The organism is Paenibacillus sp. IHB B 3415 (assembly GCF_000802655.2).
Lineage (GTDB): Bacteria > Bacillota > Bacilli > Paenibacillales > Paenibacillaceae > Paenibacillus_AQ > Paenibacillus_AQ phytohabitans.
The window spans coordinates 57,672-173,014 of the sequence record NZ_JUEI01000026.1 but is presented as its reverse complement, the minus strand read 5'-3'; the positions used below and the strand labels follow the sequence as shown (position 1 = coordinate 173,014).

112 protein-coding genes and 1 pseudogene (2 of these 113 cut by a window edge) are annotated in these 115,343 nt (G+C 50.2%); 86 read left to right on the top strand and 27 right to left on the bottom strand.

Going from position 1 to position 115,343, the window contains the following annotated elements:
- From QW71_RS14515 to QW71_RS14470, 10 genes are all read left to right on the top strand, one after another.
- A protein-coding gene (locus tag QW71_RS14515) for a PBP1A family penicillin-binding protein (protein ID WP_039299255.1) crosses the window boundary here: on the top strand, window positions 1–173 show its 3' end. 2,488 nt of this gene lie to the left of the window's left edge; the window shows 173 of its 2,661 coding nt (coding positions 2,489–2,661); its start codon lies off the left edge, out of view; it ends in the stop codon at window positions 171–173.
- A 137-nt stretch (window positions 174–310) separates the two neighbouring features.
- Window positions 311–865: a DUF402 domain-containing protein gene (locus QW71_RS14510; protein ID WP_039299253.1), complete on the top strand. Its 555-nt coding sequence runs from the start codon at window positions 311–313 to the stop codon at window positions 863–865.
- 2 nt (window positions 866–867) lie between these two features.
- On the top strand, window positions 868–1,524 hold the full coding sequence (locus QW71_RS14505) for a YdcF family protein (RefSeq protein ID WP_039299249.1): 657 nt from the start codon (window positions 868–870) through the stop codon (window positions 1,522–1,524).
- Window positions 1,525–1,614: 90 nt separating this feature from the next.
- A complete protein-coding gene (locus QW71_RS14500; RefSeq protein ID WP_039299245.1) occupies window positions 1,615–2,586 on the top strand; it encodes an AAA family ATPase in 972 nt (323 codons plus the stop codon).
- 35 nt (window positions 2,587–2,621) lie between these two features.
- Complete coding sequence (gene hflX, locus QW71_RS14495; protein ID WP_039299242.1) at window positions 2,622–3,911, top strand: GTPase HflX; 1,290 nt, start codon at window positions 2,622–2,624, stop codon at window positions 3,909–3,911.
- A 188-nt stretch (window positions 3,912–4,099) separates the two neighbouring features.
- On the top strand, window positions 4,100–5,353 hold the full coding sequence (locus tag QW71_RS14490) for a methionine gamma-lyase family protein (RefSeq protein WP_039299239.1): 1,254 nt from the start codon (window positions 4,100–4,102) through the stop codon (window positions 5,351–5,353).
- A 349-nt stretch (window positions 5,354–5,702) separates the two neighbouring features.
- Window positions 5,703–6,239 (top strand): ATP-binding protein, encoded by a 537-nt coding sequence (locus QW71_RS14485; protein WP_039299236.1) that lies wholly within the window; start codon window positions 5,703–5,705, stop codon window positions 6,237–6,239.
- Window positions 6,240–6,516: 277 nt separating this feature from the next.
- Window positions 6,517–6,927, top strand: coding sequence for a MerR family transcriptional regulator (locus QW71_RS14480; RefSeq protein WP_019910684.1), 411 nt, complete (start codon window positions 6,517–6,519; stop codon window positions 6,925–6,927).
- A gap of 29 nt (window positions 6,928–6,956) precedes the next feature.
- Complete coding sequence (gene glnA, locus QW71_RS14475; protein WP_039299225.1) at window positions 6,957–8,285, top strand: type I glutamate--ammonia ligase; 1,329 nt, start codon at window positions 6,957–6,959, stop codon at window positions 8,283–8,285.
- Between the two features lie 385 nt (window positions 8,286–8,670).
- Window positions 8,671–9,174: a hypothetical protein gene (locus QW71_RS14470; protein ID WP_039299222.1), complete on the top strand. Its 504-nt coding sequence runs from the start codon at window positions 8,671–8,673 to the stop codon at window positions 9,172–9,174.
- A 322-nt stretch (window positions 9,175–9,496) separates the two neighbouring features.
- Here the strand turns inward: QW71_RS14470 and QW71_RS14465 are convergent, their stop codons facing one another.
- Window positions 9,497–9,841, bottom strand: coding sequence for a hypothetical protein (locus QW71_RS14465; protein WP_039299219.1), 345 nt, complete (start codon window positions 9,839–9,841; stop codon window positions 9,497–9,499).
- 535 nt (window positions 9,842–10,376) lie between these two features.
- Window positions 10,377–10,634 carry a DNA-directed RNA polymerase subunit alpha C-terminal domain-containing protein gene (locus tag QW71_RS42205; RefSeq protein WP_373604768.1) on the bottom strand — a complete coding sequence of 86 codons (258 nt, stop codon included), beginning with the start codon at window positions 10,632–10,634 and terminating at the stop codon, window positions 10,377–10,379.
- A gap of 600 nt (window positions 10,635–11,234) precedes the next feature.
- Here QW71_RS42205 and QW71_RS40475 point away from each other — a divergent pair.
- From QW71_RS40475 to QW71_RS14440, 6 genes are all read left to right on the top strand, one after another.
- Complete coding sequence (locus tag QW71_RS40475; RefSeq protein WP_160311807.1) at window positions 11,235–11,411, top strand: hypothetical protein; 177 nt, start codon at window positions 11,235–11,237, stop codon at window positions 11,409–11,411.
- A 15-nt stretch (window positions 11,412–11,426) separates the two neighbouring features.
- Entirely contained in the window at window positions 11,427–11,789 is a 363-nt protein-coding gene (locus QW71_RS14460) for a hypothetical protein (RefSeq protein WP_039299217.1), read from the top strand.
- Window positions 11,790–11,893: 104 nt separating this feature from the next.
- Window positions 11,894–12,118 (top strand): hypothetical protein, encoded by a 225-nt coding sequence (locus QW71_RS14455; RefSeq protein ID WP_305954185.1) that lies wholly within the window; start codon window positions 11,894–11,896, stop codon window positions 12,116–12,118.
- Window positions 12,119–12,171: 53 nt separating this feature from the next.
- Window positions 12,172–12,357, top strand: a complete 186-nt coding sequence (locus QW71_RS14450) for a hypothetical protein (RefSeq protein WP_039299211.1) — start codon at window positions 12,172–12,174, stop codon at window positions 12,355–12,357.
- Window positions 12,358–12,437: 80 nt separating this feature from the next.
- Window positions 12,438–12,659, top strand: coding sequence for a hypothetical protein (locus tag QW71_RS14445; protein ID WP_144026006.1), 222 nt, complete (start codon window positions 12,438–12,440; stop codon window positions 12,657–12,659).
- Window positions 12,660–12,846: 187 nt separating this feature from the next.
- Window positions 12,847–13,407: a hypothetical protein gene (locus tag QW71_RS14440; RefSeq protein WP_039299205.1), complete on the top strand. Its 561-nt coding sequence runs from the start codon at window positions 12,847–12,849 to the stop codon at window positions 13,405–13,407.
- An 87-nt stretch (window positions 13,408–13,494) separates the two neighbouring features.
- Here the strand turns inward: QW71_RS14440 and QW71_RS14435 are convergent, their stop codons facing one another.
- Both QW71_RS14435 and lexA read right to left on the bottom strand, forming a co-directional pair.
- Window positions 13,495–13,833 carry a L,D-transpeptidase gene (locus QW71_RS14435; protein WP_039299202.1) on the bottom strand — a complete coding sequence of 113 codons (339 nt, stop codon included), beginning with the start codon at window positions 13,831–13,833 and terminating at the stop codon, window positions 13,495–13,497.
- A gap of 350 nt (window positions 13,834–14,183) precedes the next feature.
- Window positions 14,184–14,810 (bottom strand): transcriptional repressor LexA, encoded by a 627-nt coding sequence (gene lexA / locus QW71_RS14430; protein WP_039299199.1) that lies wholly within the window; start codon window positions 14,808–14,810, stop codon window positions 14,184–14,186.
- 196 nt (window positions 14,811–15,006) lie between these two features.
- Between lexA and QW71_RS14425 the strand changes: the two genes are divergently transcribed.
- The 19 genes from QW71_RS14425 to QW71_RS14335 all read left to right on the top strand — a co-directional run bounded on the left by QW71_RS14425 (window position 15,007) and on the right by QW71_RS14335 (window position 33,557).
- Window positions 15,007–15,420 carry a LysM peptidoglycan-binding domain-containing protein gene (locus tag QW71_RS14425; protein ID WP_039299197.1) on the top strand — a complete coding sequence of 138 codons (414 nt, stop codon included), beginning with the start codon at window positions 15,007–15,009 and terminating at the stop codon, window positions 15,418–15,420.
- Window positions 15,421–15,530: 110 nt separating this feature from the next.
- Window positions 15,531–15,740: a DUF896 domain-containing protein gene (locus QW71_RS14420; protein WP_039299194.1), complete on the top strand. Its 210-nt coding sequence runs from the start codon at window positions 15,531–15,533 to the stop codon at window positions 15,738–15,740.
- 47 nt (window positions 15,741–15,787) lie between these two features.
- Window positions 15,788–16,315: a hypothetical protein gene (locus QW71_RS14415; RefSeq protein ID WP_039299192.1), complete on the top strand. Its 528-nt coding sequence runs from the start codon at window positions 15,788–15,790 to the stop codon at window positions 16,313–16,315.
- Between the two features lie 34 nt (window positions 16,316–16,349).
- Window positions 16,350–17,135, top strand: a complete 786-nt coding sequence (locus QW71_RS14410) for an HAD family hydrolase (RefSeq protein WP_039299191.1) — start codon at window positions 16,350–16,352, stop codon at window positions 17,133–17,135.
- Window positions 17,136–17,361: 226 nt separating this feature from the next.
- The gene (locus QW71_RS14405) at window positions 17,362–17,784 is read left to right on the top strand and encodes a FixH family protein (protein ID WP_039299188.1); all 423 of its coding nucleotides are present in this window, start codon (window positions 17,362–17,364) and stop codon (window positions 17,782–17,784) included.
- Window positions 17,785–17,962: 178 nt separating this feature from the next.
- Window positions 17,963–21,340 carry a methionine synthase gene (metH, locus tag QW71_RS14400; RefSeq protein ID WP_373604767.1) on the top strand — a complete coding sequence of 1,126 codons (3,378 nt, stop codon included), beginning with the start codon at window positions 17,963–17,965 and terminating at the stop codon, window positions 21,338–21,340.
- Window positions 21,341–21,565: 225 nt separating this feature from the next.
- A complete protein-coding gene (gene rnz, locus QW71_RS14395) occupies window positions 21,566–22,516 on the top strand; it encodes a ribonuclease Z (RefSeq protein WP_039299184.1) in 951 nt (316 codons plus the stop codon).
- Between the two features lie 294 nt (window positions 22,517–22,810).
- A complete protein-coding gene (locus tag QW71_RS14390; protein ID WP_039299182.1) occupies window positions 22,811–23,599 on the top strand; it encodes a TIGR01457 family HAD-type hydrolase in 789 nt (262 codons plus the stop codon).
- 45 nt (window positions 23,600–23,644) lie between these two features.
- Window positions 23,645–24,460 carry an Fpg/Nei family DNA glycosylase gene (locus QW71_RS14385; RefSeq protein WP_039299180.1) on the top strand — a complete coding sequence of 272 codons (816 nt, stop codon included), beginning with the start codon at window positions 23,645–23,647 and terminating at the stop codon, window positions 24,458–24,460.
- Window positions 24,450–25,307 carry a deoxyribonuclease IV gene (locus tag QW71_RS14380; protein WP_039299178.1) on the top strand — a complete coding sequence of 286 codons (858 nt, stop codon included), beginning with the start codon at window positions 24,450–24,452 and terminating at the stop codon, window positions 25,305–25,307. The genes QW71_RS14385 and QW71_RS14380 overlap by 11 nt, the downstream gene beginning before the upstream one ends.
- Window positions 25,307–25,648: a cyclic-phosphate processing receiver domain-containing protein gene (locus QW71_RS14375; protein ID WP_052770034.1), complete on the top strand. Its 342-nt coding sequence runs from the start codon at window positions 25,307–25,309 to the stop codon at window positions 25,646–25,648. The genes QW71_RS14380 and QW71_RS14375 overlap by 1 nt, the downstream gene beginning before the upstream one ends.
- Entirely contained in the window at window positions 25,645–25,968 is a 324-nt protein-coding gene (locus tag QW71_RS14370) for a thioredoxin family protein (RefSeq protein ID WP_039299173.1), read from the top strand. The genes QW71_RS14375 and QW71_RS14370 overlap by 4 nt, the downstream gene beginning before the upstream one ends.
- Window positions 25,968–26,750, top strand: a complete 783-nt coding sequence (locus tag QW71_RS14365; RefSeq protein WP_039299171.1) for an ABC transporter ATP-binding protein — start codon at window positions 25,968–25,970, stop codon at window positions 26,748–26,750. Before QW71_RS14370 ends, QW71_RS14365 begins: the two co-directional genes overlap by 1 nt.
- Window positions 26,751–26,782: 32 nt before the next feature.
- On the top strand, window positions 26,783–27,814 hold the full coding sequence (locus QW71_RS14360) for an SAM-dependent methyltransferase (protein WP_039299333.1): 1,032 nt from the start codon (window positions 26,783–26,785) through the stop codon (window positions 27,812–27,814).
- A gap of 116 nt (window positions 27,815–27,930) precedes the next feature.
- Complete coding sequence (locus QW71_RS14355; protein ID WP_039299169.1) at window positions 27,931–29,460, top strand: serine/threonine-protein kinase; 1,530 nt, start codon at window positions 27,931–27,933, stop codon at window positions 29,458–29,460.
- 145 nt (window positions 29,461–29,605) lie between these two features.
- Window positions 29,606–31,162, top strand: coding sequence for an ABC-F family ATP-binding cassette domain-containing protein (locus QW71_RS14350; RefSeq protein WP_039299166.1), 1,557 nt, complete (start codon window positions 29,606–29,608; stop codon window positions 31,160–31,162).
- Between the two features lie 114 nt (window positions 31,163–31,276).
- The gene (locus QW71_RS14345) at window positions 31,277–32,347 is read left to right on the top strand and encodes a ThiF family adenylyltransferase (protein WP_039299164.1); all 1,071 of its coding nucleotides are present in this window, start codon (window positions 31,277–31,279) and stop codon (window positions 32,345–32,347) included.
- A complete protein-coding gene (locus tag QW71_RS14340) occupies window positions 32,292–32,666 on the top strand; it encodes a Dabb family protein (RefSeq protein ID WP_306766040.1) in 375 nt (124 codons plus the stop codon). Before QW71_RS14345 ends, QW71_RS14340 begins: the two co-directional genes overlap by 56 nt.
- Before the next feature lie 132 nt (window positions 32,667–32,798).
- Entirely contained in the window at window positions 32,799–33,557 is a 759-nt protein-coding gene (locus QW71_RS14335; RefSeq protein ID WP_052770033.1) for a response regulator transcription factor, read from the top strand.
- A gap of 104 nt (window positions 33,558–33,661) precedes the next feature.
- Here QW71_RS14335 and QW71_RS42200 read toward each other — a convergent pair.
- Window positions 33,662–33,943 (bottom strand): annotated as a pseudogene (locus QW71_RS42200) (C40 family peptidase); the annotation flags it as partial.
- Window positions 33,944–34,482: 539 nt separating this feature from the next.
- Entirely contained in the window at window positions 34,483–35,124 is a 642-nt protein-coding gene (locus QW71_RS14325) for a thiamine diphosphokinase (protein ID WP_039299159.1), read from the bottom strand.
- 168 nt (window positions 35,125–35,292) lie between these two features.
- Here QW71_RS14325 and QW71_RS14320 point away from each other — a divergent pair, with 168 nt between their 5' ends.
- Complete coding sequence (locus QW71_RS14320; RefSeq protein ID WP_039299328.1) at window positions 35,293–35,766, top strand: low molecular weight protein-tyrosine-phosphatase; 474 nt, start codon at window positions 35,293–35,295, stop codon at window positions 35,764–35,766.
- A 135-nt stretch (window positions 35,767–35,901) separates the two neighbouring features.
- Here the strand turns inward: QW71_RS14320 and QW71_RS14315 are convergent, their stop codons facing one another.
- On the bottom strand, window positions 35,902–36,633 hold the full coding sequence (locus tag QW71_RS14315; RefSeq protein ID WP_039299156.1) for an esterase family protein: 732 nt from the start codon (window positions 36,631–36,633) through the stop codon (window positions 35,902–35,904).
- 266 nt (window positions 36,634–36,899) lie between these two features.
- Here QW71_RS14315 and pdhA point away from each other — a divergent pair, with 266 nt between their 5' ends.
- The 4 genes from pdhA to lpdA all read left to right on the top strand — a co-directional run bounded on the left by pdhA (window position 36,900) and on the right by lpdA (window position 42,137).
- Window positions 36,900–37,967 (top strand): pyruvate dehydrogenase (acetyl-transferring) E1 component subunit alpha, encoded by a 1,068-nt coding sequence (gene pdhA / locus QW71_RS14310; protein WP_039299153.1) that lies wholly within the window; start codon window positions 36,900–36,902, stop codon window positions 37,965–37,967.
- 15 nt (window positions 37,968–37,982) lie between these two features.
- Entirely contained in the window at window positions 37,983–38,960 is a 978-nt protein-coding gene (locus tag QW71_RS14305) for an alpha-ketoacid dehydrogenase subunit beta (RefSeq protein ID WP_039299148.1), read from the top strand.
- 108 nt (window positions 38,961–39,068) lie between these two features.
- Window positions 39,069–40,721, top strand: coding sequence for a 2-oxo acid dehydrogenase subunit E2 (locus tag QW71_RS14300; RefSeq protein ID WP_039299146.1), 1,653 nt, complete (start codon window positions 39,069–39,071; stop codon window positions 40,719–40,721).
- A gap of 3 nt (window positions 40,722–40,724) precedes the next feature.
- A complete protein-coding gene (gene lpdA / locus QW71_RS14295; RefSeq protein WP_039299144.1) occupies window positions 40,725–42,137 on the top strand; it encodes a dihydrolipoyl dehydrogenase in 1,413 nt (470 codons plus the stop codon).
- Between the two features lie 219 nt (window positions 42,138–42,356).
- On the opposite strand, the gene QW71_RS42195 is transcribed toward lpdA, so the two are convergent.
- The 3 genes from QW71_RS42195 to QW71_RS38005 all read right to left on the bottom strand — a co-directional run bounded on the left by QW71_RS42195 (window position 42,357) and on the right by QW71_RS38005 (window position 43,606).
- The gene (locus tag QW71_RS42195) at window positions 42,357–42,431 is read right to left on the bottom strand and encodes a hypothetical protein (protein WP_373604766.1); all 75 of its coding nucleotides are present in this window, start codon (window positions 42,429–42,431) and stop codon (window positions 42,357–42,359) included.
- Complete coding sequence (locus QW71_RS38015) at window positions 42,428–42,712, bottom strand: phospholipase D-like domain-containing protein (RefSeq protein WP_052770032.1); 285 nt, start codon at window positions 42,710–42,712, stop codon at window positions 42,428–42,430. Before QW71_RS38015 ends, QW71_RS42195 begins: the two co-directional genes overlap by 4 nt.
- A 363-nt stretch (window positions 42,713–43,075) precedes the next feature.
- Window positions 43,076–43,606: a hypothetical protein gene (locus tag QW71_RS38005; protein ID WP_052770030.1), complete on the bottom strand. Its 531-nt coding sequence runs from the start codon at window positions 43,604–43,606 to the stop codon at window positions 43,076–43,078.
- On the opposite strand from QW71_RS38005, the gene QW71_RS41980 reads away from it, so the two are divergent.
- The 5 genes from QW71_RS41980 to QW71_RS41965 all read left to right on the top strand — a co-directional run bounded on the left by QW71_RS41980 (window position 43,569) and on the right by QW71_RS41965 (window position 47,715).
- Complete coding sequence (locus QW71_RS41980; RefSeq protein WP_306766039.1) at window positions 43,569–44,285, top strand: BadF/BadG/BcrA/BcrD ATPase family protein; 717 nt, start codon at window positions 43,569–43,571, stop codon at window positions 44,283–44,285. The genes QW71_RS38005 and QW71_RS41980 overlap by 38 nt on opposite strands.
- Before the next feature lie 67 nt (window positions 44,286–44,352).
- Window positions 44,353–45,114 carry an acyl-CoA dehydratase activase-related protein gene (locus QW71_RS41975; protein WP_052770029.1) on the top strand — a complete coding sequence of 254 codons (762 nt, stop codon included), beginning with the start codon at window positions 44,353–44,355 and terminating at the stop codon, window positions 45,112–45,114.
- Window positions 45,115–45,615: 501 nt separating this feature from the next.
- Window positions 45,616–45,879: a hypothetical protein gene (locus QW71_RS39830; RefSeq protein WP_152679764.1), complete on the top strand. Its 264-nt coding sequence runs from the start codon at window positions 45,616–45,618 to the stop codon at window positions 45,877–45,879.
- 230 nt (window positions 45,880–46,109) lie between these two features.
- Window positions 46,110–47,072 carry an alkaline phosphatase family protein gene (locus tag QW71_RS41970; protein ID WP_306766038.1) on the top strand — a complete coding sequence of 321 codons (963 nt, stop codon included), beginning with the start codon at window positions 46,110–46,112 and terminating at the stop codon, window positions 47,070–47,072.
- Window positions 47,050–47,715 (top strand): hypothetical protein, encoded by a 666-nt coding sequence (locus tag QW71_RS41965; protein WP_306766037.1) that lies wholly within the window; start codon window positions 47,050–47,052, stop codon window positions 47,713–47,715. The genes QW71_RS41970 and QW71_RS41965 overlap by 23 nt, the downstream gene beginning before the upstream one ends.
- Here the strand turns inward: QW71_RS41965 and QW71_RS14270 are convergent.
- Complete coding sequence (locus QW71_RS14270; protein WP_039299140.1) at window positions 47,678–48,469, bottom strand: alpha/beta fold hydrolase; 792 nt, start codon at window positions 48,467–48,469, stop codon at window positions 47,678–47,680. The two genes, QW71_RS41965 and QW71_RS14270, sit on opposite strands and share 38 nt — an antisense overlap.
- 504 nt (window positions 48,470–48,973) lie before the next feature.
- On the opposite strand from QW71_RS14270, the gene thyA reads away from it, so the two are divergent.
- The 3 genes from thyA to QW71_RS14255 all read left to right on the top strand — a co-directional run bounded on the left by thyA (window position 48,974) and on the right by QW71_RS14255 (window position 52,033).
- Entirely contained in the window at window positions 48,974–49,768 is a 795-nt protein-coding gene (gene thyA, locus QW71_RS14265) for a thymidylate synthase (protein WP_039299138.1), read from the top strand.
- Window positions 49,769–49,817: 49 nt separating this feature from the next.
- On the top strand, window positions 49,818–50,309 hold the full coding sequence (locus tag QW71_RS14260; RefSeq protein ID WP_039299136.1) for a dihydrofolate reductase: 492 nt from the start codon (window positions 49,818–49,820) through the stop codon (window positions 50,307–50,309).
- A 236-nt stretch (window positions 50,310–50,545) separates the two neighbouring features.
- Window positions 50,546–52,033 (top strand): glutamate synthase subunit beta, encoded by a 1,488-nt coding sequence (locus tag QW71_RS14255; protein ID WP_039299135.1) that lies wholly within the window; start codon window positions 50,546–50,548, stop codon window positions 52,031–52,033.
- Window positions 52,034–52,148: 115 nt separating this feature from the next.
- On the opposite strand, the gene QW71_RS14250 is transcribed toward QW71_RS14255, so the two are convergent.
- The gene (locus tag QW71_RS14250; protein ID WP_039299132.1) at window positions 52,149–54,149 is read right to left on the bottom strand and encodes a methyl-accepting chemotaxis protein; all 2,001 of its coding nucleotides are present in this window, start codon (window positions 54,147–54,149) and stop codon (window positions 52,149–52,151) included.
- A 574-nt stretch (window positions 54,150–54,723) separates the two neighbouring features.
- Between QW71_RS14250 and QW71_RS14245 the strand changes: the two genes are divergently transcribed.
- Both QW71_RS14245 and QW71_RS14240 read left to right on the top strand, forming a co-directional pair.
- Window positions 54,724–56,427: a proline--tRNA ligase gene (locus QW71_RS14245; RefSeq protein ID WP_039299130.1), complete on the top strand. Its 1,704-nt coding sequence runs from the start codon at window positions 54,724–54,726 to the stop codon at window positions 56,425–56,427.
- 863 nt (window positions 56,428–57,290) lie between these two features.
- A complete protein-coding gene (locus QW71_RS14240; RefSeq protein ID WP_039299128.1) occupies window positions 57,291–59,558 on the top strand; it encodes a type IA DNA topoisomerase in 2,268 nt (755 codons plus the stop codon).
- 71 nt (window positions 59,559–59,629) lie between these two features.
- On the opposite strand, the gene QW71_RS14235 is transcribed toward QW71_RS14240, so the two are convergent.
- The 3 genes from QW71_RS14235 to QW71_RS14225 form a co-directional block, all read right to left on the bottom strand.
- The gene (locus QW71_RS14235) at window positions 59,630–60,373 is read right to left on the bottom strand and encodes a DsbA family protein (protein WP_039299126.1); all 744 of its coding nucleotides are present in this window, start codon (window positions 60,371–60,373) and stop codon (window positions 59,630–59,632) included.
- Window positions 60,374–60,458: 85 nt separating this feature from the next.
- Window positions 60,459–61,211 carry an HAD family hydrolase gene (locus tag QW71_RS14230; protein ID WP_039299123.1) on the bottom strand — a complete coding sequence of 251 codons (753 nt, stop codon included), beginning with the start codon at window positions 61,209–61,211 and terminating at the stop codon, window positions 60,459–60,461.
- Between the two features lie 123 nt (window positions 61,212–61,334).
- Window positions 61,335–62,252: a helix-turn-helix transcriptional regulator gene (locus tag QW71_RS14225; RefSeq protein WP_039299120.1), complete on the bottom strand. Its 918-nt coding sequence runs from the start codon at window positions 62,250–62,252 to the stop codon at window positions 61,335–61,337.
- A gap of 182 nt (window positions 62,253–62,434) precedes the next feature.
- Between QW71_RS14225 and QW71_RS14220 the strand changes: the two genes are divergently transcribed.
- From QW71_RS14220 to QW71_RS38980, 6 genes are all read left to right on the top strand, one after another.
- On the top strand, window positions 62,435–63,571 hold the full coding sequence (locus tag QW71_RS14220) for an MFS transporter (RefSeq protein WP_039299326.1): 1,137 nt from the start codon (window positions 62,435–62,437) through the stop codon (window positions 63,569–63,571).
- Between the two features lie 89 nt (window positions 63,572–63,660).
- Window positions 63,661–64,386 carry a phosphonate ABC transporter ATP-binding protein gene (locus QW71_RS14215; RefSeq protein WP_039299118.1) on the top strand — a complete coding sequence of 242 codons (726 nt, stop codon included), beginning with the start codon at window positions 63,661–63,663 and terminating at the stop codon, window positions 64,384–64,386.
- A 30-nt stretch (window positions 64,387–64,416) separates the two neighbouring features.
- Window positions 64,417–65,709 carry a hypothetical protein gene (locus tag QW71_RS14210; protein ID WP_039299115.1) on the top strand — a complete coding sequence of 431 codons (1,293 nt, stop codon included), beginning with the start codon at window positions 64,417–64,419 and terminating at the stop codon, window positions 65,707–65,709.
- Window positions 65,702–66,400, top strand: a complete 699-nt coding sequence (locus tag QW71_RS14205) for a response regulator transcription factor (RefSeq protein WP_039299112.1) — start codon at window positions 65,702–65,704, stop codon at window positions 66,398–66,400. Before QW71_RS14210 ends, QW71_RS14205 begins: the two co-directional genes overlap by 8 nt.
- Entirely contained in the window at window positions 66,397–67,803 is a 1,407-nt protein-coding gene (locus tag QW71_RS14200; RefSeq protein ID WP_039299109.1) for a cell wall metabolism sensor histidine kinase WalK, read from the top strand. Before QW71_RS14205 ends, QW71_RS14200 begins: the two co-directional genes overlap by 4 nt.
- On the top strand, window positions 67,800–68,885 hold the full coding sequence (locus tag QW71_RS38980) for a GNAT family N-acetyltransferase (protein WP_052770027.1): 1,086 nt from the start codon (window positions 67,800–67,802) through the stop codon (window positions 68,883–68,885). The genes QW71_RS14200 and QW71_RS38980 overlap by 4 nt, the downstream gene beginning before the upstream one ends.
- 92 nt (window positions 68,886–68,977) lie before the next feature.
- Here QW71_RS38980 and QW71_RS14185 read toward each other — a convergent pair whose 3' ends face one another.
- Complete coding sequence (locus tag QW71_RS14185; RefSeq protein ID WP_039299104.1) at window positions 68,978–70,201, bottom strand: glucose-1-phosphate adenylyltransferase; 1,224 nt, start codon at window positions 70,199–70,201, stop codon at window positions 68,978–68,980.
- A gap of 217 nt (window positions 70,202–70,418) precedes the next feature.
- On the opposite strand from QW71_RS14185, the gene glgB reads away from it, so the two are divergent.
- Both glgB and glgA read left to right on the top strand, forming a co-directional pair.
- Window positions 70,419–72,338 carry a 1,4-alpha-glucan branching protein GlgB gene (glgB, locus tag QW71_RS14180; protein WP_039299101.1) on the top strand — a complete coding sequence of 640 codons (1,920 nt, stop codon included), beginning with the start codon at window positions 70,419–70,421 and terminating at the stop codon, window positions 72,336–72,338.
- A 30-nt stretch (window positions 72,339–72,368) separates the two neighbouring features.
- Window positions 72,369–73,805 (top strand): glycogen synthase GlgA, encoded by a 1,437-nt coding sequence (glgA, locus tag QW71_RS14175; protein WP_039299098.1) that lies wholly within the window; start codon window positions 72,369–72,371, stop codon window positions 73,803–73,805.
- Window positions 73,806–73,867: 62 nt separating this feature from the next.
- On the opposite strand, the gene QW71_RS14170 is transcribed toward glgA, so the two are convergent.
- Window positions 73,868–74,239 carry a nuclear transport factor 2 family protein gene (locus QW71_RS14170; protein WP_039299096.1) on the bottom strand — a complete coding sequence of 124 codons (372 nt, stop codon included), beginning with the start codon at window positions 74,237–74,239 and terminating at the stop codon, window positions 73,868–73,870.
- Between the two features lie 160 nt (window positions 74,240–74,399).
- The gene (locus QW71_RS14165; protein WP_039299093.1) at window positions 74,400–76,145 is read right to left on the bottom strand and encodes an alpha-glycosidase; all 1,746 of its coding nucleotides are present in this window, start codon (window positions 76,143–76,145) and stop codon (window positions 74,400–74,402) included.
- A 444-nt stretch (window positions 76,146–76,589) separates the two neighbouring features.
- Between QW71_RS14165 and QW71_RS14160 the strand changes: the two genes are divergently transcribed.
- The 4 genes from QW71_RS14160 to QW71_RS14145 all read left to right on the top strand — a co-directional run bounded on the left by QW71_RS14160 (window position 76,590) and on the right by QW71_RS14145 (window position 80,548).
- Complete coding sequence (locus tag QW71_RS14160) at window positions 76,590–77,405, top strand: transporter substrate-binding domain-containing protein (protein WP_039299090.1); 816 nt, start codon at window positions 76,590–76,592, stop codon at window positions 77,403–77,405.
- A gap of 138 nt (window positions 77,406–77,543) precedes the next feature.
- Complete coding sequence (locus QW71_RS14155) at window positions 77,544–78,203, top strand: amino acid ABC transporter permease (protein WP_039299087.1); 660 nt, start codon at window positions 77,544–77,546, stop codon at window positions 78,201–78,203.
- Entirely contained in the window at window positions 78,190–78,912 is a 723-nt protein-coding gene (locus tag QW71_RS14150; RefSeq protein WP_039299084.1) for an amino acid ABC transporter ATP-binding protein, read from the top strand. Before QW71_RS14155 ends, QW71_RS14150 begins: the two co-directional genes overlap by 14 nt.
- A 109-nt stretch (window positions 78,913–79,021) precedes the next feature.
- Entirely contained in the window at window positions 79,022–80,548 is a 1,527-nt protein-coding gene (locus QW71_RS14145) for a Ppx/GppA phosphatase family protein (RefSeq protein WP_039299081.1), read from the top strand.
- Here the strand turns inward: QW71_RS14145 and ppk1 are convergent.
- Window positions 80,496–82,616, bottom strand: a complete 2,121-nt coding sequence (ppk1, locus tag QW71_RS14140; protein ID WP_039299075.1) for a polyphosphate kinase 1 — start codon at window positions 82,614–82,616, stop codon at window positions 80,496–80,498. The two genes, QW71_RS14145 and ppk1, sit on opposite strands and share 53 nt — an antisense overlap.
- Window positions 82,617–83,007: 391 nt before the next feature.
- On the opposite strand from ppk1, the gene QW71_RS14135 reads away from it, so the two are divergent.
- The gene (locus QW71_RS14135; RefSeq protein ID WP_039299072.1) at window positions 83,008–83,685 is read left to right on the top strand and encodes a 3D domain-containing protein; all 678 of its coding nucleotides are present in this window, start codon (window positions 83,008–83,010) and stop codon (window positions 83,683–83,685) included.
- A 153-nt stretch (window positions 83,686–83,838) separates the two neighbouring features.
- On the opposite strand, the gene QW71_RS14130 is transcribed toward QW71_RS14135, so the two are convergent.
- Complete coding sequence (locus QW71_RS14130; protein WP_039299069.1) at window positions 83,839–84,699, bottom strand: polysaccharide deacetylase family protein; 861 nt, start codon at window positions 84,697–84,699, stop codon at window positions 83,839–83,841.
- Between the two features lie 193 nt (window positions 84,700–84,892).
- Between QW71_RS14130 and QW71_RS14125 the strand changes: the two genes are divergently transcribed.
- The 10 genes from QW71_RS14125 to QW71_RS14080 all read left to right on the top strand — a co-directional run bounded on the left by QW71_RS14125 (window position 84,893) and on the right by QW71_RS14080 (window position 94,876).
- On the top strand, window positions 84,893–85,933 hold the full coding sequence (locus tag QW71_RS14125; protein WP_039299066.1) for an NADH:flavin oxidoreductase/NADH oxidase: 1,041 nt from the start codon (window positions 84,893–84,895) through the stop codon (window positions 85,931–85,933).
- Window positions 85,934–86,019: 86 nt separating this feature from the next.
- Entirely contained in the window at window positions 86,020–86,724 is a 705-nt protein-coding gene (locus tag QW71_RS14120) for a dihydroorotate dehydrogenase electron transfer subunit (RefSeq protein ID WP_039299063.1), read from the top strand.
- Entirely contained in the window at window positions 86,717–87,649 is a 933-nt protein-coding gene (locus QW71_RS14115; RefSeq protein ID WP_039299060.1) for a dihydroorotate dehydrogenase, read from the top strand. Before QW71_RS14120 ends, QW71_RS14115 begins: the two co-directional genes overlap by 8 nt.
- 97 nt (window positions 87,650–87,746) lie before the next feature.
- Window positions 87,747–88,085 (top strand): hypothetical protein, encoded by a 339-nt coding sequence (locus tag QW71_RS14110; protein WP_039299057.1) that lies wholly within the window; start codon window positions 87,747–87,749, stop codon window positions 88,083–88,085.
- Window positions 88,086–88,165: 80 nt separating this feature from the next.
- On the top strand, window positions 88,166–88,834 hold the full coding sequence (locus tag QW71_RS14105; protein WP_039299055.1) for a PspA/IM30 family protein: 669 nt from the start codon (window positions 88,166–88,168) through the stop codon (window positions 88,832–88,834).
- Window positions 88,835–88,960: 126 nt separating this feature from the next.
- A complete protein-coding gene (locus QW71_RS14100) occupies window positions 88,961–89,371 on the top strand; it encodes a DUF350 domain-containing protein (protein WP_039299050.1) in 411 nt (136 codons plus the stop codon).
- 103 nt (window positions 89,372–89,474) lie between these two features.
- Entirely contained in the window at window positions 89,475–89,981 is a 507-nt protein-coding gene (locus QW71_RS14095; RefSeq protein WP_039299317.1) for a DUF4178 domain-containing protein, read from the top strand.
- A gap of 212 nt (window positions 89,982–90,193) precedes the next feature.
- Window positions 90,194–91,486 carry a gephyrin-like molybdotransferase Glp gene (gene glp / locus QW71_RS14090; protein ID WP_039299039.1) on the top strand — a complete coding sequence of 431 codons (1,293 nt, stop codon included), beginning with the start codon at window positions 90,194–90,196 and terminating at the stop codon, window positions 91,484–91,486.
- Between the two features lie 518 nt (window positions 91,487–92,004).
- Entirely contained in the window at window positions 92,005–94,152 is a 2,148-nt protein-coding gene (locus QW71_RS41330) for a LuxR C-terminal-related transcriptional regulator (protein WP_052770026.1), read from the top strand.
- A gap of 64 nt (window positions 94,153–94,216) precedes the next feature.
- Complete coding sequence (locus QW71_RS14080) at window positions 94,217–94,876, top strand: DUF4386 domain-containing protein (RefSeq protein WP_039299025.1); 660 nt, start codon at window positions 94,217–94,219, stop codon at window positions 94,874–94,876.
- 226 nt (window positions 94,877–95,102) lie between these two features.
- Here the strand turns inward: QW71_RS14080 and QW71_RS14075 are convergent, their stop codons facing one another.
- Complete coding sequence (locus QW71_RS14075; protein ID WP_047013778.1) at window positions 95,103–95,981, bottom strand: pentapeptide repeat-containing protein; 879 nt, start codon at window positions 95,979–95,981, stop codon at window positions 95,103–95,105.
- A 60-nt stretch (window positions 95,982–96,041) separates the two neighbouring features.
- Window positions 96,042–97,136: a tyrosine recombinase XerS gene (gene xerS / locus QW71_RS14070; RefSeq protein WP_039299309.1), complete on the bottom strand. Its 1,095-nt coding sequence runs from the start codon at window positions 97,134–97,136 to the stop codon at window positions 96,042–96,044.
- Window positions 97,137–97,305: 169 nt separating this feature from the next.
- On the opposite strand from xerS, the gene QW71_RS14065 reads away from it, so the two are divergent.
- The 8 genes from QW71_RS14065 to QW71_RS14030 all read left to right on the top strand — a co-directional run bounded on the left by QW71_RS14065 (window position 97,306) and on the right by QW71_RS14030 (window position 103,703).
- Window positions 97,306–97,815, top strand: a complete 510-nt coding sequence (locus QW71_RS14065; protein WP_039299018.1) for a GNAT family N-acetyltransferase — start codon at window positions 97,306–97,308, stop codon at window positions 97,813–97,815.
- Window positions 97,816–97,924: 109 nt separating this feature from the next.
- Window positions 97,925–98,971 (top strand): hypothetical protein, encoded by a 1,047-nt coding sequence (locus tag QW71_RS14060; protein ID WP_039299015.1) that lies wholly within the window; start codon window positions 97,925–97,927, stop codon window positions 98,969–98,971.
- Between the two features lie 81 nt (window positions 98,972–99,052).
- Window positions 99,053–99,454, top strand: coding sequence for an Rrf2 family transcriptional regulator (locus tag QW71_RS14055; RefSeq protein ID WP_039299014.1), 402 nt, complete (start codon window positions 99,053–99,055; stop codon window positions 99,452–99,454).
- Window positions 99,455–99,559: 105 nt separating this feature from the next.
- The gene (locus QW71_RS14050; RefSeq protein WP_039299012.1) at window positions 99,560–100,213 is read left to right on the top strand and encodes an MBL fold metallo-hydrolase; all 654 of its coding nucleotides are present in this window, start codon (window positions 99,560–99,562) and stop codon (window positions 100,211–100,213) included.
- Window positions 100,214–100,237: 24 nt separating this feature from the next.
- On the top strand, window positions 100,238–101,344 hold the full coding sequence (locus QW71_RS14045; RefSeq protein WP_039299010.1) for an AbrB family transcriptional regulator: 1,107 nt from the start codon (window positions 100,238–100,240) through the stop codon (window positions 101,342–101,344).
- A gap of 288 nt (window positions 101,345–101,632) precedes the next feature.
- Window positions 101,633–102,262, top strand: coding sequence for a TetR/AcrR family transcriptional regulator (locus QW71_RS14040; protein WP_039299009.1), 630 nt, complete (start codon window positions 101,633–101,635; stop codon window positions 102,260–102,262).
- A 35-nt stretch (window positions 102,263–102,297) separates the two neighbouring features.
- Window positions 102,298–103,176, top strand: coding sequence for a hypothetical protein (locus QW71_RS14035; protein ID WP_052770025.1), 879 nt, complete (start codon window positions 102,298–102,300; stop codon window positions 103,174–103,176).
- Between the two features lie 41 nt (window positions 103,177–103,217).
- A complete protein-coding gene (locus QW71_RS14030) occupies window positions 103,218–103,703 on the top strand; it encodes a flavodoxin domain-containing protein (protein WP_052770024.1) in 486 nt (161 codons plus the stop codon).
- 379 nt (window positions 103,704–104,082) lie between these two features.
- Here QW71_RS14030 and QW71_RS14025 read toward each other — a convergent pair whose 3' ends face one another.
- Complete coding sequence (locus tag QW71_RS14025; RefSeq protein WP_039299008.1) at window positions 104,083–105,018, bottom strand: Gfo/Idh/MocA family protein; 936 nt, start codon at window positions 105,016–105,018, stop codon at window positions 104,083–104,085.
- Between the two features lie 118 nt (window positions 105,019–105,136).
- Here QW71_RS14025 and QW71_RS14020 point away from each other — a divergent pair, with 118 nt between their 5' ends.
- Complete coding sequence (locus QW71_RS14020) at window positions 105,137–106,093, top strand: YafY family protein (protein WP_039299006.1); 957 nt, start codon at window positions 105,137–105,139, stop codon at window positions 106,091–106,093.
- A 180-nt stretch (window positions 106,094–106,273) separates the two neighbouring features.
- Here the strand turns inward: QW71_RS14020 and QW71_RS14015 are convergent, their stop codons facing one another.
- Complete coding sequence (locus QW71_RS14015) at window positions 106,274–107,515, bottom strand: MFS transporter (RefSeq protein ID WP_039299004.1); 1,242 nt, start codon at window positions 107,513–107,515, stop codon at window positions 106,274–106,276.
- A 142-nt stretch (window positions 107,516–107,657) separates the two neighbouring features.
- Here QW71_RS14015 and QW71_RS14010 point away from each other — a divergent pair, with 142 nt between their 5' ends.
- On the top strand, window positions 107,658–109,433 hold the full coding sequence (locus tag QW71_RS14010; protein WP_039298999.1) for an ABC transporter substrate-binding protein: 1,776 nt from the start codon (window positions 107,658–107,660) through the stop codon (window positions 109,431–109,433).
- 142 nt (window positions 109,434–109,575) lie between these two features.
- Window positions 109,576–110,562 (top strand): cation diffusion facilitator family transporter, encoded by a 987-nt coding sequence (locus QW71_RS14005; RefSeq protein WP_039298996.1) that lies wholly within the window; start codon window positions 109,576–109,578, stop codon window positions 110,560–110,562.
- Between the two features lie 102 nt (window positions 110,563–110,664).
- Here QW71_RS14005 and QW71_RS40935 read toward each other — a convergent pair whose 3' ends face one another.
- Complete coding sequence (locus tag QW71_RS40935) at window positions 110,665–110,838, bottom strand: hypothetical protein (RefSeq protein ID WP_200905923.1); 174 nt, start codon at window positions 110,836–110,838, stop codon at window positions 110,665–110,667.
- Between the two features lie 353 nt (window positions 110,839–111,191).
- On the opposite strand from QW71_RS40935, the gene QW71_RS14000 reads away from it, so the two are divergent.
- Entirely contained in the window at window positions 111,192–112,394 is a 1,203-nt protein-coding gene (locus tag QW71_RS14000) for an aminotransferase class I/II-fold pyridoxal phosphate-dependent enzyme (protein ID WP_039298992.1), read from the top strand.
- A gap of 112 nt (window positions 112,395–112,506) precedes the next feature.
- On the opposite strand, the gene QW71_RS13995 is transcribed toward QW71_RS14000, so the two are convergent.
- A complete protein-coding gene (locus QW71_RS13995) occupies window positions 112,507–113,835 on the bottom strand; it encodes a PQQ-binding-like beta-propeller repeat protein (protein ID WP_039298989.1) in 1,329 nt (442 codons plus the stop codon).
- A gap of 235 nt (window positions 113,836–114,070) precedes the next feature.
- Between QW71_RS13995 and QW71_RS13990 the strand changes: the two genes are divergently transcribed.
- Window positions 114,071–114,427, top strand: coding sequence for a hypothetical protein (locus QW71_RS13990; protein WP_052770023.1), 357 nt, complete (start codon window positions 114,071–114,073; stop codon window positions 114,425–114,427).
- A gap of 168 nt (window positions 114,428–114,595) precedes the next feature.
- Here QW71_RS13990 and QW71_RS13985 read toward each other — a convergent pair whose 3' ends face one another.
- A protein-coding gene (locus QW71_RS13985; protein ID WP_039298987.1) for an alpha/beta hydrolase crosses the window boundary here: on the bottom strand, window positions 114,596–115,343 show its 3' portion. 203 nt of this gene lie beyond the right edge of the window; only the last 748 of its 951 coding nucleotides appear in the window; its start codon lies beyond the right edge, outside the window — the gene reads right to left on this strand; its stop codon occupies window positions 114,596–114,598.

Here is a 115,343-nt window from a genome sequence, read left to right as displayed (position 1 = left end):
GAACAGTAACACCTCAGCCTGAAATAACACCGCCGCCCGTGCAAAGCACACCGCTGCCTACGCCGGCTCCGGAAGCAACCGGTACTACTGGCGAACCTGTAACGGATCCTGCTACAGATCCGGGCAGCGATCCGAATGCCGGTTTTGTAGAAGGCGTTAATACTACGCAGTAGGTAGCAGCGGTTTAATAAAATCCATGGAACCATTTGACCCCCGGGGGTTTTCTGGTGACTGGGATCACAGTGATATTTTGAGTGTCTAAGCGAAATGTGTTAAGCTGAAGGCACCATTATCTGAGAGGGTTATTCATATGAAACGTAAATTCGGAGACCGGGCCAACTGGCGCCGGATTACGCGCCGCCATTTTGCCTGCCGCTATGTGGAAACCCGGGAATTCAGCGGTTACATTACACTGTATACCATTTACGGGCTGAAGGAGCCGTTGTGGAAGAGCTATGGCAGGCATACATACCGCATTGCGGACAAAGGGTATTCATGGCTACAGTATTTTCCCAAAGACAGCCACTATATTGTGACGGCCATGTTTGACGAACGGCAGAATATTGTACAATGGTATATCGACACCTGCAAGGTTCAGGGAGTAACAGACCAAGGGGTTCCCTGGTTTGATGATTTGTACCTGGATGTTGTGGTGCTGTGGAACGGTGAAGTGTTCTTGCTGGATGAGGATGAGCTGGAGGAAGCGCTGGAACGGGACGATATAACTGACAGTGACTATAATTTAGCCTGGTCTACAGCGAATACGATACTGCGCAGTATCGATGCTCATGCCTTCCCTTATTTCTCCCTTTCACTGAAGCACCGTGCCGAATTGTTTCATCACGGAGAGTTCAGGAGGAAATAATAATGGAATGGTATGTCTATCAAAGAGGTTCATCTCCCATTCGCAGAGTCACCCGGAAGCGCCACTACCGTATGAAGCGCATGTTGTGGGCTGCACTGATTCTGCTCATCGTTGCCGGACTGATCTGGTGCGCTGTGGCATTTAGCAGAATTAACAGTGCAGAAACAACCGCGCCTATGGTGAAAGCGGATGCAGGTGTAATTCTGGGAATGTCGATGTGGGGGGATGAACCCAGTCCGGGTCTGAAGGAGCGGCTGGATTATGCGCTTGAGCTCTATCGTTCAGGAGTATTCACCCATTTTGTGGTTTCCGGAGGTCTGGATCACCCCGATTACAAGTATACTGAAGCCGAAGGAATGAAGAGGTATCTGGCGGCACATGATGTGCCGGAGGATGTGATCTATCTGGAGAATCAGTCTACCAGCACCTATGAGAATCTTCTGTTCAGTAAGGCTGTCATGCAGCAGGAGGGCTTGTCTTCTGCAGTTATCATTACGCATGATTTCCATGGCCGCCGTGCGCTGGAGATTGCACGTGAGCTTAAGTTCAAGAACCCGGAGCTTGGGGTTACGGAGTCTAAGGTCATGTCGATGTTCAAGTACAAGACACGCGAAATTCTCGCCTATACCAAATGGAAAATGCAGCAGTTATCTTTATAAATCTGCTAATTTCGGAAACTGCTAATAACACCCCCTGTACCGGAATAGACTGTTTAGAGCAAGTCAGCCCTGTATAATGAGGTGAACAAGGTGAACGGACATGTAGCGGCGGCAAGTGGACGGGATGAAGGAAGACCGTCACGGCAGATCAATATTGTGCTGAGGAATCAGGATCCGGCGCCGGTGGCCAGCTCACCCACAGACAGTGCCAGCGGACCGGCCCCCTCCAAAAATCACAGCCACAGCGGACTGTTCCAGGAACTCAGCCGGGAACTGGACGCGTTAGTAGGTCTGGATAATATCAAAGAGCTAGTTTTTGAGATATATGCCCTGCTGCAGGTAGCGCAGATGCGCAGTGAAGCCGGACTCGCCAGCGGGGGCCAGGCCTATCATATGGTCTTCAAGGGAAATCCCGGCACAGGCAAAACGACCGTAGCACGGATTGTTGCGAAGCTGTTCCAGCGGATGGGTGTGCTCAGCAAAGGCCATCTCATTGAAGTGGAACGGGCCGATCTTGTGGGCGAATACATCGGGCACACTGCCCAGAAGACGCGGGATCTGGTGAAAAAGGCGCTGGGCGGCATTCTTTTTATCGATGAGGCCTATAGTCTGGCCCGCGGGGGAGATAAGGATTTCGGCAAGGAAGCCATCGACACACTGGTGAAATCCATGGAGGATCACCGGAGCCAATTTGTGCTGATTCTGGCCGGTTATTCCGGGGAAATCGACTATTTTCTGATGAGCAACCCCGGTCTGCCCTCACGGTTTCCGATTCAGGTGGAATTTCCTGACTATACGATTGACCAGCTGCTGCAGATTGCCGAGCTAATGGCCAAAGAACGCGATTATATTCTGATGCCGCAGGCCATACTCAAACTTAAGCAGGCTTTACTGCTTGAAAAAACAGAAAGTCTGCATGCCTTCAGCAACGCAAGGTATGTGCGCAACAGTATTGAGAAGGCGGTGCGCTCGCAGGCGGTACGGCTGCTGAATCAGTATGAAAGCACAAGTCCCGGCAAGCAGGAGCTGATGACACTGCGGACGGAGGATTTCAAATTGTAAGACATGAATGCATACAGATAAGGAGCACTTAATTAATGGCAATCACCACACATGATACCCAAACAGATGTTCAGGACCGGGCAATACTCGTCAGTCTGGTCACTGACAAAATCAAACGCACGGGCATTGATCCCGAGCTTTCACTCCAGGAGCTGGTCCAGCTGGCTGAAACGGCCGGGGTGGAGGTGCTCGATGTCATCCGGCAGAACAAGGAAACCCCGGATTCCAAATGGTTCATCGGTAAGGGAAAGGTAGAAGAGCTGCGGATGGCCGCTGACGGACTGGGTGCCAATACGGCGATCTTCGACCAGGAGCTGTCCGGAGCACAGGTGCGGAATCTGGAGGAGTCTCTGGATCTGAAGATTATTGACCGGACCCAGCTGATCCTTGATATTTTTGCCGGCCGGGCAAAAACCCGGGAAGGCATCATTCAGGTAGAGCTGGCGCAGCTCTCCTATCTGCTTCCGCGACTGTCCGGACACGGCAAGAATCTGTCGCGGCTCGGCGGCGGGATTGGTACGAGAGGACCAGGGGAGAGCAAGCTGGAGACCGACCGCCGCCATATCCGCGACCGGATTACCGAGCTGAAACGCCAGCTTGATGAGGTCGTCAAGACGCGTGAGCTGCACCGTGAACGCCGCCGTAAGAGCGGCGCTGTACAGGTGGCACTTGTTGGCTATACCAACGCCGGCAAATCCACGCTGCTGAAGCAGCTTACAGATGCGGATGTCTATATTGAGAACCAGCTGTTTGCGACCCTCGACCCGACTTCACGCGTGCTCCAGCTACCTGGGGGTAAAGAAGTTGTCCTTACAGATACTGTAGGGTTCATTCAGAACCTGCCGCATGATCTGGTAGCCTCTTTCCGGGCTACACTGGAGGAAGTGAATGAAGCGAATCTGGTGCTGCATGTCGTTGATTCCTCTTCGCCGATGCGTGAAGAGCAGATGGATGTTGTCCAGTCGATTCTGCAGGATCTGGGAGCCGCAGGAAAGCCGCAGATCGTCTTGTTCAACAAAACCGATCTGTGCCAGCCGGAGCAGCTGGAAATGCTTCCTACAGGTCCGGGATTCCTGAAGATCAGTGCTTTTAATCAGGATGACCTGACCCGGATTACGGAGATAATCAGCGATGAACTGGCCGGGGACACCCTGATCTTCCGGATTCCCGGGGACCGGGGAGACCTGTCATCACTGCTCTACCGGGTTGGAGAAGTACTTGAGCAGAATTATGACGGGAATGACGTACTCTATAATGTTCGTCTGAATAAAGAGGACTACGATAAATGGAGCTACAAGCTTGCTGAGTTTATCGAACCGCAATAAGTGCATGCCGGCTTGGTATAGGTACAGGCATTACAAGTCCCCGCACAGCCTCAGTTCTGCTTCGTATCATTCGGGGCAGGCGCTGCTGTGCGGGGTTTCTCGCTGAAACGGACACCGTTCCTCTTGGAATCGCGTAGATGTGTTCAGCTTTGACAAGTAAAAGTAGGGTAAGGAGAGATTGAGGGGAAATGGCAGTATTTGCAGAGGATCTATTACAGGCAGCGGAAGCTGCGGAGCTTGAAATTGAAGTTGCCGTTAAACGGCTGGATAAAATTGTAGATCATAATCAGTGGAAGGTCATTGAAGCCTTCCAGCGCCAGCATGTCAGTGATTTTCATTTTGCCGGGTCTACGGGATATGCCTACAATGACCGGGGGCGTGAGGTACTGGATCTGGTCTATGCCGAAGTATTCGGCGCGGAGGCGGCGCTCGTACGCCCGCATTTCGCTTCTGGCACTCATACGATATCTACGGCGCTCTTTGGTGTGCTTCGTCCCGGAGACGAGCTTCTATACATTACAGGACGCCCCTACGATACACTGCATAAGGTAGTTGGCAAGCCCGGTGACGGGACAGGCTCTCTGGCTGACTTTGGCATCGGCTACCGCGAGACTGCACTGACGGCTGACGGTAAAATTGACTGGGACGAGGTTGCTATTGCGGTAAACGATAAAACTAAGGTCATAGGAATCCAGCGTTCCCGAGGTTATGATTGGCGTTCTTCCTTCACTGTTGCTGAGATCGGTGAGATGGTAGCGAAGGTAAAAACACTAAAACCTGATGTAATTGTATTCGTAGACAACTGCTACGGAGAGTTCACCGAGACTCTGGAACCCCCTCAGGTTGGTGCTGACCTCGTTGCCGGTTCATTGATTAAGAATCCTGGCGGCGGAATTGCCGAGACAGGCGGGTATATCTGCGGCCGGGCAGATCTGGTGGAATTGGCCGCATACCGCTTGACTGCTCCCGGGATAGGCGGAGAGGTCGGTGCCATGCTGGGGACGACGCGTGGACTGTATCAGGGGCTCTTCATGGCTCCGCATACCGTAGGGCAGGCTGTGGAGGGCAGTATTTTCGCTTCCGCTGTATTCCAGCGCTGCGGGTTTACGACCAAGCCGGCCTGGGATGAGCCGCGGACGGATCTGATCCAGGCGGTAGCTTTCGACGGACCTGAGCATCTGATTGCTTTCGTTCAGGGAATTCAGCGTGCAGCGGCAGTAGACAGCCACGTTGTTCCCGAGCCATGGGATATGCCTGGTTATGAGCATCCGGTCATTATGGCGGCAGGGACGTTCATTCAGGGCGGCAGTCTGGAGTTATCAGCGGATGCGCCAATCCGGGCACCGTACATCGGGTATATGCAGGGCGGATTAACTTATTCTCATGTAAAGTACGGGGTACTAATGGCCCTGCAAAGTATGAGAGAGCGCAATTTACTTTAATTAATTGAGAACGTGCAATAACCGGACACTCAGCAGATGGCTGTCCGGTTATTTGCATTGGAAGACTGAATTAGAATTTCTCGAATTTATCTACTTTCATTGAAGCCACTTCACCGCATCTTTTGCAAATTGTTAATGTAAGCTTCGAACCAAAAGAGAAGTAGTTATTTACAGGCCTTACGTTAGCGTGGCCCTCCAGTTTTCCTTCAGCAAAAGTGTTATTTCCGCAAGCTTTACAAATGAGATTATTCTGGTTCATAGAAGTCACCCCGTAGTAGTTTTATACTGTATCTACGCAGTTTAAGGAGAAGCGTTCCCATATGCTCAAAGTGAAGAGGAGATGAAGTCTATGCTGAATGAAGCGGCAGCGATAGAATATTTTACACAACAAAAAAATGTGAGCGAAGCTCCCGTTGTAGTGATGATGTGCGGTGTGGCTGGCTCGGGGAAAACAACCTTTGCGCTGAAGCTGGAGAAAGCGGGGTTCGTCCGGCTCTCGATCGATGAGGATATTTGGAGTACACATGGCCGTTTTGGTATAGATTATCCGGAGCAGGCTTATGAATCCTTTAAGGAACAGTCGGAAAACAAGCTGCGGGGGGAGCTGGTGAAGCTAATTCAGTCGAACCGTCATGTTGTTATTGATTTCAGCTTTTGGCAGCGGCAGAAGCGGGCTGAATATAAGCAACTGATTGAGCATCTTGGAGGCGAGTGGGCGCTGATACATTTAAAAGTCCATCCGGACGATTTGCGTCAAAGGCTTCTCATCCGGAGCGGGCGTTTTGATGCTAATGCGGCTTTTCCAATCACGGAAGAGATTCTGACCCGGTTTTTGAGCGGATTTGAGACTCCGGCGGGAGAAGGGGAGCTGGTGATTAAAGCTTAGCCGGTCACTTTTTCTATTAAATAAGAGTTCCAGAAAAGTTGAAGTTGTGCATTATACGCGTTTGGGCGAAACTGTTTTGCAGTACGGTACTTTTGCTTGAGGATTGATCTATGTGATATACTGCGGGAAGCCAGGTCCCATGTAGCTGACACTTTGTTCACTTAATCTCTCATTGGCTTAAAGAAATCTTGTGAGAAAAACTCACATACCATTGACACGCCATATAAGGAAATGTACAATGAGATGAGAAAAAGATCATTGGAAGGTTGGATGAGTCATGGGTGATGAAATCCGCAGAAATATGGCATTATTCCCTATAGGAATCGTAATGAAGTTAACCGATCTATCTGCCAGACAAATTCGTTATTATGAACAGCACAGTCTGATCGTACCCGCGCGCACATCCGGCAACCAGCGTTTGTTCTCCTTTAATGATGTTGAACGTCTGCTAGAGATCAAGGCATTGATTGAGAAGGGTGTTAATATTGCCGGCATTAAGCAGGTGATGAATCCTGTCTCGAAGGAATCCGAAGAAGCTACAGTCATTACCCCTGATACAGAGGTTCGGCGTAGAGAGTTATCCGATTCACAGCTTCACCGTCTGCTTAAGCAGGAACTGGTTTCCGGTAAAAGACCGGGACAAGTGTCTCTAATCCAAGGCGAGCTATCCCGGTTTTTTAATAAATAACATAGAGATTTTGAAAGGGAGAGGGTAAAGTGAGCTTTTCTAAAGAGGATATTCTGCGTATTGCCAAGGACGAGAACGTCCGGTTTATTCGCCTGCAATTTACCGATCTGCTCGGAACAATCAAAAATGTGGAAATTCCCGTAAGTCAGCTGGAAAAGGCACTCGACAACAAAATGATGTTCGACGGTTCCTCCATCGAAGGTTATGTCCGGATCGAAGAATCCGATATGTACCTGTATCCGGACCTTAGCACTTGGGTGATTTTCCCTTGGGTGACGGATAGTCGTGTTGCACGACTGATTTGTGATGTGTATATGCCAGACGGAACACCGTTTGCCGGAGATCCGCGCGGTATCCTCAAACGTTGTCTGCTCGAAGCTGAAGAAATGGGCTTCACTGCTATGAACGTTGGACCTGAACCTGAATTCTTCCTGTTCAGAACAGATGAGAAGGGTAACCCGACCACTGAACTGAACGATCAGGGCGGATATTTCGATTTGGCGCCGATGGATCTTGGGGAGAACTGCCGCCGCGAAATCGTATTGACGCTTGAAGAAATGGGCTTTGAAGTGGAGGCCTCCCACCATGAAGTGGCTTCCGGCCAGCATGAAATTGACTTCAAATACGCCGATGCTATCAAGGCAGCGGACCAGATTCAAACCTTCAAGCTTGTCGTGAAGACGGTAGCCCGTCAGCACGGCCTGCATGCTACTTTTATGCCTAAGCCGCTATTTGGCATGAACGGATCCGGTATGCACGCACACCAATCCTTGTTCAAAGGCAACGAGAACATGTTCTATGACGAGAGTGACACACTGGGTCTGAGCAAAACAGCCCGTTATTACATGGCAGGGATTCTGAAGCACGCACGTGCTTTTGCTGCCATCACTAACCCGACTGTCAACTCATACAAACGTCTGGTGCCTGGTTATGAAGCTCCTTGCTACGTGGCCTGGTCTGCGAGTAACCGCAGCCCGATGATCCGTATTCCGGCTTCCAGAGGGCTCAGCACACGCGTTGAAGTCCGTAACCCGGACCCGGCAGCTAACCCTTACCTTGCACTTGCTGTAATGTTGAAGGCAGGTCTGGATGGAATCAAACGCCAGCTTGATCTTCCGGCTCCAATCGACCGTAACATCTATGTGATGTCTGAGGAAGAGCGGATTGAAGAAGGCATCCCAAGCTTGCCGTCCGATCTGAAGGAAGCCCTGAACGAAATGATCCGCAGCCATGTTATTACTGAAGCTCTGGGTGAACATGCGCTGGCCCACTTCTACGAACTTAAAGAAATTGAATGGGATATCTACCGCACCCAGGTTCACGAATGGGAAAGAGATCAGTACATGACGCTTTACTAGGATATAGCAGCCCTTGGCGCTTTAAGCGCCGGGGGCCTTTTTGTGTTTATAGGCCAGGGGACTTTTCCTGCTCAGTGCATATAAAGCTCACCATATTGATCTACTCTTCGCGACCAGTATAAAAGGATGGAAATTGAGGTCTTATCTTTGAAACTTTTTATGCTCTTCTTTAAATAACGAGGCTTTGTCCCTACATTAATGTGCATGTAAATATCCACATGACAGGAAGGGAGGGTTTTATTCATACTTCAACAACAACAGACATAAAGTATCGGTAGAATAATATAAAAATTGACAACTTATGGACTATGTATTAACAAAAGGTAAAGATGTATTATTTAAGTGTAATCGGCCGGTTAACAATAGTTGGAAAGGCGGAAGAATTGTGAAAATTAAAAAGTTTCTTTCTGTTCTTCTTATCTCAGCTGTAGTAATGATCCCATCGGCTTCCGCATTTGCTGAAGGAAACATTTCAGCGGCCGAAATCACTCCTTACGTTGTTGGAATTGGTGATAGTAGAGAGAATGCGCTTACCATTACACCGAATGAATACGGTGGTGCGATATATGATCTGTTCATCCAAAGTGCTACCGATCAAGATTGGTTTAAGTGGACAAATACAACAACAAATCTCAAAAGAATTGGTGTTCATGTGGGAGGATTTAGTGGTAACGGTCCTACAAGAGCGGGTATAATTATTAATTACAATAATGGTCTCGCTGAACTGGGCCCACTTTACACAGGAAAGGCAGGAACTGCTGAAGCGCAATCGTTTAGTAATGTTTTGCTTCCGCCTGGAGCAACAATATATGTGGTCGTAGACAATCCTAACTTCACTGCAATGACACAGTATCATCTGAATTTTGCTCATTACAACATTAGTTTTTAAATCTAACAAGGATGCACCTCGAAATTTTTTGAGGTGCATTTCTATTAAAAATTTGTTTATCACATTAAACTGCTTAAAGGGTGTTTTGAGTTTGGCCTTGGAGCGATTTGGGCGTCTTTTTATTACATACTATTAAAAATAGAGGGGAGCTGGAAGGCGGATGGTTCATTCATGTATAAGAATTATTCAAAATACCGTGGGTTTATTGAATTCAGAGCATACGTAATAACCCGCCGGGCTTATGTCTGACGGGTTATCTTTTGAATTAATAAATTTGTCGGTTTGGATAACAGAATTATCATTTCTTGCGCATCGTTAAGACTTAGTTTACTAAGATAATATAATAAAATGTAATACCATTCCCAAAGTCAGCTGCGACAGTACTGGTTCCTGGATGTAAGGCAGTAAACTTTCCTTCAGCCGGTATTATTTCAATAGATCCGTCATAATTAATATACCAAAAATTATAGCCAGTCAACCATATAGTTTCGCCTACTTGCATTCTAACAATAGCCTGAGTCTCGTCAATTGGTTTTATTACAGCGTTTGGAGAAATTGAAGTTGAAGAGCTAAGAGTAGAAGATGGAGCTTCAGCAGCAAATGATGTCGATCCTACCGTAAAACATGCGGCAATGGTTAAAAGTCCAACAAGCAATTTCCTTTTCATAAATAGATAAACCTCCCAAAAAAGAATTTAGTTACATAAAAACAATACCCCTAATGGATAATAATGTATATGAGTAGTAAGGATGATTTGAAATAAGGTATTATGTAATAATGTATATAAATGAGTCGAAAAATAATAAATGTATTAAAATGGTTGTAATTGCCTAGGACTAAATGATCGGAGCTTTATAACCTCCCATCCAATGAGCCTCATCTTCTGGCCGAAGGGCCACTTTCCGCCATTGAACTGATGGAGGGATTCTGTTTGCTTTTCTTGCTTCAATTAAATATGTAAGATGGCTGTTATCAGGAAGCTGCTCGACTTTGATTAGGAAGTAATGCAATGAAGCGGAATGAAAATTATTCGAAAGCAGCGAGACCCTATCATAAGCAGCGTGAAAATGAAAATAACTTAAGAGCTTCATTTAAAAAATAGAAAAGGCATCGTGCTAATGATCATAGGATTAATTGTTGCGGGAATAGCTCGGATTAAGCTGGAGAAAAAAGATAATAAAAAAGAACCTTTAAAAAGGTCCTTAGCGGGATGTCTCAGACAACTGTTTGGTATGGGCCTCTAACAACTCGACGACAATCATTTGCCCCGTGACGCCAAAATTCCTTAAGCAACGCAATTCAGCCAATGAAGCTTCCATCAAATCACCCACGGTGATGTAATTGCTCTCATATAACGAATTAAGAATACGAGAAATGCTTTTAGGGTTTCTGGTCGATCTCTGTCTTAAGGTGTGAATAGGTCGTGGATATAATCTGCGGTCAATTTCAATGTAAGACATGAGGGGAAGAGTATCTCTAGTGGACAAACTCGTGATGTCTCCCTTCATATATCTGGTAATTATTATAAATATATGAGAAAATATTTCAATTCTTTTTTACAAAATACATATAAAATTCAAAATTATTATTTAGGATAATGGATATTTAATAGAAATTAAACATAAACCGACTCGCCGGGCTAAATGGGGATTTATAAGCCTGCATTTTAAATGTACCGAAAGATTATTAAATAAGGACATTGTTAAAAGCTTTTTTGTGACCGATAGGGTGATGTTTGCTGGTTTTTGTTTATTTTACATAATGTACCATGTCCTATATACTAGATCATATATACACTACAGGAACCTTTTGAAGGTGCTTACGTTGGAAATTACTTTTATGACTAAGGGAGGGCTGTAGTGAAGCATATGTTTAGAGGGTTTCGGTTTGGGATCTACTGCTGTTATAGCTGATACTGATCGTTGCGGTGTCGGTATTTCCTTTTTAATAAATAAGATACATAGGGGTATGAAATGAGAAATAAATATGTAAGTATCATTGCAATGATCCTATTCTTAACGCTAATTTGTTCTCAGGCTGGAGCTGCAGAAGGGACTGGCATGTCAACTGAAACCAGGGAACGGATTATAGAGCAATACGGGCTGGATTCGCCGGTAGCAGGTAGTCCGGACTGGAGCGGAATGGATGTGGGGATAAGCGGGCCGGTTGATGTGCTGGTTATAATCTGCAGGTTTATTGTGAGTCCGTTAGTGTTCGCGATTCAAGAAATATTGTAGCTGGAGGGAATAAGCATGAACCCGCGATATAATGCACCGCAGCCTGAACGCAGAGTCCGCAAGAAAACAGCGGCAAAACTGTCTTTTCTAATTATAGTAGTAGTACTAGTTTTACTAGCAGTCATGAATCCGGGTAAAGAGGACTTTGGAGAATACGCTGTGAATCATCTGGAGGAAACACTGGGTGTAGAGCTAGCTGGAGGAATTACCAGTCTGGTCGCTCAGCCTATGGTCGAATCGTTTACAATCCGGGAAAATTACATTCTGTTCTCCACATTCAGCATACCTGACATTCAAGACGGTAAGACATTTATCGGTGATATTAAGGCAAAGCGCAAATACCTTGGGCTGTTTAAAATCATTTTCATCAAGCTCTAAACTCTAAATAGGGTATGCATTTTGTTCCAGAACCCGGTATAATTGAACTGATTTGTTTGCTCTATGAATCCTTATCATTCTTGCGTGTGCACTAAGGAGGAAAGATGTTGAATACTGCGTATAAAGTTCTTTCAAGTGATGCTGATATATTCGCGGCGGCACTTGCCCAGGTGAAGGTCTATGTCGTTCAGCTAATCGAGGGTAAACCGCATGTTATAGCTGATTACGCCGGACCTGTACAGAAATGGACGCCGGAGTATGTATTGCTGGCCGGAATGACCTATAGACGTGACGAATTTGAGTTCCGGGTAAGGCTGCCCAAGAAGTAAAAGCAGGTAAACGCTTCGGGGTAACGAATTAGTAGCTGAGGAGGTGGTCGCAAGTGAGTAAAGTTATTTTTGAGCTTCAGTATGTGAATGGTCAAATTGAAGAGCTAGAATCTGTGTTTGAATCGGCGGCAGAAGCTAGGACCTATCTGACATCCGGTGGTTTGACAGGCTGGATTCCGGCAGGAGGCAAGTATCTTAATCCTGTAAATATAATCTCCATCAAGGTCAAAGAAAGCTAATTATAATATTACTGCCAAATCACACAGTCTCCGAAGCCAATCTTTGCATTTCTTATACTATAAAACGTAAAAGAGGTGTAATGATGACGCAAAGAGAACGAAACAGAATCCGCAGAGCAATTAATGCACTGCTCGCACAAAGAGCAATCCTGCTGGAAAGACTTGAGGAAATTAATGAGAACCTGCGCAGATTTCCAAGCGGTTCACGTGCCAGAAGAGAATTGCTGGCTGCCAGAGCATCCATCCGTGAAGCGATTCGTTTAAACACTATTGCTATCCGGTTGTTGCGCAGCGTGTTGTAGTCAGTAGGCAAAGGATATGAATCCACTCAAAGACATCCTTGCGGATGTCTTTTTGGCGTGCGATTGAGACTGTGGGAGGCTCGGAGTATAATTGATCGATGAAGAGTATCAGGTTTGAAGAACGTTACATATCAGGATAACATGGTGAACAAGCTGCACAAGAGCTTGGTAAAGGAGGGTGTGAAAAATGGACGATCAATTACGCCAGCGTTTGGGGTTGCCGGAATTACAGGATAGTACACCGTCTGTTAACGCAGATGCTGAGGCTATGGCAGAAAATTCTGAATTGGTTGCAGCCGGAACCACCGTGCTGAATGTCTCCAGAGAAGATGTGGAGAAGGGGCGGCTGGAGAGCTATTTGCGTGAATTTAAGAAATATGAGAAGAAGCGGATACGGGGCAAAATCATAATTATATTCAATGGTTATGAGCAGGATCGCCGGGAAGTCTATCAGGTTCGGGAGATTACGAACTGGGTTGACCGTCTGCTCAAGAACGTGCCTCATTTGTTCTATTTCCTCAGCAGAGACAATTACGCGATGCGGATTGCGTTCTTCTGTCTGTCTGAGGTGGTGGGCCGCTCCGGGATGGAAGTGTCCATCACGAAAGAGCAGGGACGCAGGCTGATCGAGAAAGTTACCAAGAGTGCATTGGTCTACGCCAAAAAAAGCAAAGACTCACCTGCGGAACAGTGGAGTCTCGCTGAAAGTATTCTGGACGAGCTTGGTTATGAGCAAACTATGCAATAATGCTGTGAAGAACCCCTTTGGCGAAAACTCGTCAAAGGGGTTCTTGTGTTCAACTATAGGAATTTATAGGCGGCTGCATGTTTGCGGCTACTCCCTGATGGTTACACGGGTGCCAATGGGAATGATGGCAGCCAACGCGACCACGTCCTGGTTATACATGCGGATACAGCCGTGGGAGACCATGTGGCCAATGGAGGAAGGGTCATTCGTTCCGTGAATTCCATAATGCGGCTTGGACAGGCCCATCCAGAAGGCTCCGAACGGTCCGCCCGGGTTGGGTTGCTTGTTAATGATCGTGTACTCGCCTACCGGCGAGACGGTCAGCATCCGGCCAATGCCGACAGGAAATCCTCTGGTTACGGTGTCATTATCAAGCAGATAAAGCATGCGCTGTGAAAGGTCGACAATAATTCGATAGTTGGGCATGGGATCAGCACTCCTTTGTAACAGGATATGTGCGGATAGCTAAAGCGGTTCGGAGTAAAAAATGCCAAAAAACCGACATGGGAACAAATGTTCCTATGTCGGTTTTTTGGCATTTTTGGCAAGCGTAACAGGATCTAAAAAGGAAAAAGGGGGCATGGGATCAGCACTCCTTTGTAACAGGATATGTGCGGATAGCTAAAGCGGTTCGGAGTAAAAAATGCCAAAAAACCGACATGGGAACAAATGTTCCTATGTCGGTTTTTTGGCATTTTTGGCAAGCGTAACAGGATCTAAAAAGGAAAAAGGCTGCTTCGCGTGATGCGGAGCAGCCTGATTATGGAGGAGAAAGATTAATGGATATCGCGGAATAATCCAATGACTCTGCCCAAAATAGTAACGCGGTTAAGGCGGAGAGGCTCGTAAGCCGGGTTCTCCGGCTGCAGCCGGATATGATCACGTTCTTTGTAAAAGGTCTTAACGGTTGCTTCATCTTCTTCGGTCATCGCAACAACGATGTCACCATTGTCAGCGGTTTGCTGTTGGCGGACAATAACATAATCTCCGTTCATAATACCGGCATCAACCATGCTGTCGCCGAGTACAGAAAGCATGAATACCTTGTTATCCCCTACGTAATGAGTAGGAAGCGGGAAGTAATCCTCAATATTCTCTGTAGCAGTAATAGGAACACCAGCAGTAACCTTACCAATTACAGGGATACGGGTAACCGTCTGGACGAATTGATGTACATTCTCTGAATCTTCCTGGCCGAGCAGTTCAATTGCACGCGGCTTCGTAGGATCGCGCCGGATCAGGCCTTTCTTCTCAAGCCGGTCCAGATGACCGTGCACTGTAGAACTGGAGGCCAGGCCAACAGCTTCGCCAATTTCCCGAACGGACGGAGGATAACCCTTGCTGCGGACTTCGTTACGTATAAATTCCAGGATCGCCAGCTGGCGACTCGAAATCTTTGACATCGGAATCAACCCCATATACTATGTTTGGGAAAATTATAACATAGAACTGCCGTTCGTACAAACATAAGTTCTAAATTGTGAGAATTATAGCCTGAAAAATAAAGGGAACAGTTGTTCGAAAAAACTATTGATCAAAACACATGTTCGTGTTATATTATTTTCGAAAGTGAGAACAAGTGTTTGGAGGACGATATTTATGTTAAAATACAGTACCTACAATAGTATCTACAATGAGGATATCAAGGTGTCCGCTCCCGGTAATCCATTACCCCATAATCCATTGGCACATTTCAGAGACAAGACCCTTCGCCTGCTGTCTGTACTTACCTCAATATTCCGCCAGGTCAGCTTCATCAAGATTTCTTTAATATTATTACTCACGATTTCCGGATTTACAGTAGTCGGTAATGTGTTCGCTGGTTCTGTCTCTTTAATGAAGCCTGTGAAACGGATCGTAGTTGAACGCGGAGACACCTTATGGAGCATTGCCCTCAAGAATAAACCGGATGACATGAGGACTGCTGTATATATAGAAGGGATCAAGAAATCAAATGGTCTGAAGGACAGTGGAATTAAGGCAGGAGATATACTGACCGTGCCGGTATATTAACCGAAAGAAGCATACTGGTGTTTGACTAAGAGAGCTTTCAGGGGGTAGACCTTGACAAGCTCTTTTTCTCATGGCAAAGTTAGAATGAATTTATAGGGGAGGGGAAAGTATTGAATATTGACGAATTGGTCGCACGCATCAATGAATTGGCACGCAAACATAAGAATGGCGGCCTGAATGAGGAAGAAATGGCAGAACGTGCCAAACTACGCGAGATTTATCTGGGCAATATCCGCAGCAATTTCCGGGCCCAGCTTGATACCATTGAGATTGTGGATAATCCGGAGCATGAAGAAGGCAACAACGGACGTAAAGCTTAGTCTGCGGCCTTTTCATAGATAATACAGGATGACTAGGGGGAACTAACATGGCCCGTTCTTGGGAAAGAATGGTTCAACGCAACACCAAGCAAATCAATCAGCAAAGAAAGAAGCAGGGAAAAGAGACGATCTATGGGGCGAGCTCTAAAGCTGCTGCAAAGAGCGTCGATATTTTCAAAGGCCGGAATATTGTATTCCCTGTCGTGTTACTGCTGCTTGGCATTATGTTCTGGGTAGTCGGTTCCATTGATGAAGCGAAAGGAAGCGGAATACTGGCCAACTGGCTGGGGGTAGTACTGTACTTCCTGCTTGCCGCGCTGTTATTCTTCCGCCGTCCGTTCCTTAAGGTGGAACGCGCCCGTCTGTCTACTATTAAATACAACCGTGAACGCTTTTTGCCAGCAGCTGAAATTGAGAAGATTACCTTGTCGCGCAGTGTAGTTACCATTAAGTATAAAGGCAAGCGCAAGCAGTGGATTTTCTCCAAGCTGATTAACCGGTATGACACCGCCGCTATGGCTGCACGCCTGGAACAATTCGGCAAGAACAACAACATTGAAGTAGTGCACGAATAGTAAGATAGACCAGCATAGGGAGTGGGAGAACGAAATGCCGATTACCGCCGTACTATTTGACCTTGACGATACACTGCTATGGGATGATCGAAGTGTGGAAGAAGCATTCCGCTACGCCTCTGAGTCTGCAGGGGATTCTGTTGATCCGCAGGAGCTTGAGCAGGCGGTGCGCAGAGAAGCGCGTGCGCTTTATGAGTCTTACGAGACTTTTCCGTTCACGAAGCTGATCGGGATTAATCCTTTTGAGGCACTATGGGCTAACTTCACAGCTGGAGACCAGCCGGAATTCCGGCAGCTGGAACAGCTTGCTCCGGCCTACCGCACCGAATCCTGGCGCCGCGGACTTGCCTCTCTTGGAGTGGACGATGAAGCGCTGGCGGCACGTCTCGCTGCCAAGTTCGCCGCTGAGCGCCGCAGCCGTCCTTATATATATGAAGAGACGCTTCAGGTGCTGGATGAGCTGCGCGGCAAGGTGAAGCTGCTGCTGTTGACGAATGGCTGTCCTGCACTCCAGCAGGAGAAGCTTGATGGTGTACCTGAGCTTATTCCGTATTTTGACCATATTGTCATTTCTGGAAGCTTCGGTAAAGGGAAACCGGACAAGACAATCTTCGAGCATGCCCTCGGACTGCTGGATATTACGCCTGAGCAGGGGATCATGGTCGGAGATAAGCTTACGACTGATATTCTCGGAGGATTGGCTGCAGGTCTAACGACGGTCTGGATCAACCGGACGGCCAAGACTCCTGACCCGGACATTACTCCAGATTATCAGATCAGCCATCTTTCGGAGCTTCTGCCATTGGTGCACTCCCTATAACTGAATTAGATGAAGCCGGTATCCTTATAGGATATTGGCTTTTTTGATTTACCTGCAGGAATCTGGATGGATGTTGTTCATGTATATGACTATTCTCATGTGATAGGGCGGTTAACGAAGCTTATTTCCGACAAGTTGAATAAAATGTGTATAATAAGGAAGAAAGCGATCTGACTTTCGTTGTTAACATGAAGATGAATCTATCGATGAACCGGGAGGGCTCCAGATGATTAAGCCAAAGATACTTAGAGGTCTCATTTGCATTGTCATGGGTATGACGCTTGTCGGCTGTTCAGGGAATAATGAAGAGGATATGTATATGCATGCAGCTGCTGATTCCTCAATGGTGCCAATCAAGGTGGAGCTAAGCTGGAGTCCGGAAGAAATATCCGTTAACGACAAGGTGGTTTTTAAAGCTGTCATTAGTCAGGACGGTGAAGTTGTAGAGGACGCCAAAGAAGTGATCTTCGAAATTGTAGATAATACAGAGCCAGGCAAGAGCACTCAGCTGAAAGGGGCAAGTGACGGAGAGGGAGCTTATGTAAGTGAACGTACATTTGAGCAAGCCGGCAGCTATACGGTCACTTCCCATGTGACTGCCCGGACGCAGCACTCTATGCCGTCTAAAGAACTCACGGTACAGCCATGATGAGCTTGTAAGCTGTAGCTATACTGTCAATACAAATAATGCAGGGTGGAAAGGAAGGCTTTCCGAATTCCCTTTATTCTGCTAAACTTACTCTAATGTTTTACTGGGGGGATTGAAAGTGGCCAAATTCACACTTGCAGAAAGCTTGCAGCAACGCATATTGATACTAGACGGAGCCATGGGCACAATGATTCAACAGGTGCCGCTTACCGGCGAGGATTTCGGCGGGGATGAGCTGGATGGCTGTAATGAAATGCTGGTGCTTACCCGGCCGGAGGTGATTCAGGATATTCATGAGAAATACCTGGAAGCCGGTGCGGATCTGATTGAGACCAACACATTCGGCGCCACCTCTGTGGTGCTTGCAGAATATGATATCCCGCAGCGGGCCCGGGAGATTAACCTGGAGGCTGCCAGACTTGCGCGAAATGCTGCAGATAAATACGATACACCTGAGCGCCCAAGGTACGTTATAGGAGCAATGGGACCGACAACGAAGACGCTCTCCGTAACTGGAGGAGTAACGTTCCAGGAGCTCGTGGACAGCTATGAGGAGCAGGCGGTCGCGTTGATCGACGGTAAGGTAGACGCCCTGCTGCTGGAGACTTCCCAGGACACACTGAATGTGAAGGCTGGAAGTATAGGTATCCACAATGCCTTCGAGAAAAGCGGAATTACACTGCCGGTGATGATCTCGGGTACCATTGAACCTATGGGAACTACGCTTGCCGGACAGAACATCGAGGCCTTCTACATTTCACTGGAGCATCTTAAGCCGATCTCTGTCGGATTAAACTGTGCGACCGGACCGGAATTCATGCGCGATCATATCCGTTCGTTGTCTGCTATTTCTTCAGCAGCGGTTAGCTGCTATCCGAATGCCGGGCTTCCGGACGAGAACGGCAACTACCATGAATCTCCGGATTCACTTGCCCGCAAGCTGGCCGGCTTCGCCGAGAAGGGCTGGCTGAATATTGCCGGCGGCTGCTGCGGCACAACCCCGGATCATATCCGGGCGATGGCCGAAACCCTGTCGGCATTTCCGCCGCGCGGGCTGGATGGCATTCATCCGCCGGCGCTCTCCGGCATAGAGCCTGTGTACATTGAGAGTGATAACCGTCCTTACATGGTCGGTGAACGGACCAACGTGCTGGGATCGCGGAAGTTCAAACGGCTGATTGTCGAAGGCAAGTATGAGGAAGCTTCAGAAATTGCCCGCGCACAGGTGAAGAGCGGAGCGCAGGTCATTGACGTCTGCGTGCAGGACCCTGACCGTGATGAGACGGAGGATATCAAACGTTTCCTCGAGCTGGTAGTGAAGAAGGTCAAAGTCCCGCTAATGATCGATACCACCGATCCGAAGGTTATTGATCTGGCCTTACAATATTGCCAAGGGAAGGCGATTATTAACTCCATTAACCTTGAAGATGGTGAAGAGAAATTCGAGCTCGTGACTCCGCTGATTCATAAATACGGTGCTGCGATCGTTGTGGGCACAATTGATGAAACCGGGCAGGCGATCCTGGCTAAGGACAAGCTGGAGGTTGCCAGACGTTCATACGATCTGCTGGTGAACAAATATGGGCTGGCCGCTGAAGATCTGATCTTTGATACCCTTGTATTCCCTGTCGGAACAGGGGACGAACAATATATCGGTTCTGCGAAAGAGACGATTGACGGTATCCGCCTGATCAAGGAAGCTTTGCCTTCCGTTCATACAATTCTGGGCATTAGCAATGTATCTTTTGGACTGCCGGAAGCGGGCCGTGAAGTGCTAAACTCTGTGTTTCTCTATGAGTGCACCAAAGCCGGGCTGGATTATGCAATTGTGAATACCGAAAAGGTGGAGCGTTATGCCTCCATTCCGGAAGAAGAACGCAAGCTTGCCGAACAGCTGATTTATAATACGAATGACGATACTTTGTCTGCGTTCGTAGCGGCTTTCCGGGAGAAGAAGGTCGAGAAGAAAGAGAAGATCTCCAATCTCTCGCTGGAAGAACGTCTCGCTTCGTATGTCGTTGAGGGAACCAAGGAAGGGCTCATTCCTGACCTGGACGAAGCCTTGAAGTTATCCGGTCCGCTTGAGATTATTAATGGTCCGCTGATGGCGGGGATGTCGGAAGTCGGCAGATTGTTCAATAACAATGAATTGATTGTTGCTGAAGTGCTGCAAAGCGCTGAAGTAATGAAAGCCTCAGTCGGTCATCTGGAGCAGTTTATGAAGAAGGATGAGACCTCGGTTAAAGGAAGAATTATGCTCGCAACCGTTAAGGGCGATGTGCATGATATCGGCAAAAACCTTGTGGAGATCATCCTCTCCAATAATGGTTACGAGATCGTCAATCTGGGGATAAAGGTTCCGCCAGAGAATATAATTGAAGCCTTCCGTAAGGAAAAAGCAGACGCCATCGGATTATCCGGCCTCCTGGTGAAGTCGGCGCAGCAGATGGTACTGACGGCGCAGGATCTGCGCGCTGCCGGCATCGACGTGCCGATTATGGTCGGCGGTGCGGCATTAACCCGCAAGTTCACCAAAACCCGTATCCGGCCTGAATATGACGGTCTGGTATTATATGCCAAGGATGCCATGGACGGTCTGGATATCGCCAACCGGCTGATGAATCCGCTGGAGCGGGGCAAGATTGAGGAAGAGGTACGCCAAGAGGCAGAGGCTGCCGTAGCTGTGGCTCCGCAGCAGCCGCTTCCCGAGCTGACGCGTGCCGTCCGCTCCAAGATTTCTGCGGACGCCCCTGTGTTTACTCCGCCGGATCTGGAACGTCATGTCCTGCGCAATTATCCGCTCGGACATATTATTCCTTATGTGAACATGCAGATGCTGCTTGGTCATCATCTGGGGCTGCGTGGTTCCGTGGAAGCGCAGCTGGCAGCGGGAGATGCGCGTACAGTGGAATTGAAAGAAACCGTAGACGATATTCTGCATCAGGCGATGCTGGAAGGTACCATTGTTCCACATGCCATGTATCAGTTCTTCCCGGCCCAGTCGAGCGGGAATGATATCCTGATCTATGACCCGCAGAACCCTGCCAATGTGCTGCATACCTTCACCTTCCCGCGGCAGAACGTTGAGCCGTATCTCTGCCTTGCCGACTTCCTGAAGCCGGTGGACAGCGGGGTTATGGATTACGTCGGGTTCCTGGTCGTAACCGCCGGCCATGGTGTACGTGAATTGTCCACGGAGCTTAAGGACCGGGGAGATTATCTCCGTTCCCATGCCCTGCAGGCAGTAGCGCTGGAGGTGGCAGAAGGTCTGGCTGAACGTGTTCATCATATGATGCGGGATACCTGGGGTTTCCCGGACCCGGCGGATATGACGATGAAGCAGAGACACGGGGCGCGTTATCAGGGAATCCGTGTATCCTTTGGCTACCCGGCTTGCCCGGATCTGGAGGATCAAGGGCCGTTATTCAAGCTGCTTTCTCCGGAGGATATCGGAGTTCACCTTACCGAAGGCTTCATGATGGAGCCGGAGGCTTCCGTATCGGCTATGGTATTTGCACATCCTGAAGCGCAGTATTTCAATGTGGAGAAGCTGTAAACTGCCCTGATTGATCATCACCTGTCAGAAGGGCTGTGCCCGTCATAGCGGAACCTCCCGTCACCGGGAGGTTTTTTGCTGGAAATTTAAGAATTTATATGTATCGTATCCAGCCGATTCCGCTTGAAAGATGCTTTCAGCGCCAAAACAGAGTAGAATTCTTTTCATAAGAACCGGCATGATAAAAATAAGGTAAGAAGTACGAGAGAAGAGAGGAGGGGCATAATGGAAATATATTTCTTGGGAACAAATGCCGGGGTACCGACACTGCAGCGGAATGTAACCTCAATCGCCCTCAGGCTGCTTGAAGAACGGCGCACGTTCTGGATGTTCGATTGTGGAGAAGGAACACAGCATCAGGTTCTCCGTTCACCGCTGCGGCTGGGCAAGCTGGAGAAGCTGTTTATCACCCATTTGCATGGTGACCACTTGTTCGGCCTTCCGGGGCTGCTGTCGAGCCGTGGTTATCAGGGCGGTACATCACCGCTTACAGTGTATGGACCTCCGGGGATCAAAGCTTATCTGGATATTTCACTGTCTGCAAGCCAGTCGCGAATCCCCTACAAGCTTGAGATTATTGAGCACAGCGGCGGGCTGGTGTTTGAGGATGATACATTTAAGGTTGAGGCGGGATTGCTGGAGCATAGAATTGACAGCTATGGGTACCGGGTAACGGAGAAAGACAGTCCGGGCAACCTCGATGCAGAGCTGCTTAAGAGTTACGGGCTGAAGCCGGGACCGCTGTACGGCAAGCTGAAGAGAGGCGAAGATATTACAACTGAAGACGGGACTGTAATCCGGGCAGCGGATGTGATTCATGCGCCGAAACGCGGCCGCATTGTTACTATTCTGGGCGATACCCGTCCTTGCCAGGGAACACTGCCGCTGGCGCAGGATGCTGATCTGATCATTCATGAGGCTACCTTTGCTCATGACCTGGCTGATATGGCCTATCAGTATCATCACAGCACAGCCCGGCAAGCAGCGGACCTGGCACGTGAGGCAGGCGGGCGTGAACTGCTGCTGACCCACTTCAGCTCGCGGTACAGCTCACAGGAGGAGCTGATTCCACTCCTGGAAGAGGCGCAGGCCATCTTCCCGGCTACACTGCTGGCGGAGGAATTCTGCACCTTCCCGGTCCACCGGAGAGCCACGGGAAATGCCCCCGGGGAATGAATTATTTTCCGGGAAAGCGCAGGAAATGACAGGGCTATGCCAAAAAAGGCCTGCCAGTACAGCGGTTCGCTATCGTTCGACGAAGTATGTTAAATTTTAAATAATAGGAGAGCATTAAGCGTACGAAGCAGTAGAGAAATTGGCGAAACGGAGTAGCGGAAAAGTTCTGTTTCAAGCTTTTAACGCAACAACAGTGCACTATTGCGGGAAATGGTTAGAAAATATTAATTATTATTTATGACATTAACTATTAATGCAATGAATTAAATAAACGGGATTCAAACAGGGGGAATTATGAACAATACAGGTGGTTTATTAATTGATCTGGACGGAACCTTGTATCACGGCGGCCGGATGATTCCGGATGCAGATCGGCTGATAGCGGCGCTGCGTAGAGCGGCTGTTCCGTTCCTGTTTGTCACGAATAACTCTTCACGCACAGCGGCAAGTGTTGCTGCACATTTGCGCGGGATGGGAATTGATGCGAATCCGGAAGAGGTCTGCACCTCATCGCTTGCTGCGGCACGCTACATTGCTGGGGAATCACCGGAAGCAACCGTGGCGATACTTGGAGAAGAGGGACTGGTGCAGGCCTGCGCCGAGGCGGGGTTGATCCTGGTCACGGAGAATCCGCAATATGTTGTCCAGGGCATCGACCGTTCTTTTACATATGAATCACTGGCCCGGGCCTCGCGCTGGATCCGGGAAGGAGCCAGGTTTGTGCTGACGAACCCGGACCTGATGCTCCCCTCCGATGACGGGGTGATGCCCGGCGCCGGAACCCTTGGAGCTGCAATTGAAGCAGCCAGCGGAGTGTCACCTGTAGTGATCGGCAAACCGGAATCCCATCTGATTACCTACGCGACTTCACTGCTGGGGATCACACCTGAGGAGGCGGTTGTAGTCGGAGATAACATGCGTACAGACATTTCTGCCGGTGTGAATGCAGGGTGCCGCACGATACTGGTGCTGACGGGTCTGACCACACGCGATAATCTGGAGCACTACCAGACTGTTACAGGAGTTAAGCCGGATGAAATTTGTGCTGATTTAGCTGAACTAATGGTACTGCTCGGTGTATAATGACAAAGGTATGCCTTTTACCAACCTGGAAGGGAAGATGACAATATGCCGGAATTGCCGGAAATGGAGAATTACAGAAAGCTGCTGAGCCAGCATCTAATAAATGTTCCAATTACGGGGGTAACCGTAAACAGAGAAAAAACAATCAATATGGAGACAGCGGATTTCGTGAACGGTCTGGTTGGTGCGCGTGTAGTGTTCGTAGAGCGCCGTGCCAAGCATATCCTTTTCCATCTGCATGACGGCAGAAGACTGCTGCTTCATCTGATGCTAGGCGGACTTTTGTTCTATGGTACAGAGGAGGAGCGTCCGGACCGGACTACTCAGGTTGAACTGGCTTTTGGAGAGCATATCCTCTACTTCATGGGCCTGCGCCTGGGATATCTGCATCTCCTGTCTGTTAAGGAAAGCGAAGCGGCAATGGGTAAGCTTGGACCGGAGCTGCTGGACCGGAGGATGACGGCTGAACGCTTCGCCGGACTGCTCAAAGGACGCCGCGGTGCGCTGAAGAGCCTGTTGGTCAACCAGCATGTTATGGCCGGAATCGGCAATTGTTATGCCGACGAGATTGCCTTTGAAGCAAGACTTCTACCTTCTACGCTCGTTCAGAATCTGTCACCGGAGGCAGTAACCCGGCTGTATGACAGTGTGCGCAAGGTATTGACGGAGGCAACCGAGATTGGCGGTTATATGGAAATGCCGTTCATGACCGGAGATACGGTTACCGGCTCTTACAACGATGCTTGTAAAGTGTACGACCGCGGCGGCGAACCCTGCCTGCGCGGCGGGGGAACGATTATCAAGACAGAGCAGTCCGGACGCAAGGTGTTTTATTGCCCGGATTGCCAGCATGACGCTTAATCCCGGTATAGGGGCACATGTCAGCATACGCGGCGGATACGGGCAGGCTGCCCGGTTCGCCAGGGAGAGCGGTGCGTCATGTTTCCAATATTTTCCGAAGAATCCGCGCAGTCTGAAGCTTAAGCCGGTTGACTTCCGGGATGCGCACAGCTGTGCCGATTATTGCCGGGAACAGGGGATGGTCTCCATTGCCCATACCCCTTATCCGACCAATCTGGCCGCAGATCGCGCAGGCAGAGCCGTTATGGCTGCTTCGCTGCGCAATGATCTGGAGATCGCAGAGGCTTGCGGATCTCTGGGCATTGTGGTGCATTTTGGCCATTTTGCCGGAATGGAGCCATTACAAGGCTATCAAAATATTATACAATGTATAAATGACACCCTGGCCGGATGGGAAGGCCGGACGAAGCTCCTGATTGAGAATATGGCAGGCAATCACGGCCAAGAAGGCATGACGCTGGAAGAACTGGTCAAAGTCCGTGAATTGTGCCATTATCCGGAGAAGATCGGCTTCTGCTTCGATACCTGTCATGCCTTCGCATCAGGGATATGGAATCCGCAGCATACTGACGAGTTTCTGCAGCGGGGCGCAGCACTGGGCTACTGGCAGCATCTTGCTGCCGTTCATTTGAATGATTCCCTGTTCCCCTGCGGCTCCAGACGCGACAGGCATGCAAGGGTCGGACAAGGCCATATTGGCGGGAAGGCGCTGAGAGAGCTGCTGACTTCTGCTCCTCTGCGCAATGTGTCTGCTGTAGCGATGGAAACAGAGAAAGGGTCTGACGGCACTCACAGGGCGGAAATTGCTGTAGTCAGGCATTGGTTTGAAGCGGAGGATGAATCGTGATGAATATATATATGGACGATATGAGAAGACGGCCTTCCGGTTTTGCATTGGCCAGAACCACCGGAGAGTGTCTGCTGATGCTGCGCAGCGGCCCGGTTGATATTCTGTCGCTTGATTATGATATGGGCCCGGAGGATTTCTGCGGGGGTGAAGTGGCTAAACGGATGGTGCTCGAAGGATTATTCCCGCGGGAAATCTATCTGCACACCTCCAGCCTTGAGGGGCGTAAGGAAATGTACGAAATCTTGTATCCTGCCGTTCCTGCCGGCACACAGCTGTACAATGGCCCGCTTGGGCTGGAGAGGCTGCAGGAAATTGCTGCAGGAGGTGCGGCTGGATGAAGGATATGAATCAGGAAGAGCTGATGGAGCTGCTCGGAAGACCGGGAGAACCTATCGTAGTGTTCTTGTATACACCGCTATGCGGGACCTGCAAGGCCGCGCGGCGTATGCTGGAGGTTGCACAGCATCTGCTGCCGCCCGGACTTCTGATTGCTGAGGGCAACGTAAATATGCTGCCCGGACTTATAAACACGTATCGTATATCCAGTGTGCCTGCACTGATGGTAGTGAAGGCGGACCGCCGCGCTGAACCGGAAATCTTTTATTCAATGGGCTCGGTAGAACGGGTACTGGATTACATAAGGAGAGTGACCTCATAATGATATCTTTACAACATCTTTCCCTGCGCAGGGAACAAAGCCTGATTCTTGATGATGTGTCTCTGGAAATGAAGCAAGGCGAGAACTGGGTAATTCTCGGGCGTAACGGCTCCGGTAAAACCACTTTGCTGGAAATGATGACCGGTTACCTGTTTCCAAGCAAGGGTTCTGTTGAAGTGCTAGGCTACAAATTCGGCCAGTGTGATGTACGTGAGGTGCGCAAGGAAATCGGCTATATTGGTCCGTCCCTGATGGAAAAGCTCTCTCTCAGCGATCCCGTATGGGAAGTCGTCGCAACTGGCGCTTATGCCTACTTGCGCTTCTATCAGGCAATCCCGCAAAGTGTGCAGGAGCAGGCGCTGAAGCTGCTGGACGATATGAATCTCAGCGAACTGGCGTACCATCCGTTTGGTACCCTGTCCCAGGGGGAACGAAAGAAAGCGATGCTGGCGCGCTGCCTGATAGCCGAGCCCAAGCTGCTGATCATGGACGAGCCTTGCGCCGGCCTTGATCTCTACGAGCGTGAGAAGATGCTGGCCGAGATCGACAAGCTGAAGCAGCGCAATGTGGCTGTAGTGTATGTAACGCATCATGTAGAGGAGATTGTACCGCTCTTCACCCATGTAGCGCTGATCCGTGACGGGAAGCTGGCGGGAGCCGGTCCCAAGGAAGAAGTGCTGACTAGGGAAATGCTGATGGACACTTTCGATATACCTGTTGATGTTGAATGGGATAGCGGCCGTCCCTGGATAAAAATAAGACCTGGAGGCACATCGATTTGAATGATTTTACGCAAGAACCCCTCGAGCCAAACATGGCTCCTGATGAAAAAATAATTTCAAGATACATCTGTACTGCGAATCACGGCTTTGCTCCCTATGCACAAGAGGAGCTGCGCCGCCTGTTCGGAGCGGTGAAAAGTACATTGCTGCTGCCGGGTGAAGTGTTCCTGGCAACGCTGGAGGCAGAGCCTGAAGAGGTATCGCGGATGCTGGCACAGAACCTACCGATCTTCCTGCGGCATATCCAGCCGGTGCAGTTCCAGGACACAGGCGATATGTCTGCTATGGACAGGCTGGCCGTATACTTAAGCCGGCGGACAGAGCTGGAGGGTGAGAAGGTCTCGCTGCATGTCCGCAAGGGCAGCACGTCCTTCTGGGAAGACAGCCCGGGAGAGCTGCGGGAGTGGCTGCAGGGAAGGCTTGACAGTCTGGGTGCAGAATTCACCGTGCAGGAGCCGGCATGGGTGGTATCCGTATATGCAGATGGAGAAGCCCTCTATGCCGGTGTATCCCGGCCGGAAGAGAACCTCTCCAGCTGGAACGGCGGGATGATCCGCTTCCGCAAGGAGGACGGGCAGATCTCACGGGCCAAGTTCAAGCTGATGGAGGCGGAGAAGGAATTCGCCATTCCGTTCTACAGCTTCAAGAATGCGGTGGATATCGGCGCTTCCCCGGGCGGCTGGACCTCGTTCCTGCTGGAACGCGGCCTTAAGGTAACCGCTGTAGATCCGGCCCTGATGCATGAATCGCTGCGTAATTATCCTGGACTCAAGATTCTGCGTAAAAATGCCGGGGAGGTCAAATTCCGTGAGAATGAATTTGATCTGCTGGTCTGCGATATGAGCTGGAGTCCCAAGCTGATGGCGAAGCTGGTAACCGGACTGCTGCACAGTCTGAGTCCAGGCGGCACAGCCATTGTCACGGTGAAGCTGATGCATAAGAAGCCGCTGGCGATGATCAAAGAGATTATTGCGATGTTCGAAGGTGAGCGGATGCAGATTCAGCGCGCGAAGCAGCTGTTCCACAACCGCGATGAAATTACACTTTATATGATTAAATATTAATTAGGTTCATGGATAAGGGAAAGCATCCCGCTATCTGCACCGCCGGCTTCATGCCGGTACTAGGTGCTGACGGCGGATGCTTTCCCTTTTTTGTGTGACAATAAGGAGGAAAAAAGATGAATGTAGCGGGCAAGCTGACAACCGGACAAATCCTTGGAGGACGTTACTCTATTACCGGACTTATCGGTGCAGGAGGAATGAGCCGTGTATATCTGGCAGAGGATTTGCGGCTGCCGGGAAAGGTATGGGCGATTAAGGAAAGTGTGATACGGGAAGGGGGAGGACATAGCATTGGAGCCATCCAGGCAGAAGCAGAGCTGCTGATTTCACTGAATCATCCTAAGCTGCCGCGGATTGGCGATTTTTTCCCGCCGGACCGTGACGGCTATAGTTATCTGGTGATGGATTACATTGAAGGGGTAACCCTTCATCAATACATGATTGAGCATCCGGCAGCCCTTACAGGAGGGCGGATTATCAGCTATGCCAGGCAGCTGCTGGAGGTGCTGCAATATCTGCACAGTCATCGTCCGCCGATCGTCTACCGTGACCTGAAGCCCTCCAATATTATGCTGACCGGACATCATGAGCTGCGACTGATTGATTTCGGTATTGCGCGTAAGCAGAGAAACGGACCGGATGAAGACACGGAGAAGCTGGGAACCGCCGGCTTCGCTGCCCCGGAGCAATATGGCGGCGCACAGAGCAGTCCGCTGTCTGACCTGTACGGGCTGGGTGCACTGCTGCTGTACATGGCTTCCGGCGGACAATTCAGCAGCTGGCAGCCGGGAATGGAACGGAAGCTGCACAGCAGCATTCCGGACCGGTTGATTCCGGTAATCCGGCGCCTACTGCGTCATCATCCGGAGGAGCGGTACGGCAGTGCCGAGGAGGTGCTGTCAGCGCTTGAACCGCTTGAAGCCGAAGCCGCAGAGCTGACAACGCCGGAGCTTAAGCCGGATTTACAGGCTGCTTCTGTTAGGCTGCAGTCCCGGCAGACCTTAGTAGTGGCTGTGCTGGGCGTAGCTCCGGGACTGGGGACAACGCATACTTCACTGGCTGTGAGTCATTATTTGTCGCGGACTGGCCACACCGCCTGGGTGGAATGCGCTCCTGAAGCGCAAGTATTTAATCGTATTAAAGGAATGGCAGAAGTGCCTGAAAGAAGTGCCATCCATGGTGGAGTGCTGCCGGAGCATCCCTTTACCTGGAACAACGTAGATTTCTGGAAGCTTGCGCCTGCTGACGGACTACCTCAGCGGACGGGTGAGACGTATTCCTTCGTGGTTCTGGATCTGGGGACAGGCGGTTACGAAGGGGCCCTGGCCTCCTTCACAGCCAGCGGCAGGCCGGTGCTGGTGGCCTCCGGGGCGGATTGGCGGCTGGAGGATACGCTGCACTGGCTGCGCCGCAGCGGGCTAACCCCTCAGCCGGACTGGCGGATCTGTCTGCCGCTGGCCGGCGGTTCAGCGGCAGCGCTTCTGGCTTCTGCTTTGGGACAGGCCAAAGTGTGCAGCCTGCCGCTTCAGCAGGACCCTTTTCAGCTCAAAGGGAAGCTGGGTCAAGCGGTTGGAGAGATGCTTGAACTGGGAACGGATAGACGACTTCCTGCAAAAAATGGTGGAATATTTCAGAAAAAACGTTGAAATCACTACTTTTTCTGCGTGTTTTGCAGGAATTAGGCTTATTTTCTATTTCGGCGCAGGACATAGGTGTGCTAGAATGGAGTGATGTATGTGCTTAACCCGTTTCGTAATATTTATAATATAGACAGGAGCTTGCGGAGAATTTATGAGTTTACTTACTGTAGAAGACGTTTCCCACAACTTTGGGGACCGGGTATTGTTCAAGGATGTATCTTTCCGCCTGCTGGATGGAGAGCATGTAGGAATTGTTGGAGCTAACGGCGTGGGCAAGTCGACGCTGATGAATATTTTGACCGGTAAATTGTTGAAGGACAGCGGCAAATTAGAGTGGACTCCGCGTGTCCGTTACGGCTATCTCGATCAGCACACCCAGCTTACGGCAGGCAAAACGGTACGCGATGTGCTTAAAGATGCCTTCCTGCCGCTGCTGGAGCTGGAGGCAGAAATGCTGGCCATCACTGATAAAATGGGCGACGCCACTCCCGAAGAGCTGGAATTGCTGCTGGATCAGATGGGCACGATTCAGGAACAGCTGGACATCGGCGACTTTTATATGATTGATGTGAAGGTGGAGGATATGGCGGGCGGACTCGGCCTGTCGGCAATCGGTCTGGACCGGGACGTAACCAGTCTGAGCGGGGGGCAGCGGACCAAGGTTCTGCTGGCGAAGCTGCTGCTGGAGAAACCGAATGTGCTGCTGCTCGATGAGCCTACCAACTATCTCGATGTGGAGCATATTGACTGGCTGACCAATTATCTGAAGAATTATCCGTATGCCTTCATGCTGATCTCCCATGATACGGAATTTATGAATAAAATCGTGGATGTGATCTACCATCTGGAGTTCTCAAAGCTGACCCGCTATACGGCAAACTACGAGAAATTCCTGGAAATGGCGGGGATGAACAAAGCCCAGCACATTGATGCCTATGAGAAGCAGCAGGATTTCATCAAAAAGCAGGAAGACTTCATCCAGCGCAATAAAGCGCGGGCTTCCACATCGGGCCGGGCCAAGAGCCGTGAGAAGCAGCTTGGACGTCTGGAACGGATTGACCGTCCGGAAGAGGCGATGAAGCCGACCTTCCAGTTCAAAGAGAGCCGGGCCAGCGGGAAGACCGTGTTCGAAGGCGTTGACTTCGAGATCGGTTATGATCGTCCGCTGCTGCCAAGCAAGCTGAATATGATGATTGAACGCGGAGAGAAGATTGCTATTGTCGGGTACAATGGTGTCGGCAAATCTACGCTGCTCAAAACGATTCTAGGCGTAATCCCGACCTACAGCGGCAAAACCTATCTGGGGGATTACCTGAGTTCAGCGTATTTCCAGCAGGAAATGAAGGCGGAGAATATTACCCCGATTGAAGATGTATGGAATGAATTTTCAAGTCTCACCCAGAATGAAGTACGTGGCCATCTGGCACGCTGCGGGCTGAAGAATGAACATATTACCCGTCCACTTAGTATGCTGAGCGGTGGCGAGCAGGCCAAAGTCCGTCTGTGTAAGCTGCTGATGCGCGAGAGCAACTGGATTCTGTTCGATGAGCCTACGAATCACCTTGATATTGTTGCCAAGGCAGAGCTCAAACGGGCGCTGCAGGAATACAAAGGGACAATTCTCCTTGTCTCCCATGAACCGGAATTCTACGAGGATTGGGTAACGAAGGTATGGAATGTGGAGCAGTGGTCTGCTCAGACTGTATAGATGAATTACAACGTCCGGGGAGGAGCGCTGCAAGGCGCTGTTTCCCGGATTTTCATAATATAGAGTGATAAACGGAATAAACATTTTCTATTGGATAAAGGGGGCTGTTCAGGAATGGGTCCTAATGACAATGACAAACCGGCTCCGGCATCAGCGGCGGGACGGGACGGAAGGTATTCAAGACAGGTCCGCTTTAGTCCGTTCGGTGCTGCGGGGCAGCAGGGACTGGCACGTTCCAGTGTGCTGATTGTTGGAATGGGCGCACTGGGTACAGGGATTGCCGAGACTTTGGCGCGCTGCGGGGTAGGGCGGCTCATCCTTGTGGACCGTGATTATGTAGAGTGGAGCAATCTGCAGCGGCAGCAGCTGTATACGGAAGAGGATGCCCGTCTGCGGATGCCCAAAGCGGCTGCGGCCAAATCCAGACTCATGGAGATTAACTCGGAAATCGTGCTTGAAGCCCATGTGCTGGATGTGCGTGCAGAGGAGATGGAGAGCCTGCTTCCGGGAGTAGATCTGATTATGGACGGGACGGATAACTTCGACACCCGGCTGATCATGAATGACCTGGCGCAAAAACACGGCATTCCCTGGATCTATGGCGCCTGTGTCGGAAGCTACGGAATTACATACACCATCCTGCCGGGTGAAACTCCCTGTCTGAATTGTCTGCTGGGTACTATCCCGCTGGGCGGGGATACCTGTGATACTGCCGGCATTCTGCCGCAAGCTGTGCAGATGGTTACGGCGAATGGAACGGCTGAGGCGCTGAAGCTGCTCGGCGGTTACAAAGAGAAGCTGCGCGGCAAGCTGCTGACGTTCGATGTCTGGCAGAGTGAACAGCAGGAGATTGGCGTCAAGGCGGCGAAAAAAGTAGACTGTCCATCCTGCGGTGACCGTCCGGTCTATCCGTATCTGTCTGCATCCAATACTGAGCGCAGTGACGTGCTCTGCGGCCGGGATACGGTCCAGATCCGCCCGGCGCAGCGTAGAAGCCTCAATCTGCAGGAGACAGCTGTACGTCTCTCCAGGCTGAATACCGGCAAGGTGGAGAGCAATCCGTATCTGGTCTCATTTACAGAGGAGCCTTACCGTATGGTTGTGTTTGCCGACGGGAGGGCATTGATTCATGGAACCAGTGATATTGCTGCAGCACGCAGCTTCTATCACCGGTATTTCGGCTAACGAAGGGGAGAAGAGGATGAAGAACGGAACAATCAGGCATATGGCTATTTTTACATTGAAGCATGCGCCGGATTCTGCGGAGACCGCTGCCTTCCTGCAGGACGGAGCAGAGATTCTCAGCGCCATTCCGGTAGTGATGAATTTCGAGGTGCTGCGCCAGGTCAGTGTGAAATGTGATTTCCAGTATGGCTTCTCGATGGAGTTCGAAGACCAGGCGGCTTATGATGCCTATAATAGTCATCCCGAGCATCAGGCATTTGTTGCAAAACGCTGGGAGGTAGAGGTGGCTGCTTTCCAGGAGATTGATTTCGTGAATTAATCGTCATCTGTAGCCTAAGCAAAGTAAAACAAAGAGACCATTCCATGGAATGGTCTCTTTGCTTTACGGGAACTCTAAATTTCATCTGCGCCGGTACAGCCGGTGCAACGGTGGAAGGTGGGGGACTTCATTGTGAATGAAATCATTGCCTGGTATGCGCCCGGTCCGGCGCCGGAGGTGCGGGAATCTGAGGCGGAACGCAAAAAATGGGAAGAGGGGCATGCTGAACTTGAAGCCGCAATCCATGAGCTGGGTATGAAGACAGCAACAAGCGAAGATGTAGAGGATCTTCGCTTGTTGCTGTCTGGTCAAGAACCAGTGCTGCTGCTCGCAGAGCTGGGTGAACCCGGAGGCTGGTCAGGCTGGAGGGTGGTATCAGAAATGCGGGAAGAGGGGATGGTTCTGCCGGTAATGGTGATATCCGGAGGGAATGAAGAGTCGCGTGGTCCGGCAGCTGTATCAGCTTTTGATGCAGGGAGCAATGAATATATGGCGAGGCCTGTACATACCGGTGAGTTCAAATGCAGGGTGCTCAATTTATTGAAGCTTACCGGACGCCGCAGAGGAGCGGCTTCGCTGCTTAAGGTGGATGGCTTATTGCTCGATCCCAGCCGCCGGCAGGTGAGCCGGGACGGAATAGAGCTGAAGATGACCCCCAAGGAATTCGACCTGCTGTACTATCTTGCCGTTAATCTGGGTGAAATCTGTCCCAGAAACGAGATTTTACAGCAGGTATGGGGGTATCATTTTCACGCAGACACAAATGTAGTGGATGTCTACATCCGGCATATCCGTATGAAGGTAGACAAGGGCTACCGGAATAAACTGATACATACGGTACGCGGAACCGGATATGTACTGCGGGCGCCGGAGAGTGGTGCCACATGTTAAGGAATAATTAACAGCCTCTCCGGCTTTTTTTGAGAACCGTGCTTAGGGACTGCAACAAATCGTGAATGAAGCACGTTTAGTATGGAAGAGCTGATCTGATGCGTCTACAGTACGCGGCGTGCTTTCAGGTAGGTTTTTTTCCAGTTGCCCGAATTCAGATCTGAAATCGTTACTCCAGGTGAACCGTAGGTGTGGAGAATCTTACCGTTGCCTGCATAGACTGCTACATGCGTTACGTTCTTGCCTGTTGCCCGGCTTCCGCTGGAGAAGAACACCAAATCGCCGACGCGCAGGTTGGCCTTGCTCACGGATGATCCGACTTTGGATTGGGCTACGGAAGTACGCGGCAGGTTAACGCCATATTTCTTGAAAATATATTTCGTGAATGAAGAGCAGTCAAAGTATCTTGTGGTTGAAGTGGATGCACCGAACTGGTAACGCGTACCCAGATATCTTTTGCCGAAGCTGACAATACTTGAGCCGGTTGAAGATGCGGATACAGATTCTGCTGTGACAGCAGAAGAGGATACGGATGCGGCAGCAGCAGGGGCTGTGCCTGCTCCGGTTGCCATAAGGGTGCCGAGCCCGATTGTTGTGCACATTCCAATAACAATTGCTTGCTTAAACCATTGTTGCTTGTTCATGTAGTAATACCTCCCAGGTTTGTGTCTATCTTTCTAGTTTCTTTCTCTGATTCGTAGTATAGCAGGTTATCTATTTCCTAAATTATGGAGCAGAGGCTTCAAATGCAGGCTGGGACTACGTTGTAAGCGTTTTATTAAAATCTCATTAAAAGTTACAAAATATTAATATTTAGCTTAAACAGGCAGAGAAAAAAGCCGGGAAACCCTTACTGTGTAAGGAGATTCCCGGCTTTACATTTTTGAAACAAAGGTTACAGTGATGTCTCTAAAAACCTATGTAATCAGTCCTTGCTCTGGATAATTAGCAGGAGTCCGCTCTCAATGGTAACCGTTCCGCTAGCGGCGGTCAGCACATTACTTACGGCCAGAGACTGGCCCAGCTTAAGGGTGGCATTCTCCAGCGGATATTGAAAACCCTGCAGCGTAATCCCCGTAACTTCCGGTGTCAAAGGCAGCAAAGAGACATAAGTATACCCTCGTTCCTCGACTACAGCACGAGAGCCGGTCAGCGTAATATAGTTATTCGCATCCCTAATAGAACAGGCGACCTGACGCTGCAGTGCCCGGGTCATCATCTGGATACTGGCCAGTGTATGGTCCATACGGGTTCCGGTTACACCCATAAGAAGAATGGACTCAGGCTGAGTATTCAGGGCAAGATCCAGCGCCATTTCACTGTCCGTCAGGTCCTTGTTGACCGGATCGCAGCTGATGGTTTCCTTGCTTCCCGCCTGTATCTGCAGCAGCGCTTCGGGGGAGACAGAATCGAAATCTCCGACGGCAATATCAGGTGTATATCCGTGATCAATCAGGAAAAGAGCCCCCCGGTCCGCTCCGATAATAAAATCCTCTTCATCTAATAGGTGCAAACAATCCGGCGATAGCTCACCGCCTGCAAATATGACAACACGCCCAGATGGCAATATGATCCCCTCCTTGTTGTGGCTATTAAGTTAGTCACCCTGAACAGTATAATGCAGTTTGAAAAGTTGTACAATTGCTGCCATAACGCTAAAATGAAGTCAGATGCATTTCGCCGCAAGATTCATCCGCGGATTGGAAGGCATAAATGGTCACGGGAGGTGAGAGAGATCGTAAACGTGTTATTCGTATGTCTGGGCAATATTTGCCGATCGCCGATGGCTGAAGCAGTTCTGCGCCACAAAATAGAGCAGCGGCATTTGTCCAGTCAAATCGCTGTAGATTCAGCCGGAACCGGAGACTGGCATATCGGCAAGGTGCCGCATGAGGGCACAAGAGGGATTCTGGATCTGCATGGAATCAGCTATGAGCACATGACAGCCCGGCTGGTGGGCGGCGATGATTTTGAGAAGTTTCAATATATAATCTGCATGGACAAGTCCAATGGGGACAATGTTCGCAAAATCCCCGGAGGCGAGAACTCTAAGCTGTTGTTCTTCATGGATCTGCTGCCGGACGAGGAGCTTCGTGAAGTGCCGGACCCGTATTTTACCGGAAATTTCGAGCAGGTATATGATCTGGTGAATGCCGGCTGTGAAGTGCTGCTGGAACGTATTATTACCGAGAAGCTGGAGCAGGCATAGATCCGCAGCCGGACCGGTTGCCGTCCTTACATTTAAGGACGGGCACCGTATGCCCGCCCTGTACTGAAAGCGCACTCACCTGCACAACATACATAAGTTCGGAAGATGTTCACTTTTTAGGCCTTAAAAGCTGTTTCAGCGGTTGAAGAAATAGAGTAATGATTCCGGTAGCTCTTTTTGCCAGAATCCCCAGAGATGGCGGCCGTCCTTCTCACGGTAGGATACGGTGGCTCCCCTTGACTCCAGCATCGCTTTGGTTTCCCTGTTCATTTCTACGAAATCGTAGATTCCGGTATCAGTCTTATAGTCCCGCTCCTGCAGACCGACGACCATATTGATCTGAAGCCAGGAGAGATCATCTTCCTGTTCCAGCTGCCGGCGGGTTTCGGGGTAATAGGCGCCAGAGAGGCTGAGCACACGGTTGAATAAGGCCGGATAAGCCAGGGCAAGATGCAGGGAGACACTGCCGCCCAGGGAATCGCCGGCGATGATTCGTTCTTCCGGCGTACGCCGTACAGGATAATTATGTTCAATGAAGGGAATAATCTCTTCGGCGAAGCATGCAAGGTACTGCTTGAAGCGGCTGCCAAATGGAGCGTACTCTTCGGTGCGGACAGCTACGTTCACTTCAACACCCACTATAATGAAGGGATCCACATCCTGCTCCAGAATCAGCTGCCCGGCAAGCGTAGCGATCCGGCCGAAGTTGAAGAATTCTTCCCCGTCCTGGCAGTAGACCACCGGATAACTGAGGACCTCGTTATAGCCGGGAGGAAGATAAATGCGCAGCTTGCGTTCCTCCTGCAGATGCTCGCTCCACAGTGTTTGTTTCACTATTGTACGTTTCAGAAAAACAGGTTCGCTCATTGTCCAATCGTCACCTTTCGTGTCGGATTTTTGCATTAGACTAAGTGTTACGTTAAAATTACCCAAGCGGCAAATGTGGGATATATCATTTACTTGAATAATATCCTTCCATCTGTTATAGGATATTCAAAAGCCTGTTATACATACAAAATTTATGGAAACATAAATTTTATGCGTATTTCTTTGACGAAACAGCTACAACAGGTGTATAATAATTCTATAACAGAGACCACTGATATTCAAATTTTTTTATTGAGGTGAAGATAATGACTAGAGTTCCTTATGAAGTGTATACAGAGGACGTTGAAGCCCTTTCGGTACTTTCCCCGGATGGAGAAGTTATCAACAAGGAAATGATGCCTGATCTTACGGATGACCAACTGAAAGAAATTATGTACCGTATGGTATTTACCCGTACTTGGGATGACCGTGCCGTCAACCTGGGCCGTCAAGGCCGTCTCGGCTTCTATGCACCGGTATCCGGTCAGGAAGCTACGATGATCGGCAGCGAGTTCGCTTTGCAGAAGGAAGATTTCGTCTGCCCGGGCTACCGCGATATTCCACAGCTGGTATGGCATGGACTTCCATTATATCAGGCTTTCCTGTATTCCCGCGGACATCAGCACGGCGGACAGATTCCTGAAGGCGTAAATGTACTTATGCCGCAGATCATTATCGGAGCACAGATCCTGCATGCTACCGGTATTGCAATGGGCTTCAAATTGAAGAAACAAGCTAATGTAGCTATTACTTATACTGGTGACGGCGGTTCATCCGAAGGTGACTTCTATGAAGGCCTTAACTATGCAGGTGTCTTCAAACTTCCTGTCATCTTCTTTGTTCAGAACAACGGCTATGCGATTACAACTCCGTTCGCGAAGCAGACGGCAGCTAAATCGATCGCCCACAAAGCGGTTGCAGCAGGTATTCCCGGAATCAAGATCGATGGTATGGACGTATTCGCGGTAATCTCCGCTGTTCAACAGGCCGCTGAACGTGCCCGTAAAGGCGAAGGCGCGACATTGATTGAAGCCGTAACATACCGTTTCCGTCCGCATTCCCTGTCCGATGATGCCAGTAAATACCGCTCCAAGGAAGAAGAAGGACAATGGAATGAGAAAGATCCGATTGCCCGTCTTGCCAAGTACCTGGAGAAAAAAGGCCTTTGGACCGAAGAAGACACTCTGCGCGTAAGAGAAGAAGCGAAAGCAACTGTGAACGAGCAGATTAAAAAAGCAGAACAGACCGAAAAAATGACCATTCCCGGCTTGATCGACAGCATGTTCGAGGTAACTCCGAAACATCTTGAAGAACAAAAAGCCGATTTTGAATAAGGGGGATATCAGGCAATGGCACAGATGAATATGAAAGAAGCAATTCGTGACGCAATGCGCGTTGAACTGACTCGTGACCCCAATGTTCTTATCTTCGGAGAGGATGTTGGTAATGTAGGCGGCGTGTTCCGTGTAACGGAAGGGCTGCAAAAGGAATTTGGCGAGGAGCGTATCTTCGATACTCCGCTGGCTGAATCTGCAATCGGAGGTTTGGCTTTCGGTCTCGGCGTGCAGGGTTTCCGTCCGGTTGCCGAAATCCAGTTCGTAGGCTTCATCTTCGAAGCACTTGATCAAATCGTCATTCAGGCTGCGCGCCTGCGCTGGCGTTCCGGGGGCAGATACAATGCTCCTGTAGTCTTCCGCACTCCATTCGGCGGCGGCGTCAAAGCAGCCGAACTTCATACCGATTCCCTGGAAGGCCTGATTGCCCAGAGCCCGGGTATCAAGGTTGTTATTCCTTCCAATCCATACGATGCCAAGGGACTGCTGATCGCTTCGATCCGCGACAATGACCCTGTATTCTTCATGGAGCACTTGAACCTGTACCATGCTTTCCGTGCAGAAGTGCCTGAAGGTGAATACACCGTTGAATTGGGTAAAGCTAATGTAGTACGCGAAGGAACTGATGTCTCAATCATCACTTACGGCCTGATGGTACATACTGCTACCAAAGCGGCCGATCAGCTCGAAAAAGACGGCATCAAAGCCGAAATTATCGACTTGCGTACGGTTAGCCCGATTGATATAGATACAATTGTTGCTTCTATTAAGAAGACCAACCGTGCCATTGTAGTCCAAGAAGCACAAAAGAGCTCCGGCGTAGCCGCAGAAGTCATTGCTCAAATTAATGAAAAAGCTCTGCTGCATCTTGAAGCTCCTGTGCTTCGTGTAGCTGGCCCTGATACAATCTTCCCGTTCGCACAAATCGAGGATTCCTGGATTCCTACACCGGCGCGTGTCATTGCGGCAGTGAAGAAAGTAATGGAATTCTAAGAGAAATGACCTTGCCGTCCTTGCAAAAGGGCGGCACCCGTTTCTGCAATACATTGTACTGCTTGCAAGCTAAGCGTATGCAAACATAACTTTTAGGAGGTTATCAAGGTGGCAAAATTTGAGTACCGGTTCCCTGAGCTGGGCGAAGGTCTGCATGAAGGCGAAATTATCAAAATGCATATCAAAGCCGGCGACAAAGTAACCGATGACGATATCGTAATGGAAGTTCAGAATGACAAGGCAGTAGTAGAGGTTCCTTGTCCGGTTAACGGCACAGTGCTTGAAGTCTTCACCAAAGACGGCCAGGTATGCCGCGTAGGTGAAGTTGTGGCAATTATTGATGCAGAAGGCGAAGTTCCTGAACAGGAAGGCGGCCATCCTGCAGAACAGGCTTCCCAGGAAGCCGATGCAGCTAAGGGCGGAGCAGATACAACATCATCTCCGGCAGCCAGCAGCCCTGCAACAGGCGGAACTAGCAACTTTGAATATAAGTTCCCTGAACTTGGCGAAGGTCTGCATGAAGGGGAAATCATCAAGATGCATATCAAGGTTGGCGACAAAATCACCGACGATGATATCATCATGGAAGTCCAGAATGATAAGGCTGTAGTTGAAGTTCCTTCTCCTGTCAACGGTACAGTAGTAGAAGTGTTCACCAAAGACGGTCAAGTATGCCGTGTAGGCGAAGTAGTGGCAATCATTGCTGCAGAAGGTGATGTTCCTCAGCAGGAAGGCGGCCATGCAGAAGCGTCTGGCGCGCAGGCAGCAGCTCCTTCCCAGGCTCCGGCAGTAGCGGCAGCAGCTCCGGCTCCTAACCGTGAAGTGCTGGCAACCCCTAGCGTACGCAAATTTGCCCGTGACAAGAGTGTTGACATCTCTCAGGTAAATGGCTCCGGCAAGAACGGCAAGATCACACTTGAAGATGTAGAAGCCTTCCTGAAGGGCGGATCAACAGCACCTGCGGCATCGGCTCCGGCGGCAACAGCTGCACCTGCAGCAGCAACAGAAGCTCCAAAAGCTAAGGCAGCAGCTGCACCAGCAGCTTCCGGCAATGCAAACCTGGAAGAAGAACGCGTACCATTCAAGGGTATCCGTAAAGCCATTGCCAATGCTATGGTTAAATCGGCATACACAGCACCGCATGTTACCATTATGGACGAAGTGGATGTTACTGAGCTGGTAGCCTTCCGCGCCCGCATGAAACCTGTAGCCGAGAAGAAAGGCGTGAAGGTAACTTACCTTCCGTTCATCGTGAAGGCACTCGTTGCAGCTTCCCGTCAATTCCCTGCGCTTAACGCTATGATTGATGAAGCAACGAACGAAATTGTCTACAAGAAATACTACAACATCGGTATCGCTACAGATACAGACAACGGTCTGATCGTTCCTGTAATCAAAGACGCTGACCGCAAGAGCATCTGGATGATCGCAAGCGCGATTACAGATCTGGCAGTCCGCGGACGCGACGGCAAACTGGCTCCGAATGAAATGAAAGGCAGCACCATCTCGATCAGCAATATCGGTTCCGCAGGCGGTATGTTCTTCACTCCAATTATCAACTTCCCTGAAGTTGCAATTTTGGGTACAGGACGCATCACTGAGAAGCCGGTTGTTAAGAATGGCGAAATCGTCGCTGCTCCGGTTATGGCCCTGTCCCTGAGCTTTGACCACCGTATTATCGATGGTGCAACCGCTCAGAACTTCATGAATTACATTAAGACCCTGCTTGCAAATCCTGATATGTTAGTTATGGAGGTGTAATAAATGGTAGTCGGAGACGCTTCAATCGAAATCGACACATTGGTAATTGGTGCAGGTCCCGGCGGGTATGTGGCGGCAATCCGTGCCGCCCAGCTTGGCCAAAAGGTGATCATTGTAGATAAATCGGAACTCGGCGGCGTGTGCTTGAACCGCGGCTGTATTCCTTCCAAGGCGCTGATCTCGGCAGCTCATCAATTCGAGGCTGCTCAGCACGGCGAAGTATTCGGTGTTACCGCCGAGAACGTCAAAGTGGACTGGGCCAAAACCCAGGAGTTCAAAAACGGCGTTGTCAAAAGAATGACTTCAGGGGTAACCAGCCTGATGAAAGGCAACAAAATTGAAGTATTCAGCGGTGAAGCTATGTTCATCAGCACAAACGAAGCCCGTTTGTTCAATGATCATGAATCCCCGCGCTACAAATTCAACAACTGTATCATCGCGACGGGCTCCCGTCCGATTGAGCTGAAGCCATTCCCGTTCGGCGGACGCATTCTGTCCTCGACTGAAGCGCTTGATCTGCCGGAAATTCCGAAGAGCATGATTGTTATCGGCGGCGGCTATATCGGCGCAGAGCTTGGCCAGATGTACTCCAAATTCGGAACCAAAGTAACCATCATTGAAGGTCTGGACACTGTTCTGCCTGGCTTTGACAAAGACATGACCCGTCTGGTTGCCAAGAATATGGCGAAGACCGGTATTGAAATTGTGACTAACGCCAAAGCTGAAAGTGCTGTTCAGAACGACAAGGAAGTAACCGTGAAGTACTCCGTGGGCGGCGAGTCCAAAGAAGTGACTGCCGATTACCTGCTGGTTACTGTAGGCCGTCGTCCTAACACTGACGGTGAACTGGGTCTGGATCTGATCGGTGTTGAGCTGGACGAACGCGGTCTGGTCAAAGTCGACCACCAGGGACGCACTAATATTCCTAATATCTTTGCCATCGGCGACATCGTTCCCGGTCTTGCTCTGGCACATAAGGCTTCTTACGAAGGTAAAATTGCTGCTGAAGCAATCTCCGGTCACAAATCGGTTGTTGACTACAAGGTTATGCCTGCAGTAGTGTTCACAGATCCTGAATGCTCCAGCGTAGGCCTGACTGAGAAAGAAGCGAAGGACAAGGGCTATGCTGTGAAGAGCGGCAAATTCCCGTTCGCAGGCAACGGCCGTGCCGTTTCCCTGAATGCTCCGGAAGGCTTCATCAAGATTGTAGCTAAGAGCGACAACAATCAGGTGCTCGGCGCGCAAATCGTCGGTATCGAAGCTTCCAACCTGATCGCTGAGCTGGGTCTGGCCATTGAAATGGGCGCTACGCTCGAAGATATCGCCCTGACCATCCACGCGCATCCAACCCTTGGCGAAATCGTCATGGAAGCGGCTGAGCTGGTAGAAGGACACCCGATTCACGTGATTAAATAATAATTTAACGCTTGCTCTGCAAGTATATTGAGTAAGGATGTCTTTGAAGCCATGATATGGCTGACGGGACATCCTTATTTTTGCTTCCGTTTATAGCTGGGAGGTACAAGTGGCGAGCTTCCATTCTTCTAAAAAATGGCGAGAGCAACCGTTCAAATTCGGATTGTATAATCTCGTTGCTTACACTAAGATCTGTGAAAAAATCATCCACCAAACGGTTCACAATCTTCGTGTCAAAAAAGACCGCAGATCCATATTTGTGCTGCCGGAGCAGGCCAAGTCATCTGAAATCAATATTTTGGCATGGAGAAACCCTTTCTGAAAGTAATAAAACCTAACCCCAACTGCACTAATTCGTGCACATAGGATATAGTACAGTTGTAAACAAGTTTTTTATCAGGAGTAGAGGGGATAATGATGCGAACGTCTACTCCCCCCATAATGGCCGTTTCTGTGGCTAACATGACACCGGGATCGGGGATGAAGTAAGGCGTCTCCATGTAAATTCGTTTCTTTGCCGAAACGATGAGGGAGAAAATAAGCCCTTGGATGTTCTCATCCGGACTGCTCTTCACGATTTGGACAAATTCCTGTCCACGACTGTCCTGAACTGGAAAAAAGTTGCATCGGTAAGTAATATCCCTTTTACCATATACCAATCGGTCAAAAAGGTATACTGTATCCACAGCACAGCATCGCCCTTCAAGCTGAAATGAGTATCACGCCTGTACCCCACAGCGGGATCTTTCCCCAAGTACTCGTCTCCGATATTCAAACTGCCAAAAAATTCGATTTTACCGACAATCACTACGATTTTACGATGGTTGCGGTAATTGAGCCGTCTATTAAAAAACCGTTCATTAGAGGAGAAAAACAACCGATCTCCACGCCAGCATGCTGCAGACGTTTAATATAAGACTTTCCCAAGCCGCGGCTGCCTATCCCATCAAACAACAGCGCACGTTAACTCCTTCCTGCGCTTTTTGGATCAGCACCTTTTCAAACCAGATACCCAAATCATCCTCCCGGATAATGTAAACCTCAATATGTATATGCTGCTTGGCCGCGGCAATCGATTCCAGAATCGCCTCAAAGGCTTGTTCTGATTCACTGTATACTATCGTTTCATTGCAAGCAGTGATGGGGACGGACAGTTTTTTTTGGAGAAAAGCTTCGAACTGGTTATTTATTACAGTGTCATTCACAGGTCTGTTTTTCTGCGCCCGCTGATTGCAGCGAAGAATGAGCTCTGTCTTGAGTGCTTCCTGGCGTCTATATTCATCCGGGCTAAGGATGGGATGGCGGGTATATTTTTTCGCCATTAAATAATAGGCCAGAAATCCAATCAGCGGAATCATAAATTGAATCATTAGCCAAGCTGCCGCTTTGTCCGGGCGACGGTATTCGATGATAACAATGGTAATGTTTTGGATGATGAATATCGAGAAAGCCAGAATGATCCAGATCAATGGTTCAATCTCCTTTTCAATTGTGTATGATGTATCGGACCATGCAATTGCGCATATGACCAGTGCCGTTCATCAATTTGGTGACATTGATGTAATTTGCGACATAGGAGGCGGATCAGTTCGGAATTCCGGTACAAGAGTATGCGTATACTGCTTTCAGTGCGGGGCTGAGCCCCAACTTTTCCTATGGCTACGCGGTATTTCTGGATGCGGATCGGGTGAATTTTCAAAATCCAAAGAGGAATTGCTCGCCGGACTCGCTCTTGTTCTTCCGAAAAACGTATGGCAATACGTAGTGCAGATTCCACGAATGGCTGAGCTTGGCCGCAAGTTTGTCCTGCAGGGCGGAACCCAATATAATCTGGCAGCAGTCAAGACCCAGGTCGATTATATTAAGCGCCGGGTCCCCGATGCCGAAGCATGGGTTCATCCGCATTCGGGGGAAGCGGGTGCGATCGGCACGGCTATGGAAACATTGCGCACGGTGAATCGGCGGGGCTATTCTACCTTTCTAGGACTGAATGCCACTATTGATCTCCGTTACATAAGCCGTAATGAAGAATCGACCCGCTGTCAGTTTTGTCCCAACCGCGGACCTGACCGTCGCTCAGATCCCGATAAAACGCGGTTGGTTTGGGCATCCCGGAAGGCGGAAACAGCCCAAAACGCGTCAGTTTGACCGTTCTTCCACGGAAGACATGAAGCGGCGGAATCAGCTTCGTATCGGGATTCCCAGAGTATTAAACATGTGGTCCACGGCCCCTTTTTGGCGCACCTATTTCAAGACGCTGGGGGTTGACCGGCAGAATATCGTGTTTAGCGATCAAACGAGTGAAGAAATGTGGCAGGAAGGCGGCAAATACGGCTCTATTGATCCTTGCTACCCGTCAAAAGTGGCGCAGGCTCATATTCACAACCTGCTGTTTAAGTGCCATGAGCAAAAACCGCTGGATTATCTTCTCTTCCCGTGTATCCCCCATCTTCCAACCCACATGACCCATGTAATGGATTCGGCCAGTTGCCCAATTGCAGCAGGTTCCCCCTCTCTTGATGACACGGTTCAAAAAAACAAGCCCCAATGGTTTGATCCTGTTCCCCGTCCGTTTGCAGCCCAAGACAAATCCGCTGTGACCCTTCTTTTCGGAGGGCTGACGATGGTTCATGATTCTTTGGTAGAGGCTGCATTAAAAGGGTTGGGATATCGTGTGAAGCATTTGGAATGTCCTGACAATGAGTCCCTCCGTTATGGCAAAGAGTTTGGCAACCGCGGGCAGTCCAACCCGACATTCTTCACGGTTGGCAATTTAATTAAATTTCTGCAGCACCTTCGGGATGAAGAAGGCAAATCAAAGGAAGAGATCATTAGGAGCTATCTTTTTGTGAACAGCGGTTCCTGTGGTCCTTGCCGCTTCGGGTCTTATGCCACAGAATATCGGAAGGCTCTGAGCGATGCAGGATTTGCCGGTTTTAGGGTTCTTCTGTTTCAACAGATGGTTGGGCTGAAGTAGGCGACAGGCAGTGACTCCCCATTGAAATTGGGTCCTCCGTTTTTTAGAAGTCTCCTCAGGCTATTATTTTGGGAGACATTATCAATGCGCTGGTTTACCGCATCCGTCCTTTTGAGGTAGAGAAAGGTTCTACGGACGCTGCTTTGAATCACTGCAAAAAGTACATCTATGAAGCCCTGAGCCAGCATAAGCGGCTGTTGTCGGCATTAATCAGATGCCGCAGGGAGCTGCAGACTGTTCGGCTGGGCAGGGCGTTTCGATATCCTGGAGCGAATTAGGCTGCGGGAAGCTGATTCCGGAAGACATGGTTTGAAAGGGAAGAACGCGAACCTGAGTTTTCGAATGCTAGGACTGGCTGATCCCGCTCTTCGCATAATGTTTCAAACATATGCCTGAATCATTGGCTTGTACGGTTACCACCTGCCTGATATGGAAGAAGTCGCCCGTGTCGCCCATCAACACTATAATATCCATCTGCGCGGCGGAGAGGGGCATATGGAGGTGGGAAAGCTGATCCTGAACGTAGCCAAGCGGAAAGTGAACATGACTATTTCTGTTAAACCTTTCGGATGTATGCCGTCTTCCGGCGTTTCCGACGGAATGCAGTCCTTGATCACGGAAAAATACCCCGATGCCATCTTTCTGCCGATCGAAACGACGGGAGATGGAGCAATAAACGTCTACAGCCGGGTGCAGATGATGCTCTTCAAAGCGAAGCAGGCAGCACATAAGGAATTTGACGAAGCTTTATTGAAAAAAGCCTGACGGTCGAACACCTTCAGAAAAAGAAGGATTTAAAATCTGCCCGTCCGCAGCAAACAACCCGTCATGTGGTCGCCTGTACGGCGGCAAATTGGGTGTATGTGCGTACCATTAGAAAAATCAAAAAGGGCTGCCTCAAGTCTTTTTAATGACTTATGGGCATAATGGAAATAAATCCCTTGAATATCAATCAGATCTCCGCAACAAAATGTATATAAAGTAGGTGAACTGTTATGCGGAAAAAGTGGAATCGAATATTGCCGGCGATGCTTATAGTTATCCTGATTTTTGGATGCCAAAACCCGAAAACCAAAGAACAAGATTTAATGACGATTAAGTCGGCTGGTGAACAAAAAATGAAGAAAGTCATATTACTAGTAGCAGACTCTTTAATGGCTCAGTCAATCGACAAAGGAATAAGAGAACATGAGCTTCCTGCTCTTAAATTCTTGACCGATCACGGCCAATATTATAAAGATCTGGTCAGTTCTTTTCCCACGATGTCCATCACTATTGACAGTTCGCTGCTTACGGGGAAATATCCGGATGTTCACCGTGTACCAGGCTTGACTTGGTATTCTGCGGAAAGTAAGAAAATTATCAACTACGGGACTGGTCCGCTGGAAGTGCTCGGACACGGAATTCATCCGGTTTTGACCGATGCGCTGATTCATTTGAACGGGAGTCACCTGAACCGGGATTTACCCACGATCTATGAAGATTTAGCGCGGCGAGGATTGAAGTCGGGTTCGATAAACGGCCTGGTTTACCGGGGAGCGACCGACCATAAATTATCGATTCCGGCCTGGATTCAAGGCCCTGCTTCATTGCCGAACGAAATTCAGGTGAAAGGACCGGATTTGTTATCCCTGGGTTCTTTGTCCAATCCGTTTGAAGATATAAAAAGTTTGCCTGATGGGTTGACGAACCGGTTGGGAATGAATAATAATTTTGCTATAGAAGCCGTGAAGCATTTAATACAAACCCATAAATTGCCGGATTTTTTATTGGTCTATTTGCCCGATTTGGATCAGAAGCTGCACAAGAAAGGCCCTACGGATTTAGATGGGGTCAAAAAGCTGGATCAGCAGCTTGATTCTTTACTGAAATCGTTTGGTTCTCCGAAAAAAGCTTTGCAGGAAGCGATTATTATCATTGCAAGGGGACAGCGGTATGACTCCAATTCTGCCTGCTGAACAAAATCCGGTAATCGATCTGCCTTCTTTGTTTGGAGTTGCCCAAGTTTTACGTCCGGGTGAACCTGTATCCAAGGAGACAGAAATCATTCTCGCTGTCAATGAAACCATGGCCTATGTGTATTCATTACAAGCGGACCGTTCCCTTAGAGATGTGGCGCATGTATTGAAAAATGACCCGCGCATTGATTTTATCGCATGGAAAGAAAAGGACTGGGTTCACGTAATGCAGGGAGCAACAGCCAAACAGCTTAAGTACAAGGCAGGCGGTAATCTGACTGATGCATACGGACAATCATGGACGGTTGAAAAGAACAGCGAAGTCCTGGATTTGCAGGTGAATGCTGCCGCTCATTCATTGGATTACGATGAGTATCCTGATGTGCTGAAACGTTTGTCAGGTGCGCTCTATTCACATCAAGGCGAATTTTTGGTGGTCACGGCAAAACCGGGATATGAATTGGCGGACAGAAGTTCTCCAACGCATAAGGGCGGCGGCGGGCACGGATCCATTCGTAAAATGGAATCGCTTGTTCCCTTGATCATCGGCGGAACGGATCAAAAGCCGGATTATTTACGAACAGTTGATTTAAAAGCATATTTGCTTAACCTTTTGACAAAGAAGACTCGCAACGATAAATAAATTTCCTGATTGAATCGTTCACTTTACTCGCTGCTTTTGTAGGAATCTGGTGTTTGTTTTTTTTGATAAAAACAAGCTCACTCTTTGGCAACCGCTCTTGCAGCAGCTTGGCGTATGGATGGAATAGTGTGTCCTTTTCTCCGTAAACCAACAAGACGGGATGATGGATTTTATCCAAATCAGCTGTACAGTTATAATTCAAACTGTAATGATAATACTGTTCAGCGTTATTAGCGTTTGCTTTTTTCGCGTCTATAAACAATGACCGCATCAATGACAGCTTGGTTTTTGCTTGATTCCACGAAACTGAAAGGGCGATGGCTCCGATCGCGCCGATACGGGACAGGAAAAGTCCCCGTGCAATTCTGTTTTTTAACTTACTGTCGTTCACTTCCGACATCCCGCTAATCACAATTCCGCCCAATGCACGCTCGGGACATCTTAAGAGAAAATCAAGAACAACCGAGCCGCCGGTGGAGTAACCGCATAAAAATGCTTTTTCGATCTTCAACTGATCCATCAACTGCCTGATATCCTCGACAATTAGCGGGTAAGTAATCTCTTCCCTAGAAGGTTCACTGCTGCCGTGACCCCGGATATCAAAAGAAACTGTCCGAAAATCCGCCGACAATTTCTGCATCTGATATTGAAAATTCAAGCTTGTCAATACTGGAGGATGGATGAATACAATCGATGTTCCTTGACCGCAATCTGCGTAATACATGCTGTACCCATTGATACAGGTGTGGGGCATTGGATAACACCTTCTTTACATTAACGATTTGTCTTCCACCAAAAACAAGCTTTCAAGCCTGAAAATACAAACAGCCGGTTGATCAGCTGCCCGGCTGTTTTATTGTGCCTGCTGTAAAGTGTATTTAGAATACTTTTCGAACGGGCTGAATCATCTGACGCCAGGCATTTCCCTTTAATCTGCGCCGTCTTACCGCGCCGAAACCAATAACTCCGACCCCTAATGCCAATAAAGACATAAGCGTTCTCCGGTTATTTACCTGGCTAAGCAACGAACTCATACATTTCATCGCATTTCACCCTTCCTGCTTGCCTAGATATGATATCTGAGCTTTATTTTGTGGATGATCCGGTCTCATCATTCATGGAAATAATGTTTGTCCAATTCCAGAAATCCTCCTAACGTACAAGGGGAATTGTATTTTCTGCGCACGAACAAGTTACAAGGACGGTCAGCTCATGGTAAACTGGTATAAGAAAAAAAGAGAGTGGGGTGCGATACTGCTTGCGTAATTACTTGGATTTATTACAGGATATACTGGACAACGGTACAGCCAAAGGCGACCGGACCGGCACAGGCACTTTGTCTGTATTCGGGCGTCAGCTCCGCTTCGATCTGTCGAAGGGATTTCCGCTGATGACCACCAAACGCATCCATCTGAAATCGGTGGTGCATGAGCTGCTCTGGTTCCTCAAAGGGGATACCAATACTTCTTATCTGAAGGAGAATGGAGTCTCTATCTGGGATGAATGGGCGGATGAGAACGGTGAGCTGGGACCGGTATACGGTTCGCAGTGGCGGGCCTGGGAGAGCAAGGACGGACGCCATATCGACCAGATTGCGAATGTTATTGAGTCGATTAAGCATAATCCGGATTCGCGCCGTCATATCGTCAGTGCCTGGAATGTAGGCGAGATTGAGCAGATGAAGCTACCGCCATGCCATTTTGTGTTTCAGTTCTATGTAGCGGGCGGGAAGCTCTCCTGTATGCTTACCATGCGTTCTGTGGACACGTTCCTGGGGCTTCCTTTTAACATAGCCAGCTACGCGCTGCTCACCCATATGGTGGCCCAGCAGACAGGGCTTGAGGTTGGTGAATTTATCTGGTCAGGCGGCGATGTGCACATATATACAAATCATATGGAGCAAGTGGCCACACAGCTCGCGCGGGAGCCTTACGCATTGCCGAAGCTGAATATCCGCCGGGTGCCTGACAGTATTTTTGATTATACGTTTGAGGATTTCGAGTTTACCGACTATGTCCATCATCCGGGGATCAAAGCGCCGGTTGCTATATAACCCTGTCCGGAAACCTAATCTATGATTTCATGGAAAAGAGGGCATGAATATGAGTATCACCATGATTTGGGCGATGGCTTCGAATGGTGTGATTGGTAAGAATAACGATATGCCCTGGCATTTGCCGCTGGATTTCGCTTATTTCAAAGCAGAGACACTCGGCAAAAGAATGCTGATGGGCCGCAAAACATGGGACTCTCTCGGCGGGAAGCCGCTTAAAGGCCGCACCAGCCTTATTCTGACCCGGGACCACAGCTTTGCGCCAGAAGGTGCGGAGGTTGTACACTCGTTGGAAGAAGCCCTGGCAGAAGGCCGTAAAGAGGATGAGCTGATGGTGATCGGCGGAGCTGAGATCTACAGCCTGATGCTGCCTCATGCAGATAAGCTGCTGGTCACGCGGATTTACGCAGATATTGCGGGCGATACGAAGTTTCCGGAGGTCAACTGGAGCCAGTGGAACGAAATCTCAAGTACACAGGGGATTCGCAATGAACAGAATCCTTATGATTACCGTTTTTTTGTATATGAACGCAGGGAGTAACGAAAAAGCGTTTTCTCTGACACAAGATGTGAAATAGTACAAATAATCAGCAGATTAATCCATTACAGTGTGAAAGTATTGAATGCTACTATAATTAAAATTAGTAATGATATTTCACTAGGTAGTATAAAATATGCAGGTTCTTCACCTACGCTGCATTAGATATATTTCTGCCGCAGGTATGTTATAGTGTACTATACATCAACACGAAGAGAACGGATGGGGGAAACGTAAATATGTCTACACCTACTGGATTTATGGAGTATAAGCGCCAGCTCCCAGGGGACCGGGATCCCGAGCAGCGCATCAAGGATTGGGAAGAGTTCCATGAGCATCTGACCGAGGACGAGCTTCGGACCCAGGGTGCCCGCTGTATGGATTGTGGAACACCTTATTGCCATACCGGCATAGATATGAGCGGCGGTACCTCGGGCTGTCCGGTGCATAATCTTATTCCGGAATGGAATAATCTTGTCTACCGGGGATTGTGGAAGGAAGCGCTGGAACGTCTGCACAAGACGAATAATTTCCCGGAATTTACGGGCAGCATCTGTCCTGCACCCTGTGAGGGTTCATGTACCGTCGGCCTGATTGGCCTGCCTGTCACCATTAAGACCATTGAGCTGGCAATCGTGGACAAAGGATTTGAAGAGGGTTGGGTGGTACCGAATCCTCCGGAGAAACGCACAGGCAAACGGGTTGCCATTGTCGGCTCCGGACCGGCAGGTCTGGCGGCAGCCGCTCAGCTGAACAAAGCGGGCCATACTGTGACGGTCTTTGAGCGCAGTGACCGCATCGGGGGCCTCCTGATGTATGGTATCCCTACCATGAAGCTGGACAAACGTGTCGTGCAGCGCCGTGTGGATCTGCTGGCAGCGGAAGGCATCCAGTTCGTAGTGAATACAGAAATCGGCAAGGATATTCCTGCACAGCAGCTGGTGGATGAATATGATGCCGTTGTACTCTGCGGCGGAGCGACCAAAGCAAGACGCTTCAATGTAGAAGGCAATGAGCTGAATGGCGTAATGTACGCTATGGATTACCTTAACGGTACGATTAAGAGCTATCTGAATTCCAATCTGGAGGATGGCAACTATGTATCGGCTGCCGGCAAGGATGTTATCGTACTTGGCGGCGGGGACACGGGTTCCGACTGCGTGGCTACCTCGTTGCGTCACGGCTGTAGCAGCATTACACAGTTCGGTACGCATGACAAGGCGCCGCTGGAGCGCGATCCGATTGCTAACCCATGGCCGCAATTCCCTAATGTCTATACGCTGGATTATGCCCAGCAGGAAGCCAAGGCGGTCTTCGGTGAAGATCCGCGTGAATTCTCCATCATGACTACGAAATTTGTAGGCGATGAAGAAGGCAACCTCAAAGAGCTGCACACCGTGCAAATCCGCCGTATGGTGGATGAGACCGGACGGAAGATTTACCAGCCGGTTCCGGGAACTGAGGTTGTCTATCCCGCTCAGCTTGCGCTGATCGCGATCGGCTTCGACGGACCGGAGCAGGATATTATTGAGGAGCTCAAGCTGGATACGGACCGCCGCAGTAATGTAAAGGCCCGTTACGGTAAGTTCAACACCAATGTGGATAAAGTATTCGCAGCCGGAGATATGCGCCGTGGTCAGAGTCTGGTGGTCTGGGCGATCAACGAAGGCCGTGAAGCGGCACGTGAAGTGGATAGATATCTGATGGGTTCGACCGTACTCGTCTAGATAATAAGACTATGAGTTTTTGACTTAATATAATAAAATGCACAAAAAACCGTCACTCAGCGAATGCTGGGATGACGGTTTTTTTGTGCTGCTATAGGACTGTAATCAGTGAGAACTAGTCCTCCAGCTTGAAGCGTTCAATCTTATGCTGCAGAGCTGCCGCCATCTTGGACAGCTCGGTGGAGGAGGATGAGATTTCTTCCATGGAGGCAAGCTGCTGCTCGGTAGCCGCTGTTACGCTCTGGAATGCTTCTGAAGTCGAACGCGAGATGCCGGAAATTTCATGAACAGAAGCAGCAACCTCCTGCGCACCGGCAGACATTTGCTCCGTAATGGCCGAGATGTCATGCAGCTGGCTGTTGATTTTGGTCGTGGAGTGCTCAATACTGATAAACGCTTCCTTAGCTTCGGCAGTAACCTGAATGCCCAAATCTACATCTGCTGCAACCGTATGCCGGATGGCTTCATAGGTCTGATCAATCAGCCGGGTCATCTGCAGCAGGGTATCCTGGATATCTCCGGCGGTATTCTTCGATTGATCCGCCAGCTTCCGTACCTCAGTGGCGACTACAGCGAATCCTCTGCCATGTTCTCCGGCCCGGGCGGCTTCGATTCCGGCGTTCAGCGACAACAGGTTAGTCTGCACGGCAATGGCTGTAATCGCGCTGCTCATAGCCGAGACTTCGGTGTTCAGGCCGTTTAATTGGCCAATCAGCTCCGAAGAGTGGTGGGTGGAGGTACGGATGGCATCCATTTGCCGGCTGACCTGTTCGATCTTGAGGCTGCCGCTAAGCACGTCAGCTTCTGTATTGGCCGAAGAATCTACAATGGTGGCTGCAGCTTCAGCGATTTTTTGGATACCTGAGGACATTTCCTCCATCGCACGAGAGGTCTCAGCCATCGCTGAAGTCTGCGTTTCAGCACCTTCTGACGATTCCTGCACGAGTCCGGTCACATAAGCAGTAGCTTTGGAGTTCTCCTCAGTCGTGGCTGTAAGCTGCTGGCTTGAAGAGGCAAGCTGTGCCGAAGTGTCTGAAATATCAGAAACGATACCGCGCAGAGAACTTACCATCAGATTATAATTCTCCGCCAGCTGGCCGATTTCGTCCGACCGGTTAATGTGAATCTGTTCGTTCAGGTACCCTTCGCTCACCCGCTGCGCGGAACGGTTCAGACTGCGGATCGGATTCGTGATGGAGCGGATAATCAGGAACAATAAGGACATGCTGACGATCAGAGACACGGCCAGTACAATTGCTCCTGTATTAATAATAGGCTGCGTCGCATCAGAGAATTCCTGGGTCGGAAGAATGCCGACAATCTTGAATCCGGTATTCGCATCAGTTGTATAGTAACCCCGCATATCCATGCCTGAATCCGGATTTGTATAGTCCAGATCTCCACTCTCATTAACCAGCATCTCCACGACATAGTCTGCTACATCATCACCTGCAGCTTTTACGGGATGAGAGACGAACTTATGATTCCGGTCAACAATATAAAAATAGCCTGTTTCCCCTGGTGTGGTCTTGTTGATTTTCTCACTTAAGGCTTTCAGGTTGAGGCTGGTTGTAATCGCGCCCTGGCCATCCTTCAGCGTTTCCGAGATAAAGAGCGTATAGTTGCCGGTTGTTGCTGAGACAAAAGGATCGATGATTGTGATTTTACCGGGATTCAGCAGGGTTGCCTTATACCAGTCTCTGGTACGCGGATCATATTCCTGCTTCCCGGGATCGGGAGCTTTCATCCAGGCACCCTGATTATTGCCCACCGTTAGGATCTCCAGCTCGGGATGCGCCTTCATGAACAATTCAATCAGCGTACGCGTTTCCGGCGAATTAGCATCAATATCGGAAGAATTAATCTGCTGGCTTAGCAGATCTACATTTCGCATTGCGGCTGAAACATATTCGTTAATTGTACTTGCGACAAGATCCACACTGGAATGCGTGGCATCCTGCATTTTGATCTTCAATTGCTTGTTTGCACTGAAATAGGAGAAAGTACTTACGAGCAGGATGGGGATCACCAGCATAATACTGAATAGGATCATCATTTTTCTTTGCAGCGACCCTGACTTGGATTTTCGTTTAGAACGGTTGACGGATTTGGACATTGGAATGGTTCCCCCTCGGATACATGGAAATCGGCTTTTATATGAGAATGTAGCCGTTTCTTTGAATACTCTACTCATATATTCGGTTTATCGACACATTTTTTTCATATCTTAAAGCGCTTGAAAAAAATATTTAATTGCATTACAACTTTCTGCGAATGAAAGGGGATACAATTTACAAAATGTTGAATTTCAGCAGAATTGTGTTTTTTTAGTACGGGCTTGACGGGTTCCAAAATATCGTATAGATTAAGTACAATATTTATAGTGTACAAAGCGTTGACCAAGGATCTATGTTTCCGTACCCGCCAGAACAGAGAGGGGATTCACCGGCTGAAAGGTCCCTCAAGTGCGTGTGAGGCATACCCTGCCTTGGAAGCTGCAGCTTATGGCGATATGCATAATGCTGCCGGCCCCGGCCGTTATCCGGATTTAAGGATCGCCAGGCTCTGTACGGCGGTTGAACCAGGGTGGTAACACGACGCATTCGTCCCTGACGGATGCGTCTTTTTTGCGTATTCAAAGAGATGAAGCGGCAACATAACACATTTATCGAAGAAAGAGGCTGATCCGTATGCGTCAAACCAATCTATTCGTCACAACTCTCCGCGAAGCCCCTGCTGAAGCGGAAACGATGAGCCACCAGCTGCTGCTGCGCGCCGGATATATCCGCCAGCTGGCGGCAGGAGTGTATACATATATGCCGCTGGGGCGGAGGGTACTCCGCAAGATTGAGAACATTGTCAGGGAAGAGATGGATGCCTCCGGAGCACAAGAGCTGCTTATGCCTTCTCTGCAGCCCGCAGAGCTCTGGAAAGAATCGGACCGATATGATGTGTACGGTAAGGAGCTTATGAAGCTGCAGGACCGTCATGAACGGGAATTTGTGCTGGGACCTACCCATGAAGAGGTAGTGACGGCACTTGTAAGGGATGAAATTAACTCCTACCGGCGCCTTCCCCTTACGGTGTATCAGATTCAGACGAAGTTCCGCGATGAACGACGTCCGCGTTCAGGGCTGCTGCGGGGCAGGGAGTTCCTCATGAAGGATGCCTACTCTTTTGACACAGGCTGGGAAGGTCTCAATTTGAACTATGAGCAGATGTACAATGCCTACGGGCGGATATTTAACCGCTGCGGTCTGACATACCGTGCAGTGCAGGCCAATGCCGGAGCTATCGGCGGAAAAGGCCAGAATCACGAATTTATGGCTCTGTCAGAGATTGGAGAGGATACGGTTGCGGTCTGCTCCATCTGCGATTATGCCGCAAATCTGGAGCAGGCTGAAGTACGCGGGGAAGCAGCATTCAAGGAGCGGGATTACAGCGGCATTCCTGTTCCTGTAAAGTTCCACACGCCTAATCAGAAGACGATCCAGCAGCTGGAGCAGGAGAGCCGGATTAAACCGCAGGATATTATCAAGACACTGATCTACACCGGCGGCGGCCGCTCCTTTGCCGTGCTGGTGCGGGGAGATCATGAGGTCAATGAGCTGAAGGTGGAGAAGTATCTGGGCTGCGGCGAAATCGCTTTGGCGGATTCTGAGCGTGTAAGGGAGGCAACCGGAGCTGAGAGCGGTTTTGTCGGTCCGGCCGGATTGTCTTTGACCATCCTGGTTGACGCAGCCGTTGCCAGCATGACAGAGGCGGTCACGGGTGCCGGGGAAAAAGATTACCATCTGAGTGGCGTAGTGCCTGGCCGCGATTTCACGCTTACGCATGTAGGGGATTTCCGCAACGCTGCTTCAGGCGATATATGTCCGGAATGTGGCGAAGGGAAGCTGGTGTTTCATCAGGGGATTGAGGTAGGGCATGTCTTCAAGCTCGGCACAGTCTATAGCGAGAAGCTTGGTGCGACCTTCTTAGATACAGCGGGGCGGAGTCAGCCTATGGTGATGGGCTGCTATGGTATTGGCATTTCGCGGCTCCTGTCGTCTGTAGCCGAACAGAATCATGATGACCAGGGGCTGATCTGGCCCGCTGCCATAGCTCCTTATACGGTTCATATTCTGCTGATGTCCGTGAAGGATGAGGGGCAGCGTGAGGTTGCTGAAGCATTGTACTCACAGCTCACCGCCATCGGCATTGAGACGCTGCTGGATGACCGGGATGAGCGGGCCGGGGTCAAGTTCAAGGATTACGGGCTGATCGGCATTCCGGTTGCTCTGGTCGTCGGCAAGGGGGCGGCAGAGAAGAAGGTCGAATATATGGACCGCAGAGCCGGGACCAAAGAAGAGATTGATATCAGTGAGGCTGTGGCACGGGTGAGCCGGATCTAAGGTTTCTGGGGCGGGATATAGTACAAAGGCCGATTAAGGTTTCAATGGAACCTAATCGGCCTGCTGTATCTATCCAATATAAACAACTACATCTTTGCGCTGAAACGCAGCAGGCAGTTCTTCCACAAGCGGATGGGCATTTTCAAAGAAATATTCTTTATCGGTATCCTTTAATATAAAATCCTGCACGAAATACAACATTTCCCTCATAGAATCGGCCACAATGTAAAAATGTTGTATGGAATGCAGCAATTCTCCGCCATTATGTATCTAATCGGAACAATTCTTGTATTTTCTACAACAATCCGCCTGCACGCCTGGGTATTTACGAATCAGAGCTGCACAACGTACAACATTTTAAATAACTCCGTTTGATTACCCGCGTTTGGTACGTTATATGTAGCTATCAAAAAAACCAGCAGCCAAAAAAGTGTTAAGCATTGAATGATGAAAGAGCTGATTATGTAAATTACAGATAACTTTTTGAACCATATACTATGTCTTATACAAAAATAGATAATGAATATGATCATAATACAGATGACCAGACTTAGGATGGTATCAACGATTAATGATGGATACAAGGATGAATTATAATATTCACTGTCTGTATCGGTGATTAGTTTAAATTCGTCAGAAATGATAATGGAGTAGTTATCAAGGGTATGATTTTCTAGAAATGTTTTTAATCGCCATGATTTCACAAATATTTATTGAACGGGGACTCAACCTGTGAGTTATAACCGCTAATTCCGCGGGTCTGAACTCAGTCTTCAAGTCAATACGTTAAAAAGTGGTGAAGTAATGGTATAATAGACTACTGGACGTATTTTGGAAGAACCATGGGTAAGGAGCGATTATTTTTGAAGACACTCATTATTGCGGAAAAACCGGACATGGGGCGGAATATCGCCGCCGCAATAGAACCGAAGGCCAAAAATTACCGTTCCTATCTGGAAGGGGAGCAGTACATTATCACCTGGGCGATCGGGCATCTGATTGGCCTGGCGGAGCCGGAAGCTTACGACAACAAATATAAAAAGTGGAACATTAATGATCTGCCGATCATTCCGGAGCAGTTCAAGCTGGTGCCGAATGCGCGGACGCTGGATCAGCTGAAGGTGATCGGAGAACTGGCGAAGCGCAGCGACCTGCTGGTCAATTCCTGTGATGCCGGGCGCGAAGGGCAGCATATTTTCTCGCTAATCCAGCGCCATCTGGAGCTCAGCCAGCCGGTCAAGCGGCTGTGGATTTCTGACCTGACACCGGAAACGATCCGCAAAGGGTTCCAGGAGCTGAAGGACGGCTCGGAATACGAGAATCTGACCAAGGCGGCAAGGGCACGCAGTGAAGCGGATTGGCTGATCGGGATGAACGGTTCGCGGGCGTTTACGACCAAGCACAATGTGCTGCTGTCTGTAGGTCGGGTGCAGACCCCCGTGCTTGCGCTGATTTATGACCGCCAGAAGACAATTGAGGCGTTCTCCTCGCTGAAGTTTTTTGAGGTGGAGGGCCATTTCAGCCAGAACGAACTGAACTACAAGGGAATGTGGCAGGGGGAACGGCTCACTGACGGTGCCCAAGCAGAGGCGCTTGCAGCCAAAGTGAAGGGCAAGCCTGCCAGAATTGAATCGTATGAGGTTAAGGAAACCAAGGAATATCCGAACAAGCTGTATGATTTGACGCTGCTGCAGCGTGAGGCGAACGGAAAATATGCATTTTCGGCCAAAAAAACGCTGGATATTGCCCAGGCACTCTATGAAAAGCACAAAGTGATATCTTATCCGCGTACCAACTCCAACTACGTGACGGAGCAGAACATCCCGGAGATGCACAAGACGCTGTCGGCGCTGCAAGGTACGCAGTACGATGAATGGGTGAAGGGTGCCAACCGCAACCTGGTCCATAAAGGCAACAAGTTTATCTGTAACCCGTCCAAGGTTGAGGATCACCATGCCATTCTGCCGACGAACCGTAAGGCGAACGGACTAAGCGCGGATGAAGCCAAGCTGTACGACCTGATCGTCCGCCGGTTCCTCGCCCAGTTCTATCCGGCTGCTGAATACAAGGTGCATACTGTAATCACCGAAGTGGAGAATGAGAAGTTCAAAACCACCGTCAAGGAGCTGCTCAGCCTGGGCTGGAAGGTGATTTACGGAGACCAGAAGAAGGACAAGTCCAAACCGGCCAAGGGCAAAGGCAAGGAGGATGAAGAGGACGAGGAGGTTGAGGTGAATGAGCCGTTCTCAATCTCAACAACGGATGAGGTGGTCTGTAGTGACGCCATCGTTAAGGAGAAGGATACCCAGCCGCCGAAGCATTACACAGAAGGGACTTTGCTCAAGGCGATGGAAAGCGCAGGCAAGCAGATTGAGGATGAGGAGCTCCGCGATGCCATGAAGGATTCGGGGCTCGGCACTCCGGCGACACGGGCAGCAACCATTGAGCGGCTGAAGAATGTCGGCTACGTGGAGATGCAGGGTAAAAAAATCGCCATCACCCAAAAGGGACGGACAGCGATTGAGCTGATCCGCGGTGCGGGTGTGGAGCTGCTGACCTCTCCGGAAATGACCGGCCAGTGGGAGCGCCGCCTGAATGAGATCGCCCGCGGCACAGCCGCGGACGGCCAGTTCATGGAGAACGTCAAACGTTTCGCCTCCATGATTGTGGACAAGGTCCGGGTGCAGTCCCGTGCAGCCAAAACCTCCTTCGAAGGCGAAACCCCTTCGCTGAACGCCGGAGCCAAAGGACGCAGTGCGGGAGCTGCGCCGCGCAAAGCTGCTGACCGCAACACTGCCGGCAAGCCGGCAGCGGCAAGGAAACGCAGCGAGCCGGCTGCCGCGAAAGCGGAGGACTCCGGGCCGAAGGTAATCGGCAGCTGCCCGCGTCCCGGCTGCGGCGGGATGATCTTCATGGGCCGCAAGGGCTACGGCTGTTCCCATTACAAGGAAGGCTGCAAATTCGTGATCTGGAAGGAAAATCACGGCCGCACGCTCACCGACGCCCAGGTGAAAGCATTGATCGAGAAGGGCAAGACCGGCAAGCTCAAGTTGGCTGCCGAAGACGGCTCTCCGCTGGAAGGCAAGCTGGTGCTGACCAACATGGATACAGGCCAGCTGGCTGTGGAATAATTCATAAATGAAAAAAGCGCCAGTTCTTCCCGGCCGGGGCGCTTCTTTATATGCTTTTACAGGCTGTGAAGTTACTTAGCTTCTTGCAGTGCGCTGTCAATTGCAGCGCTTAAGCCTTCATAAGAGGAGTCCGGCAGCAGAACGCCGTTCACCATGAACTTGGGCGTGCCGTTTACACCGTAAGCTCCGGCGATCTTGAAGTCTTCTTTTACATCGAACATATAAGTATGGTTCTTGACGTCCTGCTCGAACTGTCCGTAGTCGATGCCTTCGATGTTATCCTTAACGAATTTCAGGATGAACTTCTGCGTAGCCCAGATCTTGCTTTCGTCCCCATGATTGGCATAGAGCTTGTGGACATATTCCCAGAATTTCTCGTTGCTCTGCTTGTATATGGCTTCACCTGCACTGGCGGCAAGATAGGAGTCCCGGTCAATGAAGGCAAAGTTCATGAAGTAGAACTGTACTTTTCCGGTATCCACGTAATCCTTGATGAACGTATCCAGATTGGTTGCGGTCCATTTTTTGCAGGCTGGACATTTGAAATCGGCAAACTCAATGACCTTCACCTTAGCAGCTTCCTTGCCCAGATGAGGCTGTTTCTCATATTTCAGCCCGTCAACAACGATTGTTCCCTTCACATCTGTGTAATTGGGCAGGCCCTCTAGTTCGGCTGAACCGGATGATTTGCTGCCTGTAGTGATGAAGAACAGTAAAACCACCAGAAGAACCACAATGACTGCAAGCAACATGGGGAGCAGACGTTTGTTACCCGTGGAATTCTTGGAATTCTTAGATTTCATAGGTTTGTTCATTGCCTACCTCCTGCGCGGGATGAAAATCTACTCAAATAGTATAATCATACCCGCAGCAGGCTGCATATGTCATTTGTAACACCAGTCACCCGTGATGCTTGCGCAGGGCAGCCGAACGGATTACCGGCGGTACCTCATGAATTGCTGAAATGGTCATGACCGACTGCTGCATTTCACGCTGAAGCTCAATCAGGTTGTAGAGCCACTCATTCTGCTGCTTCAGATAGATGCTGTTGATTCCGGCAGTCAGCGCGGGAAGCACGTCCGTCCGCAGGGAGTTGCCGATCATCCAGGTTATTTTGCGGTCGAAATTGTAAGTCGTCAGGATATTCTCAAGCGCCTCCACATTCTTGTGCTGGCGGATGTAGATCCGGTCATCGAAGTAGGCGTCCAGCTTCATTTGGGCGATTTTGCGCTGCTGGATCGAATCATCTCCGCCAGTGTAGAGGTACAGGGAATGACCATCCTGCTTCAAGGTATCGAGAGTTTCTACCATACCCGGGTAGGCTTCTACCTCCTGATCATATACGCTTAGGCCGAGCTTCATCAGCTGCTGCTCCTCGAACGGATCGGTTTTGCGGTTAAATTTGGCGGCGAAATAACGGTATGTGGCAATCAGGGATTTTGGGAAATTATCGCTGGCCAGTCCGCTGGTGCTGACTGTTTCCACATCGATTTCAACCTGCTTGTTGCGGAACTCGCTCATGGTTGGTCCGTAATCACTGAACCAGTCCGACATAAGCTCGAAATACCGGCCTAGAATGAGGTCAAAATATTTGTTGCAGTGCACCAGGGTGTCGTCCAGATCGAAGATTACTTGTTGTGTCAAATATTTCATACTGCTCACTCCTATATGTTTTGTGAGGAATCCTTCTATGATGTGGCTTCGAACAAAACTTGCTCCGGAAGCATCCCGCTTGGTTGTGTAAGTAAATACGCCTCTGCTGTAAATGTACAATTATTATATACGAATATAGGACTCCAGAAACATCTGAAGTTCAGCTGCGCCATCCGGCCGTATGCTGTAGCGTTCAGTGCCTTCACCGCGCAGATGTACGCGCAGCAGTCCGGCGACCCGCAGACTGAGCAGATGATGCATCAGCATCTCCCGCGACTGGTTCAGCTCGGATTGCATTTCCCAAAGGGTCTTGGGCTCACCCGCCACAAAGCGGAGCAGTCTCAGCCGGGTCGGATCGGAGAGGGCCTGGGTTAACCGGAGCAGCACTGTAGGCGGCTCCTCTTCATTCTCGGAGGGTACATCGACCGGATATTGTACAAGCATCAGATTCTTATAGAAGCAATAAGTATTGATCGGCCGGTTATGTACCGTAGGAAGCAGCACAATGGTCTTCAGCTCAGGAATATCTTCAATAACAACGCCGCCCGAGGCATATTCGATCAGCGGCACCATGTCCATTTTGCTCTCAAGCATTTTTTTCTCGGATGCGTCTTCAATCAGGAGAGGCAGGATCGTGTGTTCCACATGACGGAAATAATGCTCATACCACATCCGCAGCAGCGGGGTATAGCCGTTCTTGATCCGGGCACATTCCTCAAGTGTGAAGTTGTGGAAGAAGGGGGCGGTCCGCACCAGGCAATCCTCAACGGTAGAGGCTTCAAGCTCATCCAGGAACTGCAGTACTTTGGAAGCTTCCCCCCGGCTGTAAGCCCAGGCATAGAGCACATCATAGTCGTCAAAAGGCCACTCGGCAGCCTGCTTCAGCGCGGCCAGCTGCATAGGCGGGAACCGGCCGTCTACATCCCGGACCCAATCGGTGCCGATCTCCAGATTGGAAATCCATTTCTTCGTCACATATAGCATAAAACTGTCCAGCAGTTCATATACGGGTGAAACATCAATTTCGAGTTCATACTTCATCAAGCCGGGTCACCTCCAGAAAATCCGTCACTTCTATATATTATCTCTTGTTTTGAAGAAGGTTGTCCACTATAATGTTCGGTGTTTGCCGCTCTGACGGCAGTTTTGATCACCGCTGAATTACATAGGAGGATTTATTCGTGTCAGATTCCAAATCTATACCGCTTGAGCACAGCAGCAAAATGAATTATATGATTTTGATTACCGTAATTATATTGGCAGGACTTAGCCAGGGGATGCTGCTGCCGGTATTATCCATTCTGCTGGAGCAAAAGGGTGTATCCTCCTCACTGAACGGATTAAATGCCGCAGCGCTATACGTAGGGTCCTTCGCAATGACCCTGATTGCAGAGCGGGTACTTGGCGCAATCGGCTTCAAGAAGCTCATTGCCGCAGGCCTCAGTCTGGTGCTGGTGACACTGCTCCTGTTCCCGCTGCTTCCCGGAGTCAAAGTCTGGTTCGTGCTCCGGCTGCTTGTAGGCATAGGCGATTCAGCCATTAACTACGCCGCTCAGCTATGGGTGCTGCTGATGTCACCCGCCGAGCACCGCGGACGCAATCTGTCCCTGTATGGAATGTCCTACGGACTGGGCTTCAGCCTGGGACCGCTGGGCATCATCCTGCTGCGCTTCGGACCGTCCGCGCCGTTTCTGATTACTGCAGGACTGTTTGTGCTTGTACTGCTGCTCGTTGCGGTCAAACTGCCGGATTCCCGACCCGACCCGATAGACCATAGTGAAGGGCAGGCCAGACGGTTCGGACGAAGCTACAGGCTGGCTTGGTACGCTCTGATCCCGGCACTGCTGTACGGTTATATGGAAGCGAGCCTGAACAGTAACTTCCCTGTATACGGACTGCGGATCGGCTTCAGTACAGATCAGATCGCGACCCTACTGCCGTTTGCCGGCATTGGCGGCCTGCTGCTGCAGCTGCCGCTTGGCATATGGAGCGACCGCTATGGCCGCAGAGCCATCCTGATTGCTTCAGGAGTAGGCGGAGGTCTTGCCTTCACACTGCTTCCGCTGGCCGGAGAGCATTTTCTGCTGAATCTGCTGCTCCTGATGATTGCCGGAGGCCTGGTAGGCTCCTTCTTCTCCCTTGGCCTAAGCTATGCCGCAGATATCCTGCCGCGCCATCTGCTTCCGGCAGCGAATGTTGTGTCTTCCTTCCATTATAGCCTCGGAAGTATCGCCGGACCCGGTGTCGGCGGGCTGCTGCTGCAATTCGGCTGGGGTGGCAGTGTATTTGCAGTAATGGGTGGTTTATATATTCTGTTCGGACTGACAGGCTTATTATTCTCGCCACGGAAGATAATTTGAGGTAAGATAAGAACGAATGCTCGCATGGAATTTGATCCCGCTTTCAGAGTACACTATAGAGTAGAGTTGAAGACAGGAGAGGCTGAACTATGATTACAGTTGAACATTTGGCCAAAGCGGTCGGGGAAGATAAAGCACCGGTTCTGCAGGATATCGGATTTCAATTAGAGCCGGGTGAATTTGTGGTTATTCTGGGAGCCAGCGGAAGCGGGAAATCGACACTTCTGAAATGCCTGGCTCTGCGCGAGAAATGGGATAGAGGGAATTTCCGGGTGGACGGCAGGGATATCATGAAGAGCCCTTTTGCCGGCAAACGCAAAATCCGCCGCGAATGGGCCTATCTGGAGCAAAATGCGGAGCTGAATCCGAACCGTACGGCACTGAAGAACGTGCTGATCGGACAAGCCTCACAGACACCTCTGTGGCGGATGGCTACAGGAATGGTCCGCTCTGATGATTATATGGGAGCGATGGACCAGCTTGATCTGCTGGGTCTGCTGGACAAAGCAAAGATGAAGACGAGCCACCTCAGCGGCGGTGAACGTCAGCGTGTGGCCATCGCCCGCGCATTGGTTCACGGTGCTAAGGTTATACTTGCCGATGAACCTGTTACCGGCCTGGACCCCAAGACTGCGGAGAATGTGCTTGAAACGCTCCGTAAGCTGTGCAAGGAAACCGGACTTACCGTGATTACCGTACTGCCGATTGAACTGGCGGAACGTTTCGCCAGCCGGTTATGGGTACTGGAAGACGGAAGAATCAAACATGATGTGAAGGGGCGCCGGCTGACCTCACAGGAGCGGCTGCATCTGTGAAGCGGCAAGGCGTGCAATAAGGAGAGAGTGATGAAGTTGAATAAACGGTTACTCGGAAGGCTTACAGCAGCCTCTTTGTCCCTGTTTGTAATGTCCGGCTGTACCTTCATCAGCGATCCTGTTTCCCAGATGAAAGTGCCGCAGCTGTCCGCTGACAAAGCTTCGCTGATGACAGCGATTAATTCCTCACTGAAGCCGCTCGATGCAACGCTGATCCGTCCGGCCAATGATGATGACAGTTCTATTTTTACCGAGGATCTGGACAAGGATGGGATTATGGAGACTCTGGTCTTCTACCAGACGAAGAATGAAGCTGTAGTGATCCACGGGATGATTCTGGAGAAGCATGAGGACACCTGGGTCAAGAAGCTTGTTTTTGACGGTGACGGAACGATGCTGGATTCGGTTGATCTTAGGGATGTGACGGGTGACGGGAAGCTTGATATTGTTACCGGCTATTCGCGCGGGGAAGAAAAGGGCATGGTGGTCTACAGTTATTCCGGCGGAGAGCTGGAAGAAATTCTGACGAAGCCTTACACCAAATATATACTGGATGATTTGAATGAGGACGGGATTGCCGACATTACAGTCGTGTATTTCAAGCGCAATGAATTCGCCACAATAACTACCTATCAATATAACGACAGCTTCAAGGTGCTTGACGAATTGGATAATCTGGACCCCTATTTCGATAATTATTACAATATTGTCTCAGGAAAAGTGGCGGAGAACAAAGAAGGGATAGTTCTGGATTCTGCTGTGGATTCGCGCTCTGCCTATACAACAATTGTTGTTATGGAGAATAACAAGCTGCGCGTAGCCATTCCGGGGGATGTACGGACCTTCAAGGACCGTAAAATTGTCAGTGAGGATATTGACCTGGATGGAATTATTGAGATCGGAATGCTGGAGCCCCCCTCGGGCTGGGAGTATTTCGACCCTGAGACTATACCGTATTTCAATTCTTATTACAAATGGGACGGAAAAGACGGCTTGACCTTTAGTAGTCAGTTGTATAATGATCCTTCGGACCGGTTTACCATTAATTTTTCTCCGGAATGGCATGAGAATATTACAGTGGATACCAAGTCCGTTCAGGACAAATCACTTAAATTCATTATGCTCGACACCGGGGAGACTGTCGCTGAGGTATCGTTCTTCTCACCGGCAGAATGGGATAGGGTAAAGAACTCCGGCTGGAAGCTTCTGGGGCGTGATCTGGACAAAATGATCGGCTACCGCGGGGAACTGGAGCAAAACACCATCGGGGGAGAGAACGGAAGAGTCAAATCTTCTATAGAGAGGAAGGGAATCGATGAGTAAAGTACTGATTCTGGAGGATGAAGAATCCATCCGCAGTTTTATTGTGATCAATCTTAAACGCAACGGGTTTGAAGTGCTCGAAGCCGCTGACGGCAATGAGGCCCTGCATAAGCTGACAACGGTTCCGGATATTGATATTGCCCTGCTGGATGTCATGGTGCCCGGCATCGACGGCTTTGAGGTCTGCAGACGCATCAGAGAAACTAACGAGCGGCTCGGCATTATTTTTCTGACAGCCAAAGTTCAGGAGCAGGATAAGGTATACGCACTGTCTGTGGGTGCAGATGATCATGTCAGCAAGCCGTTTAGTCCAACAGAGCTGATTGCCCGTATCCAGTCCCTGCTGCGCCGGGTCAATGTTCACCGTGAGCAGTCGGCCAAAGTCTCATTTCACTCGGGTCCGTTTACGCTGGATCTGATCTCGAAGCAGTTCAAGAAGAGCGGTGAAGCGATTGAGCTTACACCTACTGAATTTTCGCTGGTGCAATTCTTCCTTGAGAAGGAGAATACGCCGCTCAGCCGCGACTCCCTGCTCGATCACGTGTGGGGCAAGGAGTACATGGGCGATCCCAAAATCGTTGACGTGAATATACGCCGCTTGCGCCAGAAAATCGAAAATAATCCGTCAGAGCCTGAATTCCTGCAGACGGTGTGGGGGCACGGCTACAAATGGAAAGGTCAGGTACAATGATTAAGAAGGGGATGCGCAGACAGATCGTACTGCACTATATTCTTGTAGTCTTTGTGGCGCTTCTCCTCGTGGAGACTATTTTTCTGCTGGCGATCCGGACGTATTATTACGACAGCATCTACAGCAAAATCACCACGCATATCAGTGCGGGGGAGACTTTCGTAAAATATGAATTCTCAGCGGAACGATCGCCGAATCAGCTGCTGAACCTGCTCGACTTCTTCAACCTGGAGTATACCGAACTAGAAGTTCTGACATTGAACGGAGATATCATTACCAGTTCCACCGGATTTCAGCCGGACCGGACCATCACCACCAGTGATGTTCCCGAGGCTGTGGGCGGTAGTGTCGGGCGCTGGGTGGGCCGGCAGGCCGGGACGAATGAGAGTGTAATGGCCGTCTCCAAGATGGTGCAGATCAACTCGCATGAAACTTACATCTTGCGTTACCTGACTTCCATGGAGGGGGTCAACAAGGATCTGCTTAATCTGACGCTGCTCTCCATTGGCATCGGGGCGGCGGTTATGTCGATCGTGGTCTTGTTCAGCTTTGGTCTCGCGAATTCCATTGTGCGGCCGCTCAACAATATCACGGCTGTGTCGGCGCAGATGGCCAAGGGGAAGTTCACCACCCGCATCAAGGGGGATTACCGGTACGAAATCGCTGAACTGGCTTCAACGCTCAATTATATGGCGGAGGAGATTGTCCGCAGTAATCAGATTAAGGATGATTTCATTTCTTCGATCTCCCATGAGCTGCGGACACCGCTGACCAGCATCAAGGGCTGGAGTGAGACTCTCATCTCAGGCGGCTACGATCCCGAGGAAACCAAGCTGGGCATGGGCATCATCTCCAAGGAGAGCGACCGGCTGATCGGGCTGGTGGAAGAGATTCTGGACTTCTCCAAGCTGCAGCAGAACGAAATGAAGCTGTCGATTACCCAGGTGGATATCAAGGTGCTGCTGCAGGAGACGCTGCTGAATATTTGGGCCAAGGCCGAGAAGAAGCGGATTCACCTGCTGCTGGAATGCGAAGAGACTATCTATATAAGAGGCGATGCGAACCGGCTGAAGCAGGTGTTCCTCAATCTGGTGGACAATGCTGTGAAGTTCTCGCCTGAGGATTCCAGTATCGTCCTGTCCGCTGAACGCCTGTCGAATACAGAGATGGCCGTAATCGTAAGGGATAGCGGGATCGGCATCAGCGAAGCGCATCTGTCCAGAGTGCGGGACCGGTTCTTCCAGGTCGATGCGCTCAATGGCGGAACCGGCCTTGGCCTTGCGATCTCCCAGCAGATTGTAGAGCTTCATAACGGCAAGCTGGAAATGGACAGCGAGCTTGGCAAGGGTACTCAGGTTACCGTTATTTTGCCGCTTGATGATGTGCAGGAGGAGAAGGCATGAATACACAGGAATCAGGGAAATCTTCTTCAGAACAAAGGCCCGAGATGATCCGCGGCGGACGTGAACATTCAGCGGATATTCTGAAGCTCCTCCGGGAAGCGGCAGGCTGGATGGAGAGCAAAGGAATCAACCAGTGGACGCCGGGGCAATTCAGCATCCGCGATGTGGAGGATTATTTGAGCAGCAGAGAGGTTTATCTGGCCATGGAGGGAGCGGCTCTTGCCGGGATGTTCACTCTGCAGTTCAGCGATATCCAGTACTGGGGAGACCGCAATGACGAATCCTATGCCTATCTGCACCGGCTCGCTGTAGCCAAATCCCACCGCGGCATGGGACTTGGCGGCCAGATGATCCGGTTTGCGTTACGAAGAGCGGAGGAACGGGGTTGTGCGGGTCTCAGACTGGATACAGTAGCCCATAATATTAAGCTTAACCGTTACTATCAGAGCCTGGGGTTTCAATATATGGGTACCCGGGATGTCGGAGCAGGCCGGTTGGTTAACCTGTATGAGTATGAAGCAGAGACTGGCGATCCGGGCAGCGTAATTCTCCGGTATATGGGGGAAGCTGATTACGCTTTAATGAGGGAATGGAGTGTTTCCCCGGAGTATTTGAAGAAGTGGGCAGGTCCATCGTTGTCCTACCCTCTGGATGACCGGCAGCTTGAGCGTTATCTGGACGGAGCCAATCATCCGGCAGAGTCTGGTCTGCTGGTCTATTGTGCGGTGCTGAGAGCTACCGGACAAACGGTTGGACATATAAGCTTATCCGGAATCGACCGTGAGAACGGTTCGGCCAGAATAAGCAGGGTCGTCGTCGACCCCGGGAGCCAAGGGCGGGGAATCGGACTGCAGATGGTTCGTGAAGTCCTGCGTATCGGCTTCGACGGGCTGCGGCTCCACCGGATATCCCTTGGAGTATTCGATTTCAACACGGCGGCTCAGAAAACCTACGAGACAGCCGGATTTACACGGGAGGGGACCTCGCGTGAGGCCGCTATATTCGGCGGGCGCTATGCCGATTGCATCGAGATGGGCATATTGGACAGGGAGTGGAGGGCAACCCGCCCCTCCGGCAAATGAATAGGAAGAACCTACAAAAGGGATACAGCAGAAGGTCGGATAGACCGTAGCTGTATCCCTTTTATGTAGCAGCCCTTAAGGCTGATAAAAGATTATGAAGGCATCCCTTCCGCGCGCAGACGGCCGGTCTTCTCGTAGACCTCCTGAAGTAACCGGGAAGGCTGGGTACGGATGATTGGCTTGGCTGCTACGATCTCATGCGGGCCGACAACCACGATGTTGTCCGCGCTGCCTTTAATCACAGCGCCGTCTTTGATGACTGCTCCCTCACCGATAATCGCATTCTCAATCAGAACACCGCGGCCGATGCGGACGCCCGGCATAATTACACTCTGCTTGATCTTGCTTAGCTTGCCGATCTCTACACCGCCGAAAATAACGGAACGCTGGAGATTGCCTTCCAACGTGCAGGTTTCGTGCATCAGGCAATCTGCAGGCGGTGCCTGAACCCGTGGTTTATAGGCAGCCAGCTTCGTACGATAAGCCCGGCTGTACATCGGCCAGCGGGAGTTGTCGAGCTTGAAGCCATTCTCGGACTGCAGCAGATCCATATGCGCCTCCCAGAGGCTGTCAACAGTACCTACATCTCTCCAATACCCGTCAAAGCGGTATGCGAACAATTGGTCGTTGGCATCCAGCATGGACGGAATGACATCCTTGCCGAAGTCATGGCCGGATTCAGAATTAGCGGCATCCCGCAGCAAATAACCTTTCAGATATTCCCATTCAAACATATAAATACCCATAGAAGCGAGGTTGCTCTTCGGAACCTTTGGCTTTTCGGCAAATTCAGAGATCTGGAGATCGTCATTAACATTCATCACACCGAACCGGCTGGCTTCATCCCACGGCACTTCCATGACCGAAATGGTGGCTTTGGCTGCTTTGCCTACATGGTAATCCAGCATTTTACGGTAATCCATATGATAGATATGATCTGCAGACAGGATAAGCACATGCTCCGGATTCTGGCTGTCAATGTATTCTATGTTCTTATAAATGGCATCGGCTGTACCCGAATAGCAGTCTCTTCCTTCAATCCCTGAAGGAAGCAGCTTCACGCCTTTATCGTTGCGGCTGTGCAGTCCCCAAGGCTCGCCTTCCCCAATATGCTGATGCAAGGAATCGGCTTCGTACTGCGTCAGTACTCCAATAGTGTCGATCTTGGAATTCACACAATTGCTGAGTGGAAAATCAATGATTCTATACTGTCCTCCGAAAGGGACTGCAGGCTTAGCCATACTGGAGGTCAAGGGGGCTAATCTGCGGCCTTCCCCGCCAGCCAGGAGCATGGCGATACAATCTTTTTTACTCATTTGTTATCCCTCCCATTTTTTTGTCAATGCTTGTAATATAACCTGTCGGCAAGCGCTTGAAACGACATAGGTGAATTATATTGCTGTGCATCAGGAAAAATTACATCAATAATTTTCTTTATTCAGAAATCATTGAATTTGCCCGCAAAATCATTTTCAAACGGCACATATTGGGGTAATGTAATAGGTGCATCCTATATAATAAGGTGGTGATGATTTGGCCGAAATACCAAAAACAGTAAACCTCCCGTCATCTGAAGATATTTATCTGTTCCATGAGGGCACGAATTATCGCAGCTATACGATGCTTGGCGCGCACATTGCCGTGGAAGAAGGGCAAGCCGGCGTTCACTTTACCGTGTGGGCTCCTCATGCGGCATATGTAGGACTGGCTGGTGATCATAATGGCTGGGATGGAACATTGGACTCCGACTCGTTATATAAGATACCCGATTCAGGATTTTGGAGTCGGTTTTTTCCGGGTATAGAACCGGGAACTTTTTACAAATACAGGATTCATGGTTCAGATGGAACAAGCTTCCTCAAGGCTGATCCTTACGCATTCAAAGCTGAGGTACGTCCGGCTACCGCTTCCGTTGTGGCGAATCTGGACGGTTACCACTGGGGCGACGCCGCGTGGCGCCGGAAGAGCAAAGCACCGTATAATGCGCCAATGAACATTTATGAAATGCACTTCGGGACCTGGCGCCAGAAGGACAATGGAGAACTCTATACTTATAGAGAGATGAGCAGCCTGCTGATCCCGTATCTGACGGAGATGAGTTACACTCATGTGGAGTTTATGCCGCTTGCTGAGCACCCGTATGATTTGTCCTGGGGGTATCAGGGAACCGGTTACTTTGCGGCCACTAGCCGCTTCGGTGAACCGCAGGATCTGATGTACCTGATTGATCAGCTGCATCAAGCCGGCATTGGGGTTATCCTCGACTGGGTTCCGGCCCATTTTGCCAAGGATGCCCACGGCCTGAGAATGTTTGACGGTTCGCCGCTGTATGAATACGCCGATCCGATGCTGGCCGAGAAGCCGGGCTGGGGCACACTATCCTTTGATTTCAGCAAACCGGAGATCATATCGTTCCTGATCTCTAATGCGCTTTTTTGGTTTGAGATGTATCATATTGACGGCATGCGTGTGGATGCCGTAACCAGTATGCTGCGGCTTGATTTCGAGAAGCAGCACCATCAGTACAGAAAGAACAAGCACGGGGGCCTTGAGAATCTGGAAGCGATCGCGTTCATCCAGCAGTTGAATACGGCGATTTTCCGCTATTATCCGAAGGCTCTGATGATGGCTGAAGAATCCAGTGCCTGGCCTGGGGTAACCTCACCTGTTCATGAAGGGGGGCTCGGCTTTAATTACAAATGGAACATGGGCTGGATGAATGACACTCTTGGTTACATAGAACATGATTTCGGGGCGCGGCCCTACCATCATAATTTGTTGACCTTCCCGATCGTCTATGCCTATGCCGAGAACTACACACTGCCTCTGTCCCATGACGAAGTGGTGCACGGCAAGAAGTCGCTGCTGAACAAAATGCCTGGCTCGTATGAGCAGAAGTTCGCCGGTCTGCGGGCACTGCTCGGTTACCAGATTAGTCATCCGGGCAAAAAGCTGCTGTTCATGGGCGGTGAGTTTGGACAATTCATCGAATGGAAGGATCAGGACCAGCTCGACTGGCTGCTGCTGGATTATGAGGCCCACCGCCGGATGCTCGCTTACACGGCTGCCCTGAATAAGCTCTATCTCACGGAAAAAGCGCTGTGGGAGCTCGACCATGATATGGAGGGCTATCAATGGATTGACGCCGATGACAGCGGTCAGAGTGTTGCCTCCTATATCCGCAGAGGGAAGAGGCCTGTGGATACCTTGCTGATCATTATCAATTTCCAGCCGGTGGAACGGCGTAATTACCGGATCGGTGTGCCGCGTCCGGGGACCTATGAAGAGATATTCAGCTCGGAGACCCGCGAGTATGGCGGTTCTGGTATTCATAATGAGCCTGTTAAGAGTGAGAAGAAGGAATGGCATAACCAGCTGAACAGCCTGGAGCTGGCCCTTCCGCCGCTTGGATTCCTGGTGCTCAAGAAATCCGGACGCAAAACGATTAAATAAACTATTCATATCTATAAGGGGGAAATCTGGATGAAAGTTCTATTTGCCGCAGCTGAAGCCCATCCATTTATCAAAACAGGCGGGTTAGCCGACGTCATCGGTGCCCTGCCGAAGGCGCTTAAGGCTGCCGGAGTGGATGTTCGGGTAATTCTGCCCAAATACAAGGGTATCGCAGAGAAGTATTCCTCCCAGATGGAGCAAGTCGCTGTCCTTGAGGTGCCGATCGGCTGGCGCAATCAATATTGCGGGATTGAACGGATTGTCTTTGAGGGAGTTCCTGTATACTTTATCGATAATGAGTATTACTTCGGACGTGACGGCATCTATGGGTATATGGATGACGGCGAACGTTTCGCTTTCTATAACCGCGCTGTGCTTGAATGCCTGCCGGCGATTAACTTCCAGCCTGATGTCCTGCATTGCCATGACTGGCATGCAGCGGTAATTCCGTTGCTGCTGCAGGCGCACTATCGTCACAATCCGTTCTACAGTGAGATGCGTACAGTGTTCACTATACATAATCTCCTGTACCAGGGGGTATTCCCGTATTCGGTGCTGGGCGAGCTGCTCGGTCTCGACGACAGCTATTTCCCTGGCGTAGAATATTACGGGAACGTGAACTACATGAAGGGCGGAATTGTCTACAGTGATCATGTCACCACGGTCAGCCCGACCTATGCCGATGAAATCCGTACACCGTATTATGGATATGGCCTGGACGGCCTGCTGACATCGCGTTCAGATGCTCTAAGCGGGATTGTCAACGGGATTGATACCAAGAGCTACAATCCGGCCAGCGATCCGTCTATTTTCACCCGTTACCGTTCCAACCTGGTCAAGAAAGCCGAGAATAAGCTGGGACTCCAGCAGGAACTGGGCTTGCCTGTAGCTCCTTATATTCCAATGGTAGCTATGGTTACACGTCTCGTTGATTCCAAAGGGCTGGATCTGCTGACCCGGGTTCTCGATGAGCTGCTCTACTATGACGATATTCAGTTTGTCCTGCTGGGCACCGGTGATGAGGTCTACGAACGCTGGTTCCGCGAGGCACAGTGGCGTTATCCGACCAAGCTGTCTTCACAGATTCTGTTCAATGATGCCTTGTCCCGCAAAATATATGCCGCCAGCGACCTGTTCCTGATGCCGTCCAAATTCGAGCCTTGCGGCATCAGCCAGCTGCTGGCTCTGCGTTATGGCAGTATTCCTGTAGTGCGTGAGACAGGCGGACTTAACGATACCGTTCATGCGTACAACGAGGAGACCGGAGAGGGCAACGGCTTCACCTTCAAGGACTATAATGCCCATGATATGATGTACACGCTCCGCCGGGCCGTATCGTTCTACCACAAACCGGAGCACTGGAAAAAAGTAGCGAAGAATGCCTTCACCGGCGATTACAGCTGGAATGTATCCGCGCAGCAGTATATTGATATTTATAACAAGATTTCGGATAAAGTTACGGAGTAGAAGAACTATTGTATAGAAAAGGCATTCCCCGATCATGGTGATGGGAGGAATGCCTTTTTAAATTATGTATAGGGATAATAATGTGGTGTTTTTGATTGGAACTCTTTTACATTCACCATCAGGTTCTCTGTATTAAATTCAATTAAGGAGACCCCGTCAAAGGCTCCAACTTCTGATTCAAACTCGCATTCGAAGTACCATTCCACTGCAGTCATGCTGCCCTGGTGAATAAATTGTTTGATCTTCCAGCTCAAAACCGTACCTCGTGTATTCCAGTCGTCAAACCATTTTGTTATTGTGGATAATCCGTGATATTCAGGTCCGTAACATTCTGTATAGGCGATGTTTGGGTCGAAAATTTGGTTTAATATTGAATTGTTTTTATGAATCCAAGACTGGAAATACTTTTCAATGACTTGCTCCCGTTCAATCATAATGTACCCCCTATTATTGTTGCTATAAGTGTACTACAGAATATCTATCACCCATGTGAGATTCTCTATCTAACCGAGTCAAAAAGGTGATGCTCCAGGCAGCCGATTCTCAGCTTCTGGGACACCACCTTTTATTGTTTACAGTTATCTGTTAGTTACCTCAGCTTAAATTACGGTACAGTATCCGGTATCCGTACGGATCAAGGGCTACATTCATCATTCCGCCCTCCGGAACAACAGCTTCTCCCGTCAGCGCATCCAGCCAGTCATCGGTCTCCATCGGGTGGCTGAGCGTGCGGGGCTGCGGTGAATTGTTCATCCAGACGGTGAAATGGATTCGCTCATCTGCCCGCTCATAGACGATGCACGGGTCATTCTCACAGGCCTGGAGAATCCGGAAGCGGCCTTCGCGGAGCGCCTTATGTTCCTTGCGCAGCGCAATCATCATCCGGTAGAAGTCATACAGCTCACGGTCCTGCTTCGTTTCATCCCATTCCATACATTTGCGGCAGTCCGGATCTTCCCCCCCGGTCAGGCCGATTTCGTCCCCGTAATAGATACAGGGAGTGCCCATGAACGTAAACAGGAAGACGACGGTCAGCTTCAGTTTGCGCTTATCTTCCCCCAGGACGGTGAGCAGGCGGGGGGTGTCATGGCTGCCGAGCAGATTGAAGACAACCTCGTTCGTCTGCTGCGGATAACGCATGAGCAGGCCGCCGATCCGGTGGCCGAAGGTGATGCCGTCCATCCCGCCGTTGAAGAATTCCAGCACCGTCCCTGAGAACGGATAGTTCATCACTGAATCAAACTGGTCTCCGAGCAGCCATGTTAAGGAGTCACTCCATACTTCGCCAACGATATAGGCATCCGGGTTTGCGGCTTTGACCACTTTGCGGAAATCACGCCAGAAGTGATGATCGACCTCATTGGCCACATCCAGCCGCCAGCCATCTACACGGATCTCCTTGATCCAGTACTCTGCAACTTCCAGCAGGTAGGACTTCACTTCATGATTGGCGGTGTTGAACTTCGGCATATTGCCATAGAAGCCGAACGTATCGTAGGTGGGGATACCGTCAATAATCTCAGCCGGAAAAGAATTCATATGGAACCAGTCGCGGTAAACGGAGAATTCGCCTTTTTCCAGAACATCCTGGAAGGGCGGGAATTTGTCGCTGCAGTGGTTGAACACGGCGTCCAGCATGACACGGATGCCCCGTTTGTGGCATTCTTCTACGACCTTCTTCAGCAGCTCATTATCGCCGAAATGCGGGTCGACTTTTTTATAATCCACGATGTCGTATTTATGGTTGGAAGGGGAGACGAACAGCGGCGTGAAGTAGACTGCATTAATACCCAGCTCCTGCAGATCATCCAGATGATCCAGCACACCCTGAAGGTCACCGCCAAAGAAATTATCGAGCTTCGGTCTGCCGCCCCACGGTTCAGTGCCCTCAGGATCATTCAAAGGATTGCCGTTTGCGAACCGCTCGGTCATGATCTGATAGAACACGGCATCCTTCGCCCAGGTGGGTACTTTGAACAAGTCAATCCCGTGTATATAAGGAAACTCATAAAAGTGGTTGGGCGGCTGCGGACATTCGGTCCGGATGCCGTTGTCGAGCAGATACACTGTCTCCGAACCCTTGCTGACGCGAAAAGTATAGCTGAGGCGCTTGTATTTGGGACGGACAGCCGCTTCCCAGTAGTCGAATTTATCGTCTGAGGCAGCTTTTTCCATTATGATGTCGTAAGAGGTATGCTGCCAATCGTACTTGTCGCCAGTAAGCGCAACTACGTAGTCCACATCATCACGTTTGGTACGCACCCGCAGATGTATGGTTGTGGCATCGTAGGCATAAGCCCATTTATCGCGGGGAACATGGTACATCGCTTCCAGCAGCATGACTTCACCTCCTAAAAGTTTTGTGAGCCTATTCACCTTGAGATTACATCGTACAAAACTCGCTTCGAAAGCATACGCCTAAGTTTTGTGAGCCTATGCACCTTTGAGATTACATCGTACCGCACCAAACCAGCTTCGATGACATACACTTAATGTGTGTTTCTGCCTATTCACCTTATCCGTTAAATAACGCCTGCAGCGGCATCTGAACCAGCCCGGTTATTCCGGCGGCAAATGGAGATAGTAAATAGTATATACCTCTTTTCATAGGATGTGCAAAATGGGGGAATAGCAGACTCGGCCAACAGCCTGCAATTTATTTATGAATTTAACAGGCTTTGTCACAAATTTGTCTTTGCATATTCATGCGGAGTGATTTATAATAAATCGGTCAATGGGACTACTTAGAGAAATGAACATAAAGAGAATAGAGGAGACAGACAAATGAACAAATGGGGTAAACTTTCATTGGGACTGCTGCTGGCAGCTGGACTACTGGCCGGATGCGGCTCTAATAACAACGAGAATAATACCGCAGCAAGCGGAAATGCCAACACCGGGGCTGCCGCCAAGAAGCTGATTATGGGCACAAGTGCAGACTTTCCTCCGTATGAATTCCACAAGGTGGTGGACGGCCAGGATACCATCGTTGGTTTCGATATTGAGATTGCCAAGGATATCGCGGCTGATATGGGTGCGACACTTGAGATTAAGGATCTGCCGTTTGATTCGCTGCTGAATGAATTGTCGAGCGGCAGAATCGATATGGTAATCTCCGGGTTAAGTCCGACACCGGAACGTGCTGAAGCTGTGGGCTTGTCCGATATATACTACAAAGCCGAACAGGCTGTCGTTGTGCGTGAATCGGATAAGGACAAATATGCAACAATGGACTCGCTGAAGGGTGCCAAGCTGGGCATTCAGACCGGTTCGATCCAGGAAGATATCGCCAAGGGCATTGAAGGCGCACAGCTGACATCCCTCAGTAAAATTTCTGAAATCGTCCTGCAGCTGCAATCAAACCGCGTAGACGCTTCAATTATGGAAGGACCTGTTGCCAAGTCCTTTGTGAAGAACGTTAAGGGACTGGTAATTACCGATGCCAAACCTGAAGTGGAAGATGACGGCTATGTAATCGGGGTGAAGAAGGGTAACACAGAGTTGCTGGACCAAGTGAATAAGACATTGACCCGCCTGAACTCGGAAGGCAAGATTGATGAGTATGTAGCGGCAGCAAGCGAGCTTGCTGAGAGCAAATAGAACGCGAACCCGTTACACGGTTAGCCCTGATGAATTAAGTACAACCCGCAGCCTGCTGCGGGACAATGCTCTACTTTGCAGAAAATGGCGGTGATCCGCTGTTTTCTATTTTTTTGAAGACAGGAGGGTTTGAGGGCAATGAATATATTTGAGATGGCTTATGAGTACCGCAATTTTTTCTTATCCGGCCTAAAGTACACACTGCTGCTCGCGGTGCTGGGCGTATTCTTCGGCTTCATACTGGGGATTTTGGTTTCGCTGCTGCGGATGTCCAAATGGAGAATTCTGCGTTTTATTGCCACCACCTGGGTGGAGTTTCTGCGCGGGACGCCGATGCTGGTGCAGCTGTTTCTGATTCACTATGGCTTGACAGAGCTGGGACTGGAATTCACGCCGATCCAGTCGGGTGCGATTACATTAACCATCAACAGCTCTGCTTATCTGGCTGAGATTTTCCGTGCCGGAATTCAAGGCGTTGATCGCGGTCAGGTAGAGGCGGCACGTTCGCTCGGGATGAAACAGGGGATGACGATGCGTTACATCGTGCTTCCGCAGGCGATTAAGAACGTGCTGCCTGCCATCGGGAACGAATTTATTACAATCATTAAGGAATCTTCCATCGTATCCATGATTGGGGTTGCAGATTTGTTCTTTCAGGCCAAGACCATTACAACGATAACGTATGAGGGGCTAACTCCGTATGTCGTCATTGCACTGATGTATTTTGTGCTGACCTTCACGTTATCCAAGCTGCTGGGTATATTGGAAAGGAGGCTGAATACGGATGATCGAGGTTAAGAACCTGCAGAAGAGCTTTGGCAAGCTGGAGATCCTCAAGGGGATTGATCTGAATATTCACAAGGGTGAGGTTGTTGTAGTGATCGGTCCCAGCGGATCGGGCAAAAGCACCTTCCTGCGCTGTCTGAACCTGCTGGAGCAGCCAACCGGCGGTGAGATTTCGTTTGAAGGACAATCGATTACAGCCAAAAAGCATGATATCAACGTAACCCGCGAGAAAATGGGGATGGTGTTCCAGCAATTCAATCTGTTCCCGCATAAGTCTGTGCTGCAGAACATTATGCTCGCGCCATTGAAGGTACGGAAACAGCAAGCTTCCGAAGCAGAAAAAATCGCCACGGAGCTACTCCGCACCGTCGGCCTTGAGGACAAGCGGGATGCGTATCCGGCCCAGCTCTCCGGCGGACAGAAGCAGCGGATCGCGATTGCCCGGGCACTGGCGATGCAGCCGCATGTGATGCTGTTCGATGAGCCTACATCGGCGCTTGACCCGGAGATGGTCGGTGAGGTACTGGAGGTTATGAAACAGCTGGCTGTAGACGGTATGACGATGGTCATTGTGACGCATGAAATGGGCTTTGCCCGTGAAGTCGGCGACCGGATCCTGTTCATGGATGGCGGGGTTATCGTAGAGCAGGGGACCCCGGCAGAGGTGTTCGGCAATCCCAAACACGCCCGTACCCGTGATTTCTTGAGCAAAGTTTTATAAAATTACTGGAACGGGGGCCGTTTTTGTGAGGGAATTATATTTTGGCGGAGCGTGAAATGGGTGATATAGTATACAAATGATCAATCTACTTGAAAGGGAGTACATACAGATGAGAGATGATCTTTGCCGGATAGGCATTATTGATATTGGTTCCAACTCCATACGGCTTGTAATTTATGATACGACGCAGGCAGGCGGCTACAAAATCATTAAGGAATGCAAGTACTCTGCCCGTCTGAGTGAGAAAATTACCAAGGAAGGCAGACTGGAGAAGAAGGATATGGATACGATTATTCCTGTCCTCCACCAGTTCAAAGAGATTTGTGATGATTTCGAAGTGGATAACATCCGCGCAGGAGCTACCGCCGCAATCCGCAACGCAGCCAACTCCGCCGAGATTATAAGCTATCTGTCTGAAGCGTCATCCATCCGGATTGAAGTGATCAGCGGGCATCAGGAGGCTTATTTCGGATTTCTCGGGGTCATCAATGCCTTTGATATTCAGGACGGGTTCGTCATTGACATCGGAGGCGGAAGCACGGAAGTCACCTTATTCCGCGGACGGCGTTATCAGCACAGCATCTCTTTCCCGTTCGGTGCGGTCAATACGAATCTGATGTTCAGCCAGGGCGGCAACTGGAACGCTGATCAGGTCCGTAAGCTGCAGCTATACGTTACCGGCAGGCTGGTAGAGCATGATTGGCTCACTACGGGCAACGGGCTTCCGTTATATGGACTCGGCGGGACGCTGCGTTCACTCGGCAAGCTGGACCAGAAGAACCGGGACTATTCGCTGCCGAACTCCCATGGCTACGTGCTGGAAGGAGAGACCATAGAGAAGTTCATGGAGACCCTGCCAGCGACTCCATATGAGAAGCGCAAGGATCTGGATGGTTTATCGAAAAGCCGGGGAGATATCATCGTGTCCGGTCTGGTTATTTTCCATACGGTGTACCATTATATCGGGGCCAGCCGTGCTGTGATCAGCGGGGAAGGCTTGCGTGAGGGCATGCTGCATGATCTGCTGAAGCCGGAGCAGCCGGTCCGTGACAGCGCGCTGGAGTACAGTCTGGATACCATTATCCGCTTTGATATCCGTACCTCCAAGCGGCATCTGGATCATATCTATAAGCTGGCACTCGGCCTGCTGGGGGCTTTTGAGAGGGAAGGTGACCGGGAGGAGCATGAGATGCTGATCTACGTGGCGATTATGCTGCACCGTACCGGCTCCAACATTAATTATTATCAGTCCAAGCGGCATACCCGCTACTGGCTGATGAATTCCCCGATCCGCGGCCTGACCCACCGGCAGCTGATTCTAAGTGCGTACATTGCTTCCTACAGCACCAAAAGCCGGAAGCAGAAATTGTCCCAGATGCATAAGGACATTTTGCTGGCTTCCGACGAAGAGTGGATTCATAAGCTGGGTACGCTGGTGCAGTTAAGCATTGCCCTGGACAGCACCGAGATCGGCATTGTCAGCGGGGTCAACGCCCGGCTGCATAACAATACGCTGGATCTGGAGCTGCAGGGCGGACAAGTTCTTATCGGGCTGGAGGACATTGAGAATGCGCTCAAAGCCTTCAGGAATGCTTGGTCGGTGAAGGTAAAGCTCGGCCTCCCTTCCAGCGGGTAACATTCATAGCAGCGAACTGGCTCCGGAATGGGGCCTTTTTGTCGTCCGCCCGTTCGTAATAACCGTTAGGCTGCAGGAAGCTGGATTTCACATTATCCATCAGCGACAGGTCCAGTATTTTGACGATCTGCTTGCGGATGCTGCTGTCCTTCACCGGACACATCAGTTCAATCCGCCGCGTCAGGTTCCGGGTCATCCAGTCCGCACTGGACAGATAGACCTCCGGTTTGCCGCCGTTCTCGAAATAATAGATGCGTGAATGCTCCAGGAAACGGTCAACAATGCTGCGGACAGTAATCCGTTCGCTTAATCCTTCAATGCCCGGACGCAGACAGCAGACACCGCGTACAATCAAATCAATCGATACACCGGCCTGCGCTGCGCTGTACAGGTTGTCGATGACCTCCTGATTGGACAGGGAGTTCATCTTGGCGATGATCCGTGCAGGTCTGCCGGCGGCAGCATGCTCTGCTTCGCGCAGGATCAGCTTCTGGAGTGACAGGCTCATATTGGTCGGTGCCACAATGAAGGAGTTCCAGTTATAGTTGGCAGAATAACCGGTCATCTGGTTGAACAGCTCCGAGGCATCCAGGCCAATCTCATGATTGGCGGTGAACAGGCTAAGGTCTGTATACGCCTTGGCCGTGCTGTCATTATAGTTACCTGTCCCTACATGCACATAACGGCGCAGCTCAGGGCCTTCCTGGCGGACTATCAGCGTGACCTTGGCATGGGTTTTGAGACCGACAAGGCCATAGACCACGTGGCAGCCCGACTGTTCCAGCTTACGCGCCCAGGCTATGTTGCGTTCCTCGTCAAATCTGGCTTTCAGCTCCACAACTACCGTAACCTGTTTACCTGATTCGGCGGCATTGGCCAGGGCGGTAATCAGCGGCGAGTTCCCGCTGACCCGGTACAGGGTCATTTTGATCGCCATAACCTGCTCATCTTCGGAAGCCTGAATGATGAAGTCCGTCATGGCATCGAAGGATTCATACGGATGATAGACCAGCACATCACGTTCGCTAAGCACCTCGAAGAAGTCCTCATTCTCCTCGAATTCCGCCGGATAGAGCGGCTCGATCGGTGCATGATGCAGGTAGCTGAAGCCCTTGACGCTGCCGGCGAACCCCCGCAGGAAGCTGAGATCCAGCGGTCCTTCAATTTCAAATACGAAATCTTCAAGCTCGAATTCGGCTTGCAGCTGCTCCAGGGCATAAGGGTGAATCCCCTTCTGTACTTCAAGACGGGCAGGGACGCCGCGGCGGCGTTTGCGCAGCTCCTTCTCAATCTCCTCCAGCAGATCCTCTGCGCCTTCCTCATCAATGGTCAGATCGGAATTGCGGGTCAGGCGGAATTCACTGACAGCCACAGGATCATACCCGCTGAACAAGGTCTGGATATGCTGGCGGATCACATCTTCAATGAAGACAAACTGCCGTTTCTTGCTGTTGGAGCGGTGGGGCAGCGGGATACAGCGCGGCAGATTCGACGGAATCTGCAGAATTGCGAAATAAGGTTCTTCTTCCTGACTGTTCTTGCGTGTCAGCACTACTGCCAGATAGATGAACTGGCTGTGCACAAGCGGAAACGGACGGCTCTGATCCACGGCCATCGGCGTTAAGACTGGATAGATGATATCACGGTAATATTGCTCAATGGATTGCTCCTGGGCATGTGTGAGGTCCTTGTAATCGACGAACACGATCCCTTCCTTGTGCAGACTCCGGGAAATGTCCTTGAAGGTACGGTATTGGTCGGCGATGATTTTGGTGACCCGTTTGATCAGACGCTTGTACAGGCCGGAGGGGGTGTAGCCGGTGAAATCCTTTTTGGTATAACCCGCCCGGATCTGATCCTGAATGCCCGCTACCCGGACACTGATGAATTCATCCAGATTGCTGGACACAATCGCCAGGAATTTGGCCCGCTCCATAAGCGGGTTCTCCGGATCCTGTGCTTCGGCAAGGACACGGCGGTTGAATTCAATCCAGCTCAAATCGCGGTTCAGATAGGCTGTTGCGGGACTGGTGTGGTTGTTTTTTTTCTCTTCTGCATTCACGTTCATTGACCCTCCAAGTTATGCTTCAGTCTCTACATTATCTATCGTATTCTATCATTCTACTATTTGCCAAAGGGAGAAATGTTAAAACTGTGTAAAATTTTCGCGAAAACTTAAAAAAGATTGCTGAAGCCACGATAATTCCAATGCTAGATATTAAGAATATGTAATAATTAACCCGATGAAAACGCTGTATATAGGCAAAATATTTCCAAACGTAACAAAAACATAGCCACTGGTTACAAAGTTGTGATATATTCATAACTGTTAGTTTACAAAGCGCCGCAATTCCAGAGACCTGGCAACAAAAAAGTACATAGGTCCAGCGTTATCTTGGCGTCACTGGCGGAGCGTATCCGTTATATCCTGGACGCCCACTAATGAAGGAGGCTATTTAATGAAAATCAAGTTCGGAGCCATCACAGCCCTGGCTGCTGTACTGGGACTCGGCACATTGCTCCAAGCCGCCCCTGTTCAAGCTGACAGCGTACATATCGCTGGAGAAGCAACTACCTTTTATACGCTGTCCAATCATTATGACATCAGCGTAGAAGAACTCATGAGCGCGAATCCGCAGATCTCTGCAAGCAACATCTACCCGGGTCTTAAGCTTGCCATTCCGGGCACTGTTCAGGCCAAAACGGTAGCAGTCACAGAATCGGCAGCCGCCGCGGTTGTAACTAACGCAGACTTGTCAGCACTGAGTGTGGAGCCTGCATCAAACACCGTTCAAGCATGGGGCAAAGCTTATACTTATGCCAAATCCATACAGGTAAAGGCTTCGGCTTATTCCTCTGCTGCCAGTGAGAATGGAAAATGGGGAGCGGTGGATTATTTCGGCAATGCGCTTAAGCTGGGAACGATTGCAGTTGATCCTAGTGTCATTCCGCTGGGTACCAAGGTTCTCGTTACCGGATATTCTCATCCGGGTCTCCCGAAGCAGGCATTCCTGGCGACTGCTACTGACATGGGGAGCGCGATCAAGGGCAACCGGATTGACATCTTCATTCCCGGCAGCCAGAGCTTTGTAGCCGATTTCGGCTATCAATATGTACAGTTGTATATTATTCAATAACCCGATAAATGTATAGCTGCACCATTTACCAAAGGAAACAAAACCAGGCCGTCTCCGGCAGGTTTTGTTTCCTTTTTTAATATATAAAGGCTTCAAGCTATAAATTATCCCTCTGTTTCTACTTGATATACAGGCTCTGGTGCATCAGCCGGTTCATTTGCTTTTGCTGACTTCGAACATTTGCGGAACAGTCACGAAGCTATACCCGCGTTTGCGCATAATGCTGATGACTTCCGGAAGCGCCTGTATGGTACCCTGCAGATTGCTGCCCCGGCCGCCGCCGCCGTGCTGGAGTATAATTGCGCCTTTTCCGGCCCTGGAGAGGATATTGTTCCGTACCTGGGTCTTGGATAAGCCTCTCCAGTCCAGGGAGTCAACGTTCCAGTTCACCAGCTTGTAGCCGTGGGCTCTGGCCCATTTCAGCTGCTGCTCACTGATGTCACCGTACGGGGGACGGATCAGCCTCGGTTTGTAACCCGCAAGAGCCTGGATAATATTCTCGGTACGGATAATCTGGGTGCGGAATTCATTCATCCCCAGCTTGCCGAATTCGGGATGATTGTAGGAGTGGTTGCCAATCGCATGGCCTTCCCGGATGATCCGCGCAACCAGACCGGGATGTTTCTCGGCACGGCTGCCGACCACGAAAAAGGTGGCCTTGACATTATATTTATGGAGAACATCCAGCAGCTGCGGGGTAAAGCGCGGATCAGGCACATCGTCAAAGGTCAGGGCAATGATCTTGCGCCGCGGACCCTGGGTCTTGATCGTATCCGGATATTTGCGCAGCAGCTGGCTTAGAGAAAGTCCTTTATTTCTTTTGTGGCGCCGGGCTGAAGACTGGGAGGCGGTGGAACCGGCCGGAACAGCAGGATCTTCTTCCATAGAGACATTCGGCCGGGCGGAGGCTGGAGCGGATGCAGAAGCAGACACAGCAATCGGGAAGATGCTGGGCAGGATCACTATTATTATGAAAATAAGGAGCAAAATGCGGCGGATTCTCGCCAACTTCATGGGTTACGCCTCCTCTGATCACACAGCTGGATATTTTGAAATACAAGGGTTGTTATTCCCAGCCTTTGCGAATTTATGCTGTCAGCATGTGAATCACCTAAAGATTTAACCTGTCCGTAAATACGTGTATACTTAATGAATACGGGGGTAAGCCCGCCAAATGATGAGAGAAACGGGAAGGATGGAGACAAGAATGACAGATTTGTTTGCACCTTATGAACTGAAGGCCCTCACTTTGAAGAACCGCGTGGTTATGCCGCCGATGTGCCAATATGCAGTTGAGAAGCAGGATGGCATTCCTACAGACTGGCACTTTGTGCATTATGTCAGCCGCGCTGTCGGCGGTACCGGATTTATTATTGTAGAGATGAGCGGGATTCATCCGGACGGGCGGATTACCAATCAGGATACGGGGATCTGGGAGGACGGGCAGATTGCGGCGTTTAAGCGGATAACAGAGGCTGTTCATGCCCAGGGTGCCAAAATCGCCATCCAGCTTGGACATGCCGGCCGTAAGGCGGTGGATGCCAATCCCCCGGTTGCGCCTTCGGCGATCCCGTTTGATGCACATTCCCAAACGCCCCGTGCGCTGACCCGGGACGGGATTGCAAAGATGATCAGGGCATACCGGGATGCTGCGCGCCGGGCGGTTGAGGCCGGATTTGATACCGTTGAGCTGCATGGATCCCACGGGTACCTGATCCACCAGTTCCATTCCCCGCTATCCAATGTCAGGGATGACGAGTACGGCAGCGATCCCGCGCTGTTCGGTGAGCAGGTAGTGGAGGCGGTGCGTGAAGTGCTGCCGGCGGAGATGCCGCTTCTAATGAGAGTTTCCGCTAAGGAATATGTAGAAGGCGGATATAATGAAGCTTACGCGCTGGAATTCTGCCGCCGCTACAAAGCTGCAGGAGTAGACATGTTCCATGTATCATCCGGCGGGGAAGGCCCGATCGGCTCTAATGGAGGTCCTAATGCAGGACCGGCTTATCAGGTGGAGCTTGCTGAGTACATACGCAGCGGACTGCAGGTTCCGGTAATAGCTGTAGGGCGTCTGGAATCCTACGGGGAGGCCCAGGCCGTAATTACCGAAGCGAGGGCCGAACTTGTGGCTGTCGGCCGGGGGATGCTTAGTGATCCATACTGGGCTTTACATGCGGAAGAAGCGCTCGGAGGGGTACATCAGGCCAATTTGCCTAAACCTTATCTGCGCGGGATTTGGAACAAGAAATAGAAGGCTGTGATTGTGAAGTATGTCACAGATTTTAAGCTCCTTCTAAGGCATGGTTAATAAGATTAAATTTGAAGGAGCTTGATAACGTGGCGACGGTGATAAGTAACGAGCGGCTGGGAGACGGAGTATACCACCTGGTGGTTGAAGGAGGTAACGGCGGTGCGATGGGTCAATTCTACATGCTGCGGGCATGGGGAGCCTATCCGCTGCTGTCCAGACCGCTTAGCATACATCAGGTGAATGACAGCGGTGTTGATTTTTTGTATCACGTAGTAGGGGAAGGCACGGAGATTCTTGCCGGACTGAAGCCGGCCGACAAGCTTGAACTCGAAGGGCCATTCGGCACCGGCTTCCCGCGTGTGGAAGGCAAGGTCGCGTTAGTAGGCGGGGGCATCGGAATTGCTCCGCTCTATTACTGCGCCCAGGAGCTTCCGGAGAGTGACATCTACCTCGGCTTCAGCCGGGAACCTTTCCGTACCGAAGCCTTCCGTCCGCTTGCTGCCGAGCTGACCGTCGATGTGGGCGGCCACATTCTGGACAGCGTGGATTTCACGTCCTATGATCATATATTTGTCTGCGGTCCGCATCCCATGCTGAAGGCGGCACAGCTCAAAGGCATAGCAGCGGAAACAGCCGGCAAGCGTCCTGACGTATATCTGTCGCTGGAGAACCGAATGGCCTGCGGCATCGGTGCCTGTCTCGTCTGCAGTGTATCCTGCAAGGATGGACAAAGGAAGGCCTGCGCGGACGGCCCCGTCTTCCTGGCTGGGGAGGTACTGTTCCATGATTAATACAACTGCTAATATTGCCGGTGTTCATTTCAAGAACCCGATTGTTATGGCTTCGGGCACGTTTGGCTTCGGCCGTGAATATGGCAAGCTCTATGATGTATCCCTGCTTGGCGGAATCTCCGGCAAAGGGCTCACACTCCATGCCAAAGCGGGAAATCCCGGTGTACGCGTGTATGAGACAGCTTCGGGCATGCTGAACAGTGTAGGACTTGAGAATCCGGGAGTGGAAGCCTTCCTGGCCAAGGAGCTCCCATACTGGGAGACACTGGACACGGCACGTATCGTGAATCTGGGCGGCAACACACTGGCTGATTACGTGCTCGGCGCCGAGCTGATCCAGCGCGATGCGGATGCCCGCCTGCTTACAGGCAAACCGGCAGTGGATATGATCGAGCTGAACATCTCTTGTCCGAATGTGAAGGAAGGCGGCATCGCCTTCGGCGTGAAGACTCCGGCAGCGCTTGAGGTCGTCCGGGCAGTTAGAGCAGCAACCCGTCTTCCGCTGGCCGTGAAGCTGTCGCCGAACGCCGAGGATATCGCTGAGATGGCTGAGATGTGCGAAGCAGAGGGGGCGGATGCCGTCTCGCTGATCAATACGATCTCAGGAATGAAGATTGATGTGCGCCGCCGCCGCAGTGTATTTAATAATCTGTATGCCGGTCTGTCCGGACCTGCGATTAAGCCTGTAGCCTTGCGGATGGTGCATCAGGTATCCAAACGTGTATCCATTCCGGTTATCGGGATGGGCGGCATCACCTCAGCTACCGATATTATTGAATTCATTATGGCCGGTGCAGCCGTCATTCAAGTGGGAACGTACAACTTCATGAATTTACGGGCCGGCAGTACGCTTGTCGAAGAACTGCAGCAGTTTATGGCTGAAGAGAATATCAGCTCACTTGATGAAATCCGCGGTATTGTATAGCTGGAAGGCTGATCCTGCGATTTCGCATAACTTTTTTGCACAGCCTGAGAGATCTTCACTTGCCATGGTTAATATAATGGGTAGGGGGAATTCTGTTATGACATCCCATCAGCCGCATCCTGATGACATTGAGCTGTCTGAAATCACGGTTGGCCGTGACCTGCTGCTGCTGATTACCGGAGGTGTCCGTCATATCGGTGCGGCAAGCACCGCTTATATGGACGGTGACACTGCCAGGGTCATGACTTCGGCGGTCCCGCATCATAAGGAGCATACGATCAGCGAATCCGTTGCACTCCGGGCAGCAGCTGCGCTGAACCGGACAGTCACGGTTGTGATGGGGATTCATTACGACAATCTGACTAAAGAGGGCATTATGGAAGTCGTAAATATTGTGAATGCCAAAGTGGACCAATATTTATTGCAAAAGATTTAACAATTTTTGAAACGATAGTGGCACTCCCTGCGTAAAAGATACCAAATGAGCAACTAACTTTTATTTTGGAGGAATGAACCATGTCTATATTTAAAAGATTGCGTGATCTGACCATGTCCAATGTGAATGCGATTATTGATAAAGCGGAAGACCCGGTCAAAATGACCGATCAATACATTCGTGATATGACCGAGGATCTGGAAGATGCCGAGAAAGCGGTAGCTGCCCAGATTGCCATTGAGAAGAAGTTCAAGCAATTGTACGAAGAGCAGGAAGCTCTGGTGAACAAGCGTAACCAGCAGGCACACGCTGCCGCCCAAGCCGGTAATGCCGATCTGGCCCGCCGTGCACTGGAAGAGAAGAAATCGGCTGAAGCCAAGCTCGTAGAGTACAAAACCAGCTTCGACCAGAACAAGGCTTCAGCGGACAATCTCCGCGGCAAGCTCGAAGAAATGCGCAAGCAGCTTACACAGATGAAGAACAAACGTGAGACCCTTGTTGCCCGTTACAACGCAGCGAAGGCGCAGACTGAAATCAACAAAGCCATGAGCGGGTTCAGCTCCGATTCGGCTTCCGCCGGTCTCAAACGGATGGAAGACAAGATGCTTCAGGCAGAAGCGCAGGCAGAAGCCAGCAACGAGATGAGCTCCGGCAACAAATCGCTGGATGATGAATTCGAGAAGCTGGGTAAAGACCAGGCGGTTGAGGATGAGCTGGCTGCACTGATGAAGCAGTACGACAAACAATAATATATTGGCATAAGCCGGAGTTCAGGCGGTTGTCCACAGGCGAAGGGGAGACAGAACTAGCGGTTTCTCCTTCGCCTTATCTTTGTCTTACCTGGAAGGTAATCTGAACAAGCGGGGGCTAAAGCAATGGATTTCCATACCCTGGTGTCCATGGTAGTGTGGACGGTCAGCGGCGCAGTACTGCTGTGTGTGCTGATGTTCGTGGATTCGCTGTTTACCCGTTATGAAGATTTGGAAGAGCTCAAAGCCGGCAATATGGCAGTCACTACGCGCTTTGTGCTGAAGCTGGGGGCTCAGGGCTATATTTTATCGTCATCCATTGCTGCGGCTAGCCGGCTTGGGGAAGCGCTGGTTGTCTCTATTGTATCTTTTGTACTGTTGTTCGTTCTGGAAAAATCAGCCGAGCTGCTGCTGGGCAGGGTAGGCAAGCTTGATCTCGATCATGGCACTCAGCTGGGCAAAGTCGGCTACGGTCTGCTTGCAGGCTCTTTGCATGTAATCGGGGCTCTAATTATTGCTGCATTTATTCGTGGATAACATACTTACTCTGACAGAACTAAGCGGATGCTTTCGAAGCGAGTTTTGCGGAGGGAAATCGATGTAGTGAATGCTCACAAAACTTTTAGGAGGATTGATGGCTTTGGGTTTATGGAAAAGAATCGGTAATATGTTCTCGAAGCCGGAGGCGCCCGCTGCGCCCAAAAGCATGCTTGACCTGTCTCCCGGAGATATTTGCGAAGTATCTTTGGTAACTTACGAAGTAACGGGCCGGACGAAGACCAGCGGCCGCAATGCTGCTGTATTGACGCTTCGCGACGGAAGCCAGATTTCCTATCTGTATATTGAAGAACGGGAGCAGCTGCAATACAGGTTGTATCATCCGATCGACGGGCGTCTGGATAGCCCTTCCGAGGTACCGGCTACCCTGGAGCTGGATGACTGTACCTTTTATCTGGAGGAGGAATACGAGGGGTATGCAGCAGTTACAGGCCAGACTCCTTACATGAATGGCGGAGAGCAGCATGTCTGGCAGTACCAGTCGGATGATTCGCGGCTGCTGCGCGTGGAATGGCAGAATGGCCGGTTCATGCTCTATGAAGGTGAAACTGTCATTCCGGCTGATGTCAGAGTGATTCGTGCGTCTTAAGGTTTACATGGAGCAGAAGAGAACAGTGCTGCTAACAACTGAATCGTATTGAGATTAAGGGATGTCACCGCCTGTTACAGGCCGTGTGCGTCCCTTTTTGCGTGTGAGCCAACCCGGAGCTGAATTTCCCTTTGTAGTGCCGCATGTTAAAATGGGCGTAGCTCAGCAGATGCAGGAAACTGCCAACTTAACAAGGAGGATGGACTACTTCCATGGCTAACCCAGAGAACAATAACAAGGAATATACCAATGATAAATTTCAGCGCTCCGCGCTTCAGGTGACAGAGGCTCAGGTCCGGCTGACAGCATATGCAATCCCCCTTATGAATGAAGAGGTTCCTTTGAATCAAAGCTGCGGGCGCTATCTGGCCCAGTCCGTTCATGCACCACATCCCTTTCCGGCATTTGACCGCTCAAGTATGGACGGCTATGCAGTTATCGCAGCAGATACAGCATCGGCTGGCGATAACAGCGTGGTGTGGCTTGAGGTGGTCGATGTTATTCCCTGCGGCGCAGTAGCGTCAAGAGAGATTACGACGGGGACTGCTGCGCGGATCATGACCGGAGCGCAGGTTCCGGATGGCGCGGACACTGTAATTATGTTGGAAGCCACAGAGAGCCGGATGGAAGATGATGTTACTTATGTGGGCATTCGCAAGCCGCAAGCGGCGGGACTTCATATTACGCCGCGCGGCCTTGAGCTGGGGACAGGAGAACTGGTGCTGCCTGAGGGGAAAATAATCGGTGCCGGTGATATCGCTGCACTGGCTGCGCTGGGTGTTGCGAATGTTCCCGTGCATCGCAGACCTAAGGTAGCAATCTTCGCCACCGGAACTGAACTGCTTGAGGTGGACGAGCCGCTGGCTCCGGGTAAAATCCGCAACAGCAACTCTCCTATGCTGGAGGCGCTTGTACGGGAAGCAGGCGGAGAACCCGTAATGCTTGGTGCGATTGTTGATGATCTGGAGCTTGCCCGGAGTAAGGTGCAGATGGCACTGGAGAGCTATGATCTTGTAATTACTACCGGCGGTGTGTCCGTCGGAGATTATGACATTATGGGTGATCTGATCCGCGAGCAAAGCGGCGAAATGCTGTTTAACAAAGTAACCATGCGACCGGGCAGCGTTACAACAGCAGCAGTACGTGGAGGGACCATTCTGCTAGCCTTATCAGGCAACCCGGGAGCCTGCTTTGTAGGGTTCCAGCTGTTCGCCCGGCCTGTCATCGGTCTGATGCAAGGGGCGGCGCAGCCCTTTTTGCCGGAATGGACAGCAGCGCTAGGCGTGGATTATAAGCGGGTAAACCCCTTTACCCGGTATGTCCGGGCCCGGCTGGTGATCCGGGAGGGCGTTCTCTATGCTCATCCTGCCGGCGTTGACGAATCCTCCGTGATGGTTACGATCAAAGACAGCGATTGCCTCATCGTCATTCCGCCGGATAGCGGGCAGATGACTTCCGGGGATAAAGTAACCGTGCTTAAGCTGCCGGGGGAGATCCGGGGGTGAATAGTGGGGAAATGATATCTTCATTCTACCGTCAAACGGCCATAAGCAGGAGCATCGTCATTAGCAGGAATAGTTAAGAATACCTTCGTGCAGCACTTATGACCTTTCCTGCAGGCATTTTTAGGGGGGAGTTTCTCAGGTAAGTGCTGTCTGGGTTTATACTAATATTGCATTATGTGAAAAAATCACAATATAATGGTAAATCGCTAGGGATTATAAACATTTAAAATGCAGATGGTGCCAGTCAGCAACCCGACCAGCTGTTGACCGATAACCCGGCAACCAAGTGCTGCAATGATATATTTCCAATAAATCATCATATGAAAAATTCATAATAGAAAACCGAAAATTGCATAGAGCATCACCATTCACTCAAGCCACTCCAGATACTACTTCCATGTACCGGTTACAAGGGGTAAAGGAAACGCCCATTTAATAGACTGTCGAGGGCATTAACTAACTTTGAATGGCGGACAAGTGGCATGCTAATTGATGGTGGCAACTTCCGGTGGTAAGATATGATTATGTCTACGCCTATTCTACCCACCAAATTTAATATTCCGTCGCATCGGCCGAATACCATTCTCCGTCAACGGTTAATCAATAAGCTTGAGCATGGTATGCATCACAAATTGACCCTTATCTCGGCGCCTGCTGGTTATGGGAAAACAACATTGGTTAGTGAATGGATCGAAGGTTGCGGACGGCCTGCCGCGTGGCTGTCGCTTGAGAAGGGAGATGACGAACTTACGCGCTTTCTGAACTGTCTCATCTCCTCCCTGCAGACTCTTGAAGAGAAGATCGGGGAAGGTGCGCTTTCCGTGCTTCAATCTCCAGGACCACCGTCTACAGAGTTGGTTCTGGAAGCGCTTCTTAAGGATGCCGCCGCCCTGGCTCCTTTTATGCTAATCTTTGATGATTATCATGCAGCAAAATCGAAGCCCATCGACGAGGCTGTTTCCTTCCTTCTTGACCATCTTCCAGCACATATCCACCTTATAATGATCACCCGTGAGGCTCCGAATATACCATTGTCCCGGTTACGGGTTCAAGACCAGTTGACAGAATTACGCGCAGCTGACCTGAGATTCACCTCTACAGAGGTCGAAGGATTTCTAAACGGAGTCATGGGACTTAACCTGCCAGCAGACAAAATTGACGTGTTGGCATCACGTACAGAGGGTTGGATTGCCGGTTTGCAGTTGGCCGCGCTCTCGATTCAGGGTGATCATGGTACCGACAGGTTCATTCAATCTATAGCAGGTAGCCATCATTTTGTACTGGATTACTTGGTAGAAGAGGTTCTGCAACGGCAGCCGGAAGCCGTTCAGACCTTTTTGGTACGGACATCGATCCTCGACCGCCTATGCGGATCTCTGTGCGATGCTATTCTGCTCGATCCCTCGATGTCAGGCAAGCAACAGTTATTGGATCTTGATCGTCAGAACTTATTCATCATTCCCTTAGATCACGAACGACAGTGGTATCGATACCATCACTTGTTTGCCGAATCCTTGCAGAGACGGTTGCAGGATAGTTCCTATGAAAGCGATATTTCAGAAATGCATGAGCGAGTAAGTACGTGGTATGAAAACAACGGCTTTGAAATTGAAGCATTTCGTCATGCGATAGAGTCCGCTGATATTGAACGCGCTGCACGCTTACTCGAAGGTAATGGGATGCCACTGCATCTTCGCGGGGCAGCAGGCATTTCTCTAAAATGGCTGGAGACCTTGCCTACCGCGGAAATGGACGCCAGACCTGCGTTGTGGGTGATGTACGGTTCAGTATTGCTGATCACGGGTAAGCCGATGCATGTCGAATACAAGCTGCGGGCAGCGGAGGCAGCGCTGGAAGGCGTTATACAGGACGTCCGCGTCAGAGACTTGATCGGACTGATTGCCGCAACTCGGGCTGCAGTGGGCTCGTTGATGATGGCTGTAAAGCCTAATGGGACCAATCTAAAATTACAGGCAGCCGAAGCGTCTATGCAAATGACGGAGCATGACGATAAGACTGATGACCTTATCAGGCTGATTGCCCCTGTAAAGGCTGCACTTTTAGATGAAAGCCAAGAGATAGACCAAGTAATCACCCATTCAACCCGCGCTTTAGAATATCTCCGTCAGGATAATCTCTCTGTTAGGACATCAGCTGCATGGATGCTGGGCGTGGCGTGCCAACGGCGGAGGGACCATGCCGGAGCTCGAAAGGCCTATAACGAAGTTGTTTCGTACAGCCAGATGATGGGCCATAAACCAATGGCTGTCCTGTCCCTGATCGGCCTGGGTCAAATCGAAGAAGCGGATAATCGGCCTGGTTTGGCGGGGGAATGTTACGAAGAGGCTCTCCGGCTAGCCGGCGATCTGCCGATTCCGGCTCTTCGTGAAGCGCAGGCTGGTCTGGAGCGTGTACGGCTGGGCCTCCAACCCGGACTGAAGAGGGAACTGATTGAGCCACTCAGCCAACGGGAACTTGAGGTGCTGGCGCTTATTGCCAAGGGACTTTCCAACCGGGACATCGGCACGCAACTATTTTTGGCTGTTGACACTGTCAAAGGGCATAACCGCAGGATTTTTGAGAAACTTCAAGTGCAAAGCCGCACAGAAGCGATCGCATGTGCCCATGAGTTGAATTTGCTCCCGAACCCACATAAACCACACTAAAGTGTCTACTGACTCTAATGTCCCTTAGCTATAATCCTTGTAACACGAGTTAAGGGGGATAAGCATGAATAGGAATGCAAGGGTAGCAGGGGCACTCTTTATGGTGTCGACGGGGGCCTATATGATTGGGAGCGGGTTTCTGAATCCCATTATCATGCAGCCCGAACTTCTTACCGGTTTATACTTGGACCGAACAAAATTATTCGCGGGATTGTTTTTGGAGTTGATCAACGCTATAGCGGTTGTGGGGATTGCGATGCTGCTATATCCCGTTTTAAAAAAATATAACGAGGCGTTTGCGTTAGGGTACTTCGGATTCCGGATAATCGAGTCTGTGATCTTAATTATCAGTTTAACCGGTCCAATTTCATTCATTACGTTGAGCAAAGATTTTATATCGGAGGAAGCTTCAGGTCGTTCTTACCTCCAGTCGATAGCAAATTTAGCGGTAGAAGCTCATTTTATACTCTTTGAACTGGCAATGATCGCGCTGAGTTTAGGTAGTTTGCTATTATGTTATGTTCTCTACCGGTCAAAATTGATTCCGCGAGTGTTGTCCGTTATCGGTTTCATTGGGTATACCGGGTTGTTAACAAGCAGTTGTCTGGCGATCACCGGTCGTGACACCGGAGCCGTTCTGTATATTCCAGGGGCAATATTTGAGATTGTTCTCCCACTCTGGCTCATGGTTAAGGGGCTTAATCTGCGTGCGGAGAAATCTTAATTGATTACCTAACGGACACTTTAAACCTGTTACTTGGGATATTACCTTACAGGAGGAAGATCATCCCATTAAATAAAAACCAATAATCGGTACGATCATTATCTTTGAAGCTTGTTTGTAAAGCTAACAGAGAACGATATTTAATGAAACAGCGACAGTACAGGACTTTATTTTATCGTCCTTTGCTGCCGCTGTTTCAATTTCTAGAGCCATCCGAATCCCAGTTTCACCCTTTGTCCGCTGACCAGTGCTCAGGATGCGTAAGCGATCCCGGCAGCTTGGTAGCCGAATCTCCCTTAGCGGCTTGCAGCTGCGCTTGGGTAAGGAAGAGGCTGCCTCTCAGATCGGCGCCGCTCAGATTCGTGTCGCGGAGGTCAGCGCCGATCAGGTCGGCGTGACGCAGATCCGCACCGCTGAGGTCAGCGGCGATCAGATAAGCTCCGCGTAAGCTGACACAGCAGAGATCGGCCTTACGCAGCTTAGCGCCGATCAGATCAGCCCCGCGGCCGTAGTTTTTCTGCCGCTTGGGAGCTGGTTCCAGCTGCGCCCGGGCGGAATTGCGTGCCAATTCGCTGGCGCGCAGCAGCAGTTCGTTGACTTCAGCGCGGTGTACAGGCACATCTAGCGTCAGGAGTTCTTCTGGGCTGAGTGTAGTCAGATTCAAAGTCCGTTCTATCATCAGCATAAGTGAATCATGCATAATATCAGCACCGGGGAACGCTGACGCCTCACTCAGATACCACAACAGCTCGTGAAGCTGGCGCATCACCGGGAAGACCTCGAACATCTGCCCGGCGGTTTCAGGTGCCTGCCGCCAGTCACGGCCTCCATAGGTCAGATTGGAGACCTTCTGCCCGGCTCCGAAGCAGTCATACACTGTGCAGCCCCGGAAGCCTTTCTCCCGCAGTTCCGTGTGAATTCCGCAGCGGAAGTCCTCCCGCAGATTGGGGCAGGGCTGTCCGGCATTCTTATCTATTGCGAAGTCGGAGGAAGCGGCAAAAGGAAGCGCCGCGCAGCAGAGGCCGAAGCAGTTCAGGCAGTCAGAATGCAGCTCAAGCAGTCCAGTGTCCTGAGTTTCAGTCCAATTTAAATAATTTTCAATCAAAGGAATAATACCTCCACATAAATAATGAGTTTCAGCCCGGAGCTTTTCGCAAATGTTAGACTATTGGGAGGATTCACTCTCCAGACGGCGCTCAATAGCTTCTGACATTGTTTTGTCCGTGAGATGGGCATAGATTTCGGTGGTTTCAGTTGAAGCATGTCCGAGCTGTTCCTTCGTCCTGTAAATATCATTTTGCAGATAATAGTCGGTTGCGAAGGAGTGCCGCAGCTTGTGTACAGTCAGATAAGGTTTGCCGAACCGCTTGGCGTATTTGATAATCATTTCTTGAATCGCCCGCTTGGTCATCCGTTTGCCCTCAGTGCTGCCATTTGGCAGGGTGATGAAGAGCGCTTTTTCCCGTTTCGGAGTCTTATATCTGGACTGGCGGAGGCTGAGGTACAAGCTGAGATCGTCCTTGGCCTGCTCGCGGAAATAGACCGGGGTCTTGAAGGTTTCGTCATTATGACCCTTACGGAAGACATATAGCAGCTTGTTGTTCACATCCAGATCATCCACATTGAGATTGACTACCTCGGATACGCGCAGGCCGGAGTTCAAAATCAGACTGGCAATACAGGCATCCCGCTCACGGTTCAGCTGAAAAGAATAATAAGCCTGCTTGTTGGCTTCTACATCTTTGCCATAACCCTCGAAGATATAGCCTACGAATTCCAGCAGCTCCTCATCCTCCAGAATTTTGCCCTTCAGCTTGGCGGCCGTATCCTTCGGTTTGTGAATGCGTTTGATCTCCACCTTGGCCATAATATTACGCTTAAGCAGCGGATAAAAGTTCTCATCCTCCGCAATCTGGCTTAAGTAGTGGAAAAGGGAGCGCAATGCAGACAGCTTGCGGGACACGGTAACGCGTGTATTCGCACTCTCAGCCCGGGTTGTCAGATGCAGGCGGTAACCGACAATGCTGTCCATATGCAGGGTCTCCAGATCGAGCAGCGTAATTTCAGTATTGCTCGCAGCTGCGGATAGACCTTCACCGCGCAGCCAGCCGAAAAAAGATTCATAATCACGGATATACTCCAGCAGAGTGGAGGGGGACAGATCCGGACGTTTGTAATCAATGAACTGCTGCACGAACCAGGGCATCTGCGGCAGACGCTGGTCGAGGTTTTTCCGGTCGGTGTTTTTTTGAATACTGATAGGAATCACCTTCTTTTTAGTTTGCCGGAAGTCGGTAGGGTTGTCATTCTATCTTAACATGTTTTAGCATTTTATGGCATGAATCTGTTACCGGGAAAGCAGTGCCCTTGCTCCTGATGTGACAAAGTTATATGATGTGAAGTAAACGAAAACGGCAGAGGTGAACCTGATGGAACTTGGAATCGAGCTGGTTCCTAAAGAGCAGAAGCAGATTATAAGCAGACTAATGCAGTTCTATTTGTATGATTTTACGCGGTACCTGGAGCTGCAGGTGGACCGTGACGGATTGTTTCCGTCTTATCCCGGGCTGGAGGCCTACTGGAACAGCGGTCTAAACAAGTTTGCCTACTTATTCACGGTAGACGGCAATATCGCCGGCTTTGCGCTTGTAGACCGGCTACTGCGTGATCCGGAGGGACAGTTCTATATGACGGAGTTTTTTGTGATGCAGAAATACCGCCGCAGCGGCGTAGGAACCTGGGCTGCACACCGGCTGTTCGATATGTTCCCCGGCGACTGGAAGGTCTCGCAGATCCGCGCGAATACGCCTGCGCGTAACTTCTGGCACCGGGTGATCGGTTCATATACAGGAGGGGAGTTCCAGGAGAGGTTCAACTCCCGGCAAGGCAATCCCAGCCAATACTTCAGCACATTAAATACTAATAGGATTAAGAAATAAATGCGGAATGCCATAACATGAATGAATTCACTGGTTCATCACATACAATTCCCAGAATGGCGCGCAACTTTAAGGCGCTTCCAGCGTCTGGTAAATGAGGTGATCACAAATGTCCATGTGTAAAAGTGCACTCGGAGCGGGCTGCATTACAATGGTATTAGCGCTCAGCACAGGCTGCGGCAACGGGGCAGAGATTAATTCGTACGGTGCCGGGGGGATGGCACAGCCGTCCGCAACGACAGCTGCAACAGCTGCAGTATCCGTTACTCCTTCTCCAGCCCCTGCTACCCCGGCAGTAATCCTAACAGAACCGCCTGCGGTCAAATCAGTCGCGCTGATTCCGGCAGTGCTGGATTATACCGAGAGCGGCAGAGGATATGTGATTAAGGGAGAGGTTGTACAAGCTTCATTCTCGGCAGATCAGACTTTGCCTTTGGGGCTGTTCATGCCCGAAACGATGGTGCGGTTTGAACAGGACGGAAGGACCGCCTGGGGCACACCGGATAAACAGAATTATATTACTTTAATTAAACTTGATGGAGCAGATACGGCAGCTGGTGATGGAGAATTTGGGCCAGGCAATGATCTGGTGCTGCTGAAATATAAGGAATACCTCGGAAGCAAAGTAGAAGACAGCAAAGTAAAAGGAAGCCAGACGGCCGAAGCATTCAAATTCACGGCGAAAGATCAGGCTTACAGGGCGGAAATCCATATACAGGATGAACAACGTACAACTTTGCTTCCTGTGTTCATTGATATGCTTAGAGATGTTGAATATATGAAGAAGCAACCGCCCATCACTCCAGGTGTGTTCTTAACAGCGCCGGATGTTGGAAGTGATCCTGGGAAAAAGCAAGCGCTGCAGGAAACGATGGACTGTCTTGAAGCCTGGGCGGCAGGGGATAAGGAGAAATTCGACTCTACTCTGTACTCACTGCAGCTTAATGAAGCTCTGCAGTTTTTTCTGGATAATAAGAATGTCTATCATTTCTCCGAATTGACCGTCCGGGGCATTCCTATGGAAGGGGCCAAACGGGCTGCCTTCATCGTCAGCTATACCCGGATGACTTCAGAGGGATATATTGTTGATGGAGCTAATGAGATCTCTCTGCTCAAAAACAAGCAAGGTGAATGGAAGATAGCTAGTATTGATTAGCCGGTTAATAAGGTTGTATGCAGATATTAAGTGTGCTATGATTTGCACATATTAGTAGCAGTGAAGGAGTCACTACTTCCCATGGCAGAGCTCAAACGATTTGGTTATGGATTGCAGGCGTTAGTCGTGCTCGCTTCATCTAAGGAACAGTACTCAAGCAGGGAGATTGCTGAACAGATCCGCTGCGAGCCGACAGCGCTGCGCAAGATCCTGTCCCGGCTTACTGAAGCCGGTTATATTGAGGTACGTCAAGGCCGGGGCGGAGGCTATATGCTGGCTAAACAACCTGGAGATATTACCCTGGCAGAGGTATATCTGTCCATGCATGATGACGTACCTATGCTGGACAGCATGCTGGACACTACCGGCAATCATTTGTTTGGACAGAAGGTCCGCCAGTCCTTCGATCAGATTATGACGGATATCCGTTTCCAGGTTGAGCATGTGCTGAAATCCTATACGGTTGCTGATTTGGTGGAGTGACGGCTGAGATTCCGTGGCCGTTCTCCAAACACATGCTTTTTTTGATTTAAAATGTGCAAATAAATGCACAATTTAATAGCACTATTCAATTATGGAGGAGATTAAATGAGAATACACTGGTTTGGACACTCCACATTTCAGCTCACATCTGAGCAGGGGACGGTAATTCTGATTGATCCGTACGGGAAATTCCTAGGCTACCGGATGCCCCGGGTTAGGGCGGATATACTGGCAGTCACCCATGATCATAAGGATCACAATCAGGTTCATATCGCTGAAGGCGACTACGAACTAATTAATAACCCAGGGCATTTCAGTGTAAAAGGAGTGGAGATTCATGGGGTGCCCACTTATCATGATGATGCCGAAGGGGCCAAAAAAGGCAGCAATACGGTCTTTGTCTTCACCGTCGACGGACTGCGGGTTTGTCATGCCGGTGACCTCGGCCATATTCTGACCCCGGAACAAGTGGAGCAGATAGGGGAGGTTGATGTGTTGATGATTCCTGTCGGCGGAAGAATGACGCTGGATGGTACTGGAGCAGCGGAAGTGGTGAAGCAGCTGCAGCCGGCGGTTGCCATTCCTATGCATTACAGCACCAAAGCGCTGGGACTGCTCGGCCGGTTTTATTTTGCCAAAGCGGATAAGTTCTTGCAGGCTGCAGGTCGGCCTGTTAACGATGTAGAAGAGCTGGTGATTACCGGTGAGACCCTTGCCGGACTGAATCACATCTATACTCTCCAATATGAACCAAGCTGAATGGGCTGGAAAAGAGGATTGTTGATGTCAACCCTATCTGTGACTCGGCGTAAACCGCTATATGTTCTGATTACCCTGATTACCGCTTTGGCTGGCGGGGGGATCTTTATGCTGCTGCATCTGCCGTTGCCTTGGCTGCTCGGCCCTATGATCACTGTGCTGACCGGTTCCAATCTGCGTAAGCAAGTATATATCTGGCCCGGACAAATACGGAATACCGGGATGATTATCGTCGGCTATACGATTGGACTCTCGTTGACCGGTTCAGCACTGAATCAAATAGCTTATCAGCTGCCCTCTATGCTGCTTATGACTACGCTTCTGCTGCTGTTCTGCGCCGGAATTGCGGTGATTGTATCTAAGGTGTCGGGAACCAACTACAAGACCATCCTGCTGGGAAGTATCCCCGGCGGCTTAACCCAGATGCTGGTGCTGGCCGAAGAGTCGGAGGATATCAATCTTACGGTTGTAACCGTCATTCAGGTGGTCCGGCTGATGATGATTATTCTCTGTGTGCCGCTGCTGATCTACAGTCCCTTGTTTGCCAGCCACGCTGGCGGGGGAGAGAGTACATCTCTTCTGGTTGAATCTGCGGCCGGGTGGGGAGGGCTATTCCCGAATATCTTTTATTTTGGCGTTGCTTGTACGGTATGCGGAATTGTAGGCCAAAAGATTAAATTTCCCACCGCGTATCTCCTCGGTCCGGCTATTATTACGGCTATTCTGCAGATCAGCGGTCTTCAGGGGCCCGCGCTTCCGGATGTTCTGATCAATGCCGCGCAGCTGATGATTGGGGTATATGTCGGACTGCTGCTCGATCCGCGTAAGCTGAACAATAAACTGCTGACACTATCGCTGGCTGTAGGCAGCGGGGCAGTGCTGATAGCAGGGGCGTATGGCCTGAGTCTGCTGTTCGCTTATCTGGATTCGGTATCATCAGCAACTGCGCTTCTCAGTCTTGCTCCCGGAGGGATGGATCAGATGAGTCTGATCGCGCATGAGGTAGGGGCGGATTTGCCAACGGTGGCGGGTTATCAGTTATTCCGGACGTTTTTCATTTTTTTTGCGGTTCCGCCGTTGTTTAAATTGATCTTCCGGGAGAAAAAAAGCAAGACGGCAACAATTAGTTAACATAATAATTATTATGTTAACTAACTGCTGCGTTTGGTCAGCTAAAGCGGAATTGAAGTGAAAAGAGAACTTAAAAGAGAACTTAAAAGAGAACTTAAAGCAAAGCTTGGGATGCCCTCCGGGGATTGGTCCCGGGCTTTTTCTGCTCGTGCAATTGGGGAATTTCTCAAAATGTAAAAATAGTCACATCATTTAAGGTATCCCGGTGCATATAATTTGTATTGAACGGTGTTAAAAAACATTACAGTGTTAAATTAAATAACGCCTTGTTAAAGGAGTCTTACAATCATGGGCAAAGAAGAGAGACAAGAGCAGGAACGTGAAGCGATGCGTAATTTGATTCTGACAACGGCTGGTGAACTAGTGGCCGAGAAGGGGATTGAGCAGCTGTCTATCCGCAAGATCGCTGAACGGATGGAGTATTCCGCCGGGATCATTTATCACTATTTTCAGGGAAAGGAGGATATAGTGGAGCAGCTTCTTCAGCAGGGGTACAGGGAGTTGATGGGCGGACTAACAGCCGGATCAGACACTGCGCAGAGTGAAGTATCAGCTGAGGATAACTTAAGCCAGTCGCTGTCACAGTTTATCCGGATGACCACCGCGGAAGGATCACAGTACCGGAATGTGATGCTAAATGATTCGCCTGCTGTACTTAACCATACTGCAGTACTGCATAAAGGGGCTGCACTGGAGCGTAATGCGATCAGCATGCTCTGCAGGACTCTACGCCAATTCAGAGGGATGGCAGCCCGCAAAGAGGAGGAAATTGAACTTACTGCCCAAGTGATCTGGAGTGCGGCATTTGGACTGATCATGAGGCTGAGCGTCGAGAAGAATCTGCCGGAGGAGCAGAAGGAAGCGCTGATTACCCGGCATGTCGAGGCAATGCTGCTCATTGCAGGGAGTCGGGAATGAGTTTTTACGATTATTTTGCTAAGGGGTAGAAGGCGATGGGGTATAGACGATCAGTTGGCATTTTAACGGGATTAATTATTATCCTTGCGATAGCCGCGTCGGGGTACGGATTACTGTCAGGTCAAGGACCTGGGGAGAAAGGGAGTTCTGAATCCTTTACCTCAATCCGGGGTGAGAAGGTCGAATTATATGGTAGTGGAATCTATAAAAATGATTCAATTTCCGTCGTTGCCCAGGCCAAAGCCCAGGATGGAGTTACACTGGTACTGGGGGTTCCCTTGCTGCTCGTTTCACTGGTTATGAGCTTCAGAGGGCGGGTCAGAGGGCGGCTGCTGTTAGCTGGAGCCTTGGGATATTTTACGTATACTTATGCGTCCTACAGCTTCCTGTCTATGTACAATAACCTGTTTCTAATCTATGTAATATTGTTCTCATCCAGCTTATTTGCATTTATTCTGACTCTGCTGTCATTAGAGAAGGAGAAGGTAGAGCGTTTCTTTAGACCAAGTTTACCGGCACAAAGCATAGGTTTATTCCTGCTTTTCACCTCATTAATGATCATGTTGTTATGGCTGGGCAGGCTCGCTGGTTCTTATCGCCAAGGGACAGCACCTGAAGGATTGGAGCATTACAGCACATTGGTGATTCAGGCACTCGATTTAGCCATTGTTGTTCCGCTATCTTCAATTACCGGGGTACTGCTCATTCGCAGACGGCCTTATGGTTATCTGCTTGCTTCTGTAGTCATAGTAAAAGCTGCGGCCCTGCTAACCTCCATCACTGCCATGATCATTGGGATGCTGAGGGCGGGAGTAAGTGTATCTACAGTAGAGCTGATAGCGTTTCCTGCGTTTAATTTAGGTGCTATTGTTTGTTTATACCTTGTATTAAGCAATGTACAGGAACCGGGATAGTCTTCAAACCCATTTACCATAGATAAGGAGCGGCGGATAATATGAGTAATAGAACACTGATTCTATATGCAGGCAAGTATGGATGTACCGAGAAAGCGGCATTTCTGTTGAAATCGAGGCTTGGAGAGGCTGAGGCTGTGAATCTAAAGTATGCCAAAGTGCCGGCGCTGGCTGCCTATGACACGGTGATTCTGGGCAGTTCCATCTACTACGGTAAAATCCGTAAAGAAATGGCGGCATTCACTTCCAAATACGGGCAGGAGCTGTCGGGTAAGCGGCTCGGGTTATTCATCTGTGCAGGGATGACGGGGGAGAAAGCGGAGCAGGAGCTTCAGCAAGCTTATCCGGAGGTATTGTACAAGAAGGCACTTGCCAAGGAAATCCTGGGCGATGAGATTTATCCGGAGAGAATTTCAGCACTGGACAAATGGGTTCTGCGGATGGTCAAGGGGAAAGGGAATGAAGCTGGAGCTGGATTATCGATGAATAAGCTCGAAGGATTCGCGCGTGCCATGACAGTGAGTTAGATTGGCTGCAAGCCAACGGCAGGGGCTGAAATGATAAAGTTTCTGTAAAAGAGCGGCAGCTAAGGAAATTGATCCTGTGCAAAGAGCTGCCGCTGCATTGATTTTGGGAAGATATAGCATTCAACTCTATTTAGGGTAACATAAATATAATTATGTTAACTAACAATCTGTATGTATCTCTAAAAATAACAGACCGTCCCCCTATGTATTATACTATTTCAACATATGAAAAATTCATAATAGGAAAAACTTCCCCAATTACTCCACTTAGCTACCTCACTCGCCTGCAAATTAAATATGTACCTATCCACAAACAGATAGAAAAAGGATGGAAATACCACAACCAGCTACAGAAATCAACAGTATTTATTGCGATTAATTAACGGATCTCTTCCGTCAATTTTGATGCCATTTCCAGTGACCTCAGCGCATGCTGCAGAGAGAGGATGGAGTCCGTACCGTCCTGCAGACATTGGAGTGCATGGCGTAAGCTTTTTTCATAAGGATTGTTAGGGGTCAATGGAATTTTCTCTTTGCCTATAGACGTATATGCGGTTAAACTGGCCTCTATATCCCCGTTCGCATAACCGACCTCGTGGAACACCAGCTTCGCCTGATCGAAATAAGCTTCATAACCGACGGTAAAAGGATAAGACTCCGGCATCTGCGAAGAGACAATCAGCTGTGCGCTCACCTCAGGTTGAAGGAAGGAAGCATGCACCAATGCTTGACCGTCTTTAGCTCCAGAGGTACCCCAGACCGCAGAAGGTGCAGGTGAATCCAGCAGCCATTCGATGAAATCCAGATCATGAATCATCAGATTAGCTGCGATCTTGGAGAGGCCCAGGTCCCCCCATAGCGGTGCCGTTTCCCGGCGCAAGGTGACTTGCAGCAAATTGCCGTATGTAAGCTCTTGAACTGCCTTATATAAGTACTCATAGGCATAATCGAATTTGATGAATTGATTGACCAGAATTCTCCGGCCGTAATGCTGTTCAGCCAAGAGCATCTCCCGTGCATCTTCCGGCTCCAGGGCAACCGGCGTTTCGCAAAATACATGCTTCCCGCGTCTCAGCGCCTCCACAGCATAAGTCTTATGAAGCGCAGAAGGCAGACAGATATCTATTACATCCAACCCGGGATCAGACATTATATCTTCTATAGACAACGTGATCTCTACCCCAAGCTCTTCCTGTAACTTCAGCAGCTTGGCTTCATTACGTCCAAAGATGACCACACGGTCTGTAGACTCCAGTTGCTTCAAGATCGATGCATGATAGGCTCCAAAACCTGTTCCCAATATGCCAATATTCATTTACAGCAGCTCCTTAGATTTGATACATTCATCATAACGTCCTATTGTTGACAACAGAGTGGCAAGAATAGAGTTGTGAAATGATGCGTCATTGAAATGTAGAAACTGGAGGGATAGGATGCGGCTGCACCGCTTGATTGCAATTCTTTTATTGGTTGAATCCAGGGGTAGGATGAAGGCAGCTGCTCTGGCAGAGGCCCTCGAAACGTCCGTCCGCTCCATTTACAGAGATATTGATGTCCTGGCTGAATCGGGCATTCCTCTCGTTACAACAACCGGGCCGAACGGCGGAATTTCATTGATGGAGGGCTATACGGTGAATCTGCGGCGGCTGCATGGCGAAGAGGTGGTTCAGCTGTTTTTGACAGGGATGGGGATGCCTGCAGGCGGTTCGGGTGAGACCGGTCTTCTGCTCCAAAATGCTCTGCTGAAGCTCGAAGCAAGCTTGCCCGCTCCTTATCAGGAGGATATCCGTGCCGCGCAGAGCCGTTTTCTGTTCGATGATACACCGTGGTGGAGTGAGCGGGCGGTAGTGCCATATCTGGAGACGCTGCGTACTGCGGTGTGGCGAGGCAGACGAATTGAGACGAAGTACCGCAAAGTGAATGGAGATCTCTCCTGCCGGAAGCTGCATCCCTATGGACTTGTTGTCAAGCAAGGCGAATGGTATCTGGCCGCTTATTGCGAGGGCGCAGAGGCTGTTCGTACGTTTAAATGCGAGCGGTTTGCCGCGGTGTCGTTAATAGAGGGGACCTATACTATCCCTGAACACTTCTCCCTGCAGGAATACTGGAAGGAAGGAGAGCTTGCCTTCATTAATGCCAGCAAAGCACGGGAAATCTACCCCGTAGTCATCCGCACGCCTGTGCATAATCAGGGGATCAATAAGAGGTTAGAAGTTATGAATACGGAACCAGAGGGTGAATTCCAGATCATCACTGCGAATATGTACGACTATGAGACTGCGTGTGAGAAGGTGCTGCCCTTGCTCGTCCAAGCTGAAATTATGGAACCGGCAGAGCTTCGGGAGTACATTAGCAGTCAGGTGCGTACATGGAATAGAATGTATTGTTGAGATTGATATTGTTGAGATAGGGTAACATAATTAATATTATGTTAACTTATTAAGAGTGAGTGGTTGTTAAGCAATAGTTCGGTAGTGAATTTATGGTAGCATGTTATTGTTATAGAGCAAGGTAGTCAAAATAATCCCCAGACCTAAGCTTCTCAGCCAAGTCTGGGGATTATTAATGTCTTAGGCACTTATGTTATCCTTATTGCCAGCTTCGGCAAGCTCTCTGCTCCGGAGCCTTCTGTGCGCCGTAATCAGGAAAGGCAGACCCAGCGCGGTAGTCAAAGCCAGCGGCACGAATACGGCCGGACCATTCGCCGTACCGAATTGATCGAGCAGCAGGCCTCCCAGAATAGGCGCCATTACATTGCCGAGATTATTGAAGCCGATGGTGCCGAAATAAGTACCTTTCCACTCCGGACGGGCAATCCGGTCTATCAGCATATCCATCATCGTGAAGAGCAGGACTTCCCCGACTGTGAACAGCACGACACTGAACATAATCAGCGCGACTCCGCCAGGCATGCCAAACAGCAGCAGACTGAGAGCAACGCAGCTATTACCCAGGATTAGAGGAATGACCGGCGGGAATTTGCTGGCTGTACGGACGATCGGATACTGCACAATCAGCACCGTTACCGCATTCAGAGAGAGCATGTAGGAGAAGAGCTGTTTGCCATTACTGAAATGGGGGTTGTTCGCCAGATATTGCGCCAGTGTTGAACTGAAGTGCCCATATCCCAGCACGCAGAAGATCGTACCGAGCAGAACGGGCAGGAAGACCTTATCCCTTCCGGTGGTAGACAGCGCTTCAAGCAGCTTCGGTGTCCGGGCTTCGCCATGAACCGGCAGGCTGGCACGATGTACAGAGAATTGCAGGAACAGTACAAGTCCATAGGCGATATAGACGATCCCCGCGATCAGGAACGGGAACGTGGATTTGGCTGAGCCCAGCTGCAGGCCAATGATCGGCCCGAAGACTACACCCAGATTCACCGCGGCATACCGGAGATTGAAGACCAGCAGCTTGTGATCCGGAGGTGTAATATCCGAGAGTAAAGCCCGCGAGGTCGGTTCGAATACTGCACGGCATAGCCCATTTAGCGTATTGACGAGGAAAAAGACCCATAAATGCTGCGCGGCTGAGAAGCCGAAGAATACGCAGGCCCAGCCGAAAACGGAGACCAGCATAACGATTTTGCGGCCGATCACGTCAGATATGTAACCGCCGTAGAAGCTGATCAGAACACCCGCCAGAGAGCTGACGGCTACCGTAAATCCTGTTTGGGTGGCAGTAGCGCCCAGGACTTGTGTCAGGTAAATCGATAGAAAAGGGATACTCATGGAGGTGACCAGCCGGCCAAACATCGTTCCGATGATAATGGTCCAAGCCAGAGGATGAATGTGCCGCAGATGCTGTTTCATAGAATCAGATGTCTCCTAATCGGGTGATTGAATTTGGCGAATGCTTCTTGATGCTGTATTAAGTATAATTGTATAGATAAAAGGATGAAATAAAAGTGTAAGGATTTCATGTGACTTTTCACCTTTAAAGGAGTCTGGATATATGGACAATGGCAGCATGAATTATCTCTGTTTGGCCGCGGCTTTAGACCCGTCTTTTAGTATACAGCAGCCCATTCCGGTCACTATTGAGCAACTAACCGGCATCCTGTGCTGCACGCCGCGCAATGTAAAGTTTATTCTGCGGAAGCTCGAGGAACAGCAATTGATCACATGGATACCCGGCAGAGGCAGAGGGAATTATTCGCAGCTGACGTTCCTGCGCAGTGTGGACGAGGTGCTGGAGGAGAAGTTTCAGGACATGGTCCATAAAGGCCGGATTAAACCGGCGATCGAGTTAATTAGCCAATATCAGGTGAACGAGCCGCTTAAGGAACGCCTGCTGGCAGTACTCGACAAACAAATGGGCTTCTGGAGTGAGCCGGACTCCACATCCGGGCAGGAGGTGCTGCGGATTTCCCGTAACCGCCCGATGGAGAAGCTGGACCCGGCGATGGTGTACACAGCTTTTGAAACCTATTTGCTGGGGCATATTTGCAGTACATTAATTACCTATGATGCAGAGAATGGCAGCTTTCTGCCTGGGCTGGCGCATACTTGGGAGGCCAATCCGGACAGTACAAGTTACCTGTTCTATTTGCGTAAGGGGGTAAGGTTTCACCACGGACGGGGGATGACTTCACGGGATGTCAAAGAGACCTTGCAGCGTCTGACCGATCTGAATAGTCCGGCGATCAGCCATTTTAAGGATATCTGTCATGTCGAGCTGGAAAGTGATTATCGTATCCGGTTTGACCTCGTGCAGCCCAATACCTTTTTTCTGCATCTGTTCAGTTCAATCTATATGTCTATTCTGCCTTATGATGTGGATTTCGCCGCTAATCCGGTAGGGACGGGGCCATATCAGGTACTGGATCTGAATGAGGATGTACTGGTGCTAGGCGCATATGACCTCTATTACGGAATCCGCCCACTGCTGGACCGGGTAGAAATCTGGTATTTACCGCATTTGGGATCGAGTGTCCGCCAGTATCAGCTTACGGATGCCGGGCACAACCCGCTTCCTGCCGGGGAAGAGCAGGGTCATAGCATTGATTACCCGGCCTTGGGCTGCCGCTATATCCTGTTTAATTTTAGAAGAGAAGGACTTCACCATCAGCAGGCTGTACGGCAAGCGTTACGGATATTGTACAATCAGCCGGCCATGATCCGGGAGCTCGGGGGCAACCGGATTATGCCGGCGGACAGCTTTTTACCCTGGAAGAGTAATCAGCAGGAGTTCAGAGAGCCATTGCTTGAGGAAGCAAAAGCGCTGCTTCAGGCTGGCGGCTATGGGGGAGAAGTGCTGACGATTGCCTACCGGAGCCGGAAGGAGGATCAGGAGGAGGCTTTATGGCTGCAGGAACGCGGCGGGAGGATCGGACTTAAGCTCCAGCTGCATCCTTTGACCGAATACGATCTCGCAGATATCATGGGCTATGCTGACTTGCTGATTGCCGAAGAGGTGCTGGAGGATGACTGGCAGTGGGGGATGATCAATTATTTCCGCAATGAGTCGAACTATCTGCATGATCTGCTGCTGGATCGTCAGAAACTGGCGCTGCAGCGGGTACTGGAGCATTTCTCCCGACTGCCTGCTGAAAAGCGGGCGGAGCTGCTGGATCTGGCGGAAGACCAATTGCGCGACAACTGCTGGGTGCTCTATGGCTGCCATATGAACAAAAAAGCGCAGCTTAGCCAAAACCTGTTCGGACTGCAGACCGGCTCTTTCGGATTTCTGGATATTTCGAAGCTATGGGTTAAATCGGGATTCCAGTAATTCAACCTCCAACTCACCGCAGCTGATAGAAAATTGCCGCATGGGGTAAATAGATACATAGACCACGGCGGGAGCCGTACGAAATCAGCTGCGGAGGCGTTTGCCGGATTTCGGTATATGAGCTTAAGGAGGCTGCCGGATAATGGAGCAGACAAACGAAAGCATAAGAAGCTTAATCAAGAAGGGCAATAAATCCTCAGGCTCGGCTGCTATCGGCAATACAGGTATTGCCATCGTTAAGGGAATCGCTTTTGCACTGACAGGCAGCGGTTCAATGTTTGCCACAATGATGCATTCGATTGCCGACGCTGTGAATCAGATGTTTGTATTTACAGGCAGTGTGCTGGCTGAGAAAAGACCGACACGCCGCTTCCCGGACGGATTCGGACGGGTGATTAATCTGTTCTGCATGGTGGCCGTAATTGTCGTGACCATCATGGCGTACGAGACAATGCATGAAGGCTTCCATCTGCTGAAGCATCCGGCTACGGACTCGCAAGGCTACTGGATCAATGTGCTCGTACTTGTGCTGTCGATCGCGGCAGACGGGTTCGTCTGGGTTAAGGCGATGAACGAGGTGCTGCATGAATCACGGGTTGAGGCTAAAGGGCTGGGCAAGTTCACGGCTTCCCTCAAAAATGTGAAAAGAGCCGCCCCGCCTACCCGGCTTGTCTACTATGAGGATCTGGTTGCAACCAGCGGAGGGCTGCTCGCCATGATTGCTATTCTGGTTACTGCTTTTACCAATTTCAAGCTGCTGGATGGTATGAGCAGTATTCTGATTGCGTTCATGATGATCGGGGTGGCCTTCCGTGTCGGCTACGACAACATGGTCGGGTTGATCGGCGTGGCTGCACCGCCGGAGATTGAGGAGCGGGTGGCGAAGATTATTTTTGATGACCCGTGGGTGACGGATATTTATCAGATGCGGATTCTGCAGGAGGGACGTTATTACCACGTAGAAGGACTCATTGAGCTGAAACGGGGATTGACGCTCGCCGATGCCGATGACATTAAGTTCAAAGTGAGGGACAGACTGCTTGCAGACCCGCATATCTCCGATGTGACGCTCGGCATACTCGAAGATAACGGCATTCAGAACTGGGTGCCGCAGCATGATCTGCAATAAGTCTCATAAGCTGGAACAGGAGAGAGGGTTAACTTGAGAAACGGCTGCTGCCCCTAGGGGACAAGCAAGCCGTTTCTTTGTGCAGGCGAAGCTGGGATTAGCTCAGACCGCCGCCTGCTGCTTTCCGTCACATTTCTTGCAGACGGTGAGCTTATCGCCCGCCGGACTTTTGCCGAAGTACAACAGCTTGATACGGGTGCTCCCGCAGATCGGGCAGGTACCTCTTGCTCTGGAAGGGGTGCGCCAGAGTGCTTTGCCGCGCTTGTTTTTGGCCATGATACGTCCCACCTTTGTAATGTATACCCCTATCCTATGCCCAGAGGGAACCTACGGTTCTGCCGGAGCTGAAATCATTTGAAGGGAAGAGACGTCCGTTGAAAAAGGGGCTAAATTGGCTGAAATATGCCCCGAAAAAACAGCGTATAACATAAATTATACGCTGTTTCAGTTCTGAGAGACTTTTATATGAATTCAGGCACTAGTGATCAGCTCAAATAGAGTTAATTTAGTAGAATAATAATATATTAATGTAATATAATCCCATTCGTGAAATTTGCTTATGCTTTCATGGTTTCTGCGCTCTGAACGCATGCTATAATAATTGGAAAACAAATGCTGGAGGTATTGTATTGGTACATAGCAGCCCGAAACATAAATGGAGATCGGACAAGCTGTCTCATCTGGGGTCGTCGATTTTTGCGGAGGTGGCCGATTGGAAGGCGGAAGCGCGAAAGTCTGGACTGGAGGTCATTGATCTCGGAATTGGCAGTCCGGACCGTGCGCCTCTACCTGAGATCCGTCAAGCCTTAAGTGAAGCGGTGCAGCGGGAGGACAGTTATTCTTATCCGGCTTCCAAAGGAAGTGAAGCATTCCGTAAGCAGGCGGCCAACTGGATGAAATGGCGTTTCGATGCTGAAGTTGATCCGAATGAAGAAATCGTATCCCTGATGGGTTCGCAGGACGGACTGGCACATCTCGCACTCGCGGTCTGCAATCCTGGGGATCTGGCGATTGTGCCGGACCCCGGCTATCCGATCTATTCAGGATCACTGGCTATAGCCGGTGTTAGAGCCTGGCCGCTGCCGCTGCTGGAAGAGAATGCATTCCGTCCCGACCTGGAGAGTATTCCTGATGAGGTATGGTGTGAAGCGGTATTTATATTACTCAGCTTTCCCGGCAATCCTATTTCCGTTACGGTAGATCTGGCTTATATGGAGCGGTTAGTGGAGCTTGCCCATAAATGGGATGTGCTGATCATACATGATCTGGCCTATTCGGAGATGGGCTTCAATGGCTACCGGCCGATCAGTATCCTTCAGGTCCCTGGAGCGCTGGATACGGCCGTTGAATTTCATTCCTTCTCCAAAAGCTTCAATATGGCCGGCTGCCGCATCGGCTTCATGACGGGCAATGCTCAGGCCGTCGGAGCGCTGCGGGAGCTGAAGAGCAATGTGGATTACGGTGTCTTCAACCCCATCCAGGAAGCTGCAGTCGTAGCGCTGGAACAGGCAATGAATTCCGGACCGGAGCAGGGAGTGGCTGCGCTGTATGAGCGCCGCAGGAATGTTTTTGTGGAAGCCTTGGCATATGAAGGATGGATGGTGCCATTGCCGGAAGCAACGATGTTTATCTGGGCGAGGCTGCCGGAGAACTATGGGGTGAACGGTGAAGCCGGAAGATCACAGAGCTTCGCCCATGAACTGCTGCTGAAGACCGGGGTAGCGGTGATTCCCGGAAGTGCTTTTGGGAGCCAGGGAGAGGGGTTCGTCAGAATAGCGCTGGTTGAGGATGAAGAGCGGCTTCTGGAAGCCGCCCGGGGGGTAGGGGGGTAGCCAGGGAGAGGGGTTCGTCAGAATAGCGCTGGTTGAGGATGAAGAGCGGCTTCTGGAAGCCGCCCGGAGGATAGGGGAGTTTCTGCGTACGAACGTTTAAACTTTGTGTATGTTACTGATATTCTTTTGGCAGGGCAACGGCTAATATATGGTGTTCAGTAGGAATCAGCGCGGTTCCATGATCGATGGTTATATTGCCGAAGTATGGATACTTTGCGGCGCTGTTGATCATCCCCAGCAATGCGCCGGTATCGGAATGGTTAATCGAGATATAGCCATTCTTGTAAATGGCGAATACTGCCTTGCCAATGTGCTGCAGGTGCTCCACCTTGTCTGCCGGATGATCGAACGCAACAACTTTACCGTTTGCAAGATTGATTCCGCTAATCTGTGTCTCATGCTGGAAGAAGGCCATTCCGTCCGCCGGACCGGCCAGCCAGTTGCCGAAGTTAGCATAGCTTGTCGGGGCTGTATCGGTATCCGCTCTACGTTTAAAGCGCGTCAGAGTATATTCATCCTGGTCGAGATTCCCGTCTACTGTATAAACATAAGAGTTCTGGATGGAGGTTGCGAAGCTCCCCAATCTGGAGATGTCGTCCAGCGGATTATAGTTTTCCCGGCCGGAAATCTTGCCTGTAGCGGGATTCAGCTGTACCAGAGTCAGCTGGTAACCCGGCACGGCCATTGCCGTATTCCCCGCCGCAGTTTTTGCTTGCTCACGGAGTAATAGTTGTCCATTCTGATAAGTCACATAACTATATAAACCCTCAATTCTCCACAGCCGCTTCCCGGTAGCCGGATCAAGGCCGTAGAATTGGGTACGGATGTTATCGACCGTGCTGGAAACGACAAACACACCTGAATATTCTCCATAAATGGTCCCCGCATACATAGGAATATCCTTATTCTCCCATAGTTTCTTTCCGGAAACCGGGTTATAGGCCGCGACAACGCCGTACTCATTGGCAAAATAGACTTTTCCGTTAATCAGGCGGGCCTGTGCCCCAATCTCTATAGGCCGCTCCGACACCTTAACCTTCCAGATCAGCTTTCCGGTGGCAGCGGACACTTTGACGAGCTGTTCCTGATTGTCGATGAAGAATACGGAGTTATTCGTGACGATTTGCGGATGCGCCCCCTGTTTATGGGACCACTGAACTTTGCCGGAGGCTATATTTTTGGCGTAAAGCGTATTGTTGATGTCTGAGTAGTAGAGAATTCCGTTCATAATAGGCGGCTTGCTGTCATACATGCCCATGCCATCCGTGGCTACTTGCCACTTCAGGGGCAGCAGCAGATCTTTGGAGACTGCAGAGACTGCATTGTTCGCGGAAGCAGCGTATGCTGTACCCGGCAAAAGGTCTGCTGAAGAGAGAGCGGTGACGGATGAGAGCAGGGAAAGGGCGAGTATGCTGGTGAGGATGGATTTCATTGGCGGCATCTGAGTCATCTCCTTGATGTGTCTTGTTCTAAATAGTAAGACGCCGGGAGGAAGGATTGGTTGCTAAAATAAGGAAGACAATATTGTAACCGTAGGTACAGCCACAACGATAACTACAATCATAACTACAATCATAACAATAACGTAACATAATATACATTATGTTAACTTAGTAATTCGTTGAGCGGTTTTTAGGGTAATAAGGAGCAACTACAGTTATTAGGAGGTTGCCTTTATGGGATTCAATTTCGGAGGTTTTGGCGATAAAATACAAGGGCTGGTAGATACATTCAAAGAGGGCGGAGTCGGTGAGCTGCTGCAAAAGCTTCCGCTAGATCAGCTGCCTGTCGATCAATTGCTGGAGAAGCTGCCGCTGGATCAACTGTTGTCGGGTTCTTTTCTGCAAAAGTTCACACCGTTCGAATCATTGACGGAGCTTCTGCAAAGCGGGGGATTCTCTGCCGGATCAGCAGAGGAGCTGAAATCGCTGCCGCAGGATCAGCTGAACGAGCATGTCACGAAAACTACCTCCTTCAGCTCACTGAAGGACATGCTGGTCAAAGCGGCGGAGTTCTATTCCCAGCGGAAGTAGCGCGTTTATCTCCATAATTAGACCAGCGTGAACCAGTCTGATTCAATAAAACAGCGGCAGCTCCGGATGTATATCATCCATGGCTGCCGCTGTTTTGGCAGCTCCGGATGTATATCATCCATGGCTGCCGCTGTTTTCATTATGTGATTTCGTATTTTAACGTAATCTTTATTGCTTGAGCCAGGCCGTTGCCAGCAGCAGGGCCCCTTTTTTGGCATGGGTCTCTGCCAGGGCGTTAAGCATCACGAAGTCGTGGATGATGCCCTGGAACCGCACTGCCGTAACCGGCACTCCTGCTTCGCGGAGTTTGGCGGCGTAGGCTTCGCCCTCATCCCGCAGCACATCCGCTTCGCCGGTGATGATTAAGGCTTCCGGCAGACCGCTAAGCTGCTCCAGGCTGGCCCGCAGCGGGGAAGCGGTAATCTGTGCCCGCTCCTCCGGATCAGTGGTATATTGATCCCAGAACCATTTCATGCCGGTGCGCTGCAGGAAATATCCTTCGGCGAACAGGTGATATGATTCTGTATCGAAGGCTGCATCGGTTACCGGATAGAACAGCAGCTGCTTGGAGATTGCCGGGCCGCTGCGTTCCTTGGCCATCAGTGTGATGGCCGCAGTCATATTGCCGCCAACACTGTCTCCGGCAACGCTAAGCTTGGACGCATCCAGCCCGTAAGTGGAGCTTTCTTGGGCAATCCATTCCAGTACAGCGTAGATTTCTTCAATGGCTGTAGGATATTTGGCTTCGGGAGAGAGGCTGTACTCCGGGAAAACGACGGCAGCTTCGGCACCGACGGCCAGCTCGCGGATTAAGCGGTCATGCGTATGGCTGTTGCCGAATACCCAGCCGGCTCCATGAATATAGAGTATGACCGGAAGAGAAGTAGAAGCGGAGCCGATAGGACGGACAATGCGT

What these genes read in the sequence shown, in the direction of transcription:
- QW71_RS14510 (WP_039299253.1), top strand. Translation starts at nt 311, where the DNA reads ATGAAACGTAAATTCGGAGACCGGGCCAACTGGCGCCGGATTACGCGC.
- QW71_RS14505 (WP_039299249.1), top strand. Translation starts at nt 868, where the DNA reads ATGGAATGGTATGTCTATCAAAGAGGTTCATCTCCCATTCGCAGAGTC.
- hflX (WP_039299242.1), top strand. Translation starts at nt 2,622, where the DNA reads ATGGCAATCACCACACATGATACCCAAACAGATGTTCAGGACCGGGCA.
- QW71_RS14490 (WP_039299239.1), top strand. Translation starts at nt 4,100, where the DNA reads ATGGCAGTATTTGCAGAGGATCTATTACAGGCAGCGGAAGCTGCGGAG.
- QW71_RS14485 (WP_039299236.1), top strand. Translation starts at nt 5,703, where the DNA reads ATGCTGAATGAAGCGGCAGCGATAGAATATTTTACACAACAAAAAAAT.
- QW71_RS14480 (WP_019910684.1), top strand. Translation starts at nt 6,517, where the DNA reads ATGGGTGATGAAATCCGCAGAAATATGGCATTATTCCCTATAGGAATC.
- QW71_RS14465 (WP_039299219.1), bottom strand. Translation starts at nt 9,841, where the DNA reads ATGAAAAGGAAATTGCTTGTTGGACTTTTAACCATTGCCGCATGTTTT.
- QW71_RS42205 (WP_373604768.1), bottom strand. Translation starts at nt 10,634, where the DNA reads ATGTCTTACATTGAAATTGACCGCAGATTATATCCACGACCTATTCAC.
- QW71_RS40475 (WP_160311807.1), top strand. Translation starts at nt 11,235, where the DNA reads ATGTCAACTGAAACCAGGGAACGGATTATAGAGCAATACGGGCTGGAT.
- QW71_RS14460 (WP_039299217.1), top strand. Translation starts at nt 11,427, where the DNA reads ATGAACCCGCGATATAATGCACCGCAGCCTGAACGCAGAGTCCGCAAG.
- QW71_RS14455 (WP_305954185.1), top strand. Translation starts at nt 11,894, where the DNA reads ATGTTGAATACTGCGTATAAAGTTCTTTCAAGTGATGCTGATATATTC.
- QW71_RS14445 (WP_144026006.1), top strand. Translation starts at nt 12,438, where the DNA reads ATGATGACGCAAAGAGAACGAAACAGAATCCGCAGAGCAATTAATGCA.
- QW71_RS14440 (WP_039299205.1), top strand. Translation starts at nt 12,847, where the DNA reads ATGGACGATCAATTACGCCAGCGTTTGGGGTTGCCGGAATTACAGGAT.
- QW71_RS14435 (WP_039299202.1), bottom strand. Translation starts at nt 13,833, where the DNA reads ATGCCCAACTATCGAATTATTGTCGACCTTTCACAGCGCATGCTTTAT.
- lexA (WP_039299199.1), bottom strand. Translation starts at nt 14,810, where the DNA reads ATGTCAAAGATTTCGAGTCGCCAGCTGGCGATCCTGGAATTTATACGT.
- QW71_RS14425 (WP_039299197.1), top strand. Translation starts at nt 15,007, where the DNA reads ATGTTAAAATACAGTACCTACAATAGTATCTACAATGAGGATATCAAG.
- QW71_RS14415 (WP_039299192.1), top strand. Translation starts at nt 15,788, where the DNA reads ATGGCCCGTTCTTGGGAAAGAATGGTTCAACGCAACACCAAGCAAATC.
- QW71_RS14410 (WP_039299191.1), top strand. Translation starts at nt 16,350, where the DNA reads ATGCCGATTACCGCCGTACTATTTGACCTTGACGATACACTGCTATGG.
- QW71_RS14405 (WP_039299188.1), top strand. Translation starts at nt 17,362, where the DNA reads ATGATTAAGCCAAAGATACTTAGAGGTCTCATTTGCATTGTCATGGGT.
- metH (WP_373604767.1), top strand. Translation starts at nt 17,963, where the DNA reads ATGGGCACAATGATTCAACAGGTGCCGCTTACCGGCGAGGATTTCGGC.
- rnz (WP_039299184.1), top strand. Translation starts at nt 21,566, where the DNA reads ATGGAAATATATTTCTTGGGAACAAATGCCGGGGTACCGACACTGCAG.
- QW71_RS14390 (WP_039299182.1), top strand. Translation starts at nt 22,811, where the DNA reads ATGAACAATACAGGTGGTTTATTAATTGATCTGGACGGAACCTTGTAT.
- QW71_RS14385 (WP_039299180.1), top strand. Translation starts at nt 23,645, where the DNA reads ATGCCGGAATTGCCGGAAATGGAGAATTACAGAAAGCTGCTGAGCCAG.
- QW71_RS14380 (WP_039299178.1), top strand. Translation starts at nt 24,450, where the DNA reads ATGACGCTTAATCCCGGTATAGGGGCACATGTCAGCATACGCGGCGGA.
- QW71_RS14375 (WP_052770034.1), top strand. Translation starts at nt 25,307, where the DNA reads ATGAATATATATATGGACGATATGAGAAGACGGCCTTCCGGTTTTGCA.
- QW71_RS14370 (WP_039299173.1), top strand. Translation starts at nt 25,645, where the DNA reads ATGAAGGATATGAATCAGGAAGAGCTGATGGAGCTGCTCGGAAGACCG.
- QW71_RS14365 (WP_039299171.1), top strand. Translation starts at nt 25,968, where the DNA reads ATGATATCTTTACAACATCTTTCCCTGCGCAGGGAACAAAGCCTGATT.
- QW71_RS14360 (WP_039299333.1), top strand. Translation starts at nt 26,783, where the DNA reads ATGGCTCCTGATGAAAAAATAATTTCAAGATACATCTGTACTGCGAAT.
- QW71_RS14355 (WP_039299169.1), top strand. Translation starts at nt 27,931, where the DNA reads ATGAATGTAGCGGGCAAGCTGACAACCGGACAAATCCTTGGAGGACGT.
- QW71_RS14350 (WP_039299166.1), top strand. Translation starts at nt 29,606, where the DNA reads ATGAGTTTACTTACTGTAGAAGACGTTTCCCACAACTTTGGGGACCGG.
- QW71_RS14345 (WP_039299164.1), top strand. Translation starts at nt 31,277, where the DNA reads ATGGGTCCTAATGACAATGACAAACCGGCTCCGGCATCAGCGGCGGGA.
- QW71_RS14340 (WP_306766040.1), top strand. Translation starts at nt 32,292, where the DNA reads ATGGAACCAGTGATATTGCTGCAGCACGCAGCTTCTATCACCGGTATT.
- QW71_RS14315 (WP_039299156.1), bottom strand. Translation starts at nt 36,633, where the DNA reads ATGAGCGAACCTGTTTTTCTGAAACGTACAATAGTGAAACAAACACTG.
- pdhA (WP_039299153.1), top strand. Translation starts at nt 36,900, where the DNA reads ATGACTAGAGTTCCTTATGAAGTGTATACAGAGGACGTTGAAGCCCTT.
- QW71_RS14305 (WP_039299148.1), top strand. Translation starts at nt 37,983, where the DNA reads ATGGCACAGATGAATATGAAAGAAGCAATTCGTGACGCAATGCGCGTT.
- lpdA (WP_039299144.1), top strand. Translation starts at nt 40,725, where the DNA reads ATGGTAGTCGGAGACGCTTCAATCGAAATCGACACATTGGTAATTGGT.
- QW71_RS41980 (WP_306766039.1), top strand. Translation starts at nt 43,569, where the DNA reads ATGATGAATATCGAGAAAGCCAGAATGATCCAGATCAATGGTTCAATC.
- QW71_RS41975 (WP_052770029.1), top strand. Translation starts at nt 44,353, where the DNA reads ATGTGGTCCACGGCCCCTTTTTGGCGCACCTATTTCAAGACGCTGGGG.
- QW71_RS41970 (WP_306766038.1), top strand. Translation starts at nt 46,110, where the DNA reads ATGCGGAAAAAGTGGAATCGAATATTGCCGGCGATGCTTATAGTTATC.
- QW71_RS41965 (WP_306766037.1), top strand. Translation starts at nt 47,050, where the DNA reads ATGACTCCAATTCTGCCTGCTGAACAAAATCCGGTAATCGATCTGCCT.
- QW71_RS14270 (WP_039299140.1), bottom strand. Translation starts at nt 48,469, where the DNA reads ATGCCCCACACCTGTATCAATGGGTACAGCATGTATTACGCAGATTGC.
- QW71_RS14260 (WP_039299136.1), top strand. Translation starts at nt 49,818, where the DNA reads ATGAGTATCACCATGATTTGGGCGATGGCTTCGAATGGTGTGATTGGT.
- QW71_RS14255 (WP_039299135.1), top strand. Translation starts at nt 50,546, where the DNA reads ATGTCTACACCTACTGGATTTATGGAGTATAAGCGCCAGCTCCCAGGG.
- QW71_RS14250 (WP_039299132.1), bottom strand. Translation starts at nt 54,149, where the DNA reads ATGTCCAAATCCGTCAACCGTTCTAAACGAAAATCCAAGTCAGGGTCG.
- QW71_RS14245 (WP_039299130.1), top strand. Translation starts at nt 54,724, where the DNA reads ATGCGTCAAACCAATCTATTCGTCACAACTCTCCGCGAAGCCCCTGCT.
- QW71_RS14235 (WP_039299126.1), bottom strand. Translation starts at nt 60,373, where the DNA reads ATGAACAAACCTATGAAATCTAAGAATTCCAAGAATTCCACGGGTAAC.
- QW71_RS14230 (WP_039299123.1), bottom strand. Translation starts at nt 61,211, where the DNA reads ATGAAATATTTGACACAACAAGTAATCTTCGATCTGGACGACACCCTG.
- QW71_RS14225 (WP_039299120.1), bottom strand. Translation starts at nt 62,252, where the DNA reads ATGAAGTATGAACTCGAAATTGATGTTTCACCCGTATATGAACTGCTG.
- QW71_RS14220 (WP_039299326.1), top strand. Translation starts at nt 62,435, where the DNA reads ATGAATTATATGATTTTGATTACCGTAATTATATTGGCAGGACTTAGC.
- QW71_RS14215 (WP_039299118.1), top strand. Translation starts at nt 63,661, where the DNA reads ATGATTACAGTTGAACATTTGGCCAAAGCGGTCGGGGAAGATAAAGCA.
- QW71_RS14210 (WP_039299115.1), top strand. Translation starts at nt 64,417, where the DNA reads ATGAAGTTGAATAAACGGTTACTCGGAAGGCTTACAGCAGCCTCTTTG.
- QW71_RS14205 (WP_039299112.1), top strand. Translation starts at nt 65,702, where the DNA reads ATGAGTAAAGTACTGATTCTGGAGGATGAAGAATCCATCCGCAGTTTT.
- QW71_RS14200 (WP_039299109.1), top strand. Translation starts at nt 66,397, where the DNA reads ATGATTAAGAAGGGGATGCGCAGACAGATCGTACTGCACTATATTCTT.
- QW71_RS38980 (WP_052770027.1), top strand. Translation starts at nt 67,800, where the DNA reads ATGAATACACAGGAATCAGGGAAATCTTCTTCAGAACAAAGGCCCGAG.
- QW71_RS14185 (WP_039299104.1), bottom strand. Translation starts at nt 70,201, where the DNA reads ATGAGTAAAAAAGATTGTATCGCCATGCTCCTGGCTGGCGGGGAAGGC.
- glgA (WP_039299098.1), top strand. Translation starts at nt 72,369, where the DNA reads ATGAAAGTTCTATTTGCCGCAGCTGAAGCCCATCCATTTATCAAAACA.
- QW71_RS14170 (WP_039299096.1), bottom strand. Translation starts at nt 74,239, where the DNA reads ATGATTGAACGGGAGCAAGTCATTGAAAAGTATTTCCAGTCTTGGATT.
- QW71_RS14165 (WP_039299093.1), bottom strand. Translation starts at nt 76,145, where the DNA reads ATGCTGCTGGAAGCGATGTACCATGTTCCCCGCGATAAATGGGCTTAT.
- QW71_RS14160 (WP_039299090.1), top strand. Translation starts at nt 76,590, where the DNA reads ATGAACAAATGGGGTAAACTTTCATTGGGACTGCTGCTGGCAGCTGGA.
- QW71_RS14155 (WP_039299087.1), top strand. Translation starts at nt 77,544, where the DNA reads ATGAATATATTTGAGATGGCTTATGAGTACCGCAATTTTTTCTTATCC.
- QW71_RS14150 (WP_039299084.1), top strand. Translation starts at nt 78,190, where the DNA reads ATGATCGAGGTTAAGAACCTGCAGAAGAGCTTTGGCAAGCTGGAGATC.
- QW71_RS14145 (WP_039299081.1), top strand. Translation starts at nt 79,022, where the DNA reads ATGAGAGATGATCTTTGCCGGATAGGCATTATTGATATTGGTTCCAAC.
- ppk1 (WP_039299075.1), bottom strand. Translation starts at nt 82,616, where the DNA reads ATGAACGTGAATGCAGAAGAGAAAAAAAACAACCACACCAGTCCCGCA.
- QW71_RS14135 (WP_039299072.1), top strand. Translation starts at nt 83,008, where the DNA reads ATGAAAATCAAGTTCGGAGCCATCACAGCCCTGGCTGCTGTACTGGGA.
- QW71_RS14130 (WP_039299069.1), bottom strand. Translation starts at nt 84,699, where the DNA reads ATGAAGTTGGCGAGAATCCGCCGCATTTTGCTCCTTATTTTCATAATA.
- QW71_RS14125 (WP_039299066.1), top strand. Translation starts at nt 84,893, where the DNA reads ATGACAGATTTGTTTGCACCTTATGAACTGAAGGCCCTCACTTTGAAG.
- QW71_RS14115 (WP_039299060.1), top strand. Translation starts at nt 86,717, where the DNA reads ATGATTAATACAACTGCTAATATTGCCGGTGTTCATTTCAAGAACCCG.
- QW71_RS14110 (WP_039299057.1), top strand. Translation starts at nt 87,747, where the DNA reads ATGACATCCCATCAGCCGCATCCTGATGACATTGAGCTGTCTGAAATC.
- QW71_RS14105 (WP_039299055.1), top strand. Translation starts at nt 88,166, where the DNA reads ATGTCTATATTTAAAAGATTGCGTGATCTGACCATGTCCAATGTGAAT.
- QW71_RS14100 (WP_039299050.1), top strand. Translation starts at nt 88,961, where the DNA reads ATGGATTTCCATACCCTGGTGTCCATGGTAGTGTGGACGGTCAGCGGC.
- glp (WP_039299039.1), top strand. Translation starts at nt 90,194, where the DNA reads ATGGCTAACCCAGAGAACAATAACAAGGAATATACCAATGATAAATTT.
- QW71_RS41330 (WP_052770026.1), top strand. Translation starts at nt 92,005, where the DNA reads ATGATTATGTCTACGCCTATTCTACCCACCAAATTTAATATTCCGTCG.
- QW71_RS14080 (WP_039299025.1), top strand. Translation starts at nt 94,217, where the DNA reads ATGAATAGGAATGCAAGGGTAGCAGGGGCACTCTTTATGGTGTCGACG.
- QW71_RS14065 (WP_039299018.1), top strand. Translation starts at nt 97,306, where the DNA reads ATGGAACTTGGAATCGAGCTGGTTCCTAAAGAGCAGAAGCAGATTATA.
- QW71_RS14060 (WP_039299015.1), top strand. Translation starts at nt 97,925, where the DNA reads ATGTCCATGTGTAAAAGTGCACTCGGAGCGGGCTGCATTACAATGGTA.
- QW71_RS14055 (WP_039299014.1), top strand. Translation starts at nt 99,053, where the DNA reads ATGGCAGAGCTCAAACGATTTGGTTATGGATTGCAGGCGTTAGTCGTG.
- QW71_RS14050 (WP_039299012.1), top strand. Translation starts at nt 99,560, where the DNA reads ATGAGAATACACTGGTTTGGACACTCCACATTTCAGCTCACATCTGAG.
- QW71_RS14045 (WP_039299010.1), top strand. Translation starts at nt 100,238, where the DNA reads ATGTCAACCCTATCTGTGACTCGGCGTAAACCGCTATATGTTCTGATT.
- QW71_RS14040 (WP_039299009.1), top strand. Translation starts at nt 101,633, where the DNA reads ATGGGCAAAGAAGAGAGACAAGAGCAGGAACGTGAAGCGATGCGTAAT.
- QW71_RS14035 (WP_052770025.1), top strand. Translation starts at nt 102,298, where the DNA reads ATGGGGTATAGACGATCAGTTGGCATTTTAACGGGATTAATTATTATC.
- QW71_RS14030 (WP_052770024.1), top strand. Translation starts at nt 103,218, where the DNA reads ATGAGTAATAGAACACTGATTCTATATGCAGGCAAGTATGGATGTACC.
- QW71_RS14025 (WP_039299008.1), bottom strand. Translation starts at nt 105,018, where the DNA reads ATGAATATTGGCATATTGGGAACAGGTTTTGGAGCCTATCATGCATCG.
- QW71_RS14020 (WP_039299006.1), top strand. Translation starts at nt 105,137, where the DNA reads ATGCGGCTGCACCGCTTGATTGCAATTCTTTTATTGGTTGAATCCAGG.
- QW71_RS14015 (WP_039299004.1), bottom strand. Translation starts at nt 107,515, where the DNA reads ATGAAACAGCATCTGCGGCACATTCATCCTCTGGCTTGGACCATTATC.
- QW71_RS14010 (WP_039298999.1), top strand. Translation starts at nt 107,658, where the DNA reads ATGGACAATGGCAGCATGAATTATCTCTGTTTGGCCGCGGCTTTAGAC.
- QW71_RS14005 (WP_039298996.1), top strand. Translation starts at nt 109,576, where the DNA reads ATGGAGCAGACAAACGAAAGCATAAGAAGCTTAATCAAGAAGGGCAAT.
- QW71_RS40935 (WP_200905923.1), bottom strand. Translation starts at nt 110,838, where the DNA reads ATGGCCAAAAACAAGCGCGGCAAAGCACTCTGGCGCACCCCTTCCAGA.
- QW71_RS13995 (WP_039298989.1), bottom strand. Translation starts at nt 113,835, where the DNA reads ATGCCGCCAATGAAATCCATCCTCACCAGCATACTCGCCCTTTCCCTG.
- QW71_RS13990 (WP_052770023.1), top strand. Translation starts at nt 114,071, where the DNA reads ATGGGATTCAATTTCGGAGGTTTTGGCGATAAAATACAAGGGCTGGTA.